The sequence below is a fragment of the Mesorhizobium sp. M0598 genome (genome assembly GCF_040320865.1).
Classification (GTDB): domain Bacteria; phylum Pseudomonadota; class Alphaproteobacteria; order Rhizobiales; family Rhizobiaceae; genus Mesorhizobium.
Window position 1 is genome coordinate 228,051 of record NZ_JAMYQL010000003.1, and the last position, 111,377, is coordinate 339,427.

Genomic DNA, 111,377 nt, shown 5'->3' on the forward strand with positions numbered 1-111,377 from the left:
CTCCTCAGCCGAGAGCTTCTGGCCGTCGCGCTTGCGGCGGATGATTTCCTGGGGAAGCATCAGGCGTCGACCCTGTGCTCCGGAAGCCCGTCCTGAAAAACACGCTGCAGAATGGTCGCCAGCCGTGCGCCGCCGACCGGCGCCATGTCCTTGGTCTCCTGGTGCGACAGCTCGGCTCCGGTCATGCCGGCGGCAAGGTTGGTCACGACCGAACACGCGGCGACGCGCAGCCCAAGGAAGCGGGCGAGAATGACCTCCGGCACCGTCGACATGCCGACCGCGTTGGCGCCCATGACGCGCGCCATGCGGATCTCGGCGGGCGTCTCGAAGCATGGGCCGGAGAACCACATATAGACGCCCTTGTGCAGCGTGGTACCGGTGGCCTTCGCCGCCTGCTCGATGGCGGAGCGGAGACCGGCGTCGTAGGCTTCGGTCAGGCCGACGAAACGGCGGTCGCTCGGTTCGCCGATCAGCGGGTTGGAGCCCGAGAAATTGATGTGATCGGTGATCAGCATCACCGAACCCGGGCCCATCCCGGGATCGACCGAACCGGCGGCGTTGGTGAGGATCAGCCCGGAGATGCCGAGGCCGGCGAGCACCTCGAGTGCCGGCCGCATCGCCGCCGCGTTGCCGTGCTCGTAATAATGCGCCCGGCCGGACAGCATCAGCACCGGCGTGCCGGCAAAGAGCCCCGCCACCACCTCGCCGGCATGGCCGCTGACTCCGCTTCGGGGAAACCCCGGCAAGTCGGCGTAGGAGATGCGCACCGCATCCTCGACCTGGTCGACAAGCCCGCCAAGCCCTGACCCCAGCACCAAGGCGGTGGTCGGCGCCAGCCCGTCCAGCCTTTCGACGAGGTGATCGAGCGCTTCCTTCATTTCAGCACATCGCCTTCAAACCCGTATGGCAGCAACTCGCCCATGGTCACGGTCTCAACCACGCCGCTATCATCGCAGAGATAGAACTTCGTCTCCGGCCGGCAGAATTCCGCCAGCCGCTGCCGGCAGCCGCCGCAGGGCGAGCATTTTGCCACGCGTTCGGCGATCACGGCGATTTCAGTGATCTTGCCGCCGCCGCCCATGATGTAGTTGGCAAGTGCGGTGGTTTCGGCGCACCAGCCCTCCGGATAGGACGCGATCTCGACATTGGCGCCGGTGAAGACACGGCCGTCCTCGGTGCGCAACGCCGCGCCGACCGGAAATTTCGAATAGGGCGCATAGGCCTTGGCCATGGCGGCTTTCGCCGCTTCGAACAGATCATGAGCCATGATAGATCAGCGTTCCTTGACATAAGGCACGCCGCCGGCGCGCGGCGGGATTGCCTTGCCGATGAAGCCGGCGAGCAGGATGACGGTCAGCACATAGGGCAGCGCCTGCATGAATTGCACCGGCACCTTGCCGATCAGCGGCAGCGGCGTGCCTTGCAGGCGGATCGACGCGGCGTCGAGGAAGCCGAACAGCAGGCAGGCGAACATGGCGTTGACCGGTTTCCATTTGGCGAAGATCAGCGCGGCCAGCGCGATATAGCCCTTGCCGGCGGTCATGTCCTTCACGAAGCCGCCATTCTGCACCATCGACAGATAGGCGCCGGCAATGCCGGTGAGCACGCCGGTGCAGATCAGCGCCCGGTAGCGCAGCCAGGCGACCGAGATGCCGGCGGTGTCGACCGCGGCCGGGTTCTCGCCGACGGCGCGCAGCCGCAAGCCGAAGCGGGTGCGAAACAGCACCCACCAGGTGAACGGCACGGCCAGGAAGGCGAGATAGACCAGCACGGAATGGCCGGAGATGAGTTCCGAATAGATCGGCCCGAGGATCGGCACGCTCCTGAACGCCTCCGCGCCCGGCCAGATGATTGCCTCGAACCGCTCGCCGGCGGCCAGCGCCGGCGTGCGCCCGCCTTGCTGGAACCAGGCCTGGCCGAGCATGATCGTCGATCCGGCGGCAATGAAATTGATCGCGACGCCGGAAACGATCTGGTTGCCGCGATGGGTGATCGAGGCAAAGCCGTGGATCAGCGCGAAGGCAACCGAGATGAGGATGGCCACGCCGAGGCCGAGATAGGCCGAGTGGAAGACCGAGGCGGCGGCCGCACCGGCGAAGGCGCCGACAAGCATCTTGCCCTCGAGCCCGATGTCGAAGACGCCGGCCCGCTCCGAGTAGAGGCCGGCGAGACAGGCGAGCAGCAAGGGCACCGACAGGCGGATGGTCGAGTCCAGGACCTGTACGATGGCGTTGAAGAAATCCATCTCAGGCGCCCTTCCCCTTGACCGCTTCCATGCCGACCGATTTCGGGCTGAGCGAGGCGAACAACGCCTGGACGTAGGGCCGGAACATATGCTCGAGCGCGCCGGCGAACAGGATGACGAGGCCCTGGATGATAACGATCATGTCGCGGCTGATCGCCGGCATCTCGAAGGCGAGTTCGGCGCCGCCCTGGTAGAGCATGCCGAACAATATTGCCGCCATGACGATGCCGACCGGATGCAGGCGGCCCATCAGCGCCACCGCGATGCCGACGAAACCGGCGCCCGAAACGAATTCGAGTGCGACATTGTGCTGGTCGCCCATCGTCGGGTTGAGCGCCATCATGCCGGCTAGCGCGCCCGAGATCATCATCGCGATGATGATGATGCGGATCTCCGAAATGCCGGCATAGCGCGCCGCTTTCGGGCTGTGGCCATAGGTGCGCATCTCGTAGCCGAGCTTGGTGCGCCAGATCAGCACCCACACCAGGAAGGCCATGGCTAGCGCCAGCAGGGAACTTACGTTGAATGGCGCCGAACGGATTTTGGCGCCGAACAATTCGATGACCCAGTTGAGCTTCGGCAGTTGCGCGCCTTCGAGGAAGGTGCGCGTCTGCGGTGCCATCGAGGCGGGGGGCTTCAAGTACCCGACCAGCGCACGGACCATGACGCTGGCGGCGATGAAATTGAACATGATGGTGGTGATGACGATGTGCGAGCCGCGCTTGGCCTGCAGATAGGCCGGGATCAGCGCCCACAGCGCGCCCATCGCCGCGGCGGCGATAATGGCGATCGGGAAGGTCAGCCACCAAGGCAGCACGCTGTCGAAGGCCAGGCAAACAATGCCAATGCCGAGACCGGCGATATAGCCCTGGCCCTCGCCACCGATGTTGAACAGGCCGCAATGCGCCGCAACCGCTACCGAAAGCCCGCTGAAGATGAAGGTGGTGGCATAGAAAAGCGTGAACGCGATGCCTTGGCCGCGGCCGAAGGCACCCTCGACCAGGACGACGGCTGCGCGCAGTGGGTTCTCGCCAACCAATATGACGACGAAGCCGGCAACGACGAAGGCGACGAACAGGTTGATCAGCGGGATCAGGACGTAGTCGGCCCAGGCCGGCAGCTTGGCATAGGGAGTGCTCATTCCGCCGCCTCGCGCTGCTCGACGCCGGCCATCAGCAGGCCGAGCTCGCCCTCGGTCGCGTCGGGGCCGCGTTCGCCGACGATCCGGCCGGCAAACATCACCAGGATGCGGTCGGACAGCGAGCGGATCTCGTCGAGCTCGACCGAAACCACCAGCACCGCCTTGCCCTGGTCGCGCATGGCGATGAGGCGCTTGTGGATGAATTCGATGGCGCCGACATCGACGCCGCGCGTCGGCTGGCCGACGATCAACACGCCGGGATCTTGTTCCATTTCCCGCGCCAGCACGATCTTCTGCTGGTTGCCGCCGGAGAAATTGGCGGTCTTGAGGCGGCAGTCCGCCGGTCGGATGTCATATTTGACGATCTTGTCCCTGGCATCGTTACGGATGGCATCGATGTCAAGGAACGGCCCCTTCAGATAGCGCTCGTCGTCCTGGTAGCCGAGGATCGAATTCTCGTTCTCCTCGAAGGCCAGCACCAGCCCGACATGATGGCGGTCCTCCGGCACATGGGCAAGGCCGCGCTCGCGCAGCTCGCCAGGGTCGGCGGCGCCGGTGAGGTCGATCGGCTTGCCGTCGAGCATGACCGAGCCCGAAACGGCATGCCTGATGCCGGAAATCGCCTCGAGCAATTCGGACTGCCCGTTGCCGGCGACGCCGGCAATGCCGACGATCTCGCCGGCATGGACGTCGAAGGAGACGTCATCGACCATGGTGACGCCGCGGGAATCCTTGACCGTCAAGTTCTTGACCGCGAGCTTGACGCCGCCGGCCTTCGCCTCGCCCTTCTCGACGCGCAGCAGCACGCGCCGGCCGACCATCAGCTCGGCCAGTTCCTCGACCGTGGTCTTCCTGGTTTCGCGTGTCGCCACCATCGTGCCCTGGCGCATCACCGAGACGGTGTCGGTGATCGCCATGATCTCGCGCAGCTTGTGGGTGATCAGCACGATCGTCTTGCCCTGCTCCTTCAGCTGCCTGAGGATGCGGAACAGATGGTCGGCCTCGGCCGGCGTCAGCACGCCCGTCGGCTCGTCGAGGATCAGGATCTCGGCGCCGCGATAGAGCGCCTTGAGGATTTCGACGCGTTGCTGCAGGCCGACCGGCAACTCCTCGATGATGGCGTCGGGATCGACTTCGAGCCCGTATTCGCGCTCGAGCCGCTCCAGCTCGGAACGCGCCTTGGCGATGCTCTTCTTCAGCAGCGCATCGCTTTCGGCGCCGAGAATGACGTTTTCCAGCACCGAGAAATTGTCGACCAGCATGAAGTGCTGATGCACCATGCCGATGCCGAGCGCGATCGCATCGTTCGGCGTCTTGATCGATGCCGGCTGGCCGCCGACACGGATCTCGCCGGAATCGGCCTGGTAGAAACCATAGAGGATCGACATCAGCGTCGACTTGCCGGCGCCGTTTTCGCCGACGATGCCATGGATAGTGCCGCGCATAATCTCCAGATTGATGTCGCGGTTGGCGCGCACGGCGCCAAAGCTCTTGTCGATGCCGATCAGCTCGATTGCGGCTTGCGCCATGCAGCCTGTTCCCACTGTTATTTTTTTACCGCTTGGTCAAACGCCTAGCATGACGCCCAGTCTGTGCCAATTGGGTCCGTACCAATTGGCCGGAGCAGGGTTCACTCTCGACAAATCCCGCCATGCTTGTCAATTTCCAACGTGGCCGCAGCCTGCACAATCGCCTGATCGAGGATTTCAAATGACCATGCCCGAGGACCGGCTGACGACGCTGGAAATCCGCGCCGCCGAGCAGGAGAAGACCATCGAGGAACTGTCCGGCCAGATCGCCGAGCAGTGGAAGGTGATCGAGCGCATGCAGCGCAAGCTCGACGCGCTGGCCGAGCGCTTCCTGGCGCTGGAGGAACAGGCCGCGCCCGACGTGCCGGTGACCAAGCCGCCGCACTGGTGAGCGGGCCGACAAGACAAAACCGCCGGGCTTTCACCCGGCGGCTCGTCAGTTCAGCAGTGCCAGTCGATCAATAACGGCAATCGATCAATACGGGCAGGCATTGTCCGACATGTAGTCGTGCACCTTGATGGTGCCGGCGATGATGTCGGCCTTGGCTTTTTCGACCGCCGCCTTCATCGCATCGTCGACAAGCGCCTTGTTGTTGTCGTCCATGGCGTAGTCGACGCCGCCTTCCTTGAGGCCGAGATCGTTGACGCCGGCCGTGAATTTGCCGTCCTTGGCATCCATGAAGGTGTTGTAGACGGCAACGTCGACGCGCTTGACCATGGAGGTCAGCACCTTGCCGGGCTGTAGGCCGTTCTGGTTGGAATCGACGCCGATGCCGAGTTTGCCGGCGTCGGCCGCTGCCTGCAGCACGCCCACACCGGTGCCGCCTGCCGCCGCGTAGACCACGTCGGCGCCCTGGTCGATCTGCGTCTTGGCGATCTCGCCGCCCTTGGCCGGATCGTTCCAGGCTGCAGGCGTATCGCCGGTCATGTTCTGGATGACGTCGGTGGCGCCGGCCGCCTTTGCGCCGCCGACATAGCCGCAGCCGAACCTGCGGATCAGCGGAATGTCCATGCCGCCGACGAAGCCGACCTTCTTGGTCTTGGAAGCCATCGCCGCCATCACGCCGACGAGGTACGAGCCTTCCTGCTCCTTATAGACCAGGGAGCGGACATTGGGCTTGTCGACGACCATGTCGATGATGGCGAATTTGGTATCGGGGAACTCCGTGGCGATCTTGTCAAGCGCGTCAGCCCACGAGAAGCCCGCCATGACGATCGGGTTGCGGCCGTCCTCGGCGAAACGGCGCAGCGCCTGCTCGCGCTGGGTGGCGTTGCTGACCTCGAATTCCACATAGGGGATGCCGGTCTCGGTCTTGAACTTTTCAGCGCCGTTGAACGACGCCTCGTTGAACGATTTGTCGAACTTGCCGCCGAGATCATAGAGGATCGCGGGTTGAATGTCCGCGGCGAAGGCCGGAAGAACCATTGCAGCTGCGGCCATGAGGCCGAGAACGATACGTTTCATGTGATCCACACCCCTGTCGGTTATTTGTCCATTATGCACCGCATGCCGGCCCGGTTCTCCGGCAGGCATGCGGCGTCAGGCAGGAGTGTCTTCCTCCCGCTTCGGGCCAATCTGGCACGGCCCGAAACAAAATTCACGTGGAATTTTGACCCTTTGGAAAAGCATGGCGCCGCATCGTGGCGCCACAGCATATTCCTTGCGTCAGGGGCATAAAATCAGGCGGAGACGGCGGCCGGAATGGCGCAGGAAACGCCGGTTCCCTGTAGGCCGCAATAGCCGTAGGGGTTCTTCGCCAGATATTGCTGGTGGTCTTCCTCGGCGAAGTAGAATTCCGGCGCCGGCGCGATCTCCGTGGTGATCTTGCCGCGTCCGGCACCGCGCAGCGAAGCCTCGTAGGCATCGCGCGAGGCGAGCGCCGCCTGATACTGCGCGTCGTTGAACGTATAGATCGCCGAACGGTAGGTCGTGCCGACATCATTGCCCTGGCGCATGCCTTGCGTCGGGTCGTGGCTTTCCCAGAACAGCTTCAAGAGCTCGGCATAAGACACGATCTTGGGGTCGTAGACGACGAGCACGACTTCGGCATGGCCGGTGAGCCCCGTGCAAGTTTCCTGATAGGTCGGGTTGGGCGTGACGCCGCCGGCATAGCCGGCCGCCGTGACCCAGACGCCCTCGACCTGCCAGAACAGGCGCTCGGCGCCCCAGAAGCAGCCCAGCCCGAACATCGCCGTTTCCATCCCTTCGGGATAAGGACCCTTGAGAGGCTTGTTCGAGACAAAGTGCTTGGATGCCGTCGGGATCGGCCGGTCGCGGCCGGGCAGCGCCTCGGAGGGCTTCGGCAGGTTGAGCTTCTTGTTCAGCATGTCGCTGAGAAACATGGTGCGGTTTCCTTTTCTTCTTGGTTGAGCCTTCCTGGTACGGGAACACCGGGTCAGGCTGGAAATGTCAGGTTGCGGCGAACCGCCCGCTGGGGCGCTGCCGCCTGTAACCGATGGCATAAAGAATGAACGCCAGCACCGCGAACACGGCAAAGCCGGGCTGGCTGAGCACCCAAGCGATGGCACCGTGCCACAGCAGCGGGTTGATCTTATCGCGGACGAAGCTTTCGAAGGCGCTGCGCGTATCCGGCGAGACAGCGAGCCAGCTGGTGTTGAGCGGGGTCATCACCAGCGCTGAAGCCGCCACCGAGCGGGTCGCATCGAGCACGGCCATGATGACCGAAACCGAAAGCGCAATCATTGCGGCAAGACGGAAGATAAAGCGGAACATCCGGACCCTTCCTCCCAGGAGTTTATCAGAATGTCGTGTGGACTGTTAAATAGGATCTGCGTGCTTTATCCGCAATCGCGACACGCGAAGTTGAACCTGCGGCAGCCGGGTTCGCCGGGACCGGTGGCGCGCTGGGGGCGGCAAGCACACCTCCGCCGCTCCTTTCGATAGGCTCCCAACGGGTGCCCCAACGGCATGGGCTGAGCATCCGTATCCGGCAAAGCGAATAGACTGCCGTTATGTCTTGGCATTCGGCACCGGATCGACTAGATGAGCCCCGCGCCTGTTGCTTTGACGGCTCGGGTGCGGGGAAAGGGTATCCGCTGGTTGACGGCGCCCACGGCCGGAATTCCGGCCGGAATCCCAAAGGAGATGCATCTCCCCAACCCGCGCGGCGAAACCGGCCGCGTCGAAAATGCTAAAAAGACGGAGAGGTGGCCGAGTGGTTGAAGGCGCACGCCTGGAAAGTGTGTTTACGGGAAACCGTAACGCGGGTTCGAATCCCGCTCTCTCCGCCAGTTAAATCTCACCGGCTCGCCGAGTCTGAAGGGACACTGGACGGCGACTGCCGCTGCGATGGAGTATCTTGAGGCAGGCAGGGAGGCAGAGGGGCGCGCAAAGGCTACTGAGCGGCTTTCATCTTCGCCGCACCCTTACCTCAGATCAGCCTACAACCAATCGGCCCGCGCTTCACCAGAAGCACGGGCTTGGTCGACTCGGCACCATCGCCGCCCCGTCTAGCGCGGGACCGCTTGTATTCCCGAGACCGAGCGCTCTGTTTCGGCGGAGAAAACCACGAAGGCAAAGATAAGCACGGCGACAGCGACGATCATTGAGCCGGTGGCCACGATCGGCTCGAGCGCCGGATTTCCCTGCAGCATCAGGTAAAGCGCCGGCAGCATCACGACCAGGCCGAGATTGTAGACGCCGTAGTGGATCATCGCGCTCCTGCGGGCAGCCTTCGCCGGGTTCAGCGCATAATAGCCGCCGAATATTGCACTGGTGACCCACCCCAGCAGGTTGATGTGCGCGTGAGCCGGAAACGCGCCGTGATCGCCTGAAATTGCCATCTGCAGGCCAGCTGCAATTCCCAGAATAAGAAAGATGATGGCTGTCTTGAAAAAGAGTTCCGAAACCTTAGGCATGTCATTCTCCCAAACCCGTTTTGCCGCATCATGCTGTGGTTCCGGCGATCTTGCCAAGGGACCGTCGAGCCTGCGGAGCCATTTGTCGCCGGCCAGACAGCCCGTTGGCGGCCGGCCGCCGGGCCTGGCCGGTTGCGAGTCCAGCCAGCAAAAAATATGCACTCACGCTAATTTAATTGCAACATTACCGGCCAGGCTTCATGTCGTTCTCGCCAGGAAAGTGTCCTGCACGATGGTGGTACCATACGCGCCAAAGGTCTGCCCGTCAGTGTTGCAGCAAGGCCTCGCCGAACTTCTCCCACAGCTGTGCGCAATCTGTTGCTCTGAGGCTGGGGGTTCCGACTGGGCCATATCTGATGACGGCGGCGTGAACATCATAGCCAACGATAGGTGCATTGGCGACAAAGTGGATAGCCTCGCCCAATCGGCGGGGGCCAATTGGCGCATCGGTTTTGTTGGTGATGTCGAAGACACCAAGAATATCCGCTTCCTGATTCCTGGCTGCCAACGCAGCCGCCATTACCCTTTCTTGCATCATCGAAATCTCTCCTATCGGTCTAAGTCTAAGAACCGTGGCTTGTGCCGGTCCGGCAGCTGACAACCGGCAAATCGAAGTGCCTTTTGCAGCAGCATCTCGATTGGCTCTTGCTGCGAGCCACTCCGCCCGCTCCCGCGGCAAGCCGATAAGGCAACTGCCAGCGAAATCCGCAGGCACGTCCACGGTCGCATCAAACACGGCCCACGTGCCAGTCGGCTCCTGAACGGGCAAAAACCTCATAACAGCGCCTGCTAATATACTATGCCGACTGTGAGGACGAGACTTTTTCCTGCATCAACTAAACGAATGAGAGCTGGTGTCGAAGTGCCGGGCGACGCTCGTCGAAAACAAATCGTCGGCGACATCGCCTGGATCGAAGGTGGGCCTGAGCAGTGATCCGGCCGCATTCGAGGCTCGCCGACCGGGACAAGCACAAGACGCAGCGCCGGCACGCCTCGTCAGATGTTACTTTCTGCCCTGCGGATAGATCGTCTCGCCGCGCTTCAGCATCTCCACGAACGCCGCGATCTTCTTCTTGCGTCCGGCTTCGGTTTTCATGTTGTGGATGCGGAAGGCGAGTGCGAAGCGGTTTTGGCCGCTGAGCTTTGCCAGCATCTCTTTCGCCGTGGGCTCGGCGTCTATTGCCGCCTGGAGGTCGTCGGGGATCTTCATCTCCTTGCCGCTCTTGTAGGCGCGCGCCCAGCGGCCGTCGGCCTTGGCCGCATCGACCTGCCTCAGCCCGTGCTCGGTCATCCGGCCCTCCTCGATCAGCCGGGCGACATTGTCGACATTGATCTGGCTCCAGGTGCTCTTCTTGCCGCGCGGGGTGTAGCGCTGCAGGTAGCTTTTGCCGTCCAAGGCCTTGCGCACCGCATCGATCCAGCCCCAGCACAACGCCACGTCGATGGCTTGCTTCGGAGTGATCGACGGCAGCCCCGAATCGAGCTTATGGATCTTGATCCAGACTTCGTCCTCGCTGTCGTGATGCTCGCCAAGCCAGGCATGGAAGCTTTCGGCATCCCTGAACTCGCGCACCTTGGCGGGGTCGACCTTGACGGGCGCCATCAGCCGGTCCGCCCGTGACGCAGGCGCGTAACGACGCCGAACCGGTTGCCGGCCGCGCGCGCGCTCATCTCAGCTCCGACAACTAGGATCATGGTTCGCTCCTCTCAACGATGCGAATACGAAACCTAGACGATCTTTCTACTTTCATCATCAAGAGCGTCTCCCTCCTCGTACCGCTCCAATGCCTCCATTAGCCACCGACACTGATTTTACTGGTATGGAATCGCTCGGCATCCGCATATCTATTTGCAACTTCTAATTTAGCCCGATGCGTGCCGAGAGCCCTCAATTCGGCCGTCATCCATTGCACTTGACGGTCTCTCGAGCTGTATACGGCCCGAACTGTTGCCGTATCGGCCGATTTTTCAGCGCAACCAAGCCTTTACCTTTCGGCCAGTTCGGAGTTGCCCTTCAGCCATGTTCGTGGTCCCGTACAACCAGGGCGCTCAATGCGGCATTCGGCACCGGTCGCCTCACCGACCGTCAAGGCACACAGGAGATAGCAATGGGCATTTTCGACAGTATCAAAGGTGCGATTTTCGGAAACGCGGTTGCGGCCGAAGCGCCGCCGGCGCAACCGTCTCCCGCGCCTGCTTCGAGCACGGCCACCCAGCCGACGGCGCCTACCCGATCCGCCCCGGCTGCAACCCCGGCCTCGACCGCGCCAGCCGCGCCGTCCTCTGCCCCGGACATCGCTGCCATTCTCGACAAGGCGGTGGCCGCGAAGGGGCAGAAACTCAACTGGAAGAATTCGATCGTCGACCTGATGAAGGCTCTGAATATCGACAGCAGCCTCGGCGCCCGCAAGGAGCTTGCCCACGAGCTGAACTACACCGGCGATATGAACGACACTGTAACGATGAATCTGTGGCTGCACGACGCACTGATGAAAAAGCTGGCCGAGAATGGCGGCAAGCTTCCGAGCGACCTGGCCGCCTAGAGTCACAAGACAAGCAATTCCAGGAAAACGTGTGAACGGTTTTCCGTCGGGAATTGCGTCAAACAAAAAAGACAGACCGGTTCGGCGTTTCCGTGAAACGACGAACCGATCTAGTCCTGTCCGCACCGCGGTATTGCTGCGCTGACTTCAGCCGCAACCGAGCAAACCAGACTGCCAAGCCATCAAACTGCAAAGTAAATAAATTGGGACCCATCCCGGCCGCCGGGATTGGGTCTGTGGCGAAGTCGCATGGCACAAAAGCGCTGCCGCCTCGCCCGGCTTGTCTCACTCAAAACCGATGATTTTCGGTCGCCGTCCGCACGCTGGTAGGACCACCATTTTGCTGGCGAAACGCGACGTTCGGCGTATCATTCTCCCGGGCGAGGGTTCATGGTGGGAGGAAGCCAATGAACGTGGTGCAGAGGGTGACTGTCGCCGACTTGACGGCCCAAGAGCTTGTTTCATCTGCGCTTTCAAGATTCGGCGCCGGCGACACCATATCGACGAGGGCGATGCTGGACATCCTTCGCCGGACGGCCCCAGCCTGCGGCGACAGTGACGACGATCTGGTCGAGCTTATCGTCATGACGGCCGTTGGTAGGACCATGGGGGTCGTGTTCGACCATCGCTCCCGTTAGCAATCCGGAACGAATACCAGGCTGCACCGTTCAGTCCGCAAAACTTATCTCGCTTGAGTTGTGGAATGGTGCCATGCGTGATGAACAATTCGACGTTCCCGTGACAATCGAAACTGGGCGGAACGGACGCATCCTGACGGTGACGCGGGCGGTCGAGGCCGCATCACTGCTGGTCGAAAAGTGGCCGAACGAAAAGCGCGGGCCGAAATACCGCTCGGCCTTGCAAGCAATGATGGACGCCCTGGAGCAGCGGCGGGCGGTTGGCAGCGCTCGACGGGCATTCACCGCGGCCGCCAAAGAGGCCAGCCTTTTTGTGCGCGAAGGCCGGCCTGACACCAAGCCCTTGTTTTGAGCAAAATCGCCGCGCATACCGGGTCATGCCCGAGGGCAGGCAATTGGGCGACACGCTCGAAGGAACTCGCTGAAATCTTGCCCGTTATGCTCTCGTCGAGATGAGGAGAGCTGCCATGGCCGACGACAAAACCAAGACCGATAGTCGCGACCGCTCACGAGTGGTGGGCGGCGAAGATTATGAGGTACATCATTTCGCCGAGGAAGCGGGCATTACCCCGGATCAGGCCCGCACGCTGATCAAGCGCCACGGCACCGACCGCAAGGTGCTGAACGAAATCGCCGAGAGCATAAGAGCGTTGTAATGGCTGACAAGAAAACCGCAATGGCCGACCGCAAGACGCGCGATGCGGACGAAAAGAAGGCTCTGCACCTGGCTGAAACCACCGACGTTTCGCCGAAGCAGGCGAAGGATCTGATGCGCAAGCACGGCAAGGACAGCCCGAAGGTCGAGAAGGAAGCCAAGAACTTCAAGGCCGAGGGCTGAGCCGCCGAAGGTCTTTGTGCGTCACCCGCAACTTGACAATCGCTGCTGAACGCGCCCAGCCGGTTGGACGCGCGGCATAGGGGCCGCAATCCTGCGGCTTATCGGTTTTCTAACAAATTCGGCCTATGCCTTCCGCTATCGCGGCTCAGGGATGCCATATGCGCGGGATGTCTGGTGAGGCGAGGCCGTCAATAGATGACATGCAGCATGTGAGGCTGGTGTTTTGCCTGTTGGCCGCGGTTGTGATGGCGGCGGCGCTCCTCGCCTTTGCCACCTCCCTCCTGCAGGATCCCGATAGCTGGTGGCACATTAAGGTCGGCATTGATATGCTGGCAAGCCGCACATTCCCGACCATCGACATTTACTCCTACACTTTTGCCGGCCAGCCATGGATCGCCAAGGAATGGCTTAGCCAGGTTCTCCTTGCAATTGCCTATGAAGCCGGCGGTTGGAACGGCGTGGTGCTGCTGGCGACTGCGGTAATCGCGCTTACGGCCTTCTTGACGTCGTGGTATCTCAGCGCGTGGTTGAAGCCGACGCTGGCGATAGGACTGACGCTGGTGCTCGCGCTCGTGATCGGGCCAATCTATGTCGCCCGACCCCACATCTTTACCTTGCCCATCATCGTCGTCTGGACCGCCGGTCTTTTCCAGGCCGCACGCAACGAGAAAGCACCGCCCTTATGGCTGCTGGCGCTGCTTTGCCTGTGGGCCAATCTCCATGCCACCTTCACCTTCGGTTTCGTCATCGCCGCCTTCGCCGGCCTCGATCTCGTCATGCGCACACGCTTGTCGAACCCTCGGCTGCTGGCCAAGTGGATCGTTTTCGGGCTGCTTTGCCCGCTGGTCAGCCTGCTCAATCCCTATGGCGTCAAGGCCATACTCGCCACATTCACCGTGGCCTATGGCAATGAGGCGGTGCCTTACATTGCGGAGTGGCAACCCTTCGACGCCTCGCGGCACACCCTCCAGGAGGTGGCCCTGCTGGTGGCGTTTTTCGGGCTGCTCGTGTCGAGATTGCGCATTGGCTGGGCCAAGGCGCTGTTCCTTGTCTTCACGTTGCACGTCTATCTCACCCACATACGGTTCATGTACCTGTTCTTTCTTCTCGTGCCGGTGGTCCTTGCCGTCGAGGTCGCGCAACAATATCCAGCGCTTTCAGCCGAGAAATGGGCGACGGAAAAGCGTGACGGACTTGAACAATTTTTCGCACGGCAATTTTCCAGGATTTGTGCTGGACTTGCCGTTTTGCTGGTTTTGGCGGCTGCCGCCTTCACGACCTATCCGGTCGCGCCGAGCCAGAAGACCTCGGCGAGGGACGCACTGGCCTTTGCCCAAACCCATAATCTGTCGGGCAATCTGCTGAACTCCTACGATTTCGGCGGCACGCTGATTTTCCACGGCGTCAAGACGTTTATCGACGGCCGGGCGGATCAGCTCTTCCTGAATGGCTTTACGGAAACGGATGAGCAGACGGGGCACAGCCGGGGCAAGCCGATCCTGAAAGCCCAACTCGACAAATATACGATAGGCTGGGCATTGTTGGCCGCCGAAGACAGCCGCATTCCGTTCTTCGACGAACTGGGCTGGAAGCGGGCCTATGCGGACGACTACGCGGTGATCTACACCCGCGCGGACTGAGCCCCGGCAGCTTCGCGCGCCGGTGTGCACCTCCCTCCTGAAGCTGTGGCCAGCGCCGAGGCGGCGAAATCCTTATGGGATTTTGATTTCTTTGCTCCGCGTCCCGTCTCGAACCTTTATGGCACTTTGATCCATACTCACAGGAGCGGTGTATCCAGCCGCCGATATGATGCGGCGACGGGTTTGGATACTTTGTTAAGTAAACAAACAACATAAGGAAAATGCGCGGTGGACATAGTTGTTGTCGCGATTGGAATCGCGTTCTTTGCTCTATGCTTCGGCTATATAAAAGCCTGCGACAAGCTGTAAGTTTAGGGGATCGTAACATGCTTTTCGACTATATCCTCGGCGGCGCCGTGACCTTGTTTCTTCTCGCCTACCTGACATACGCCCTCGTTCGCCCGGAACGCTTCTGATCTCCGCTGGCAAGGAGCCAACCCCATGACAATCAACGGATGGCTGCAGATCCTCGTCTATTGCGGGATCGTCGTTCTGCTGACCAAGCCGCTCGGCGGCCACATGCATCGCGTTTTCAGCGGCGAGCGCACATTCCTGTCGTCAATTCTGGCCCCGCTCGAGCGCGGGCTCTACCGCATATCAGGGACCAGCGAGCGCGAGGAGCAGCACTGGACCTCCTATGCGGCGGCCCTGCTGTTCTTTAACCTGGCCGGCTTCCTGGTGCTCTATTCGCTGCAACGGCTGCAAGGCGGCCTGCCCTACAATCCGGCCGGCATGACCGCAGTCGAACCTGGGCTGGCCTTCAACACCGCCGCCAGCTTCATGACCAACACCAACTGGCAGAACTACGGCGGCGAAAGCACGATGTCCTATCTCGTGCAGATGAGCGGCTTGACCGTGCAGAATTTTCTGTCGGCGGCGACTGGCGTCGCCATTGCGGTCGCATTGATCCGCGGCTTTGCTAGAGCCTCAGGCAAATCGATCGGCAATTTCTGGGTCGATATGACCCGCGGCACGCTCTACCTGCTTTTGCCCTTTTGCATCGTGTTGACTCTGGTCTATGTCTATCTCGGCATGCCGCAGACGCTCGCTGCCTACGTCAACGCGACGACGCTCGAAGGCGCGCAACAGACTATCGCGGTCGGGCCGGTCGCTTCCCAGGTTGCCATCAAGATGCTCGGCACCAATGGCGGCGGTTTCTTCAACGCCAATGCAGCGCATCCCTTCGAAAATCCCGATGCAATCTCCAACCTGATCCAGATGGTGACGATCTTCGCCCTCGGCGCGGCGTTGACCAATGTCTTCGGCCGCATGGTAGGCAACCAGCGCCAGGGCTGGGCAATTCTGTCGGCTATGGGCGTGCTGTTCATCGCCGGCGTTGCCGTCTGCTACTGGGCGGAAGCCGCCGGCAATCCGCTCGTCCATGCGCTGGGCGTCGACGGCGGCAACATGGAGGGCAAGGAGAGCCGCTTCGGCATCGCCCTGTCGGCACTGTTTGCCGTCATCACCACGGCCGCATCCTGCGGCGCGGTCAACGCCATGCATGACAGCTTCACCGCACTCGGCGGCATGATCCCCATCATCAACATGCAACTCGGCGAGGTCATTGTCGGCGGCGTCGGCGCCGGCTTCTACGGTATCCTGATGTTCATCGTCATTGCCGTTTTCGTCGCCGGGCTGATGGTCGGACGCACGCCCGAATATCTCGGCAAGAAGATCGAGGCCAAGGAGGTCAAGATGGCTATGCTGGCCGTGCTCTGCCTGCCGCTTGCAATGCTGATCTTCACCGCTATCGCGGTGGTGCTGCCGACCGGCGTTGCTTCCATCGCCAATGCCGGCCCGCACGGCTTCTCCGAGGTTCTCTATGCCTACACCTCGGCCGCGGCGAACAATGGCTCCGCCTTTGGCGGCCTCAGCGGCAACACGCCCTGGTACAACGTAACGCTCGGCATCGGCATGCTGATGGGCCGGTTCCTGGTCATTATTCCGGCGTTGGCGATTGCTGGCTCGCTGGTTGCGAAGAAGACCGTCCCTGCCTCCGCCGGCACCTTCCCGACCGACGGTCCGCTGTTCGTCGGGCTGCTGGCCGGTGTCATCCTGATCGTCGGCGGCCTGACCTTCTTCCCGGCCCTGGCGGTCGGACCGATCGTCGAGCACCTGGCGATGATCAACGGTCAGACATTCTGAAACGGCGATGCCCTGGTTCAAGATCATACCTCGAAAGGTCCGGCATCGCCCCGAGCCGGAGGGGGAGAAAACGCCCCCTCCTTTCCCGACGCTGTCCACATTCCTCGCTATTGCGGCAGCCTTGATCATGATCTGGCTGCTGGCTTACGGGCCGCCGCACCTTCGTTCGGCACACGATCGACCGGTCAACAACATCGACACTGGAGCTACCAAATGAGCCCGTCGAAATCCGTGAGCATCATGGATACCCGCATTCTGTGGCCCGCTATCGGCGGTTCCTTCAGAAAACTGAACCCGCGCACCTTGATGCGAAACCCGGTGATGTTTGTCGTCGCCGTCGTCTCGGCGCTCACCACCGTGCTGTTCGTCAAGGATCTCGTTACCAGCGGCGGCGATCTTGGCTTCACGCTGCAGATCATCATCTGGCTGTGGTTCACCGTGCTCTTCGCCAATTTCGCCGAAGCGGTGGCCGAAGGCCGCGGCAAGGCGCAAGCTGACTCGCTGCGTCGGGCGCGAACCGAGACACAGGCCAAGCTGTTGAACGGTGGCGACCGCAGCAAGTTCAAACTGGTGCCCGGCACCAGCCTGAAGGTCGGCGACATCGTGCTTGTCGAAGCCGGCGACATCATCCCCTCGGACGGCGAGGTGGTCGAAGGCGTGGCGTCGGTCAACGAGGCGGCCATCACCGGCGAATCCGCACCGGTCATCCGCGAATCCGGAGGCGATCGTTCGGCGGTGACCGGCGGCACGCAGGTCTTGTCCGACTGGATCCGCGTGCGCATCACTGCGGCTGCCGGTCATACGTTCCTCGACCGCATGATCTCGCTGGTCGAGGGCGCCGAGCGCCAGAAGACACCCAACGAGATCGCGCTCAACATCCTGCTCGTCGGCATGACGCTGATCTTCGTACTGGCGACGGCGACGATCCCGAGCTTCGCCTCGTATTCGGGCGGCTATATCTCGGTGACCGTGCTGGTCGCCCTGTTCGTTACCCTGATCCCGACCACAATTGGCGCCCTGCTGTCGGCTATCGGCATTGCCGGCATGGACCGCCTGGTGCGCTTCAACGTGCTCGCCATGTCGGGCCGCGCCGTCGAGGCGGCCGGCGATGTCGACACGCTGCTGCTCGACAAGACCGGAACCATCACGCTGGGCAACCGTCAGGCGACGGCATTTCGACCGGTCAAGGGCGTCACCGAACAGGAACTGGCCGACGCGGCTCAGCTTGCCTCGCTTGCCGACGAAACGCCGGAAGGCCGCTCGATCGTCGTCCTGGCGAAGGAAAAATACGCCATCCGCGCCCGCGACATGGCAAGCCTGCACGCGACTTTCGTGCCCTTCACCGCGCAAACCCGCATGAGCGGTGTCGATCTGGAAGGCTCCTCGGTCCGCAAGGGCGCAGTCGATGCGGTACTTGCCCACGTCAACCTCTCGACCGTTGCCACAGGCAGTACGCGCCCCGGCAGCGACACCGTCCGCGACCTCCAGGCGATCGCCGACGAGATCGCCAAATCGGGTGGCACTCCACTCGCGGTCGAGCGCGACGGGCGCCTGCTCGGCGTCGTCCATCTGAAGGACATCGTCAAGGGCGGCATCGCAGAACGCTTTGCCGAATTGCGCCGCATGGGCATCCGCACGGTGATGATCACCGGCGATAATCCGATGACCGCGGCGGCGATCGCGGCGGAAGCCGGCGTCGACGACTTCCTTGCCCAGGCGACGCCCGAGGACAAGTTGAAGCTGATCCGCGACGAGCAGGCCAAAGGCAAACTGGTCGCGATGTGCGGCGATGGCACCAACGATGCGCCGGCCCTTGCGCAGGCCGATGTCGGCGTTGCCATGAACACCGGCACGGTCGCGGCGCGCGAGGCCGGCAACATGGTCGATCTCGACAGCGATCCGACCAAGCTGATCGAGATCGTCGAAATCGGCAAGGCGCTGCTGATGACGCGTGGCTCGCTGACCACCTTCTCCATCGCCAACGACGTGGCCAAGTATTTTGCCATCATCCCGGCAATATTCGCCGTCTTCTACATCGCCCCGGGCCAGACCGCCGGGCCGCTGCAAGCGCTCAATGTCATGCATCTGGCGACGCCGCAGAGCGCTATCCTCTCGGCCATCATCTTCAACGCGCTGATCATCATTGCGCTGATCCCGCTGTCGCTGAGGGGCGTCAAATACCGCGCGGTCGGCGCCGGTGCGCTGCTCAGCCGCAATCTCATTGTCTATGGCCTTGGCGGCGTCGTAGTGCCCTTCGTCGGCATCAAGATGATCGACATGGCCATCACCGCTCTCGGTCTCGCCTAAGGAACCACGTCGATGCTCAATCAAATCAGGCCCGCGATCGTCATGATCGTCTTCTTCACCATTCTGACGGGTTTGGTCTATCCGATCGGCATGACCGGCATTGCCCAGGCGCTGTTTTCGCGCCAGGCCAATGGCAGCCTGATCGAGAAGGACGGCAAGCTCGTCGGTTCCGAGCTGATCGGCCAGGCTTTCGAAAGCGACCGCTACTTCCATGGCCGCCCGTCGGCTGCCGGCGACGGCTACAATGCCGCCGCCTCGGGCGGCTCGAATCTCGGCCCGACCAACCCGAAGCTCATCGACAGGATCAAGAGCGACGCCGAAAAGCTGAGAGTCGAAAACCCGAGCCAGCCGGTACCGATGAATCTGGTCACCACGTCCGGCAGCGGCCTCGATCCGCATATCAGCCCAGATGCGGCCTATTTTCAGGTTGCCAGGGTGGCCAAGGCCAGGGGCGTCGATGAATCCAGGATCAAATCGCTTGTCGACAGCCATGTCGAAGATCGCGAATTGGGGTTCATCGGCGAGGCGGTGGTCAATGTGCTGGCCCTCAACCTTGCGCTGGACGATGCGATGAAACAGTGAAGGACCGGCGCCGGGATCGACACCGAAGCCGGCGCCGTTCATGATTGACCCTTATGCCAGACGACAGCCGCACCGCCGAAACCAGGCCCTCTCCCGACGCGCTGCTCGAGCATGCCGAGCGGGAGGAGCGCGGTCGCCTGAGGATATTTCTCGGCGCCGCCCCCGGTGTCGGCAAGACCTACGAGATGCTGATGTCGGGCCGCGCCAGGCTGGCCGACGGGGTCGACGTGGTGATCGGCATCGTCGAGACGCACGGCCGCAAGGAAACCCAGACGCTCGTCGAAGGCTACGAGGTCATTCCTCGCCTTGAGATCGATTACAAGGGGCGGATCCTTGAGGAGATGAATCTCGACGCCATCCTCGCCCGGCACCCGGCGCTAGTTCTGGTCGACGAACTCGCCCACACCAACGTCGCCGGCAGCCGTCACCCCAAGCGCTATCTCGACGTCCAGGAAATCCTGACGCACGGCATCGATGTCTACACGACGCTGAATATCCAGCACGTCGAGAGCCTGAACGATGTCGTGGCGCAGATCACCCGCGTCAGGGTGCGGGAAACTGTCCCCGACTCCATAATCGACCAGGCCGACGACATCGAGATCATCGACCTCACCCCCGACGATCTGATCAAGCGGCTTGAGGAAGGCAAGGTCTACATCCCCAGCACCGCCCAGCGCGCCATCGAGAACTATTTCTCGCCGGGCAATCTGACGGCGCTCCGGGAATTGGCGCTCCGCCGCACTGCCCAGCGGGTCGACGAGCAGTTGCTGACCCACATGCAGGCCCACGCGATACCCGGGCCTTGGGCGGCGGGGGAAAGGGTTCTCGTCTGCGTCGATGCGCGTCCGGGCGGGGCGGCCCGTGTACGTTATGCGCGGAGGTTGGCCGACCGGCTCCGCGCCCCTTGGACGGCGCTTCATGTCGATACCCCTCGTTCAGCTGCCATGCCCGAGGAGGACAAGGATCGGCTGGCGACGCAGCTGCGCCTTGCCGAGCAGCTCGGTGCCGAGGTGACGACCATTCCGGGTCAGAACGTCGCGCAAGACATCGTTCGGCATGCGACGGCGAACAACTTCACCCATATCGTGATCGGCAGGCCGACCCGATCGCGCTGGCGGGAATTGATCGAAGGCTCGCTCACTTACGATCTCATCCGCAATGCCGGCGACATCAGCGTCCATGTCATTTCGGGAAGCGAACGCAACGCCGAGGCGACGTCGAGGACCGTCAAGGCGGCGGACGAGCAGTGGCAGTTCGAGATCTGGCCCTATCTCATGGCCACGGCCTATGTTGTTGGCTCGCTCGCCTTCGCCGTCCTTCTCGACCAGTTTCTCGACGTCCGCAATCTGGCGATCATCTTTCTCATTGGGGTCCTGACGTCGGCGGTGACCGGCGGTCTCTGGCCGGCTTTGTATGCCTGCCTCATCAGCGCCATTGCCTTCAACTATTTCTTCCTGGAACCACGCTACACGCTGACGATCGAGGATCCGGAGAGCATCGTTGCGCTGGCTGTCTTCCTGGTTGTTGCGGTCATTGCCAGCAATCTAACAGCGCGCGTGCAGCGTCAGGCGGTCGCTGCGCGCTCGCGGGCACGCGCCACGGAAGATATTTATCTCTTCTCAAAGAAGCTCGCCGGCGCTGGGACGCTTGATGACGTTCTCTGGGCGACTGCCTTCCAGATCGCCTCGATGCTGAAGCTGCGCGTGGTGCTGCTTCTGCCGGAGAACGGCACAATTGCGGTCAAAGCCGGCTACCCACCCGACGACACGCTGGCCGAGGCCGACATCGCAGCAGCCCGCTGGGCCTGGGAGCATAACCGCGCCGCCGGGCGCGGCGCCGACACGCTGCCCGGAGCAAAGCGCCTCTATCTGCCCTTGCGGACCGGACGCACGGCGGTAGGCGTTGTCGGCCTCGACAACGACAAGCAAGGTCCGCTGCTGACACCCGAGCAGCAGCGTCTGCTCGATGCGCTCGCCGACCAGGCGGCGGTCGCCATCGAGCGCATCCAGCTCGTCGCCGATGTTGACCGGGCCAAGCTTGCGGCCGAGGCAGACCGTCTGCGCTCAGCCTTGCTCACCTCCATTTCCCACGATTTGAAAACGCCGCTTGCCGCCATCATGGGCGCGGCCGGAACACTCAGGGACTTCGAGGCCGCGCTTCCCGAGCAGGACCGGGCGGAACTGCTGTCGACCGTGCTCGATGAAGCGGAGAGGCTTAACCGCTTCATCGCCAATCTGCTCGATATGACCAAGATCGAATCCGGCACGATGGAGCCGAACTATGCGTTTCACTATCTCGGCGACATTGTCGGTTCAGCTCTGTATCGGGCCCGCAAAATCGTCGGCGAGCATAAGACCGAGATCGACATTCCATCGGATCTGCCGATGTTGCGGGTCGACCCCGTTCTGTTCGAACAGGTGCTGTTCAACCTCCTCGACAATGCTGCAAAATACGCGCCGCCAGGTTCGACGATCCGCCTGCAAGCCTGGGCCGACAACGGCTTCGTCATCCTGCAGATCATGGATGAGGGACCAGGCATTCCGCCAGCGGATCTAGAGCGCGTTTTCGACACTTTCTACCGTGTGCGCAAGGGTGACCAGGTGCGTGCCGGCACGGGGCTCGGCCTGTCGATTTGCCGCGGCTTCATCGAAGCGATGGGCGGGACGCTCTTGGCGGCAAACAGGTCCGACCGCTCGGGGGCGGTTTTCACCATCAGGATGCAACTGGTGCCGGCGGAACTGCCCAATCTCGGCGAACCCGAGACGGGCCATCAAAATATGGACGATCTGGCATGACGAGCCTGGACGTCAGGATATTGGTGGTGGACGACGAACCGCCGATCCGGAAACTGCTTCGCGTCGGGCTTGGCAGCCAAGGCTATGCGATCAGCGAGGCGCCGAACGCCAGGGCGGCGATTGAACTCATCGCGACGGAAAAGCCGGACCTTGTGCTGCTCGATCTCGGCCTGCCCGGCATGAGCGGGCATGAGTTGCTCCGCAAATGGCGGGATGATGGCCTGGACATTCCCGTGGTTATTCTTTCCAGCCGAACCGACGAGGCCGGCATCGTCTCGGCCCTCGAACTCGGCGCCGACGATTATGTCACCAAGCCATTCGGTATGAACGAGCTTGTCGCACGCATCCGCGTCGCGCTTCGCCACAAGTTCCAGCAGCAGGGTGAGAGACCGGTGTTCCAGACCGGCGACCTCTCCGTCGATCTGGTGAAGCGCATCGTCAAGGTCGAGGACAAGGAGATAAAGCTCTCGCCGAAGGAATACGACATTCTTCGCACCTTGGTGCAGCACGCCGGCAAGGTTCTCACCCACCAGTTCCTGCTGAAGCAGGTCTGGGGCGATTCCACCGACGTTCAATATCTCAGAGTCTATGTCCGGCAACTCAGGCTAAAGATTGAGAAGACGCCCGACCAGCCCCGCTATATCACGACCGAGACCGGCGTCGGATACCGGCTGCGCGAAGTCGATTGACGGGACGAGCATCCGAAGCGGAAATGCCCCTTCCAATCCGCTTCAAATCAGCGGCGGCCATGGTGTCGCCGGACAAAAGCCCTATATTAAGGGAAGATCGGTTTGTGCGGGAATGAATGGATGTCACGGCTTCGTCTATTGACGTTTTTAGGGTCGGCAATGCTGACTGCGGCGATGCTGTCGGGCGTAAATCCTGCTGCATCGGCACAGGTCGTCAGTCCCGCCGACCGCAACGTGTTGATCCAGCAGGACCAGTTGCAGATGTTGGAGAACAGGCTGCGTCGGCAGCAGTACCAGCAGCAGCAACAGCAGTACCGTGCCCAGGATCGCCAAATCCCAATACCGCAACGGCAGGAGGTGCCGCAGATGAGGCCAACTTGCCAGTTGCTGCCGTCGGGGAGCGGCTTTGTCAGCTCTTGCCGCTGACGACCGGTCCCTTTCATTTATTTAGCCGACTTATATACTGGGGAAACCGCTCCGCCTGCGCCCCATTGAAAGCGGGCGAGTTTGCAACGCTGCCCTTGCCGTCTGGGCACCGATTCGACTGGATTATCGAATGGCAGCCAGCAAGAAGAAGGTTGTACGCAAGGCAAGGAAGGGCGACGGGGTTCGCCAGGTCGCGGCGATCCCCTTTCGGCTGAATGGGCATGGCGGAGTCGAGGTGATGCTCGTCACATCGCGAACGACGAGGCGCTTCATCGTGCCGAAGGGCTGGCCGATGAAGGGCAAGAGCGGCCGCAAGGCGGCCACTATCGAAGCACAGGAAGAAGCCGGCGTTCTCGGCAAGACACTGAAACAACCGGCCGGCACCTATTCCTACTGGAAGCGGCTGGCAAACCGCTTCGTCCGTGTCGACGTCGTCGTCTATTTGCTGGAAGTAACCGAGGAACTTGCCGACTGGCAGGAAGCCAGGAGGCGGCAGCGGGCATGGCTGGCACCAGCCGACGCGGCGTTGCTCATCGACGAGCCGGATCTTTCGGCGCTGGTGAGGAACATCAGGATTGCCGAGCTGGAGCATAATCCCAAAAAGCAGAGTCCGGCGTTCGGAAAAGATCCCGCTCAATAGAAGATGGAGGCCTGTCCCGACTGTGTCGGGATGGAATTGATTCCAGCGCCCGCCGCCGCCGTCTCTTGAACCGATGCCTCACTGACTGCCATCGTCTTCCTCGGGCAGAGGCCGCGCCGGCGTGCCGGCATAGGCCCACAGCCATTCGCGCGGCAGCGGCCCCTTGTTGCGGTCGCTTTCCTGCGACTGTTCCCACGCATGTGCGAGGATACCGACCGAGCGCGACAGCACGAAAAGGCCGCGCGTCAGCGGCGGCGGAAAGCCGAGCTCGCCGTAGATGACGGCCGTGGCGCCGTCGATATTGAGGGGGATTTTTTTGCCCTTGCGCCGCGCCACCTCGGCCTCGATCGCCTCGGCGATGTCGGCGAAGCGCCCGCTGACGATGCCGCGCGCGGCAAAGTCGTGGGTTAGCTCGATGAGGCGGGGCGCCCGCGGGTCGACCGGATGGAAACGATGGCCGAGCCCGGGCACATAGCCGTTTTCCCCGGCAAGGAAACGATCGAGCCGCGCCGACACGGCGTCCGCAAGCGGCATGCCGGCGTCCAGTTCGGCAGCGATGTCTCCGTAGAAGGAAAGCGCCTGTTCGCCGGCGCCGCCATGCACATCGCCAAGCACGTTGACGGCTGATGCCATGGCGCTGTTGATGCCGACGCCGCAGGTGATCGCCATACGGGCGATGGCGATCGACGGCGCCTGCGGCCCATGGTCGACGGCAGCACCCAGCGCGATGCCAAGCAGCGCCGCCTGCTCCTCGCTTGGCAGTTCGCCGCGCAGCATCAGCCAGATCATTGCCGGAAAGCTGACGCGGCCGATCAGATCCTGGATTTCATAGCCGCGCAGCCGGATGACGCCGGGGCGCATCTCGATGATGCCGGTCTGCCACCATTCCTCGCCGCGTGTGCGACCAGTCTTGTTTTGCGTTCCGCTCATGCCTTCGCTCTTTTCCTGGCACGCGGCGGCAGGCCGGCAAAAACCTCGTCCATATGCTCGCCGAGCCCCGGCGGCGGCCTGCTCGGCAAAGGTGCCTCGCCATCGACCATGAAGCCGCCGCGCACCACGGTCAGCGGCCTGTCCATCCCGGACACTGCCGGATAGCGCGCCGTCATGCCGCGCTCGATCACCTGTCGCTCCTGCAGTACCTGCGGGATTGTCAGCACCCGGCCTGCCGGCACGCCGGCGCGATTGAACGTCTCCTCCCAGGCGGCGGCCGAGCCGCTCGCCAAGGCATCCTCGATCAGCGCTTTCAATGCAATGCGGTTCTGCTTGCGCGTTTCGCGCTCGGCAAAGCGGACATCCGACGCCAACTCCGGCCGACCGATCAATCGGCAGAGCGCGACGAACTGCTCCTGCTTGTTGGCTGCGATGTTGAGCAAGCCGTCGCCGGTGCGAAACGCGCCAGACGGTGCGGCCGTCATGTTTTCATTGCCCATCGGCTGCGGCTCGACGTCAGCCGTCAGATAGTTCGACACCGGCCAGCCGAGCGCAGAAAGCGTGCATTCGAGCATCGACACGTCGAGGAACGCGCCCTCGCCTGTCGTCTTCTGCTTGACCAGTGCGGCGGTAATGGCGAAGGCTCCGACCAGCCCGCCAAGCGTATCGGCGACGGGATAGCCGACACGCAGCGGCGCCGTTTCCGGTGTACCGGTGATGCTCATAATGCCGGAAAGACCCTGGATGATCTGGTCGTAGGCTGGATTGTCGCGCATCGGCCCGGTCTGGCCGAAGCCCGATATCGCACAATAGACAAGGCTTGGCCGGACCTCCTTCAGCCTGGCGTGGCCAAGCCCCAGCCGGTCCATTACGCCGGGGCGGAAATTCTCGACCAGCGCGTCGGCCGAAGCGACCAGATCGAGGAAGCGTTCGCGGTCGGCCTCGTGCTTGAGATCGAGCGCCACCGAGCGTTTGCCGGCATTCTGCGCCAGGAACGAAGCGCCCATGCCCGCCCGGTTGAGCTCCGGCGAGGCGCCGAGCTGGCGCGCCAGATCACCGCCTTGCGGCGTCTCGACCTTGATGACATCGGCCCCGAGCAACGCCAGCTGGTAGGCGCAATAGGGGCCGGCCAGCACATTGGTCAGGTCGAGAACGCGGATGCCGGAAAGCAGGTCTGTCATGACGTCACGAACAGCTCAGGCATCGCCCGGCACGTGCTCCGGTCCACGCATGCGCCTGTGCTCGATGTAGGCCCAGATATGCGGTCCAACCAGCCCGATGAAGGCCAGCGTCAGCAGCGTCAGCGACAGCGGATGCTTGTAGAACACCGTCCAGTCGCCATTCGAGATGGTCATCGCGCGGCGGAACTGCGTTTCGGCAAGCGGCCCGAGAATCATGCCGATGATGACGGGCGCGGTCGGGAAATCGAAACGCCGCATCAGAAAGCCGGCGGCACCGAGCAGATAGAGGATGGCGAGGTCGATCGGCGATTGCGAGATGCCGTAAGTGCCGACCGTGGCGAACACCAGGATGCCGGCATAGAGTTGCGGGGCCGGGATCTTCAGCAATCGCACCCAGAGCCCGATCAGCGGCAGGTTGAGGACGACGAGGATGACATTGGCGATGAACAGGCTGGCGATCAGCCCCCACACCAGGTCGGCCTGTGTCGTCAGCAGCAGCGGCCCGGGATTGATGCCGTAGCTCTGGAATGCCGACAGCATGATCGCGGCCGTCGCCGAGGTCGGCAGGCCGAGCGTCAGCATCGGCACCAGCACGCCGGCCGCGGATGCATTGTTTGCGGCCTCCGGCCCGGCAACGCCCTCGATGGCGCCGACGGTGCCGAACTCCTCCTTGTGTCTGGAGAGTTTCTTCTCGATGGCATAGGAGAGGAAGGTCGGGATTTCGGCGCCGCCGGCCGGCATGGCGCCGATCGGGAAGCCGATCAGGGAGCCGCGCAGCCATGGCCTCCACGAGCGCGACCATTCAGCCGCGGTCATGTAGAGCGACCCTTTCAACGGCACGATGTCGTCCTTGCCGGCATAGCGGCGCGAGGCCATGTAAAGCGTCTCGCCAACGGCGAACAGGCCAACGGCGACGACGATGACGTCGACGCCGTCCAACAATTCGCTCATGCCGAAGGTGAAGCGCGGCTGCCCCGTCTGGAGGTCGACGCCAATCATGCCGACGACGAAGCCGACGAACAGGCTGGTCAGGCCGCGCACCGACGACGAGCCGAGCACCGCCGAAACCGTGATGAAGGCCAGCACCATCAGCGAGAAATATTCGGCCGGGCCGAAGGCCAGCGCGAATTTGACGACGATCGGCGCCAGGAAGGCAACGCCGATCGTGCCCAGCGTGCCGGCGACGAAGGAGCCGATCGCCGAGGTCGCCAGCGCCGCACCGCCACGGCCGGAGCGGGCCATCCGGTTGCCTTCCAGCGCGGTGACGATGGTGGCGCTTTCGCCAGGCGTGTTGAGCAGGATCGATGTCGTCGAGCCGCCATACATGGCGCCGTAGTAGATGCCGGCAAACAGGATGAACGACGCCTCCGGTGCCACCTGGTAGGTGATCGGCAACAGCAGCGCGATGGTCAGTGCCGGCCCGAGGCCGGGCAGCACGCCGATGGCAGTCCCCAGCGTGGTGCCGACCAGGCACCATATGAGATTGATCGGCGAGAAGGCGACCGAAAATCCGTGCGCGAGATGGCCGAGCGTTTCCATGGCGTCAGCCCCTCAGCATGGCGACGATCGAATCGACGATCGCGTTCAGCTGGTTTTCGATGAAGCCGGCGCCGATATTGACGCCAAGCGCCCTGGCAAAGCCGAAATAGGCGGCCAGCGCCAGGATCAGCCCGAGCAGCACGTCACGCAGCGGACGCCGGCTGCCGAAACCGTGGCAGATGAGAACGAACATGATGACAGATGCAGCGGTAAAGCCGAGCGGCTGGATCAGCACCAGATTGGCGATCAGTCCGAGGGCGACGATGCCCATCGCCTTCCAGTCGGTCGGCGTCTCCTTTTCGTCCTCCGGCTGCCATCCGCCCCGCAAGGCGGCAATGATCAGCAGCAGCGACAGGATCACCATCCCGGTCATGGTGATGTAGGGAAAGACGGTCGGACCGACCTTGGAATAGAGAGGCGAGACCGGGATTGCCAGCGTCTGCCAGGCAACCGCACCGGCACAGGCGAGGAGCCCAACGCCGATCAGCAGTTCGGGCACTGCAAGGCGCGGCGGCGCCTGCTGGTCGCTGGTGCTCATCATCGTCCTCCCAATGCCAGCCCCGAGGGCCGGTTCTCCTTGGACCGGTCTCACTCGGCCGATCTCGGCGTAGTTTCACCTCCGGCGCCGCGTATGTCCATGCGGCTGGCGAAAGTCGGCAAGGGTTGGCGCAGGCTGCCACCCCTTGCCGAGAGCATCACGCTAGACCGAGGTCCTTGAGGATCGTCCCGATGCGGGCCGTGTCTTCGGCGACGAATTTCGCATAATCGTCACCGGTGAGCAGGATCTGCGTCCAGTTGCGGTTCTTGCATTCGGTGGCCCAGGCGTCGCTCTTGGCCATGGTCTCGATCAGCTTGATCATTGCTGCCTTGTCGGCGTCCGAGACGCCGGGCGGTGCGAAGACGCCGCGCCAGTTGAACAGCTCGACATCGATGCCGGCTTCCTTCATCGTCGGCGCATCGATTCCCTCCTGGCGTTTATCTGCGGAGATGGCCAGCAGCCGCAGCGCACCCGCCTTGACCTGTTCGGCGAACTCGCCATAGCCGGAGATGCCGGCCGCGACCTGGTTGCCGAGCAGCGCCGAAAGCGCCTCGCCGCCGCCGGCGAACGGCACATAGGAAAGATTGGTAGCCGGAACACCAACGGTCTTGGCGATGAGGCCGAACAATATATGGTCCGAGCCGCCGGCCGAACCGCCGGCGACCGGAACCTGCGTCGGGTCGGCTTTGAGGGCGGCAACAAAGTCGGCCGCAGTCTTGAATGGCGAGGCGGCCGGCACCACAAGCGCCTCAAACTCGCCAGTAAGGCGGGCGATTGGCGTGACCTCGGTAAGGTTGTTAGCCGCCTTGTTGGCGATGATCGCGCCGACCATGACCATGCCGGCCACCATCAGCGCATTGCCCTTGCCCTTCCACTGGTTGACGAATTGCGGCAGGCCGACAGTACCGCCGGCGCCGCCGACATTGGTGATCTGCGAGCCGGAAATCAGTTTTTCGCTGCGCAGCACCTGGTCCATGGCGCGCGCCGTCTGGTCCCAGCCGCCGCCTGGCGCCGCTGGCACGAAAATCTGCAGCTGCGGCGCGTCCTGCGCGAAGGCGGGGATAAAATGCGATTGCGCGAGTCCGGCAGCACCTGCTGCCGCGGTGCTCATCAAGAATCGGCGTCTGTTCAGCATGGGATTCCTCCAAATCGCGACACCTCCTCCGGTGCCTGCCAGAAACGTGGCCTGACTTCAGACCCGCTCGATAAAATTCATGCAGAGTTTGCGTCTTCCTGTCAAAGACAGAACACGCCGCATGCGGCACAATCGGCCTGTGCGATCTTCAGGCAGGCGAACTCGACGCCGGACGACGCGGCAGGCAGAGGCCAGACAGCGTCCGTCAGGGCTGCCGCTCCAGCAGGATGGTCGGTTTGCCTTGGTAGACGGTTCGCAGCACTTCGCCATAACCACATTTTGCCGCGACGTTCAGCGATCCGGTGTTTTCCGGATCGATGATGCAGACGGTCTTCGCGGCGCCGAACGTCTCGTCGCCCCAGGCAAGCACCCGTGCGACGACTTCGCTGGCCAACCCGTGGCCATGCGCGCCCGAAACCAGAGCCCAGCCGGTCTCCGGAATGCCCTCAATCGACGGCGTCATGTCGCGTTTCAGATCGTGAAAGCCCGCCTCGCCGATGAAGCGGCCGGTCGCCTTTTCCTCGATCGCCCAGAAGCCGTAGCCCAGAAGCGACCACAGGCCGGCATGCCGCAGGAAGCGCATCCAGCTTTCCTCCCGCGTGCGCGGCTTGCCGCCGATAAAGCGGGTGACGACGGGATCGGCCCACATCGCGACATAGGCGTCGAAATCGTCAAGCCGGTGCGGCCGCAGGACCGTGCGCGAGGTCTCAATCACTGGGGCGACAATTGTATGCGGACTGGCCATGGTCATGTCTCGGTTGTGTTGCCGGTGCCTAATGCAGGTCTTCCAAAAGTGGGGACAGCGACACGCCCGAGACGGGAAATCCAAATCCGTTGCGAAAAACAAGAGCCAAGGCTGTGTAGATCATCTTCCAGGCTGATGTGAATCCTGCCAGGCGGTGTTATTTTTCGCCAGTATTTGGTTCACGTGCGTTCGGTTTCGGCGCTGCCGTCCGACAGAGGGGAACAGCATGGACACCACCGACCTTGTGCTTGCCATCTTCCATCATCTGCTGGTGTTTTCGCTGGCAGGCATCATCGGCGCCGAGTTCGTCCTGATCCGCAGCGACTTGTCCGCCGCGACGCTGAAGCGGCTTGTCGGCATCGATCGCCACTACGGCATCATCGCCATGCTGATCATCGTCGCCGGCATCGGCCGCGTCATCTATGGTCTCAAGGGCTGGGAATTCTACGTCTACAACTGGGTGTTCTGGGCAAAGATGGCCGCCTTCGCAATTGTCGGTCTGCTGTCGATCATCCCCACCATTCGTTTCCTATCCTGGAACAGGCAGGCGAGCGCCAGTCCCGGCTTCCAGGTGCCTGCGGCGGAGCTAGCGTCCGTTCGCACCTATGTCCGCACCGAGGCCTTCATCTTCCTGCTGATCCCGGTGTTCGCGGCAGCGATGGCGCGCGGCTACGGTTATTAAGATAGGTCGGAGGAAGGGCATCGCGCGGCCCAACCTTTCCACTCATTTGCGCGGACAAACGTGCAGTTTGCCGTTCGAGGCCGATTGTCATTTGTCGGGTTGCGCTAGTTATTGCTCCATCTACATTCGGTTTTGAGAGGAACTCCGCGCAGCGGTTGGTAATTCGTATCCTGGGAGGAATCACGATGAGAAAATTCGTCGCCACGCTGGCTGCCGTTGCGGCCGCCATGCTTTACCCGTTGGCCGCGGGCGCGCAGACGTACCCCGAACGCACCATCACCATTGTCGTGCCGTTTTCGGCCGGCGGCCCGACTGACACCGTCACGCGTCTTGTCGCGGAAGCCATGTCGAAGGACCTCGGCCAGCAGGTCATCGTCGAGAATGTCGGCGGCGCCGGCGGCACACTGGGCGCGGGCCGCGTCGCAAATGCCGAGCCTGACGGCTACACGCTGCTCCTCCATCACATCGGCATGGCGACAAGTGCTACGCTCTACAGAAAGCTCGCCTACGACACGCTGAACGCATTCGAATATGTCGGCCTCGTCACCGAGGTGCCGATGACCATCGTCGGCCGCAAGGACCTCGAGCCGACCGATCTGAAGGGGCTGGTCGACTACGCCAAGGCCAACAAGGACAGCATCACCGTTGCCAATGCCGGGATCGGTGCCGCCTCGCATCTGTGCGGCATGCTGTTTATGAGCGCCATCGGCACGCCGCTGGTCACCGTACCCTATAAGGGCACCGGCCCGGCCATGACCGATCTTCTCGGCGGCCAGGTCGACATCATGTGCGACCAGACGACCAATACCACCAAGCAGATCCAGGGCGGCACGATCAAGGCTTATGCCGTAACCTCGCCGCAACGGCTAGACGTGCTGCCGGACGTTCCGACGACGGTAGAGGCCGGTCTTCCCCAGGTGCAGGTCGGCATCTGGCACGGCATCTATGCACCCAAGGGCACGCCGGCCGAGATCACCGAACGCCTGTCGAAATCTCTGCAGGTGGCGCTGAAGGACCAGAACGTCGTCGCCCGATTTGCCGAACTCGGCACCAAGCCGTCGCCCGAGGCCGATGCCACGCCGGCCGCGCTCAAGGCCAAGCTGGAAAGTGAGATTGCGCGCTGGAAGCCGATCATCGAAGCGGCCGGCCAGTACGCCGACTAAAGGTTTTTAACGGGGCGCCGCCAGCGCTCCGTTTTTACACCGGCATCGGCACGCCCGTGAGGCGGGCCGGGAGGACGCCATGAAACCTTTCGCAATCGACAGAACCAACGGCATATGCGCCGCGCTGTTGATCTTTATTGGCGCCTTTTTCGCGCTGCAGTCGCTGGGCCTCGAAATCGGCACCGCCTTTCGCATGGGGCCGGGCTATTTCCCGCTGGTGCTGGCAATTGTGCTGATCTTGCTTGGCGCCGCCATCCTCGTCCAAGCGGTGCGTTTCGAGAGCGAGCCGATCGGTTACATTGCGTGGCGCGGCATGCTGTTCATCCTGCCTGCTCCGATCTTCTTCGGCCTGACGGTGCGCGGCCTCGGCTTCATCCCGTCGATCTTCCTGACGGCGCTGATCGCATCTTTCGGTAGCGGCCGTATGAAGCCGCTGACTGCACTCGTGCTGTCAGTCGGCCTGACGCTGTTCGCATTCGTCGTCTTCAGCTACGCACTCGGCCTGCCGTTTCGGCGTTTCGGCCCGTGGTTGCCACTGTCGTTGTGAGGAGATGAAATGGAACTCCTCAACAACCTCGCACTCGGCTTTTCGACAGCCACATCTTTGGCAAACCTCGGTTTCTGCCTGATCGGCGTCCTTCTCGGCACGCTGATTGGCGTCCTGCCCGGCATCGGTGCCACCGCAACCATCGCCATGCTGTTGCCGATCACCTTCCAGATCGGCGACCCGGTTTCCTCTCTCATCATGCTCGCCGGTATCTATTACGGCGCGCAGTATGGCGGCTCGACTACCGCTATTCTCATCAACATGCCCGGCGAATCCTCGTCGGCCGTCACCGCCATCGACGGCTACCAGATGGCCAGGAACGGCCGCGCCGGGGCGGCACTGGCGACCGCGGCGATAGGCTCGTTCTTTGCCGGCACGGTGTCGACCTTCCTCGTCGCCATCTTTGCCCCGCCGCTGACGGCCATAGCGTTGAAATTCGGTGCTGCCGAGTATTTTTCGCTGATGATTGTCGGTCTGGTCTCGTCCGTCGCGCTCGCCCACGGCTCGATCGTCAAGGCGCTGGCCATGGTCGTGCTCGGCCTGCTGCTCGGCCTTGTCGGCACCGATATCTACACCGGTACACCCCGTTTCACGCTCGGCATCCGCGAATATGCCGACGGGCTGAATTTCGTCGCAGTGGCGGTCGGTGTCTTCGGCGTCGCCGAGATACTGCGCAACCTCGAAAACGAGCATGAGCGTTCCGTGCTGATCCGAAAGATCTCCGGCCTTATGCCGACCCGCGAAGATTTTCGGCGCATGGCGGCTCCCATCGTGCGCGGAACGATCATCGGTTCGGCGCTCGGCATCCTGCCGGGAGGCGGCGCGATCCTTGCCGCCTTTGCCTCCTACACCGTCGAAAAACGTGTCTCGAAAAATCCCGGGGAATTCGGCAAGGGCGCCATCGAAGGCGTCGCCGGACCGGAATCGGCCAACAATGCCGGCGCCCAAACCTCCTTCATCCCGATGCTGACGCTCGGCATTCCGGCCAACCCGGTAATGGCGCTGATGATCGGCGCGATGATCATCCAGGGCATCGTGCCCGGCCCCAATGTCGCCATCGAACAGCCTGCACTGTTTTGGGGTATCATCACCTCGATGTGGATCGGCAATCTGATGCTGATCATCTTGAACCTGCCGCTGATCGGGCTTTGGGTGAAACTGCTTACGATCCCGTATTACGTGCTCTTCCCGATCATCATGGCGTTCTGCTCGATCGGCGTTTACAGCGTCAACACCAACGTCTACGACCTCTATGCCGTCGCCTTCTTCGGCTTGCTTGGCTACCTCCTGACCAAGCTGCGCTGCGAACCTGCGCCGCTGCTGCTCGGCTTCGTGCTCGGCCCGCTGCTCGAGGAAAACCTACGCCGCGCCATGATCCTCTCGCGCGGCGATCCGAGCACCTTCGTGACGCGGCCGATCAGCGCCAGCCTGCTCCTCATCGCGCTTGCCGTGCTCGTCATCGTGTTTCTCCCCGCGGTCAGGAAGAAGCGCGAGGAGGTGTTCGTCGAGGAGAGTTCCTGAATGTGGACGGCGCCACATAGGAGGAACTTCACAGTCACTTGGCGGGCACTGACTCAGTAGCCGCTTCTATTGGCCCGAGCGGCGCGATCTCGACCAGCGGTGCAGGCACGCTGGTCGTCTTTTCCTTGGCTTTGCAGATATCAGCGATGACGCAGGCCGGGCAATCCGGCTTGCGCGCCTTGCAGACATAGCGGCCGTGCAGGATCAGCCAATGATGCGCGTGCCGCATATATTCATCCGGAATGATCTTCAGGAAACCTTGCTCGACCTGTTCCGGCGTCTTGCCCGGCGCCAGGCCGAGCCTGTTACCGATGCGGAAGATGTGCGTGTCGACCGCCATCGTATGCTGGCCGAATGCCACGTTGAGCACGACGTTGGCGGTCTTGCGGCCGACACCCGGCAGCTCGACCAGTTGATCGCGATCCTCAGGCACCTCGCCACTATGGTCGCGGATCAGCGCCTCCGACAGCGCGATGACGTTCTTGGCCTTGTTGCGCCATAGCCCGATGGTGCGGATATGGTCGCCGAGCTTGGCCTCGCCCAGCGCCAGCATCTTTTGCGGCGTGTCGGCAATTTTGAACAGCGCCCGCGTCGCCTTGTTGACGCCGGCGTCCGTCGCCTGAGCCGAAAGCACCACCGCTACCAACAGCGTGAAGGCGTTGATATGTTCGAGCTCGCCCCTCGGTTCCGGCCGCTGAACGGAAAAGCGCCGGAAAATCTCATGCACCTCGGCCGCGCTGTAAAGCGCCCGCGATCTCGCCGGCCGCGGACGCGGCTTGACGTTCGAGCCGTCGCGGCGGCCGGGCAACAGGTCTTTTTTTAGCGCAGAAGAGTTTTTGGGCTTGGGGCTTGTCATTGCCTTCCTATAATATTCCCCAATGAGCGACACAAACGCCTCATTTCAGGCCGACGAGCCATTTTTCCAGGCGCTGCTGACACCGCACCGGTCGCTGGGCAAGACCGGCTTTGCCATCCTGATGGGCGCCCTGCTGTTCGGCTGGCTGGTGACCGGAGCTTTTTTTCTGTCGCGCGGCGCCTGGCCGGTGTTCGGCTTCTTCGGCCTCGACGTGATCGCCGTCTACATCGCCTTCCGCGCCAATTATCGTGCCGCCCGGGCTCGCGAGGAGGTATCGGTGTCGCGCACCAGCCTCGACATCCGCAAGACTGCCCCGTCAGGCAAATCGGAAGCACACCGCTTCAATCCGTTCTGGGCGCGCTTTTCGATCGCCCGCCACGCCGAGATCGGCATCACCAGAATGGCGGTCGAGGCGCAAGGAAAAACCGTCTCGATCGGCGGCTTTCTCAACCCCGCCGACCGCGAGAGTTTTGCCACCGCATTTTCGCGCGCTCTGGCAGCCGCCAAGGCGCGCTGAGCCAGCGTTTCAGAACCGATAGCGCAACAGCCTGCCGATCTTGCGCAATGCTGGAATGTATTTCCAAAGGCGAACAAACAGTTTCGCGAACCAGCGCATGCGAGCGGCATGTTCCGGCTTATAGGCAGGGATGTCCTCGACGAACCGCAGCTTCGGAACGGCTCGCTCCAATTCATGCGGGTTCTCGATGCTCCAATGGACCTCGGCACCGGTGGCGCGGAAGGAGGAATTGAGGCGAATGATCTTCAGGCCCAGGCGACTATAGGCATCGAAAACCAGTTCGCCGCTCGAAAGATATCCCACCAAACGAGAAAACAGTTGCTGCCCCTCCTCGGCGCCCAGGTAGGGAGTCAGGCCTTCCGCCACGACTATGGCCGGGCGATCCCGAGGTACTTCGTTCAGCCATCCCGGTTCGGTGACCGACGAAGCGATCAGGTGGTAGTGATCCCGCACTGGATAGAGCTTGCGCCTGAGGTCGATGACTTCGGGATAGTCGACGTCGAACCAGTCCACGCCGGCTGGCGGGTCGATACGGAATATGCGGGTATCGAGCCCACACCCGAGATGCAGTACGATGGCGTCAGGATTTCGGGCGAGAAAGTCCTGAACGCAGACGTCCAGCGTCTTTGCCCTGATTGCTAGACCGATGCCGAGATTGTTGTCGACCTTGAGCCGTGAGAAATCATAGTCGATGTTGCGCACCACTTCGTCGGCAAAGTAGTCCCTGAGCAGCGAATTGGGCAGCCGGCTCTCCAGCGCCTTGCCGTAAAGTGTCAAAAGCAAAGTCTCCTTTGCCCCGGTCAGGTTTACTTTTTCACCAGCCACGACCGTCCTCCCCATTCAAAGCCCAGCTCTATCTGGGTACATGCCGCGGGAAAGCAAGTTTCGGGTGGTGATCGGCGCCGCGAAGGACGATATTCGCACTCAAGGAGATACTGCCATGAACGCCCAAATGCCTCTCAAAACGACAGCAATCCTTCAGAAAGACATCACGCCTGAAGGTGGAGACTACGAAATCGTCCGTCGTGCCATCGAAAAGATCAGCCTCGACTATCGCGACCAGCCTTCGTTGGAAGTGCTGGCCGAGGAGGTCGGCGAGACACCGACCGGGCTGCAGAAGCTGTTCACCCGCTGGGCCGGCCTGTCGCCCAAGGCTTTTCTGCAGGCCGTCACCCTCGATCATGCGCGCAAGCTGCTCGATGCCGGCATGCCGCTGCTTGAAACCTCGTTCGAACTCGGCATGTCCGGCCCAGGCCGGCTGCACGATCTGTTCGTCACCCACGAAGCGATGTCGCCGGGCGATTACAAGACCCGCGGCGCAGGGCTCACCATCCGCTACGGCTATCATATCTCGCCTTTCGGCATCGCGCTGATCATGGTGACGGACCGCGGCCTTGCCGGCCTCGCCTTCAACGACCCCGGCGGCGAGCGTGCGGCCTTTGCCGACATGTCCAGCCGCTGGCCGAATGCGACCTATGTCGAGGACATGGCGGCGACGGCGCCCTATGCCGCGCGCATCTTCGATCCGTCGCTGTGGCGCGCCGACCAGCCGCTGCGCGTCGTCATGATCGGCACAGACTTCCAGGTCCGTGTCTGGGAGGCCTTGCTGCGTATTCCGATGGGCCAGGCCTGCACCTATTCCTCGATCGCCGCGCGCATCGGCGCACCGAGCGCCAGCCGGGCTGTCGGTGCCGCGGTCGGTGCCAATCCGATATCCTTCGTCGTGCCGTGCCACCGGGCTCTCGGCAAGTCCGGCGCACTCACCGGCTACCATTGGGGCCTGACCCGAAAACGCGCCATCCTCGGCTGGGAGGCGGGACAGGTCTCTTGAATAGCCAACGAATGGAAACGACACGAGCGATGCAAGGACCGCTAGGGTGACAAGCAGCGATCTTACGGAGTAGCTTCCCGCGCAATTAGAGTGGTATGCGCTAGCGGGAGGCATTTCTTGATCGTCGTCATCGGCTCCATCAATCTCGATCTCATCGCAAGTGTCGACCGCTTGCCCGGTCCCGGCGAGACCGTGCGCGGCTCCGGTTTCGCTACTGCCCCCGGCGGCAAGGGCGCCAACCAGGCGCTGGCCGCCGCCCGCGCCGGCGCCAAGGTGCGCATGGTCGGCGCGGTCGGCAAGGACAGCTTCGCCAGCGACGCTCTGGCGCTGCTGCGCGACGGCAAGATCGACCTGTCCGGCGTCGGCGAGACCTTTGCCTCGACCGGTACCGCGTTGATCATGGTCGGCGCCGACGGCGAGAACGTGATCGCCGTTGTGCCGGGCGCCAATGATTCGGTCGTGCCGGGTGACCTTTCCAAGGCCTTCCTGAAAAACGGCGACATCGTGCTGCTGCAATTGGAGATCCCGCTGCAGACCGTCGAGGCAGCACTCGACGCGGCAAGGACAGCCGGCGCGATCACAGTGCTCAACACCGCACCTTTCCATGGCGACGCGGCCGGCTTCCTCGGCAAGGCCGACTATCTCGTCGCCAACGAAACCGAGTTCGACCTCTACGGCGAGGCGCTGTCGTTGAATGGCCGCGACCGCCCGGCACGGATGCGCGACTATGCCGCGAGAACCGGCCGCACCATCGTCGTCACGCTTGGCTCGGACGGCGTTCTGGCGGCAACGCCGAACGATCTCCTGATGGTTCCGGCGCTGAAGATCAGTCCGCTCGATACGGTCGGCGCCGGCGACACGTTCTGCGGCTATTTTGCAGCCGGGCTGGCAGCCGGCCTGCCGCTCGACCAGGCGCTTGCCCGCGCTGCCGCAGCCGGTTCGCTGGCCTGCCTGAAGGCCGGTGCACAGCCGGCCATCCCGCTGGCCAGGGACGTCGATGCCGCCCTGCAGAAATCTGCAGGCTAAAGCGGGATGACAGCCATGCGCCCGACGACGAAGCACGCGGTGCCGCCCGCCGGCGACATCTGCCGCCTGTCTGCCGTGGAGCTTGCCGGGAAGATCAGGCGCCGGCAGCTTTCGGTGCGCGAAGTGGTCGCGGCATTCCTCGACAGGATCGAGGCGGTGAACCCGCTGGTCAACGCTATCGTTTCATTGCGTGAGCGTGCCGACATCCTGCGCGAGGCCGACAGCGCTGACGCTCATCTGGCGCGAGGAGGAGATACCGGATCGCTGTTCGGCCTGCCGATCGCGATCAAGGATCTTGCGCTGACAAAAGGCCTGAGAACCGCCTTCGGCTCGCCGATCTTCGCCGATTTTGTGCCTGAGGAAGACGACTTCTTCGTCGAGCGCGTCCGCAAGGCCGGCGCGATCATCATCGGCAAGACCAACGTTCCCGAATTCGGGCTCGGCTCCAACACCTACAACACCGTGTTCGGACAGACGCTCAACGCATTTGACCCGGCGCTGACCGCCGGCGGCTCGAGCGGCGGTGCGGCGGTCGCGCTGGCGCTCGACATGGTTCCCGTTGCCGATGGCAGCGATTTTGGCGGTTCCCTGCGCAATCCCGCTGCCTACAACAATGTCTATGGCTTCCGTCCATCGCAGGGATTGGTGCCGGCCGGCCCTGACCTTGATGTGTTTCTTGCGCAAATGGGCGTCGAAGGGCCGATGGGGCGTAAGGTGCGGGACATGGCGCTGCTGCTCGACGTGCAGGCCGGCTACCATCCTCGCGCGCCGCTGTCGCATGATAAGCCAGGCTCGTTTCTCCAAGGGGTGGAAACGCCGGCGGCCGGCGGGCGTATCGCCTGGCTCGGCGATCTCGAAGGTCATCTGCCGGTTGAAGCAGGCATTCTACAGCTTTGCGAGGCAGCACTCGGCCGGTTCGCGGGTGTATCCTTCGAGGCCGAGCCGCTGATGCCGGAATGCGACTTCGAAGCGCTGTGGCAGGCATTTGTAACGCTTCGGCAGGCGAGCAGCGGTTGTGCGCTCAAGGCGCATTACGACGATCCCTCGAAACGCAGCCTGCTGAAGCCGGAGGCCGTGTGGGAGGTGGAACATGCACTGCGCCTCACCGCGCCGCAGATCCATGCCGCCACGGTGAGGCGCTCGTCCTGGCACCGAATACTGCTATCGCTCTTCGAGCGTTTCGACCTGATTGCGCTGCCAGCCGCACAGGTCTTTCCCTTCGATGTCGTCACCCACTGGCCAAGGGAAGTGGCCGGGCGTGCCATGGACAGCTATCACCGCTGGATGCAGGTCTCAGCGCTCGCCACGCTGGGCGGCTGCCCGGCGGTCAACGTACCGGCGGGCTTCGACGCCAGGGGCCGGCCAATGGGCATGCAATTGATCGGGCGGCCGCGCGGTGACCTCTCCGTGCTGAGGGCGGCTGCCGCCTATGAGGCAACGCTGCCATGGCAGGCCGGCGCCTGCTGAAATCAACTCCGCATTGTCGGCGCCTCGCCGACTTGCACGCAACTCATCGCCATGCATTGATCGCGACAGCGCGCCGCACGAGCGGCATCTGTGGAGGGAAAAAATGTCGCTGGAACTCTACGCCACCTACGTCGTCGCCTGCATCGTCATCATCCTGGTGCCGGGGCCGACGGTGACGCTGATCATCGCCAACAGCATCCGCCACGGCTCGCGCGCCGGTCTCGCCAATGTCGCCGGCACCCAGGCCGGGCTAGCCATCATGATCGCCATTGTCGGCATCGGGCTGACCTCGCTGATCGCCGGCATGGGCCACTGGTTCGAATGGGTCCGGCTGATCGGCGCCGCTTACCTGATCTGGATGGGCGTGCAGATGTTCCGCTCGAAAGGCAAGCTTAACGCCGACGGATCGGCAAAAAAGCCGCGTGGCGGCTTCTTCCTGCAGGGCCTGCTGGTGGCGATCAGCAATCCAAAGACGCTGGTGTTCTTCGGCGCCTTCTTTCCGCAGTTCATCGCGCCCGAAGGCAATTACGCATTACAGATCGGCGTCATGGGTCTCACCGCGATGATCTTCGCCGCAGTCTCGGATTCGACCTACGCCCTGGCCGCCGGCCGCGCCGGACGCCTGCTGTCGGCCGGCCGCGTCAAGCTCTTGTCGAGGATCAGCGGCAGCTTCCTGGTCGGCGGCGGCCTGTGGCTGGCCTGTTCCAAGGCGAAGTAACGGCCGCGAGCCCGGCGACGCCAACAGCAACATCCTGGAATAGGAAGGCCGATTGAAAGTCGGCCTTCAGGCCACCACATGGATCAACAGTTGGGGATTCATGTCTATGCCGTGGACTTACGCGGATTTGAAAAGGAACGCGTTTGGCGTCATCCTGCTCATTGGTTTGTTCGCGGCGATGGTTCCGTCGGCTCTGAACAAATGGGCGAATGACGCAAGTCCGATCCGGTCGGTCGACCCGGTCGATGCAACGATCAAAAGTGGACAGGGTAAAGGGCGCAATATCCAATATCTGCTGGTCCTTGAGAACGGTTCGACGGTCCTCGTTTACGACGACCTCCCGCATCTGATCGGCTCGCGCGTAGGCATCGAGCGCGTCACGCGCGACAATGGCTTCGTCTTTTACCGGTTTGCAAATTGAACCATGGCAAGAGCGCGGCTGGCCTTCACCTTGTTGATGCTGCGGGAAAACCTCCGGGGCGTCATTATCACCAGCCTTGTGGTGGGCGTCTGCATTTTGGCAATCGGTGCACTGATTGCAAGGCGGAGCAGCCCCATCGTCGATGTGGAGCGCGTGACAGGCACGGTGGTTAACGTCCTCAATGCTGAAGGGGCGGTCGGTGACGGATTCCGCTATCTCTATGGAATCCGTCTCGAAGAAAGTAACCTCCTGGTGTTCGTGTATGGCGACCCGCGCGCGCCGCGCGCCATCGGCTCGCAAGTATTGATCGAGCGACAGCGTCGCATGAACGACACCGAAACGTATCGTCTGCTTCGGGAATGAAAGACGGCGCTAAAGCCGCCCCAGCCTTTCCAGCAACAGCGCGAAAAACGCATCATGGTCGATGTCGCGCATCACCATGGCGTTCTTCGGCCGCTTGGTCACCCCCCACCAGTCGATCACCGTCATCCCCATGGTGAGCTCCGAGGCGGTTTCCACGCTGACATTGCAGTTGCGACCCTTGAACAGCTTCGGCTTCAGCAGATAAGCGATCACGCAAGGATCGTGCAGCGGGCCGCCGTCGGTACCGTATTTCTCCTCGTCGAAACGCTCGAAGAATTCCAGCATGTCCGCGGTGGCCGTGCCGACCCTGGTGCCGAGCTTGCGGAATGCCTTCGTGCGCTTGGCGGTGGTCAGCGCCTTGTGGGTGACGTCGAGCGGCATCATCACGATCGGAATGCCGGATTTGAACACGACATCGGCGGCATGCGGATCGACATAGATGTTGAACTCGGCGGTCGGCGTGACGTTGCCGCCCTCGAAGAAGCCGCCGCCCATCAGCACGATTTCCTTGATGCGCGGCGCGATTTTCGGCTCGCGGATCAGCGCCAGCGCAATGTTGGTGAGCGGCCCGAGCGCGCAAAGCGTGATCGTGCCGCTCTCCTCCCTCATCAGCGTCTCGACGATGAAATCGACCGCATACTCTTCCTGCAGTTTCATCTTTGGTTCGGGCAGTTGCGGCCCGTTGAGGCCGGTCTTGCCATGCACTTCCTCGGCGGTGACCAGTTCGCGCGCCAGCGGCCGGATGGCGCCTGCATAGACCTTGACGTCCGGCCGGCCGGCCAGCTCGCAGATCTTGCGGGCGTTTTTTTCGGTAAGTTTCAGCGGCACGTTGCCGGCCACCGCGGTGATGCCGACGATCTCCAGCTCGGCGCTGCCGAGCGCCAGCAATATGGCGACGGCATCGTCCTGGCCGGGGTCAGTGTCGATGATGATCCTGCGGGATTGGGGCATTTCAATTCCTTGTTTTGGCAAGTCTTTTTGGGCGGGACGTGTGACGGCTTGAAGTCTGCCGGGCGGCGGACCATATCAAGACCATCGGGAAAAATGCCATCCGGGTTTTTCCACTTTATGTCGCTCTTGAGAGGACACCGTAACATGAGCCGAATGACGCCTTTTTCCAGCCCGCTTCTCCTCGGTTTCGATTCCATGGAAAAGACGCTGGAGCGGTTGGCAAAGTCCGGTGACAGCTATCCTCCCTACAACATCGAGCGCCTCAGCGGTGCCGACGGCAAAACCGAAAGGCTGCGTATCACGCTCGCCGTCGCCGGTTTCGCGGAAAGCGATCTCGATGTCACAACGGAGGAGAACCAGTTGGTCGTGCGCGGCCGTCAGAACGACGACACCGAGCGCGAATTCCTCCACCGCGGCATCGCCGCGCGCCAGTTTCAGCGCTGTTTCGTGCTGGCCGACGGCATGCGGGTGATTGCGGCGGAATTGAAGAACGGCCTTCTGTCGATCGATCTCGATCGGCCGGAATCCGAACGGCTGGTACGAAAAATAAACATATCGGTGAAAGACTGATTTTTGCCGATAGCTCTCATGCGGGATGGCCTTGAGCGGCGTCTCGCGGCAAGGAGGCTTGAAATGACCAGAACTAACGAGAATATCATCATGACCAGCGGCGAATTCGCCCATCTCGGCGAAGGTTCGGTCGCCTATCTCAGGAAAGTGTCGAGCGACGATCTGCGCGGCCGTTTCCCGGGCCTCGGCGAAATCGCGCCGGGTCTGGAACTGTGGGCCCTGTTTGCCGCCAATGGCCAGCCGATCCTGCTTTCGGACGCTCGCGACCGGGCACTGGCTGGCGCGCTGGAAAACGATCTGACCCCGGTCGCTATCCACTAACGTCGCTATCCACCAACATTGGCGCCATCCACTGACAAATACGGCGCAGCGATCTGGCTGGAAACGGACAGGGCCGCTCACGGCGGCCCTTCAACGGATTTAATCAAAACCTCAAGCGGCGTGCGAGGCCTGCGTGTCCGACAGCAGCGCATGGATGGCCACGGCGTCGCGCGTGCCCCTGATCTTGGCAACCGTGTCGGCGTCGCGCAGCACCCGCGCGATGCGCGACAGCGCCTTGAGGTGGTCGGCGCCGGCGCCTTCGGGAGCCAAAAGCAGAAACACCAGGTCGACCGGCTGATCATCGAGGGCCTCGAAGTCCACCGGTGTCTCCAGCCGGGCAAAAACGCCGGCGATCCGCTTCACCCCAGCCAGCTTGCCGTGCGGAATGGCGATGCCGTTGCCGACGCCGGTGGAGCCGAGCCGCTCGCGTTGCAGGATGGTGTCGAACACCTCTCGCTCCGGAATGCCGGAAATCGCCGCCGCCCTTTCGGACAGCAATTGCAGCAGCTGCTTTTTGGAGTTCGCCTTCAACGCCGGCATGATTGCCGGAACGCTGACGAGATCGCTCAGATCCATGCTTGAAATCCCTTGTTCGCCTGCCGTCGCCAGTCCCCACGCTCGCGTGCGGCTGGTCTTTACCCCTGCGCGACCTTGGCCGTGGACGGGTCGATCCAGCCGATATTCCCGTCCGGCCGGCGATAGACGATGTTGAGATGGTCGTTTCCGGCATTGCGGAAGACCAGGACCGGGCTGTCCTTGGTGTCGAGTTCGATCACCGCTGACGCCACCGACATGGTCCGCAGCGTCATGGTCGATTCGGCGACGATGGCCGGCGCGAAATTCTCCGGTATGTCCTCCTCGTCGTCGGCAAGCGGCGCCATCACCGTATAGGCGACGTCGGTGAGCTCGCCGTTGCTATTGCCTGAATTGTGCGACTTCAGCCGGCGCTTGTAGCGCCTGAGGCGCGTTTCCAGACGGTCTGCCGCGGTATCGAAGGCAAGCGTTGGATCCTGGGCATCGCCGGTCGCCTGCAGCGAAGCACCGGAGTCCAGCCGGATCATGCAATCGGCCGTGTAGCGCGACCCCGATTTGACGACTACGATTTGCCCTGAAAAGCCCCGATCGAAATATTTCCCGATCACTTCCCCGACACGGTCGTTGATGCGCGTACGGAACGCATCGCCGATATCCATGTGTTTTCCCGATATGCGCAGTGTCATCTGAAAACTGACCTTCCTTGCTCAGGCTTCAAACTGTCCCGAGTTTATACTCGTGGTCCGCGCGCACAAGCTTTTGCGGCGTCACTTGCGCCGATTTTAGATCCGAACTTTCCGGTTGATCACAAGCCGCCTTCTTGGCCGTCCCGTGGCCTACGTCGTGACGGACCATCTCTCGTGCGGGCATCGGCGAACTCAAATCCACTCGCCAGCCCGTCTCATGCGGGCGGGCTTCTAGCCACTTCGTCGCCGCTTGTCAATGAAGGGCGAAAGCTGTGGAAATTCCGCCGGAGATCAACGGCCGGCGCTGGCCAAAGCGCGTTTTTCGCGCCGCCGCTGCACCGAAGAGGGTATGTTCATGCCTTCCCGGTATTTGGCCACCGTGCGCCTGGCGATGTCGACGCCGCTTTCCCGCAGCATGTCCACGATGGCATCGTCGGAAAGCACATCGATGGCTTTCTCCTCGTCGATCAGCTGCTTTATGCGGTCGCGCACCGCTTCCGACGAATGCGCATCGCCGCCACCTGACGAAGCGATCGAGGCGGTGAAGAAGTAGCGCAGTTCGAACACACCGCGCGGCGTCAGCATGTATTTGTTTGCCGTGACCCGGCTGACCGTTGATTCGTGCATGCCGATGGCGTCCGCCACCGTGCGCAGATTGAGCGGCTTCAGGTGCCGCACGCCGTGGACGAGAAAAGCGTCCTGCTGGCGCACGATCTCAGAGGCCACCTTGAGAATGGTCTTCGCCCGCTGGTCGAGACTGCGCGTCAGCCAGTTGGCGTTCTGCAGGCATTCGGCGAGGAAATCCTTTTCCGCCTGGTTTTTCGCATGTGGCGTGACCTGGGCGAAATAGATGTGATCGACCAGCACGCGCGGCAGCGTCTCGGCATTGAGCTCGACCGTCCAGCTGCCGTCATTGGCTGCGCGCACCTCGACGTCGGCCACGATCGCATCGCTGGCACCGCGCGAAAACGCCATTCCCGGCCGCGGGTCGAGCGCCCGGATCTCGGCCAGCATGTCGAGCAGATCCTCCTCGTCGACGCCGCAAATTCGCTTCAGCGTCTGGAAATCGCGCCGTGCCAGGAGTTCGAGATTGGCGATCAGCGCCTTCATCGCCGGATCGAGCCGGTCGCGCACGGCAAGCTGCAGCGACAGGCACTCGGCGAGGGCGCGGGCGAAGATGCCGGCAGGCTCGAATGTCTGGCAGATCGCCAGCGCCTTTGCCACCGCCGTGGCGTCCGTGCCGAGGCGGGCCGCGATCTCGGCCATATCCGCACGCATGTAGCCGGCCTCGTCGAGGCCGTCGGCAAGCTCGCCGGCGATCAGGCGCGCCGCCGGATCGGCAAAGGCGAGCGCCACCTGCTCGCCGACATGGTCGCGCAGCGTGATGGCAGCCGCCGCCATATCCGCGACGTCGAAGCCGTCGGAGGAAGAGGTGGAACCGTTGCCGGACGCCGATTTCCATTGCGCCGTCAGATCGGGCCCGAGCCGCTCGCTCGTACCGGGATCGTCGGGAAACAGGTTTTCCAGCGACGTATCGAGCTTTTCCGAGATCGCCTCGGCGCTCCACGCCGTCTCCGCTTCGAACCAGTCGCCGTCGGCGGCCGGTTCCGATGCGGCGTCGCCCTTCTGCGCCTGGTCGCTGGCGGCGTCCTCCTGCGGTTCGGCGCGTTCCAGCAGGGGATTGCGTTCGATCTCGTCGTCGATGAAGCGTTCCAGCTCGAGATGGGTGAACTGCAGCAGGCGGATCGACTGCATCAGCTGCGGCGTCATCACCAGCGACTGCGACTGTCGTAGCTGTAGTTTTGCCGCCAACGCCATGGTTCGGTTTCAAACGCCCCGTCTACGCACCCGCACTGCTGGAAAGAATTTTCCAGGCCAGCATAGAAACTGGCCCGGCTTTTGCTTGTCAAGGCGAGGAGCGGTAAAACTCGCCTGTCGGAGCGTTTTCAGGCAGAAAATTGAAGAAAAAGCTGCTGGACTACGCCGCAAATCCCGCTCGAGCCGGAATTTCGCACTTAGAGCGTAAATCCCTCGCCGAGATAAAGCCGCCGCACATCGGCATTTGCGACCACTTCGTCGGCTCGACCATGAGTCAGCACCTGGCCGGCATGGATGATGTAGGCGCGGTCGATCAGGCCAAGTGTCTCGCGGACATTGTGGTCGGTGATCAGAACGCCGATGCCACGTGCCGTCAAGTGGCGCACGAGCTGCTGGATGTCGGCGACGGCGATCGGGTCGATGCCGGCGAAAGGTTCGTCGAGCAACATGTAGGCGGGGCGGGTTGCCAAGGCGCGGGCAATTTCGAGGCGTCGCCGCTCACCGCCGGAGAGTGACAGCGACGGAGCCTTGCGCAGATGGCTGATGTGAAATTCCTCGAGCAATTCGTCGAGCAGGCGCTCACGCTCCTTGCGGCTCTTTTCGACCACTTCGAGCACGGCCCGGATGTTTTGCTCGACATTCAGGCCGCGAAAAATCGAGGCTTCCTGCGGCAGATAGCCGATCCCGAGACGGGCGCGGCGATACATCGGCATCGACGTGACGTCGAAACCGTCGATTTCGATCGTGCCTTCATCGACCGGCACCAGGCCGGTTACCATGTAGAAACAGGTCGTCTTGCCGGCGCCGTTGGGGCCGAGCAGCCCAACCGCCTCGCCGGCGCGCACGCCCAGCGTCACGCCGCTGACGACTTTGCGGCCCTTGTAGCTTTTGGTCAGCCCCTTGGCGATCAAGGTTCCCTTGAACTTTGCCGCTTCGACGGTGACCCTGGCCGGTGCCGCAAGTTTGCTGGCGGCGCGCCCTGGAAGACGCGCCAGCAGCGACGATATACCGGTCATCAGGGTTTCGCTGCTCCAGACTTCGCCGGCGGCGTGATCGACATCATGACGCGGCCGCCGCAAGCGTCGACCTGGGCAAGGCCGCTCTTCATCTGCACGGTAAGCTTGCAGCCGACAAGCACGTTGTCGCCTTGCGAGAGCACGACCTTGCTGCCCGAAAGCACCAGCACTTCGGTCTTCATGTCGAAGGTGCCGCGGTCGCCGGTAGCAACCTGATTGTCCGATTTGATGTAGACCTTATCGTCGACCTCGAGATGGTCGATGTTGGCGGATCCGGTCATTGCCGCGGCACCCGCGTGCTGGGCGCCTTTAGCGGCGCCTGCATCCCTGACGTAATAGACCGTCATTTTGCCGGCCTTGAGCACGGTTGGACCCTGGACGACGTTGACGTTGCCGGTGAAGACGGCAACGCTTTCCGCCTGGCGCACCTCGAGCTTGTCGCTTTCGATCTGGATAGGCTTGTCGCCCGACAGCCTGAGGCCGGACATTTGGCTCGTGGCACTGGATTGCGCCAGAGACGGCGCCGTCCCGAAGGTCAGCCCCAAGGGCAACCCAAGCGTCAACGCCGAAATCGCGGCGAGGCGCCGTGCCGAACTACTGAACCGCATTGGTCTCTCCGCTCTTTGCCTCTGCCGCCTTCAAACTGGCGGGATCGATGTCGACGCGCACCTTGTTCTCGAAAACCAGGACCTTGCCATTGTCCTGGACCGACATCGAATCCGCCCTGATCCGCGACCCGCCGCGGCTGACATCGACGGGCTCGCTTGTCTTCATAGTGCCTTCGCCCATGTCGAGATAGACTGATTTGAATTTTGCCACCACACCATCCGTGGTCGACACGGTCACATCGCTGGTCAGGCTGAGCGTGTTGCCGTCGCGATCGTAGGTGCCGTGCGTGGCATCGATGGCCGCCGTGTTGTCGGCCGCAATCGGCAGCTTGGCCTTGATGCCTTCCAGATCGATGATGCCTTGTTTGCTGACATCCTGTATGGCGCGCAGGGCTGTCATCGAATAGGGCAGGTTCTGTTTGGTGAAGCCGTTGAGCTTGGGGTTGGCCATCACCAGCTTGCCATCGGCAAAGGCGCCGCCGTCGGCCTGCACCTCGATTGCAGCGGGAGCCATGAGATAGGAATAGACGGGAAACGCGACCGCAATCACGGCAGCGACCAGCGGCACGGCCAGCTTGAGGATACGAACCCGGCGCGAATGACGCTGCGCAACGTCAAACGCGTCGACCCGCGCCCGGCCTGCGACCTTGGGAGCCAACTCCGTCTCGGTGTTGGTCGGTTCGATTGGTCCCGCTAACATGACTGCTTCTTCTAAACCCCTGCCCGCCAGGCCGCCCTATAGGTGGGGTGCCGGCGCCCTCAAGCAAGCACAAGCCGAGGAAAACCGCAAAAATGTGACAGCCGCCCCTGTACAATGAAAATGGCCCCAGCGCAGCCTGTACCTCATACCAGATATGGGCGCACAGTGTTAGAGCCTGTAGAACGTGACAGGTTTAGGCTTGCCGCGAATGCCTAAGACGGCCTTTGGCGCAAGGCCGTCAGGAAACGGTAGCCGGGCGCGAATGGTTGCTTTAAAAGCATCTGCTCCCACCGACTACGAGGCTGACCATGGCATTGAGAGCCGACGACCTGATCGACCGCCGCCGCTTGCGCCGCAAGCTGACATTCTGGCGTGTCGCGGCGGTTATCGTCGCCGCAGCCGGGCTGATCGCCTTTTCGGCGTGGATCTATGGTGATGACTTCACCGGCGCGGCTGTCGACCACATCGCCAAGGTCAAGATCGAAGGTACCATCACCGAAGACGAAGAACTGATCAAGCGGCTGGAGGCCATCCGTCAGTCGCCGCGCGTCAAGGCTGTGATCCTGTCGATCGATTCACCCGGCGGCACCACCGTCGGTGGCGAATCGATCTACGAGGCAGTGCGCAAGCTCGCCGCCGACAAGCCGGTGGTGGCCGAGGTCGGCACGCTCGCGGCTTCGGCGGGCTACATGATCGCCACCGCGGCCGACCATATTGTCGCACGCAAATCCTCGATCGTCGGCTCGATCGGCGTGCTGATCCAGTACCCGGACGTCAGTGGCCTCATGGACAAGCTCGGCGTCAAGCTGGAGGAGGTGAAATCCTCGCCCTTGAAGGCCTCGCCTTCTCCCTTCAAGCCGACCAATGACGATGAGCGCGCCATGGTCCGCAAGCTCATCCTCGACAGCTACGACTGGTTCGTCGGCATCGTCGCCGAGCGCCGCAACATGACCAAGCCGGAGGCGCTGGCGCTCGCCGACGGATCGATCTTCACCGGCCGGCAGGCGGTCACCAACAGATTGATCGACGCGGTCGGCGGCGAGGCCGAAGCGATCGACTGGCTTGCAAGCAAGGGTGTCGATGCCAAGCTCAAAGTGGTGGAATGGAAGGACACGGAAAAACGCAGCGGTTTCCTGTTCTCCAAGGCGATGGCGCAGACCGTCGGCGGTGCGCTTGGCCTGGCCGGCCATGGCGGCGACGTCCTTCACGAAATTGGAGCGGACCGCTTGTTTCTTGACGGTCTCGTTTCCGTCTGGCACCCTTGAGCAACCGCTTGGGACGAGTGAAAAACCAAATAAAATCATTCTGATAATTTCGGCGGCACTGCTTTTACGGGGAGCCTTTTCATGATCAAATCCGAACTTGTGCAGATCATCGCCACGCGTAATCCGCATCTTTTCCTGCGCGACGTCGAAAACATTGTCAGCGCCATCTTCGATGAAATCACCGACGCGCTTGCCGAGGGCAACCGGGTCGAGCTGCGCGGCTTCGGTGCGTTTTCGGTGAAAAACCGCCCCGCCCGCACCGGCCGCAATCCGCGCACCGGCGAATCCGTCGAGGTCGAGGAGAAATGGGTGCCGTTCTTCAAGACCGGCAAGGAATTGCGTGAAAGACTGAACGGAGGCAAATAGGCGCGGCGCCCGCCACCGCTGGTGCCTTTGCTTCCGAACGGAAAAACATGTTCAATCGCTTTCTCCTCATCGTGGTTTTCGTGCCGCTGGCCGTCATCCTGATTGCGTTGGCCGTCGCCAACCGCGAACCGGTGGCCTTCACACTCGATCCGTTCAATCCCGGCAATCCGGCGCTGACGCTGACCGTGCCGCTCTTCATTTTCCTGTTCCTGGCGCTGGCCATCGGCATGATCGTCGGCAGCCTGGCGACCTGGATCAAGCAGGGCCGCTACCGCAAGCTGGCACGCCAGCGCGGCGCCGAGGCAGAGAACCTGCGCCAGGCGGTCAGCCGCGCGCCCACCGCGTCGCAGAGCCCAGCCTTGCCGAAGCCGACGAACTGAGCCGCGGTTCGGGCCTGAAGCACAACCGGCCTAGTTCGCCACGGAGCCTTTCATGCTGACCATTTCCGCCGCCGAGGTCGACCGCGCGCTGACCTTTTCCGGGCTGGTCGAGACGTTGCGCGCCGCTTTTCGCGATGGCGCCGTGCAGCCGGTCAGGCACCATCACACGGTCGAGCGGCCCGATGGCGCCGCCTCGACCCTGCTTTTGATGCCGGCCTGGACCGACTTCAACGCCGCCGGCACCTCGGCCGATGGCCATATCGGCGTCAAGATCGTCACCGTGTCGCCCGACAACAATGCCGTCGGCAAGCCCGCGGTGATGGGGCTTTACCTCTTGCTCGACGGCACCACCGGCGAACCGCAGGCATTGATCGATGGCCAGCGGCTGACGCAGTGGCGTACCGCCTGTGCCTCGGCGCTGGCCGCCTCCTATCTGGCCCGCGAGGACGCATCGCGGCTGCTGATAGTGGGCGCCGGCGCGCTGTCGCCATTCCTTGCAAAGGCGCAATCGGCGGTGCGTCCGATCAAGAACATCCGCATCTGGAACCGCACGCCGGCGAATGCCGAAAAGGTCGCGGCAAAATTGCGTGCCGAGGGTTTTTCGGCCGAAGCAGCAGGCGATCTCTACGCCGAACTCGGCCAGGCCGATATTGTGTCATCGGCGACCATCACCACCACGCCACTGATCAAGGGGGCACTGTTGAAGCCCGGAACCCATGTCGATCTGGTCGGCGGCTTCACGCCGGCGATGCGCGAAAGCGACGACGACGCGATCGTACGCGCCCGCGTCTATGTCGACACCCGCGCCGGCGCCACCAAGGAAGCCGGTGACATCGTCCAGCCGCTGGCCTCCGGCGTGTTGAAGCCGGAAGCCATCGTCGCCGACCTTTATGAACTCACGCGCGGCCAGAAAAAAGGCCGGCAGAACGACGACGAGATCACGCTGTTCAAGTCGGTCGGCGCAGCCCTCGAGGACCTCGCCGCCGGCATTGCCGTGTGTCGCGCAAGCGTAGGGCAGTAGGGCAGTAGGGCAGTAGGGCAGTAGGGCAGTAGGAAACCGTACTGATCGTGCGGCGTCGCGCCAGCTATATTTCCTGTCACATACTCCCCTACTGCCCTACACCCCTACTGCCTTACTCCCTTTGCCAATAAACCCGCAGCCGGTGGCTGTCGGGATCAAGCGCGACGAAGGTGCGGCCGAAATCCATGTCGGTCGGCGTCTGCAGAATTTTCAGCCCGCGGCCGGCCCACTCGGCATGGGTGGCGTCGACGGCACCCGGCGTGTCCAGCGCAAAGACGATCTCGGCGCCACCGCCTGCTGCCGCGGCGGCCGGTTCCACGGTGTGACGCGACCAGAGGCCGAGCTTGAAGCCGTTGTCGATCACGAACAGCACGAAGGTCGGCGAGGTCTCGACCGGCTGCCGCCCAAGCAGCGCGCTGTAGAAGGCGCCGCTTTGCTCAGGCTTGTCGACATAGAGGATGACGAAATTGGGCGGTGTCATGAATTGCTCTCCAGATGGTTTCGACTGGAGGAGCATACCGTACGCCACTGCCAGATTCTGGCAGCAGTCTCAACTGAGCAGCAGCCTTAGCTTGGCGTGTCGAGCGTCGCCCGCCATTCTTTGAGCAGCACCTGACGGCGGCGCGGATAGCGCATCTCGGTGGCATTGAGGCCGGATATCCGGTCGGCGCGAAAGTGCCTGAAATCCTGGCGCATCTCGCACCAGGCCGCGACGACGCGCACCTTGTCGAAGAAGCCGAGTGCGAACGGCCAGACGGTGCGCTCGGAGGCAGCGCCGCCGGCGTCGCGATAGACAAAGCTCAGCTTGCGCTCCTCGCGGATGGCCTGCCGCACCACGCCGAGATCGATGCCTTCGGTGACCTCGGTGCGCGACCCGACCAGCAGCGTCGAGGCATCGAGCTCTTCGCGCAAATCGTCCGGCAGCACCGCGGCGATCTTGGCCAGCGCGTCAGTGGCGGCGTTCGCAAGCCGCCAGTCCGGCTGCTTGGCCACCCAGCGCGAACCGAGCACGATCGCCTCGATCTCCTCATCGGTGAACATCAAGGGCGGCAGCATGAAACCGGGCCTGAGCACGTAACCCAACCCCGCCTCGCCCTCGATCGGCGCGCCCTGCCCCTGCAGCGTGGCGATATCGCGATAGAGCGTGCGGATCGACACACCCATTTCGCCCGCAAGGCTGCGGCCGCTGACCGGCCGGCGATGCCGGCGCAGGATCTGGATCAGGTCGAGCAGGCGTTCAGCACGGGACATGAATCATGACCTGGTTTCAATCACGATAGAGCCCCAGCACTTTCGGCGGCAAGCGACATGGTGGCGGACGGGAACGTCTGCGCCCTGACGCCGTTGTCTGGCCATTATGGATATACGCGGATTCCTGTTGTGCTGGTCGGTTTTGACCGCCATCGTCGCTGCGCTCAGCCTCGGACCATCCTTCGCCCATGTGCTGGAATCGGTGCCGCGGCTGACCAGATGGCCGGCTTCGCTCTGGCGTGAAACCACTGTCTTCAACGCTCAGTTCCAATTCTTCGCGATTGTCGGCGCACCGCTGGACGTGGCCGCGATCGCCTGTCCGGGGCTTCTCGCCTGGATGCTGCGCAGCGACCGCCCGGCATTCTGGTGGATTTTGGCCGCCATCGTGCTTTATCTGATGGCCCTCGTGGCGTGGTTTACCCTGGTCAAACCGGCAAACGATGTCCTGGCCACCTGGGTGCCTGGACCGATCCCGGACAATTTCGAAAGTATCCGGAGCAGCTGGGAAACCGGCCATATGGTCGTCACCGGCTTCAAGGCCGTTGGTTTCATAGCGCTCGCAGTCGGCCTGCTGTCGATCAGGCGCGGCTGATCCGGTTGCACACGTCGGCAGCCCTTTTGTTGCGCCGGTCAATGTGCTGTGGCAGAAGCGGCGAGCCGCCTTCCGGAGATGCGCCTTCTTGAAACCTTTTCGCGACAAACGCCGCGACAGCCGCCCGCCCGCGAAGGGCGGGGCGGAGCAGCCGCGGCGGCGCGACGCCGGCCTGACCGCCGGTTCGGAGCCTAAACTGCAGGACCGGTCCGAGCCGAAAGCCGCGCCGCGCCCTCTATTCCGCCGCGATGGCGCGCTGCCTGCCGAACATCTGCCGCTGATCCTCGAGGTCGGCCCCAATCAGGACTACGCGCTGCTCGACAGCGGCGCCGGAGAAAAACTCGAGCAATACGGCCCCTACCGCATCGTTCGGCCGGAGGGCCAGGCGATCTGGCAAAAGGCTTTGCCGGCCAGGGACTGGGAGCGCGCCGACGCCATTTTCACCGGCGATACCGACGAGGAAGGCATCGGCCGATGGCGCTTCCCCAAGACGCCGCTCGGCGAGACCTGGCCGATGAAGCATGACGGCATAGATTATCTCGGCCGCTTCACTTCGTTTCGCCATGTCGGCGTCTTTCCCGAGCAGGCCTCGCACTGGGACCACATGGCCGGACTGATCGCCGCGGCAAAACGGCCGGTGAAGGTGTTGAACCTGTTCGGTTACACCGGCCTTGCCTCCTTGGTGGCGGCGCGTGCCGGCGCCGAGGTCACCCACGTCGATGCTTCCAAGAAGGCGATCGGCTGGGCGCGCGAAAACCAGGAAATGGCGGGCTTGTCGCAAAAGCCGATCCGCTGGATCGTCGACGATGCCGTGAAATTCGCCGAGCGCGAGGAGCGCCGCGGCAGCCGCTACGACATCATCCTGTTCGACCCGCCCGCCTATGGCCGCGGACCGAAGGGCGAGGTCTGGCAGCTGTTCGAGGACCTGCCGGCGCTGACCGATATCTGCCGCGCGATCCTGACGCCGAAGCCGCTCGCCGTGGTACTGACCGCCTATTCGATCCGCGCCTCTTTTTTCGCCATCCATGCCCTGATGCGCGACACCTTCGCCGGCATGGGCGGCACGGTCGAGTCGGGTGAATTGATCATCCGCGAGAAGTCTGCCGGTCGGGCGCTTTCGACCTCGCTGTTCTCACGCTGGGTGGCCTGAATGAGTGCGTACGAACGGCACGCGGGCGCGCCAGGGCAGGTGAAGGAAGTCACCAGCCTCGCCAACCCGCTGGTCAAGGACATCAAGGCGCTCGCGCTGAAGAAATTCCGTGACCAGCAGAATGCCTTCATGGCCGAAGGCCTGAAGCTGGTCATCGACGCGCTCGATCTCGGCTGGTCGATCAGGACATTGGTCTTCGCCAAGGCCGGACGTGGCAATACGGCGGTTGAAAAGATCGCGGCGCGCACGGTCGCCGCCGGCGGCACCGTCCTTGAAGTTTCGGAAAAAGTGCTGGTCGCCATCACCCGCCGCGACAATCCGCAAATGGTCGTCGGCGTGTTCTCGCAGAAATTCCTGCCGTTGAAGGACATCCGCGCCCGTGACGGCGACGTCTGGGTGGCGCTCGACCGCGTCCGCGATCCCGGCAATCTCGGCACCGTCATCCGCACGGTCGACGCTGTCGGGGCCAGGGGCGTCATCTTGGTCGGCGAGACCACCGATCCCTTTTCGGTCGAAACGGTGCGCGCCACCATGGGCTCGATTTTCGCCGTGCCGGTCGCCAAGGCGTCGCCCGAAGCTTTTCTCGCCTGGCGAACGAGCTTTCCCGGCCTCGTCGCCGGCACCCATCTGAAGGGTGCGGTCGACTACCGCTCGGTCGATTTTTCAAAGGGCCCGGTGCTTTTGATGATGGGTAACGAGCAGCAAGGCCTGCCTGACGAGCTTGCCGCAAGCTGCGACAAACTGCTGCGGATACCGCAGGCCGGCCGCGCCGATTCGCTCAACCTTGCGGTGGCCACCGGCGTCATGCTGTTCGAGATCCGGCGCGGCGCGCTGAAGCTCGGCCCGGAGGACGCCAGATCGTGACATCTCAAACCGTGAAACTGCAAACCATGAAGTCCTGGAGGCCGTATGCTCTTCTGGTCGTCGCCGCGATAGCGCTCGACCAGTGGGTGAAATACCTAGTCGAAACCGGTCTTGCCTTTCAGGAACGGCTCGACCTGCTTCCGTTCCTGGCGCTGTACCGCACCTACAACACCGGCATCGCGTTCTCGCTGTTTTCGTCCTTCGGCGACACCGGCCTGGTGGTCGTCGCGGTTCTGGTGGTCGCTTTCGTGCTCTATCTTGCGGCCCGCACGCCGCCGGGCCACCTGCTTGCCCGCATCGGCTTCGCGCTGATCGTCGGCGGCGCGCTCGGCAATCTGATCGACCGCGCTATCTACGGTCATGTCATTGACTATATTCTGTTTCACACGCCGGTCTGGTCCTTCGCGATCTTCAACCTCGCCGATGCCTTCATTTCGGTCGGTGCCGTGCTGGTCGTCTTCGACGAACTCATTGGCTGGCGGCGCGGAGCGTCGAGCGATTGACCTCACTCGCCTGGCGCCGCACATTCTGATCTGCAAGCCCGAGGAGAAAAAATGCCCGAAACCTTCAAAGCCATCCTCGTTTCGCGCGACGCCGAGAAAAACCAGTCGGTCGCGGTGACCGAGCTTACCGAGGCAGACCTGATGGAGGGCGACGTCACCGTCGCGGTCGAGGCGACGACGGTGAACTACAAGGACGGTCTTGCAATTACCGGCAAGGCGCCGGTGATCCGCCGCTGGCCGCTGGTGCCGGGCATCGATTTCGCCGGCACCGTCATCTCGTCTTCCGATCCTGGCTGGCGCAAGGGTGACAAGGTCATATTGAACGGCTGGGGCGTCGGCGAGACGCATTTCGGCGCCTATGCCGGACGCGCCCGCGTCAAGGGCGACTGGCTGGTGCCGCTGCCGGACGGCATGAGCCCGCATGATGCGATGGCGGTCGGCACCGCCGGCTACACCGCCATGCTTTGCGTCATCGCGCTGGAGCGCCACGGCATCGTGCCCGATCGCGGCCCGGTGGTGGTGACCGGCGCTGCCGGTGGCGTCGGCTCGGTCGCGGTCTCGATCCTGTCCAGCCTCGGCTATCACGTCATCGCCTCGACCGGCCGCGCTGCCGAAAGCCCCTATCTGATCGACCTCGGCGCCGCGGAAGTGATTTCACGCGACGAGCTCACCCAGCCGGCAAAACCGCTCGCCAAGGAACGCTGGGCCGGCGGCGTCGATGCGGTCGGCAGTCACACGCTGGCCAACGTTCTGTCGATGACCTCCTATGGCGGCGCCGTCGCCGCTTGCGGCCTCGCCGGCGGCATGGACCTGCCGGCAAGCGTCGCCCCCTTCATCCTGCGCGGCGTCTCGCTGCTCGGCATCGATTCGGTGATGGCGCCGAAGGCGGTCCGCCTCGAGGCCTGGCGCCGCATCGGCGCCGATCTCGACCACGCAAAGCTTGCCAGCCTGTCGACGAGCATCGGCTTCGACGGCATCATCGGCGCCGCGCATGACATCGTCGAGGGTAAGATCCGCGGCCGCGTGGTGGTGGATATGTGAGCCCCCAAGGGACAAAAAAGAGCGCGACCGCTAAAATTCGAGCGATCAACCACAACCTTCGATAAGCTCTGTCTGGCAGGATTTCCGTATGATTGCGGAACCCGGCATCAGAGAGGCGGAACCAGCCGAACGGGCCGACGGGACGGCCCCCGCGGCGCCAGGACGGCAGCCTGTCGCCGCGCCACCGCTGGCGCCGGAACTGCCGGCCTCCAACCGCGAAGGCCTGCCCTTCCTGACGCTCGTCGCCATCGTCGTGCTGGCAGGCTTTTCGCATCTGACCGGGGCGCCGGTCTTCATCACCATCGGCCTTTTGGCGACAGCCATCGCCGGGCTCGCCATGCATCTGCGCAACAGGCGCACCGAGCGCCGCGCGGTGGCCCTGCTCGATGCCACGACCGCCCGCAGCCGCGCCGAAATCGAGACGCTGGCCGACCGCATGTGGGAGATGCAGGAGAGCGAGGAGCGCTTTCGCGGGCTGATCGATGCACTCGGCGATCTCGTCGTCCATCGTGACCGCGACGGCCACATTGTCTACGCCAACAAGGTTTTCGCCGACCTTGTCGAGACCGACCAGCGCGACCTTGCCGGCAAGACCCTGGCCGAACTAGGCATCGATGTCGGCATCGTCCCCGACGCCGCGTTTTCCGACCATGAATGCCTGAGTTCCACCGACGTCGCCATTCGCACGCCGGACGGCCCACGCTGGTTCTCTTGGATCGAGCTGTCGGTGCGCGACAAGGACAGCGGCGCCGTTTCGCATCGCGCCATCGCCCGCGACATCACCGCTCGCAAGCGCGCCGAATCCTCGCTGATCACCGCCCGCGAGCGGGCCGAATATGCGAGCCAGGCCAAATCGCGCTTCCTCGCCACCGTCAGCCACGAGATCCGCACGCCGATGAACGGCATCATGGGCATGGCCCGGCTTCTCGCCGACACCAGCCTTTCGCCCGAGCAGCGGACCTATGTCGGCGCCATCTCGACCTCGGCCAGCGCGCTGCTGGCGCTGATCGAGGACCTGCTCGACTACTCCAAGATCGAGGCCGGCCGCTTCGATCCCGAACCGCAGCCGATGTCGGTGCGCGAGATCGCCGACAATGTCATCGAGCTTTTGGCGGCGCGGGCTTTTGCCAAGGATATCGGCCTCGGCTGTCATGTCGAACCCGACGTGCCGCAGCTGATCACCGCCGACCCCGGCAGGGTCAGGCAGGTGCTGCTCAATCTCATCGGCAACGCCGTCAAGTTCACCGACAGCGGCGGCGTCCTGGCAAGCATCGCCCGCGTCCGCACCGAAACCACCGACCGCATCCGCTTCACCATCACCGACACCGGCCCCGGTCTGCGCGAGGAGGACATGGAGCGCATATTCGAGGACTTCGAACAGGCTGACGGCACCTCGACCCGTGCGCATGGCGGTGCCGGCCTCGGTCTCGCCATTTCCAAGCGCCTTGTGACCGCCATGGGCGGCACTATCTCTGTGTCGAGCCGGCTTGGCCAGGGGTCCGAATTCGTCTTCGAGATTCCCGCTATTTCCGCCGTCGAGGCGCCGCAGATCCGCCAGGACGCGCTGTCGGGCCGGCATGCGGTGATCGTGTCGAAGAACCTGGTCGAGGCCGAAGCCCTCGCCCGCACCATTCGCGCCAATGGCGGCACGGTCGATCTGGCCACCGCCGCCGCCCAGGCCACCCCTTTCGCCGAGAGCTGCGACGTGCTGCTGATCGATGCTGCCATGGAGCAAAGCGACGGCAGGCTGCTCGGGCGCCTGCGCCAGAGCGGATTTGCCGATTGCGAGGCAGTGACGCTGATCGCACCGACCGACCGTGGCATGCTTGGCGAGTTCCGTGCCAATGGTTACGCCACCTTCCTTGCGAGGCCGGTGCGCGGCGAGACATTGCTGCGCGTGCTTTTGACCAGCCACGCACCGGTCGTCGCCGAGCCGCAACTGCAAAAGCGCGGCGCGCAGGCGGGGCACGCCATTGGCGCCCGCCAGCAGGGCCTGTCGGTGCTGATCGCCGAGGACAACGACATCAACGCCATGCTGGCCCGCGCCACGCTGCTGAAGGCCGGGCATCGCGTGAAAGTGGTCGGCAACGGCAAGGCCGCCGTCGAGGCGGTCATCAGCACCGGCCACAAGCACCGTTACGATGTGGTGCTGATGGACTTGCATATGCCTGTCATGGACGGCCTGGACGCCATCGCCGCCATCCGCCGCCATGAGGAGGAGACCGCGGTGCCGCCGGTCCCGATCATGGTGCTGTCGGCCGACAGCCAGGAAAAGACCCGCCACGCCGTGCTCGCTCACGGTGCCAGCGGCTTCGTCACCAAGCCGCTCGACCCCGATGCCCTGGTTCATGCGGTCGAAGGGCAAGCGGCCGCCTGAGGCACAACATAGACGGTTGATAGATTACCCAGCCGACGAAGTATTGCCCGCAGAGCCGTATCACGGTACTGTCACAATCCTGTTGCACCTACACCGTATCCCCGTGCCAAGAGGGATGGCTCGAAGGAGAATCACTCGTGCATACAGTCATGCCGGAATGTGATGCTCGGCCGAACGCCAGCGGGCCTTTGCTCGTCGGCCGGAACGCCGATGCCGTCATAAAAGGCGCATCGCTCGGCCGCATCGGCAATCTCGAAGTGCGGCTCGCCCGCAACGAGGCCGAGATCGCTGCCGCGCAGGAAGTGCGCTACCGGGTGTTCTACGACGAGCTTGGTGCCAGGAAGGACCTGTTCCAGATGCAGGACCGCCGCGATGCCGATCGCTTCGATCCCCTCTGCGATCATCTGCTGGTCTTCGATACTTCGCTTTCCGGCCCTGAGCATCGCCGCATCGTCGGCACCTACCGCCTGCTGCGGCAGGAGATTGCCGCGGCCGCCGGCGGCTTCTATTCCGAAGGCGAATTCGAACTGACCAAGCTGATCGCGCGGCATCCTGGCCAGCGCTTCCTCGAGCTCGGCCGCTCCTGTGTTCTGCCCGAATACCGCTCGAAGCGCACCATCGAGGCGCTGTGGCAAGGCATCTGGGCCTATATCAATCATTACGGCATTGGCGTGATGACCGGCTGCGCGTCCTTCCACGGCACCGTGCCGGCGGCACATGCAGAGGCGCTGACCTACCTTGCCCACCACTGCCGGACGAATTCATCCTGGGACGTGCGTGCCGTCGCCGGGCGCTATTGTTCGATGGATCTGATGCCGATCGAGGCCGTCAATACCAAGGCGGCGATCGCCGCGATGCCGCCGCTGGTCAAGGGCTATCTGCGCGTCGGCGCGCGCATCGGCGACGGCTGCGTCATCGACCGTGAATTCTCGACGGTCGACGTGTTCGTGGTGATGCCGGTCAAGGAGATCGGCGCCCGCTACGTCAATTATTATGGCGGAGAAGCGCAGCGGTTTGCGGCGTGAATAGTGAATAGTGAATAGTGAATAGAACATAGCACTGACTGCTGGAGCAGCAATTGGCTACTCACTACTAACCATTCACTATTGACCATTCACCATTCACGCATCTTTCTCAGCCTGCTCGTTGACCGGCCCCGGCTCGACCGGCGCTTCGCTCGCGACATGCTTGGGGCCGCCCTTGGCGACGCCGACCATGGCCGGCCGCAGAACACGCTCGCCGATCGAATAGCCGGGCTGCACGACCTGCACGACCGTGTTGGCCGGTACGTCGGGATTGGGCACCTCGAACATCGCCTGGTGGAAATTCGGATCGAATTTCTCGCCCTCGGGCTCGAGCTTCTTCACGCCGTGGCGTTCCAGCGCCGACAGCATGGCGCGCTCGGTGATCTCGACGCCGTCGATCAGCGCCTTGAAGCCGGCATCGCCCGAAGCCTTGGCCTCCTCCGGGATGGCATCCAGCGCACGGCGCAGATTGTCTGACACCGAAAGCATGTCGCGGGCAAAATTGGCAACCGCATAGGCGCGCGCGTCGTGGACGTCGCGGGCGGTGCGGCGACGCAAGTTCTCCATGTCGGCCGCGACGCGCAGCGCGCGATCCTTCAGCTCTTCGTTTTCCTTCAGAAGCCGCACAAGCGCTTCATAGTCGCCGTCGACGCCACCTTCCCTTGGCTCCGCGGCAGCCTCGGTCTTCTCGGCTTCATCGGGCGCGCGTTCGTCTTTTGCCTGGTCGCTCATCGCCGTTTCCCGTCATTTTCAAATGGTGTGGATTTGCGCCCGATATCGAGGTTTAGCGGCCAAAAATCAAGGGGCAAGCGATACTGCAGCCGCTGTCGCTGCTTGATGGCGGACGGGGCAGACCTTTCGATTTTAATTCAAACTTTACCGTACCCGACGGCTTTGCTTGCCAGCATGCTACAATGCGGGAACCATTCCTCCCTTGGAAGAGTTTCGAAGCCGACACAGGATTTTGGATGATGCCCCGCAGGAATGGCGAAAAACGCGACGGGCTCGCCGGCGATATCCGGCGCCAGCTCGGCACCGAGGCGACCAAGCGCTTTCTGCGCACCTTGCCGGCCTTCCGCACGGAGTCCGATATTCCCGACCGTCTGAAGGAATTGCTCGACCGCCTGGACGGCGTCGAAGCCAAGGTGGTCGCAGGCGGGCGCCGTCGGTAGACACCATTGCAGGCCGTGCGCCCGGCGACTGCGGCCACCAATTCCTCGCCATCGCGCGACATTTACCCGCAGTAACTTTGCGTGATCGCCGCCTTGCGGCAGCGCCCTGCTCCGCCTATGTTTCATGATGAACATGATTTCCCCCGAAGCTGTGGCAAACAGCAAGCGCGCCTGGTTGAAAATCCTGTCGCGCTATAAAAAGCCCGACAGGCGTCGCAGCGCCGTCGAACTCGCGATCACCCTCATTCCCTTCGCCACGCTGTGGGCACTGTCCTCGGCCGCCTATGCCTATGGCCATTGGTGGGGTCTGGTCCTCATCCTTCCGGCAGCCGGCTTTCTGGTGCGTATCTTCATGATCCAGCACGATTGCGGCCACGGTTCCTTTTTTGCCAATCGCTATGCCGACGACTGGATCGGCCGCGTGCTTGGCGTGCTGACGCTGACGCCCTACGATTGCTGGCGCCGCGCCCACGCAACCCATCACGCCAGCGCCGGCAACCTCGACGAGCGCGGCACCGGCGACATCAAGACACTGACGGTCGCCGAATACCGGCAACTGTCGTGGCGGGGCCGGCTCGCCTATCGCCTCTATCGCCATCCGCTGGTGATGTTCGGCCTTGGCCCGATCTGGATTTTCATTTTCGAGCAGAGACTGCCCTTGGGCATGATGCGGGGTGGCCTCACCCCTTGGGTGTCGTCGATGTCCACCAACCTCGCCATCGCGGTCATCGCCGCGCTGCTCATCTGGTTCGTTGGCCCCGGCGCGTTTCTGGTCGTGCATTTGCCGATCGTCATCCTCGCCGGATCGGCCGGCATCTGGCTGTTCTATGTCCAGCACCAGTTCGAGGAGACGGAGTGGACAAAGGACTCCGAGTGGGAATTCCAGCACGCTGCCCTGCACGGTTCGTCCTATTACGACCTGCCGGCGGTGCTGAACTGGATCACCGGCAATATCGGCGTCCACCACGTGCACCACCTCTCGGCCAAGGTGCCATGCTACCGGCTTCCGGAAGTGCTGAGGGACTATCCGGAGCTGCGTGAGATCGGCCGCGTCACACTCCTCGACAGCCTGCGCTGCGTCAAGCTGGCGCTGTGGGACGAGAGCCGCAGCAAGCTGGTATCGTTCCGCGAAGCGCGGATGGCCGTGTAGACGCACCGCCGCATCTAAAGCGCGTCGCGCTCGACCGGCCTCATGCGACGCGCTTTAGGTTGTTGTTTACGCATGCCGTTATCGCAAAACCGCTGAACACTTTTGCGCGACATGCGTTAGGGGTGCGGCGGGCTCCACATTCCGAGCTTAAGCCGCCTGGCGCTGGTCGCGCATCAGGATCTCGCCCTGGCGGATCTCGGTGCCCAGCACTTTCAGACATTCGCGCATGAACGCGGCAAGGCCCGGCCAGCCCTTGGCCGACACCAGATTGCCGTCGACATGGGCGCCGGTCGGCGTAACATCGATATAGATGCCGCCGGCCAGCGTGACTTCCGGCTCGCAATATTGCAGCGCCGCGACTTCGCGGCCGCGCACCACGCCGTCGACCGCGATCAGGATCTGCACGCCGTGGCAGATGGTGAAGATCGGTTTTCCCGTCTCATGGAAATGCCGCACCAGCGCCTGCACGCGCTTGTCGATGCGGATATATTCCGGCCCGCGCCCGCCCGCCGCGTAGACGGCATCGTAGTCGGCCGGATTGACCTCAGAAAACGTCTTGTTGAGGATGTAGTCGTGGCCGAGCTTTTCCGTATAGGTCTGGTGGCCCTCGAAGTCGTGCAGCGAGGTCTTCAGGATATCGCCGGCCTTCTTGTCGGGGCAAACGACATGGACGGTGTGGCCCACCGCATGCATGGCCTGTTCAAAGACGAAAATCTCGTACTCCTCGCTGAACTCGCCAACGAGCATCAATATCTTCTTGCCAGCCATACCCGGTTCCTCCCTTGTGGCCACATTTATTCGGATCGCGAAATAATGGCCTATCCTAAAGCGGAGTGGCGCAAAATAAAAGGCTGAATCGGGAATGTGGTCCGACCAGATAGGGCTTCTGGTCCCCTGGAGCAGATCAGCCGGCGCGCACCCGCCGCCAGGAATATTTCGGGCCTTTGGCCTCCGGCTTCACCGCCGGCTGGTAGGACAGCGGCAGTCCGCCTGTGCGGCCTTGCTCGAGCCGCTTCAGCAGCACTGGGTGCGATATCTCGAATTCATCGAAGCCGAGGCGCAACATATGCGGCAGCTGATCAATCAGCACCTGCCCGGTGGCGCGCATAGCGCCTCCAAAATGATAACGGCTGCGCAGCAATTCGCCCTTGGAGAACGAGCGGCCGTCATTGAACGCCGGAAATGCCAGCGCCACCAGCGACAGCTGATCGAGCAGGCCTGCGATCTTTTCGAGCTGATCGCCGGGCTGCAGCAGCACACCGATGCGCTCCTTCGCCGACCGCCGCACCTCCGGATCGAGGCCGAGAAACGCTTGCAACGGCAGGATGAAACGGCCATTGCCGACCAGCGCCTCGGCACTTTCGGCATGAACCCACTCGTCCTCGCGGAACCCATCCGGTGTCCACAGCCGCATGGCGTTTTCGGCTATCAAGTCGCTCATCAAGAAAATTTCCAAGTCCACAAGGTTCTAAAGTGCAAAACACCTCAGGGTGTGTTGAGATTCAGGTCAGGCCGGCATCACTTGAACATCAACATACCCTAAAGTGATGCGTCGGTCAGCGACCTTTCCAGCCCCGACAAGTGGATGCCGCATTCGGTCTTGGCGTGCCCGGCCCAGCGGCCGCTGCGCGCATCGTCGCCCGGTTGCACCGGCTGCGTGCATGGGAAACAGCCGATCGACAGATAGCCATAGGCGACCAGCGGGTTTTCACGCAGCGCATGCGCGCGCATGTAGCCGGCCTGGTCCGATGTCGTCCAGTGGGCCAGCGGATTGATGCGGATGCGCGAGCCGACCGCCTCGAACACCGGCAGCGCTGCCCGGGTCGCCGCCTGGAAGCGCTTGCGGCCGGTGAACCAGGCGCGGAACGGCTCGACGCCGCGCGCCAGCGGCTCGACCTTGCGGACGTCGCAGCAGGCGTCGGTGTCGGTCTCGTTCAGATTGCCGGTCGGGTCGATCCTTGCCAGCGCCGCATCGTCGGGCCTGATCACCCGGATATCGCTCAGCCCGAAATCGGCGGCCAGCGCGTCACGATAGCCGAGCGTCTCCTCGAAATGCTTGCCGGTGTCGAGAAAGATCACCGGCAGCGTGCGGTCGATCTCGGCGATCATGTGCAGCAGCACCGCCGAATCCGCGCCGAAGGAGGAGACGGCGGCGATTTCGCCGTGAAAGAACTCCCGGGTCGACCGCTCGATGATCTCCAGCGGCTTCAGATGGCCGTAGAGCGCGTCGAGACCCGCCGCTTGGGCGGCGATGCCGGCCTCGACGTCGACGATCCGGTCAAGCGGCCTTGGCTTCGCCAGCATAGAGCGCCTCCTTGAACGGCGCGGGACCGACTCGGCGGTAGGCGTCGATGAATCTTTCGTTTCTGTCCAGCCGAAGCCCGAGATAGGTCTCGACGATCTGCTCGATGGCGTCGGTGATCTCTTCCGAACTGAAGCCGCGGCCGATGATCTCGCCGACCGAGGTGTTCTCGTCGGCCGAGCCGCCGAGCGTCACCTGATAGAGCTCGGCGCCTTTCTTCTCGACCCCGAGGATGCCGATATGGCCGACATGGTGATGGCCGCAGGCATTGATGCAGCCGGAAATCTTCAGCTTCAATTCGCCGATGTCGCGCTGGCGCTCCAGCGAAGCAAAGCGCCGCGAGATTTCCTGCGCCACGGGAATGGAACGCGCCGTTGCCAGCGCGCAATAGTCGAGGCCGGGGCAGGAGATGATGTCGCTGATCAGGTTGGAATTGGCCGTCGCCAGCCCGATATCGACAAGCGCGTCATAGACCGCCTTGAGGTCGGCCCGCGCGACATGCGGCAGGATCAGGTTCTGTTCGTGGCTGACGCGCAGCTCGTCGAATGAATATTTTTCGGCAATGTCGGCGACCGCTTCCATCTGGCTGTCGGAGGCATCGCCCGGCGTCTCGCCAATGCCCTTGAGCGAGATGGTCACCGCCGCGTAGTCGGGATGGCGATGGGTGACCACATTCTGGTCCAGCCATTCGGAAAAGCTCTTGGAGTCGAGGCGGGCAAGCTTGACCGCCTCGTCGCCTTCCGGCCGGTCGACAAGCGGAGGCGGCGCGAAATAGGCATCGATGGCGCGGATGTCTTCTTCCGGCAGCCTCAGCTCGGCGTCCTTCAACTCCTGCCATTCGGCCTCGACCTGGCGGGTGATCTCCTCGACGCCGGTCTCATGGACCAGGATCTTGATGCGCGCCTTGAACTTGTTGTCGCGCCGGCCATAGAGGTTGTAAACGCGCAGGATCGCCGTGCAGTAGGACAACAGATCCGCTTCGGGCAGGAAGTCGCGGATCTTCTTGGCGACCATCGGCGTGCGGCCCTGGCCGCCGCCGACATAGACGGCGAAACCGAGCTCGCCGGCAGCGTTCTTCTTCAGGTGCAGGCCGATGTCGTGCGTCTGGATGGCGGCGCGGTCGCGCTCCGCGCCGGTCACCGCGATCTTGAATTTTCGCGGCAGGAACGAGAATTCCGGATGCACCGAGGACCATTGCCGCAGGATTTCGGCATAGGGGCGCGGATCGGCAACCTCGTCAGCGGCGGCGCCGGCGAAATGGTCGGCGGTGACGTTGCGAATGCAATTGCCGCTGGTCTGGATGGCGTGCATCTCGACGCTTGCCAGATCCGCCAGGATCGCCGGGATGTCCGACAGCGCCGGCCAGTTGAACTGGATGTTCTGGCGCGTCGTGAAATGGCCGTAACCTTTGTCGTATTTGCGGGCGATGTGGCCGAGCATGCGCAGCTGCTTGCTGTTCAGCGTGCCGTAGGGCACCGCGATGCGCAGCATATAGGCATGCAGCTGCAGATAGACGCCGTTCATCAGCCGCAGCGGCCGGAACTGGTCCTCGGTGATCTCGCCGGCAAGGCGCCGCGCGACCTGGTCGCTGAACTCGGCGACGCGGGCCTTGACGAAATCGTGGTCGAACTCATCGTAACGGTACATATTCAGGTCTTTCCGGGCGCGTCCGCCCGTTATTTTCTTCGTTCGAGCATGATCGGGATCATGCTTGTGTCATCTATGCCGCGCGTGCGGCTTGCGGACGGGCCTGCTTGCCCAGGTCGTTGCGGGTGGTCGGGCCGGCGGCACGGATCTTTTCACGTAGCCGGACCGCTTCGACCGTGCCGTTGGCCACGGTCACGTCTATCAGGTTGACGTCGACCACTTCGTTGTTGGCGGAGGCCTTGGCGCCGATCGCCTCCAGCCGGTCCTCGGCCGCCTTGTCATGGGCGATGTCGGCATCGTCGATGGTCTCGGCCCAGCCGCCATTGGCGTACCAGACGGCTATGCCGTCGGCGAGGCGGTTCGCGGTCAGGACTTTCATTGGTTCACTCCTTGCGCGGCAGCACGGGCCACGCTTTCCTGCCTGTGTGCCGCCAGTGGCTCGGACCGTTCGAAATTGGCGCCGGCGACGGCGTCGCCGATGATGGTCATCACCGGGCCGCTGAGGTCGGCACGCGCCTCCAGCGACGGCAGGTCGGCGAGCGTGCCGTGGAAACGGCGGCGGTTGGCAAGGCTGGCATTCTCGACCACGGCGACGGCCGTATCCGGCGACAGGCCGGCTTCGATCAGCCGGCCGGCGACCTCTGCAGCGACCGAGCGGCCCATATAGACGGCGACCGTCGCGCCGGAAATAGCGAGCTTTGCCCAATCTGGCAGCGAATTTCCCTTGAGGTCATGGCCGGTGGTGAACACCATCGACGACGACACGCCGCGCAGCGTCAGCGGCAGTTCGAAATCGGCGGCGGCGGCGAAGGCTGCGGTGACGCCCGGAACCACTTCGTAGGCGACGCCGGCATCGCGAAGTGCCGCCATCTCCTCGCCGGCCCGGCCGAACACCAGCGGGTCGCCGGACTTCAGCCGCACGACGCGCTTGCCGGCGTGGCCAAGCTCGACCAGCAGCGCATTGATCTCGGCCTGGCTCTTGGAATGGCAGCCCTTGCGCTTGCCGACCGGCAGGCGCTCGGCATCGCGGCGGCCCATGGCGACGATCGCCTCCGGCACCAGCGCGTCATGGACGATCACGTCGGCTTCCATCAGCAGGCGATGGGCGCGCAGCGTCAAAAGGTCCTCGGCGCCTGGACCGGCGCCTACAAGCGCGATATGGCCCGATGCCGGTTCTTTCGAAAGCAGCAGGCCGACGGCCGCATCATGCGCCTGCGAAAGCTCGCCGGCCTCGACAGCGCGGGCCGGCGCGCCGCCAAAGAAATCGCTCCAGAAGCGGCGGCGGGCATTGCCCTTCGGCAGCAGTCTTTCGGCGGTGTCGCGAAACGATGCGGCGAGTGCTGCGAGCGGACCGAGTGAGGGCGACAGCATGCGGTCGATGCGGCTGCGCAGCATCTGCGCCAGCACCGGGCCGGCACCTTCCGTGCCGATGGCAATGGCGACCGGCGCGCGGTTGACCAGTGCCGGCGTGAAGAAATCGCATAGCTCCGGCCGGTCGACGGCATTGACCGGAATGCCCAGCCGGCGCGCATCCCCGGCAACGCGGCGATCGAGCGCCTCGTCGCCGCTGGCGGCAAACACCATCACCGCACCATTGAGATGTGCTGCATCATAGGCGTCGGCGATGTGGGCGGCCCCCGTCTCGGCGATAAAGGCCAGCAGCTCCGGGCTTGTTTCATCGCTGACGATGCGCAGCACAGCGCTCGACTGCGCGAGCAGCCGCGCCTTGGCCAGCGCTTCCTCTGCGCCGCCGACGATGGCTATGGCTTCGCCCTCGACCCGCATGAAGACGGGAAAGGCATTGAGCTTGGGCGTGGCTTGCGGCATGACGAGCGGAATCCTGGAACCGTTTGTCAGTTCTACGCGGGGGCGCGAAAAACCAGAAGGCACCCACTCGCGCATCGCTTCGTAGCAGGCAATCTCTTTTCTGCAAGCATGAAGGCCAAGAGAAAAATATTCCACGTTCAAATGCGGAGCAGATTGAAGCTGCTGTTGCAGCCCTTGATCCGCTGCCTTTCTAGCGGCCGGAGGAGCTAACCACAAAACAGATTTTTCTAAATTCTATCAATTTAGTAGATTAAGCCGCCGGATGCTGACCGAGCGATCGACGGCAGCCCCGCACCCTCGCCGACCGCAGTCGGAGCACCGGGTCCGAGTGCTGGAACATTCCCGCCTCGGCACGCGTTTGCCCTATGGACCCAGGCCCGGTCACACCTCTGCGGCAAAGGCCCGGCGATGGGTTCGAAAAATCAAAAAAGGAGCGCCCCATGAGCAACGTCAGACTGAAACGCGGACTGTGGATCGTGGTGGCAGATGGCGAAAAGGCGCTGTTCCTCGAGAACCGTGGAGACGTCCAATATCCCGACCTTCAGGTCGTGCACGAGATGGAGCAGGAAAATCCGGCAACCCGAGAACAAGGCACGGACCGCCCCGGCCGCTACAGCGACGGCCCTTCCGTCCACCGCAGTGCGGTCGAGGACACCGACTGGCACCGTCTCGGCAAGGAGCGTTTTGCCGAAGAGATTGCCGACAGGCTCTACAAGCTCGCGCATCGCGGCAGCTTCAAGGAGATCGTGCTGATCGCGCCGCCGCCGGTGCTGGGCGACATGCGCAGGAAACTGCACAAGGAGGTCACCGATAAGATAACGGCCGAAATTCCAAAGACGCTGACCAACCACAGCATACCCGATATCGAGAACCTGTTGCAGGCGACCTGATCGGCATCGGCGGCGCGCAACTTTCGTTTCCGTAGCAAGCGCCTGCTTGGAGCAGGCCGCGCCGGGTGGCAACGCTTGCCGGCTCTCCGTCTTTTGCTGCTTTGTCATCGATTTCATGAGGAATGCGGGGTTGTCTCGCGACTGTCGCAGCCTCCATACTGCCACGGCGGCGGCTTTTGGACGGCGCATGTCCGACATCGCGATTCCTGAAGGCGCTCCATAGACAATGCCGCATGACACGCCCCTTATCGCCACCATCGTCGCCGGTCTGGGGCTGGCTTTCGTCTTCGGCGCACTTGCCAACCGTTTTCGCGTGCCGCCGCTGGTAGGCTATCTCATCGCCGGCGTTCTGGTTGGACCGAACACGCCGGGTTTCGTCGCCGATGCCGGCCTCGCCAATGAACTTGCCGAGATCGGCGTCATCCTGCTGATGTTCGGCGTCGGCCTGCATTTCTCGCTGAAGGACCTGTTGTCGGTCCGCGCCATCGCCGTGCCCGGCGCCATTGTGCAGATCGGCTTCGCGACAGCCCTCGGCGCCGGCCTTGCCTGGATGCTCGGCTGGTCGATGGGCGCGGGACTGGTCTTCGGCCTGGCGCTTTCCGTGGCCTCGACCGTGGTGCTGTTGCGCGCCCTGCAGGAGCGGCGGCTGATCGAGACCGAGCGCGGCCGCATCGCCGTCGGCTGGCTGATCGTCGAGGATCTGGCGATGGTGCTGGCGCTGGTGCTTTTGCCGGCATTGGCCGGCGTGCTCGGCGGCCAAGAGCAGGTGGAGGTGCACTCCCGCGGTCTGCTGTCGCTGCCGGCGAGCTACGGCGTCTGGGGCGTCGTCGCCATCACACTAGCCAAGGCCGCGGCCTTTGTCTTGGTCATGCTGGTGGTCGGCCGCCGGCTTATCCCCTGGATCCTGCACTACGTCGCCCATACCGGATCGCGCGAACTGTTCCGGTTGGCGGTGCTTGCGATTGCGCTTGGCGTCGCCTTCGGCGCGGCCAAGCTGTTCGGCGTGTCGCTGGCTCTCGGCGCTTTCTTCGCCGGCATGATCATGAGCGAATCCGAGCTCAGCCACCGGGCGGCCGAGGAATCGCTGCCGCTGCGCGACGCCTTTTCCGTGCTGTTCTTCGTTTCGGTCGGTATGCTGTTCGACCCGTTCAGCGTGATCAGCAATGGCTGGCCGATCCTGGCGACGCTGGCCATCATCGTTGTCGGCAAGTCGCTGGCAGCCTTCGTCATCGTCGTCGTCTTCCGCTATCCGGTCGCAACCGCATTGATGATTTCGGCAAGCCTAGCCCAGATCGGCGAATTCTCGTTCATCCTGGCTGAACTCGGCGTCGGGCTGAAACTGCTGCCCGAACAAGGCCGCGACCTCATCCTCGCCGGCGCCATCCTGTCGATCGTCCTCAATCCGCTGATGTTTCTTGCCGTCGACCGGCTGAAACCCTGGCTGGAAGCACGCGCCGGCAGGACGGCGCCGTCCGGCGAAGCAAGGCCGATCGGCCCGGCGACCGAGCCCGGCCAGGTGGCTTCGGTCGCGGCGCCTGCTAACGAGGATGGCCCACCGCCCAGGACGAGGCTGACCGGCCACACCATCCTGATCGGCTACGGCCGCGTCGGCAGCCTTGTCGGTACATCGCTGAAGCAGGCCGCCCTGCCCTTCCTCGTCATCGAGGATGCCGACAAGACGTTGGCGAAACTCAAGGCCGAAGGCGTCGAAACCGTACCCGGCAACGCGGCGAGTGGCGACGTGTTCGCCGCATCCAATCCCGCGGGCGCGAAGCGGCTGATCCTGGCCATTCCCAACGCCTTCGAGGCCGGGCAGGTCGTGCTGCGCGCCCGCGCCGCCAATCCGGCAATCGAAATCATCGCCCGCGCCCATTCCGATGCCGAGGTCGAGCACCTCAAAAACCTTGGTGCCGACACCGTCATCATGGGCGAACGCGAGATCGCCCGTGGGATTGTCGAAGTGGTGATCGGACATGTCGTGTCGCCGATGCCTGCGACTGCCAACGAACCGAACGCGGCGGAACCTTCCACTTCCGGGGGTTAGCCATGACCTCTCGGCGATATGGGAATATCTCCTTGAGGTACATAGCTTGAACACGGTCGGGGCCGGTAGCTCAGCCGGATAGCGCGCCCGACGCTAATCGGTAGGTTGTGGGTTCAGGTCCCGTCCATCCAACCAGTCATTATCAACGCGCTTGGTGGCTACCGATAACTTGTTAACCGGTGGTTATCGATACTGACCCAAAGTCGCCTAGCGGCCTTCTCGCAGCGAACGGACCATTCGTTCTCTATGAATGACATCGCATGGCCGAGCCTTTTCGCGGTCATCACTGGATCGCAGCCGACGAAAATCAAGTCAAGCTTCGCAAATCGCGGGTTATTGCCCGGAGAGCCGAACCGTTTCACTAGCCTCTTCATATCTAAATCGACGGCAATAAGTGCAGCACTATTGAGGATAGCTGTGCTGGCAACCAGTTCGTCCTTGGCGCCACTTTCCAAAACATCGCCATGATAGATAATTTGATAGCCGCGGTCCAAAAATGGCGACGCCGAGAGAACTGGTGTCCCCTCGTCAAGAAGAACTACTAGAGTTGGTTTTTTTCCCTTCACGCCACTTCTTTAAAATTTATAGCCGCCGCAATGTCTCCGATATTTAGGCTCGGATACTGCTTCTGTATATCTTCAAAAGAATATCCCGCCTTGTGAAAGGATTGTATGTGTCTTACCGGGATTCTCGTCCCCGCGATCACAGGCTGATTTTGAGCGACACCGCGCTTCTGATCAATCTTCCCGACAGTTTGGGCATCACGCTGTCGCATAGCACGCACAGCGTCTTCCATCTTACCAGCCACGACTTGAAGAGGTATCTCCAGGACTCCTTGGCCTGTCGACGTCTCTTCTTTTTGACCCGTCTCGGGGTTATCGAAAACGATTTTCTTGCGGTGGACATATAGCGTCGTCTTTGCCCACATGTCGGCCCCTAGGTGGGCCAGCCTTTCCTTTGCCTTCCGTAGCTCAGGAAACGACACCTTCGATTCGTTGCGGATGGAATTGATAATTTTCAGACAGAGCAGGTCACGGAACCCATAGAGGCGGAGCTCCGCAAGACTGTCGTCTTCCATTTTAATGCTTGGAATGAAGAACTTATCTGTAGCCCAATAGCGGAGTTGTCGGCGGCTGACCCCCGTCAGGCGCACGACTTGTTCCTCCGTAAAGGCGGAAATCACCACGTTTGAATCTGCCTTCGGCATAACGTATCCTAACCCCTCTTTAGGGCCAGAAGAAGAGGCGATGTGCGCCATGAATGAAGCCCACTTGTCACTTTCAGAAGCTTTAAGATCCGGGCGGCTGGAGGAACTTATTGTTCAACAGGAAGTCGCCGGAACCGGTCTTATCGATGAGGCCGCCTTTCTAGAAGCGGCCTCCAAGTGATCAAACACGAGCCACGATCACATCGAATATCGAGTTCTGCATCCTCCGATGGCTCGATCGGAAAGTGAATTTCGGTACCCGTGAACAAAGGGGGAGAAGGCAATGCCAGCGCCGAAATTCCCTTCTCTCGTCACTATGCGGGAGAAGGTCCCGGCAGGGCGATGAGGGGCAGCGCCGACGATTGATAAAACTCAGCCGCTCAAACGTGCTGGCCGCCATTGATGTGTATTTCCGAGCCGGTCACGTAGGACGCCTGCTGCGAGCACAGGAAGAAGATGATGTCGGCGACTTCTGCCGTGGTGCCCAATCTTCTCAGCGGGATGGTCTCGACGATTTTTTCCGTACCCGGCGACAGGATCGCGGTGTCGATCTCGCCCGGCGCAATGGCGTTGACGCGAATGCCGTGGGGGCCGAAATCATGCGCCATCTCGCGGGTCAGCGAGCCGAGTGCCGCCTTCGACGTCGCATAGGCGGTGCCGGCGAAAGGGTGCACGCGGGTGCCGGCGATCGACGTGACGTTAACGATCGAACCTTTGGCCGACGCCAGCTCCTTGAACAGTCCCCGCGCCAGCATGATCGGCGCGAAGAAATTCACCTGGAAGACGTCGCGCCAGACATGCATCGGCGTGTCGATCGAGTTCATGCGGCTGTTGCCGTCCTTGAGCTTGGGCGAGATGCCGGCATTGTTGACCAGCGCATGCAGCTGGCCGCCATGCGCCTCGAGCCGGTGGCGGATTTCCGAGATGGCGATGCCGACATCCTCCTGGTCGGCCAGATCGACCTTGATGTGGTCTTCCGGTCCGGCCGGCCACGGGCAGTCCTCGGCAAAGGCCTGGCGCGAGCAAGTGATGACGCGCCAGCCTTCGCGTGAAAAGCGCTTGACAGTGGCGTGGCCGATGCCACGGCTGGCGCCGGTCAGCACAATGGTCTTTCTGGTGTCGGTCTCTGCCATTCGCGGTCTCCAAACGGGAGATGTAGCGGAACGCGGCAGCGGTGGCGAGGGGGCCTGTTGTTCAGCCGCCTGTCAGGATGTCCAGGATCGACGTCTGCCGCTTGTTGACCGGGCCGCCGACATTGCCGGGCGGCACCGGATGCTTGATCGATCCGGTGGCGCTGTCGACGCCCGGCATGGCCAGGCCGCCGGCATCGACTGTCTCGGCAGAACGCACGGGACGCGAAGGCGACTGGGTGGCTGCTGCAGGCGGCGCCGATTGGCCGACGGAAGCGACCGGCGCCGGCGGCGCCGTGTCGGACGGTATGTCGTCCGGGACGATGGTGTCGGGCGGCGTCGACTTCCAGGTTCCGGGCAGCGGCCGCACCGGCACGCCCTCATGCGCGGCGACCATGAACTCATGCCAGGCCTGCGCCGGCAGCGCGCCGCCGGTGACCTTCTTCATCGCGCTGCCGTCATCGTTGCCGAACCAGACGCCGGTGGTCAGATTGGCGGTATAGCCGATGAACCAGGCATCGCGCGAATTCTGGCTGGTGCCGGTCTTGCCGGCCGCCGGCCAGGCGAACGCCGCCTTCCTGGCCGTGCCGATCTCGACCGTGCCGGTCATCATCGAGTTCATCATGCCGACGACATCGGGCTTGACGACCCGCGGCGCACCGCCGCCATTGTTTTCGTAGAGCACCTTGCCGTCGCTCGTCGTGACCCGGCGGATGAAATGGATGTCGGGCTTATAACCGCCATTGGCGAAGGGAACATAGGCCGAGGTCAGTTCCAGCGGCGTCACTTCCGAGGTGCCGAGCGCGATCGATGTGTTGGCCGTCAGCTCGGACTGGATGCCCATGCGGTGCGCCGCCTCGACCACCGCATTCGGCCCGACTTCCATGGTCAGCTGCGCGGCCACCGAGTTCAGCGATTTTGCCAGCGCCGTCGCCAGCGTCACCTTGCCGAAATATTTGCCGCCGTAATTGTCTGGCGTCCAGTTGCCGATCTTGATCGGCGCGTCGTTGCGCACGCTGTCCGGCGTACGGCCGGATTCCAGCGCCGCCATATAGACGAACGGCTTGAACGCCGAGCCCGGCTGCCGGCGCGCTTCCGAGGCGCGGTCGAACTGGCTGGTCGAATAGTCGTAACCGCCGACCATCGCGCGCACCGCGCCGGAATTGTCGATCGACACCAGCGCGCCCTGGCTGACATTGAGTTTTTTGCCGCTCTGGTCGATCAGCCGGCGGATCGATTGCTCGGCGAGCTTCTGCAGCGTCAGATCGACGGTCGTGTCGACGACGATATCGCGGCGCACGTCGCCGATCAGGTCGGGCAGTTCTTCCATGATCGTATCGGCGACATAGTTTTCCGAGCCGGTCCAGTAGGACGGCGAACGCGTCGCCGGCGCGCTCATTGCCGTGGTCTGCTCCTTGGCGCTGATCTTGCCCTCGTCGCGCATCGCGGCGAGCACCAGCTGCGAGCGCTGCTCGGCCGCCTTCGGGTCGCGCGCCGGCGACAGCCGCGACGGCGCCTTGAGCAGGCCGGCGAGAAGGGCGGCCTCCGACAGCGTGACTTCACGCGCGCTCTTGCCAAAATAGCGGCGCGAGGCCGCTTCGACACCATAGGCGCCAGAGCCGAAATAAACCCGATTGAGGTACATTTCGAGGATCTGGTCCTTCGTATGCTTGTGCTCCAGCCACAGCGCCAAAAGCACTTCCTGCACCTTGCGTTCCAGCGTGCGGTCCGGCGTCAGGAACAGGTTCTTGGCCAGCTGCTGGGTCAGCGTCGAGCCGCCCTGCGAAAAATGCCCGCCGAGCACATTGGTCACCATGGCCCGGGACAGGCCGATCGGGTCGATGCCGAAATGCGAATAGAAGCGACGGTCTTCGATGGCGATGACGGCTTCGGGAATGTAGGGCGACATCTCGTGCAGGCCGACGGCCTCGCCGCCGCTCATGCCGCGATTGCCAAGCAGCTGGCCGTCGACCGAGACGATCTTGATGTTGGGGGCGCGATCGGGAATGGCCCAGGTGGTGGCCGCCGGCATTTTCGCGCCGTAATAGACGACGATGCCGGCAGTGGCGATACCGCCCCAGATGGCCAGCACGAAGCACCAGTAGAACAGCCGGGCAAGCACGCCGAACACGCCGCGCCGGCTTTTGCCGCGCCCGCCGCGCGGCGGCTTGGCCTTGGACGATTTGCGCTTTGCAGCGGCTTTTCGGTTGCTCGGCACGACGCGGTCCTCCTCGCTTACCGAAAAACCGGCCGAGGATCTCGCCCCCGGCGATGCCTCGAAGCTGGGCTCGATGCGGCTGTCTTTCCGGTTCGCCATGCGCTGTGCTGTCTTCCCCATGCCTATGGCGTTGGGGTTGAAGACTAGATGCGGCGGTTTAAAGGCGGGTTAAGTCGGGAAAAATCGAGATAAACTGTATTCAGTCGCTTGCCGAACGGCTGCGGCCCGCGACAGCGCCAAAAGCCGGAAATGAAAAACCCGCCTCGGCGGGCAGGTCGTTGGAGCCAATGAGCACCATAGCGAAATTAGTAGCATAGCTGCCGGCACAAAGCAAGAACAAAATATGCTTTGCCTCAGAATAATCACTTCAGTTCGGCGGTTGCGACAACCCTCAGTCGTCGGCATCCGCATCGTCGGAGGCCGGCCGCCAGCTGATTGGCTCGATCTTCCTTTGCGTATGGCCGTCCGTATAGGCCCACCAGCCGGCATCGCTTTCGTCCCAGTCGCCGCCTGCCGCCTTCAGCCGGTCGAGCGAACGGTATTGCGCGATGCTCTCGTTCATCACGCCGTCGCTGTCCTGCCAGTAGACGGTGACCTTGGAGCCGTCCTTCGGTGCCGTTTCGATTGATTTTCGGGCAGCCATTTTCATTTCTCCCGGTGAAGCGAACGGAACGCCGGGACAAGCGTCTGGTTCCTGGCCGATGGCCTTTAGGAGAATTCGCTCCGGCGAGACATATGGCGTGGTTTTCGAGAACCGGAGCGCAGCGGACATTTGGGTCCGTGAGCACCGGAAGCGGAGAAAACTGCGCCAGATGGCCGCCGGAGTAGAATTATCATGAAGGCCATTAGCTGTGGGCGAAGATATCCTCCTCATCCCAGCCCATCAGGTCGAGTTTCGCACGCGTCGGCAGGAAGCGGAAGCAGGCATCGGCCTCCCTGGTCCGGTTGTCGCGCGCCAGACGCGCGCTCAGTACGTCGCGCAGCCGGTGCAAATAGAGCACGTCGGAGGCGGCATATTCGAGTTGCTCGGGCGACAGCGTCTCGGCTGCCCAGTCCGATGATTGCTGCGCCTTCGACAGGCCGATCCCGAGAAGCTCGAAGCAGATGTCCTTCAGCCCGTGCCGGTCGGTGTAGGTGCGCGTCAGCCGCGACGCGATCTTGGTGCAGAACACCGGCTCCGGCATGACGCCGAAGGCATTGTAGAGCACGGCAAGGTCGAAGCGGCCGTAATGGAAGAGCTTGGTGATGCTGCGGTTCTTGAGCAGGCTGACGAGGTTCGGCGCCTTCTTCTGGCCGGGCGCGATCTGGATGACGTCGGCCGAGCCGTCGCCAGGCGAGATCTGCACGACGCAGAGCCGGTCGCGATGCGGGTTCAGCCCCAGCGTCTCGGTGTCGATGGCGACCGCCCCGACATCGTAATGCAGCAGGCCTGGCAGATCGTTTTTGTGGAAACGTATGTCGCTCATCGTCTTCTCCGGTCGCGGCCCCCTGCAGCGATGCGCGACAGACCATGCCCGTCCTTGCCGCGATCCGGCGAAAAATCAACAAAAACTTGAGTCTGGCGCAATTTCAGCGTGTCAGCGCCTCGAGAATGCGCGCCCAGGAGCGCTGGCCCTTGTGGAAGGAGCTCATCTCGTACTTCTCGTTCGGCGAGTGGATGCGGTCGTCGTCGAGACCGAAACCGACCAGCAGCGATTCCATGCCGAGATAGGTCTGGAAATCGCCGACCACCGGGATCGAGCCGCCGCTGCCGGTCACCACCGCTGGCTTCGGCCATTCGTCGGACAGCGCCTGCTTGGCCTTGGCGAGGAAGGGCGAGTCGTAGGAAAGCTGGATTGCCGGCGAGCCGCCATGCGGATGAAATTCGACCGAGCAGTCCGCTGGCACGCGCTGCCTGGCAAATGCCTGGAAGGCGGCGCGGATTTTTTCCGGATCCTGTTTGTGGACCAGGCGGAAGGAGACTTTTGCCGAGGCTTGCGCGGCGATCACCGTCTTGAAGCCCTTGCCGGTATAGCCGCCGATAATGCCGTTGAACTCGGCCGTCGGTCGCGCCCAGGTGAGCTCGAGCACCGAGCGGCCCTTTTCGCCGGACGGAATCGACAGGCCAATCGGGCCGAGGAAGGTCTCGGCCGTCTCGCCGAGCGACAGCCACGACTGCAATATCTGCGACGGCGTTTCCTCGACGCCGTCATAAAAACCTGGAATGGTGACGTGACCATCCGCATCGTGGATGTCGGCCAGGATCTTTGCCAGGATGCGGATCGGATTGGCTGCCGCACCGCCATAGAGCCCGGAATGCAGGTCGCGGTCGGCGGCGCTCACCGTGATCTCCTCGCCGACCAGACCGCGCAGCGAGACGCAGATCGACGGCGTATCGCGGTCCCACATGCCGGTGTCGCAGACCAGCGCGAAATCGGCCTTGAGCTCATCCGCGTTCGCCTCGAGAAACGGCTTCAGCGACGGCGATCCGGACTCCTCCTCGCCCTCGAACAGGATTGTGATTCGGCACGGCAATCCGCCATGCACCTGCTTCCACGCGCGGCAGGCCTCGACGAAGGTCATCAGCTGGCCCTTGTCGTCGGCCGCGCCGCGGCCGGTGATCACCTTGTGGCCGGGCTCGATCTCCTTGACCGCCGGCGCGAACGGGTCGCTTTCCCACAGCTCGATCGGATCGACCGGCTGGACGTCGTAATGGCCGTAAAACAGCAGATGCGGCGCGCCCGCCGGCCCGTCGTGATGCGCGACCACCATCGGATGCCCCGGCGTGTCGCGCACGCTGGCGTCGAAGCCGATCAGCTTGAGCTCGGCGACCAGCCATTCGGCGGCCTTGCGGCAGTCGGCGGCGTAGTCCGGATCGGTGGAGATCGACTTGATGGCGAGCAGGCCGAACAGGCGTTCCAGGCTCTGGTCGAAGTTCTTGTCTAGGCGGTCGAGAACAGGGGAAACTGCGGACATCTGGCGGGCCTTTCGATTCTGGCGGCGAATCTAGGGCCCATGCGGCGAAACGGAAAGCCCGCGACCGTTGGGCCACAGCTTCCTGTCCAAAGGCAAAAAAATGCCGCCGTGGTGGAGGGGAACCACGGCGGCCTTTACTCGAAACGATGCGGCAGCCCGGAGAGGGGGGATAGGCTGCCGCAAGTGTCCGGGATAGGCGGGGGACGGGCCTTGCTCCGGACTTCGGCGAAAACTGCCGATGGCGTTTATCTGTGTCTGCGAACGTGGCGATTCAAGGGCACAAAAATTACACTTTTGTAACATAGGCGTGAGCGAACAAAGCTCCGGCCAGGCCGCCAGGGCCGGCCAAGCTCGCACGCCATTTGTCAGGGTGTTGCCGGAACCCTTGGCGGAAGCCGCCTTTGGCATGGACCGCGGCGCTGCGCCGCGCTATTCCCTCGTGCCATGAAAAAAGGCGATCATCTCTTCCTTGTCGACGGCTCCGGCTACATCTTCCGTGCCTATCACGCGCTGCCGCCGCTGTCCCGCAAGTCCGACGGGCTGCCGACCAGTGCCGTGCTCGGCTTCTGCAACATGGTCTGGAAGCTGACGCAGGACGCCCGCAACACCGATGTCGGCATCGTGCCGACGCATTTCGCCGTGATTTTCGACTATTCGTCGAAGACCTTCCGCAACGACCTCTACCCCGAATACAAGGCCAACCGCTCGGCGCCGCCGGAAGATTTGATCCCGCAATTCGGCCTGATCCGCCAGGCGACCAGGGCCTTCAACCTGCCATGCCTTGAGACGGAAGGCTACGAGGCCGACGATTTGATCGCCACCTATTGCCGGCTTGCCTGCGAAGCCGGCGCCGACACCACCATCATCTCTTCCGACAAGGACTTGATGCAACTGGTCGGCCCAACGGTTGCCATGTACGACCCGATGAAGGACCGCCAGATCGGCGTTCCCGAGGTGATCGAGAAATGGGGCGTGCCGCCACAGAAAATGATCGACCTCCAGGCGCTGACCGGCGATTCGGTCGACAATGTGCCGGGCGTGCCCGGCATCGGGCCGAAGACGGCAGCGCAATTGCTCGAACAGTTCGGCGACCTCGACACGCTGCTCGCCCGCGCCGGCGAGATCAAGCAGGACAAGCGGCGCGAATCGATCATCGCCAATGCCGACAAGGCGCGCATCTCGCGTGACCTGGTGAGGCTGAAGAACGACGTGCCGGTGACCGAGGGGCTCGACGAGTTCGTGTTGCACGCGCCGGACGGCCCAAGGCTGATCGGCTTTCTCAAGACCATGGAATTCTCGACGCTGACCCGCCGCGTGGCCGAAGCGACCGGAACCGACGCGGGCGACGTTCCAGCCACCCCCGTCACCATAGAGCGTGCCGATACCGCGCATGGCCCCGATATGGGTTTTGGCGTGCCCGCGGCCGCCGAGAGCGCACCGCCGCCGGACGAAGCGGCACTCGAAGCCCCGGCCGCAGCCAAGCAAGGCGACACCCCATCCCTGCTTTCGGCGCTTCGCCTGGAGGCTGCCACCTCCCGCAAGATCGACACCAGCGCCTACGCCTGCATCCGCGACGCCGCGACGCTGAAGGCCTGGATCGCCGAGGCGATGGAGAGAGGCATCGTCGCCTTCGACGTTAAAGCCTCCTCGCCCGATCCGATGCGGGCCGAACTGATCGGCCTTGCCATGGCCGTCGCGCCCGGCCACGCCGCCTACGTGCCGCTTGCCCACAAAAACGGCAATGGCGACCTGCTCGGCGGCGGCGCGGTCGAAAACCAGATCCCGATCCGCGACGCGCTGGCGTTGCTCAAGCCGCTGCTCGAGGACAAATCCGTCCTCAAGATCGTGCACGACATGAAATACCGCCTTGTCGTCATGAGCCGTCACGGCATCGAGATCGGCCCCTATGACGACACCATGCTGATCTCCTACGTGCTCGAGGCCGGCACTCATGGTGGCCATGGCCTGGAGGCGCTGGCCGATAAATGGCTCGGCCACGCGACCATTCCGCTGAAGGAACTGGCCGGTTCGGGAAGAAGCTTCGTCGGCCTCGATCAGGCCGACCTCGGCAAGGCGACGGCTTACGGGGCCGAGCACGCCGACGTCGCGCTCAGGCTCTGGCAGGTGCTGAAGCCACGGCTTGCCGCCAAGGGCCTGGTCTCGGTCTATGAACGGCTGGAACGGCCGTTGGTGCCGGTCCTGGCACGGATGGAGCAGCGCGGCATCTCCGTCGACCGGCAGATCCTGTCGCGGCTCTCCGGAGAACTGGCACAGGGTGCCGCACGGCTCGAGGACGAGATCTACCAGCTGGTCGGCGAACGCATCAACATCGGCTCGCCAAAACAGCTCGGCGACATCCTGTTCGGCAGGATGGGTCTGCCCGGCGGTTCAAAAACCAAGACCGGCCAGTGGTCGACCTCGGCGCAGCTTCTCGAAGACCTCGCCGCCGAAGGCCACGAATTGCCGCGTAAGATCGTCGACTGGCGCCAGCTGACCAAGCTGAAATCGACCTATACCGATGCGCTGCCCGGCTTCATCCATCCCGACACCAAGCGCGTCCACACCTCCTACGCGCTTGCCGCGACGACGACCGGGCGGCTGTCGTCCTCGGATCCCAATCTGCAGAACATTCCGGTGCGCACCGTCGAGGGTCGAAAGATCAGGACGGCCTTCATCGCGGACAAGGGCAACAAGCTGGTTTCCGCCGACTACAGCCAGATCGAATTGCGCGTGCTCGCCCACGTCGCCGAAATCCCGCAGCTCAAGCAGGCCTTCGCCGATGGCGCCGACATCCACGCCATCACCGCGTCTGAAATGTTCAACGTGCCGGTCGAGGGCATGCCTTCGGAAGTGCGCCGCCGTGCCAAGGCGATCAATTTCGGCATCATCTACGGCATTTCGGCCTTTGGCCTCGCCAACCAGCTGTCGATCGCGCGCGAGGAAGCCGGCGACTACATCAAGAAATATTTCGAGCGCTTCCCCGGCATCCGCGACTATATCGATGCGACCAAGGCCTATGCCCGCGAGCACGGCTTCGTCGAGACCATTTTCGGCCGCCGCATCCACTATCCGGAAATCAGATCGTCAAATCCTTCGGTCCGGGCGTTCAACGAGCGCGCCTCGATCAACGCACGCCTGCAGGGCACCGCCGCCGACATCATCCGCCGCGCCATGATCCGTATGGACGAGGCGCTGGAAAAAGCCAGGCTTTCCGCCCGCATGCTGCTGCAGGTGCATGACGAGCTGGTCTTCGAGACGGTCGAAGCCGAGGTCGAGGCGACGATCCCGGTCGTCTGCCACGTCATGGAGAACGCCGCCATGCCGGCGGTGTCGATGTCGGTGCCGCTGCACGTCGACGCCCGCGCCGCCAACAACTGGGAAGAGGCGCATTGAACGTCCCGCGGCCGATCAACTGCGATCTGTAGCGATCTGTCGCGCCCCCTCTGTCCTGCCGGACATCTCCCCCACGAGGGGGAGATTGGCAGCTTCGGCGCTGCATACCATCTTGCACCGTTGGAGATCGGCGAAAACCGGGATAATGGCCGATCTCCCCCCGTGTGGGGGAGATGTCCGGCAGGACAGAGGGGGGCGCTGTCCCGCCGACATCAAAAGGGTCGCCACCGCTATGTCGCGGCCTAACAGCCCTTCAAGCCGCCTCGGCCAAACACTTCGCACAGGTGCCGCGGAATTCGATCACCGCCTTCTTGGCGGCGAAGCCGGTCGAGCGCACCCATTCGTCGAGCCGGTGTCCGACATCGTGGTCGGAGAACTCGGTCACCTGGCCGCAGGTGTCGCAGATGGCAAACGCCGTCATCGAATGGCTGTGGTCGTGCGGCTCGGCACAGGCGACGAAGGAATTGAGGCTTTCGAGCCTGTGCACGAAGCCGGATTTCACCAGCGTGTCGAGCGCCCGGTAGACCTGCAGCGGCGCGCGAAAACCGCGCTCGCGCAGTTGGTCGAGCAACGTATAGGCGCTGAGCGGGCCGCTGGCGGCCTCGAGCTTCTCGAGAACGCAAAGCTGGTTCTTCGTCAATACATCCCTTGCCGCCATGATCCTGTTCCAAGCCGCTCCGTGCCGATCGCTGCCATTTCGCAAGCAGTCGGACCTCTTCCACTGAGATAGCGACGAACTGCCATTTTTGCTACTGTTTCTATTCGCAGCCGGTGGTCGGCTGGCCGGCGGCGCCATATTCAAAATACTGACAAAATCCTCGGCCAGGCTGGCCGTGCTTGGAAATTCGATCGGGCTTGGGGAAGCAATCATGATCAAAGTGACGCGGCGGACGCTGCTTGCCGGCACGTCCGCGCTAGCCGCTGCCGGCCTGGTGCCGTTTCGGGCATTCGCAGCGGCGCGCACCTACCATGCGCTGCTTGTTGCCTGCACCGATTACCCGAACCTGCCGAAGAAAAACTGGCTGATCGGACCGAAAAACGATGCCGGCCTGGTGCGCGATTACCTCCTGAAGTACACGCCCGCGCCGGTGAAGTTCTCAGCCGAAAACGTCGCGCTGCTCGCCAAGGATGTCGAAGGCGCCAACGGACCGCCGACACATGCGGCGATCAAGGCGGCGTTGGCCGATCTTGCCGCCAAGGTCCAGCGCGACGATTTCGTCTACCTGCATTTGTCCGGTCACGGCGCGCAGCAGCCGTCAGCGAACAAGGGCGACGAGACGGACGGCCTCGACGAGATTTTCTTGCCGTCCGACATCGACAAATGGGTGAACCGCGAAAAGGGCGTGCCCAATGCGCTGGTCGACAACGAGATCGGCACCGCGCTCGACGCTATTCGCGACAAGGGCGCCTTTATCTGGGCCGTGTTCGACTGCTGCCATTCCGGCACGGCGACGCGCGCCGCCGAGGTCGACGACGAGTTGGAACGCAAGGTCGAGTTCGCCGATCTGGTCGGCGGCGGCGACGCTGCCAGGGCGGCTGCGGTGAGAGCCTATGACGAGATTGCGTCGGCCGCGCCGCGCGGCTTTGACGAGGACGGGCAGCGCAAGCCGGCGTTCAAGCTGACGCCGACCGGCGCCGAGCCGACCACCAAGGGCAAATTGGTCGCCTTCTACGCGGCGCAGACGGTGGAGACGACGCCCGAGATGCCGCTGCCCAAGGGCACGGCCGATGCACCGCGTTTCGGGCTGTTCACCTTCACCATCCTGTCGAAACTGGCCGAGAATCCCAACATCACCTACCGCCAGCTCGGCCAGGCCGTGCTGCAGCAATATTCGGCGGACGGCCGCACCCGGCCAACGCCGCTGTTCGAAGGGGAACTCGACGCACGCGTCTTCGGCACCGACAAGACAGACGCGGTCATGCAATGGCCGATCGTCATCGAGAACGACAAAGCCACGATCGGCGCCGGGTTGCTGCATCGCCTCACCCCCGGCAGCAGGCTCGCAATATTGCCGTCGGCGCTGTCGCCGCTGTCCGAGGCGCTTGGCTATCTCCAGGTTCAGTCGGCGAAAAACCTGGAAAGCCGGGTCAAGCCGGTCGAGTTCGGCGGCAAGCCGGCGCTCAAGCTGGCCGACATCCCCGCCAATGCCTATGCGCGGCTGGCCGAGCTCGCCGTCGACTACAAGCTCGTGGTCGCGCGGCCGGCAGCGGCCAAAGGCCTCGAGAAAGAGGCCGCGCTGGCGAACTCGGTTCTCGATGAACTGGCGGCCAGGGAGAGCTCAGGGTTCCACATCGCGCTGGTCGAGCCGGGCAAGAGCGCAGATCTGCGTCTCGCAGTGCTGCGCGAGAACGCCATTGCCGGCGCCGCAGAAGATGCCACCGACACGCCGGCGCTGTGGTTCCTGCCGGCTTCGGGCGACATGACGCTCAAGGGCGGCAGCAAGCCGCCGTTGATCGTCATTCATCCGGACGGCCGCGAAAAGTTGATCGAGGCCGCCGCAGGGAATCTGACGAAAATCTTCCGCGCCATCGGACTGTCGAGGCTGGCCGCCGCTTCCGATTATCGGCCGGAAGAGGTCAGCGTCGAGTTCCGGATCAAGCGTTTTGACAGCGACACGCTGCAGCCGATCGAACCGTCGACGGTGCCGCGTGTTTCGCCCGACGATCAGGTCCACGTGCTGGCCAGGAACGGTTCGACCAACCTGGTCGACATCAACGTGCTCTATGTCGGCTCCGACTATTCCATCCAGCATTTTCTTGCCGAGCGCCTGACCGAAGGCGCCGTGCTCGAGGAAGGCCTGTTCAAATTCACCGACACCAGCTTCGGCATGGAGCGGATGATCGCCGTCTTGACCGAAGCACCGCCGCAGAGCGAGAAGCAGGATCTGAGTTTCCTGGCGCAAGAGGGGGTTGTCTCGGTAACGCGCGGACTGGGACAGCCAAGCTTCGCCGACATGCTGGCCGATATCGGCATGGCGCCGGCGACGCGTTCGGCCATGCGGCTGACCGACGACAAGGGGTCGAAGGGCGCCGTGATGATCTTCCCGATGGAGACGGTGCCACGCGCCTGAGGCGGGGTCAGGTGCCCGGCCGGGCCTCTTGCCTAACCGGCTGATAATGAACATTCTTCGACCGCCGCTGTCGGCGGCCGAACGGAACGGATGAGGGCGTTCGTGAACAGGATCGTATTTTCGTGGCGCGCAACAACCGCCGGCCTTGTCGCCGGGCTGTTGCTGGCCGCGAATGCTTCGGCGGACGAGGCTTGCGGCCTCTGCGCCAAGGAGGTCGTCATCAATTCCGAACTGGCGAGTTGCTTTCTCGACCAGTACGACCAGATTGCCAAAACCGGCAACGCCGCCGTCGTCGTCGATCTCAGCAGTTGCACCTCACGCGGCGTGGTCGAGCCGTTGCCGTCGCCGGGCAAGGCGCAGGTGGCGCCTGACGTGCAGTTCATCGTTTCGCGGGCGCAGCTGGATTGCCTGAAGAAGAAGCTGGAGGCGCCGGGCATCGTGCTCGACCCGTCCGCCACCATAGAACTGGACAGCTGCGGATGACGAAAGCGGGGGGCAACGCAACGCAGCAGGCAGTGACGGCGCCGGTACCGCAAAAGAAGCCGGTGTCGCTGCCGGAAACCGTCGAAGGCCTGCCGTGGGTGAGCAATCACGAGGTCAAGAAGGAGGCGAACCCATTCACCGATCGCGACTGGCGCATGCTCGTCTATGCCTGGTCCGGATTGCTGGTGCGCCTGGCGATCATCTTCACCTTGATCTTTTCGGTCTACCAGTTCCTGGCGAACCAGGAGCAGAAGCGCGTCGAGCAAACGATGTCGCTGGTCGAGCTCTGGGAAAGCAAGGATTACCAGCAGGCGCAACGGGCCCTCAAGCAACGCCTGGCGGCGCTCAACGCCAAATACAGCAATCTGCTCAGTGCCAATCCGACGCCGACCGAGGAACAGGTGTTCAGACAGCGCATCGGCATCGAAGCGATGAGCGCAACCGGCGGCGACATGCCGCTTGCCGAGTTCAGCGACAATTTCGACCGCATCGTCTATTTCCTCAACCGCCTTTCCTTCTGCGTCGAAGGCAGGCTGTGCTCGCGTGAGGTCGCCGACTCCTATTTCCGCGACTATGCCGCTTCGTTCTGGAGCTATTTTGCCGGCTATATCGACAAGGAGCGCAAGGCCGGTTCACCGACTTTCGCCCAGCCGATCGAGAACTATGTCCGCCAGGCGCCACCCTCGGCCCAGTCCAGATAATCCCCGAAAAATGCGAAGCCGGCGACGGAAATGCTCCGCCGCCGGCAGGTTTTCCGCGACGATCGCGGCCGAAATTCTGCAAGCCTATTTGTACAGGCTGTTGATCCACTGGACGTTGATGGCGTTCAGGCGCACGGCGGTATTGGCATCCGGGCTCTCGGCCACGTTCACGCCGGTGATGACGCGCTGCTTGGAGCCATTGTCATAGGCATAGACCGAGCTGCCGCTCGATCCTGGATACGTGTCGCAGTCGTACTGGAAATACTCCGTGGCGATGTGTTCGGCGAGCACTTCGCAGGTCGCCTTCCACATCGTGCCCATCGGCTTGTCGCCGGGATAGCCGACGATGTTGGCGGTGAAGTCGCCGAGATCCACATAATTGGCATAGCCCAGCCAGCCGAGATTGGTGCCGACATCCTGTTTCAGGGTGACGATGCCGAGATCCCACGGCACGACCGAGCCGTAAAAGCCCTGGTAATTGTCGATGAAGCCCTGGACGATATAGGCGCTTTCATAGGTGAAGGCGCCGAACGGTGCGTCGTCGGCGGTCTTGCCATTGAGAGCCGGGACGAACAGGATATCGTCCAGCCAGGCCTTGTCTTCGTGGCTGTAGAGGCAGTGCGCCGCGGTGAGCACCGTGCGCGGGCCGATCAGCGTCGCCGAGCAGCTGCCATAGCTGCCGCTCTTCGATTTGCCTTCGAGATAGCCGATCGCCGTGAACGGGTAGGTTTTGGTATTCTTGATCTGCTCGCGGTCGTCCGTCCCGAACACCTGGCGGCCGGCCTCTTCGCCTCCGCTCAGCCCGGAATTCTCGGACTTCTGTCCCTCGGCGGGCGCGTTCATTTCCTTGATGACAAGGTCCTTCAGCGTCTCGTTCGGATCGATCTTGATGTCCTTGCCATCGGCGGAGCGGCCGACGATGCCATAGGATTTGACGGCCGTTGCTTCGTCGGTGAGCGGCGCGGCGCGGTTGGCCTCGTCCTCGGTCAGTTTCGGCGGGGCGATCGGTTTCGCCCGGCCAGGCTTGTAATCGCCCGATGTCACATCCCGCATGCTTTCGCCGTTGCCGGCGTTGGCGGAACCTGGCTCGGCAGCCAAGGCAGGAACCGCCCACATTGCGGTGGAAAGCAACGCGGACGCAATAATGCACTGTGTCAGTTTTGTCATGGTGAGACTCTCCCAAAAGTCAGCAAGGACTGGATCAAGATACAGAAATATTGTCGAGATCGTGGTGGCGCAGAAAAATGAAATTAGTTACCGGTGTCTTTACCGGGCCATTATTCAGTGCAGCCAGTTTAGGTCCCCGCCAAAAAAGCCTGCAACGGTATACTGCCTAAAATAATCCAACATTGGCAACGACAAATTGCTTCCACATAGCCCGTGGAGGGCTATAGGATTTTGGGCGGGTTTGGCTCGACAGCACGACTAGCAGAAATGGTGCTCGGCTTTGTGACGGATCGTGCTTCGCCGTGGAGCATGATCTCACCGGCCGGTTCCATTTCAGTGGATCATGCGTCGGCGACTGACCTGTCGGGAACATCGTCTCAGGGGGTTCGAGGTGAAGATCATCCATAGGTTCAGACCGATTGCCGCCGCCGCGCTGCTCGGCATCGCGGCGGCCGTGCCGGCCGTCAATTCCGTTCATGCCACGGACGCCGCCGCCCGGCCGGAGGCGGCGATCTCGCCGATGAAACGCGTGGCCGAGGCCAGGGCAAAGGCCAGGGTGGAGAATCCCGACGGCGCCGATCGCGTCTACGGCGGCAAAGAGGCCGAGAAGGGCGCTTACCCGTTCCAGGTGGCATTGCTGACCACCAACAGACTGGACAAAAGCCCGGCCTCGCAGGCGAATGCGCAGTTCTGCGGCGGCAGCCTGATCGCGCCGCAATGGGTGCTGACGGCGGCGCACTGCCTCAATGACGACGGCGGGCCGATTTCGCCTGATGTGGTCACCGTGCTCACCGGCGCCACCGATCTGAGCGAGGGCAAGCGCTACAAGGCGGTGGAGATCATCGTCAACGAGGGCTATAGCGAGCAGACGCTGGACAACGATCTCGGCTTGATCCGGCTGGCCGCGCCGGCCGATGCCCCGACCATCAAAATTGCCCGTGAGCCGACACCGGACGCCGGCAAGACGACGGTCACCGGTTGGGGCAAGATGCAGGACGGAACGTTTCCCACCGCGCTGATGGTCGCCGACCTGAACCTCCAGCCGAACGCAACCTGCAACAGCGGCATCAAGGCGATTTATGCGCATGATTTGAAGGCAGCGCTCGGCGAGCTCGCCCGCCGCATGCGTTATTCGGAAAGGGGCATCGAGGCGGCCGCCAACGCGATTGCAGCCGATATGGCCGATCCGCTTACCGGCAACATGATCTGCGCCGGCACCGCCAGCGGCGAGCGCGACGCCTGCAATGGCGACAGCGGCGGGCCGCTGTTCATGACCGGCGCCGATGGTCCGGTGCAGGTCGGCGTCGTCAGCTGGGGCGAAGGTCCGGCCGACGGCGGCACCGCCTGCGGCCACAAGAACGCCTACGGCATCTACACGCGGCTGGCCAATTACACCGGCTGGATCGAGGAGAAGATGAAGACGGCGGCGCCCGCAGCGCCCAAATCCCTCGGCACGGCGCAGAAGCCCGCCACGCCCTGACCGGTGTCATCTGCCGAATGACGGCGGGAGCAATCCCGCCGTTTCTGCCCGGAACCTTAGGTTGGGACTAGAACCAGCGATCGCGGCGCTGGTCTGTGGCGGCCAAGGCGAGGCCGAGTAGCGCCCCTACGGCCGCTCCGAGTATGAAGGCGGACGATATTGTGCCGGGATTCTCCTGGACAACCCCGGACACTGTCTGCGCCCTGTTGCGCAGGGCTTGTGCCGTCCGCGAGGCGCGCTCAGCAGCGTTGCCATACCAATCGCCGGCGTCCTCGATCGCCTCTTCCGCGCGTTCCGCCAAGGTTCGGTTGATCTTGTTGATCTCGCGCCTCAGCTGCGCGACCTGCTTCTCCAGGGCTTCCTGAGCTTCACGTTGAGTCATCTTCGGTGCTGCGGATTCGTTCGGTTCGTCGGCCATGGTAATCTCCTTTGCTCAGGCTCGGCTCAACGGCCGGCCCACTGTGCAGGTTCCTCCGCAAAACGCGTATGTCCGGTGTTTGTTCGGTGAGAAACCGGCTTTTGTCCGGCATGTCTGCGAATTCGGCATCAACATCGGATCGTTCCGGCGCTCCCCGCGTTGGTGAAAACGCCACAAGGGAGGAACCGCCATGGACAACTATCGGCATGAAAAAATTCGGCAGCGAGCCTATGAAATCTGGGTGCGCGAGGGGCGTCCGCACGGCGAACATGAGCGTCATTGGCAGCAGGCGAAACATGAGCTTGACCTCGACGACGCGACAACGGTGCCGGCAGATGATGGCGCGACCGATCGCGGTCCGGCTGGAACGATCGCCAGTTCCGACGTTCTGACGGTCGAGGCACTGGCGATGCGCACCGGGATTACCGGTGATCAGGCGCAAGAGCTGATCGACAGGCTTGGCAACGACAGGGCGACGCTGGAGGAAGCCGCGCGGAACCTCAAGGCAGCCGAAAGTTAGAGCGTGTTTGAGAAGGGGATTTCCAGCGTGGCTCTGGCGTACTTCATCGCACGCTCTTAGCGGCGCTCGACACCCCTTGCCGCCAGCATGTCATCAACGGCTGCCGACATCAGAAATGCCGACAGCTGGTTGGCCGCTTCTGCGTCCGTCGAATCGGCGCTGATGCCAATGGCGAAGTCGACGTAACTTTGGAGTTCTGCAGGAAACCGACCGACAAGCACGACCTCGGGAGCGGCCGCGAGAATCGAAGTCACGGGAACGACCCCCAACTCGGCTTCCCCACGGCCCACGGCCGGCGCTGTCTGCCCTCCTGGTATGGCCACCAGCTTGGGCTCCACCTCATCCGCTATCCCCAAACGTTCCAGCAAACCGGAGAAGTAGCCACCGCTAGTTCCTTCACTGGCGTAGGCGATCGATCTGGCGCTCTTCAACGCCTGTTCGAATGCTTCCACGGACCCGATGTCGAGCGGTCGACTGCCTGCCTTGGCTGCCACCCCCATTGCTATCCGGCCAAATGCCACCTGGCTCCCCGCCTTGACCTTTCCCGAGGCAGTCAGATCCTGAACCAGGTCCGGATTGGTGATGACGAGGTCAAAAGCTTCCCCAGCTTCAATCTGCTTCTTTACGGTCGGATTGAGCTCCCACCTGACCGCAACTGTGAATCCCGTGGCCGTTTCGAACCGGGGTATGAGAGCTAGGATGGCGGGGCGGACCGCAATAGCGCCAAAAAGCCGGATTTCCTGATTCATCGCCTAACCCCGAATCGGACGAAACGACCTTCTTGCAATACCCATCCAGCTGCCCGGCCATTCTATGCTCAGCGTCCCGGAAGCCGTCGCCCTTCGGCCACCGGATGCCGTCATCGCCTACTTCCTCGGCGGCCCCTTGCGCTCGGCCGATGCCGCCCAGAGATTGATATCCGACTCGCGGGCAAAGGTGTCGATCTCGGCGAGCTCGGCATCGCTGAAGTCGAGCGCCTTCAGCGCGCCGACACAATCCTCGACCTGTTCCGGCCGGCTGGCGCCGATCAGCGCCGACGTCACCCTGCCCCGGCGCAGCACCCAGGCCAGCGCCATCTGCGCCAGCGTCTGGCCGCGGCGACGGGCGATGACGTTCAGCGCCTCGATATTGGCGATCGACTTGTCGTTGATGAATGCCGGGCGCAGCGACTTGCCCTGGCTGGCGCGGCTGCCATCGGGGATGCCGCCGAGATATTTGTCGGTCAGCATGCCTTGCGCCAGCGGCGAGAACACGATCGAGCCGACACCAAGCCCCTCCAGCGTATCGAGCAGGCCATCATCCTCGACCCAGCGGTTGAGCATCGAATAGCTCGGCTGATGGATCACGCAAGGCGTGCCGAGCTGCTTCAATATGTCGGCGGCCTCGCGGGTGCGCTGCGAATTATAGGAGGAAATGCCGGCATAGAGCGCCTTGCCCGAGCGCACCGCGTGATCGAGCGCGCCCATCGTTTCCTCCAGCGGGGTGTCGGGGTCGAAGCGGTGCGAATAGAAGATGTCGACATAGTCGAGCCCCATCCGCTTCAGGCTCTGGTCGAGGCTGGCCAGGACATATTTGCGGCCGCCCCATTCGCCATAAGGTCCTGCCCACATTTCGTAGCCGGCCTTGGTCGAGATGATCAGCTCGTCGCGATAACCGGTAAAGTCCGTCCGCAGGATCTCGCCGAACGCCTGCTCCGCCGAGCCGGGCGGCGGGCCGTAATTGTTGGCGAGGTCGAAATGCGTGATGCCGAGATCGAACGCCTTGCGCGCGATCGCCTGCTTGGTTCTATGCGGCGTGTCGTTGCCGAAATTGTGCCACAGCCCAAGCGAGATCGCCGGCAGCTTCAGGCCGGACCGCCCGCAGCGATTGTAGACCATCTTTTCGTAGCGGTTTTCGGCGGGAACATACGGCATGGGAAATCCTCATATCGAAACGAGCCGACAGCTGCCGCCGCGACAGTGGGGCAAGTCGACTCCGGCCCACCCTTAGCCTCTCCCCGCGCAAACGGGGAGAGGCTTTTTGCGGTGCTTGGGAGGTGCGCCGCCTACTTGGTTTTCTGCTTCGCCAGCAGCTCCTTCGCCGCCTTGACGCCGAGTGCCGCGGGCCGCTCGCAGCTGGTCTGCATGGCGACGAACTTTCCGGTCTCGCCCGAACGCAACAGGCCGGTCATGACGTCGACGGCATGCAGCGCCAGTTCCATCGAGCAGCGGTGCGGCCGGCCTTCCCTGATCGCGATCGCCATGTCGGCCAAACCGGCGGTGCGGTAGTTGGCCATCATGCCTTGCGAATGCATCTCGTTGGGCACGCCGAACGGATGCGGCCATTTCGGCAGCTTCTTCACCGGTTTGGCGGCTTCGGTGTAGCGCACTTCGCCGCCGAAGAAGTTCGGATCCGGCACGAACACCGTGCCCGCCTCGCCATAGAGTTCCATCGGCGCGTGGCCATGGCTCCAGACATCCCAGCTGGTGTTGAGCGTCACCATGGCGCCGTTCTCGAATTCCAGCACGCCGTGGATCGTCGTCGGCGTGGAGACCGGGATCTTTTCGCCGGCGCGCGGCTTCGAGCTGATGATGCGTTCCGTCATCGGGATCGAAGCGAAGGCCGCGACCTGCTTCACCGGCCCGATCAGCTGGATCAGGTTGGTGATGTAATACGGTCCGATATCGAGCACCGGCCCGGCGCCCGGCTGGAAGAAGAAGTCCGGATTGGGGTGCCAATGCTCCATGCCATGGCTCATCACATGACAGGTGCCGCTGGTGATCCTGCCGAGCCTGCCGGTGTCGATCAGGTCGCGGACAAGCTGGTGCGCGCCGCCGAGGAAGGTGTCGGGCGCCGAACCGATGCGCAGCCCCTTGCTTTCCGCCCGTTTCTTCAGGTCGAGCCCTTCCTTGACCGACAGCACGAAGGGCTTCTCCGAATAGACGTGCTTGCCGGCGTCGAGGATCTGCTTCGACACCTCGTAATGCACCGCCGGAATGGTCAGGTTGACGATGATGTCGATATCGTCGGCCTTGAGCAGCCCCTCGACGGTCTCGGCGCGCAGCTTGAACTCTTTTGCCCGCGCTTTCGCCGCTTCCATGTTGATGTCGGCGCAGGCGCGCATCTCGATGCCGCGAAACAGCGGCGCCAGCGAGAAATACGCCTTCGAGATGTTGCCGCAGCCGATGACGCCGATGCCAAGTTTTGTTGCCATGCTGATGTGCTCCTAATAGGTCTTGGCGGCTGCGATCGAGCGGCGGGCGAAGCGCTCGATATCGTTGGGATTGTCCTGTTCCATGACGTAGTATTTTGCGGCGCTTTTGGCGCGTAGCGCCTTGATCAGGCCGGGCCAGTCGATGGTGCCGTGGCCGACGTCGGACCAGCCGTCCTCGTCGAGGCCCTCGCCCGGCTTGGCCAAGTCCTTGACATGGACGGCGACGATGCGCTTGCCGTGCTTCTCGATCCAGGGCAGCGGATCGACGCCGCCGCGCACCACCCAGGCGACGTCCATCTCCCAGCCGATGTCGGGCGCGGAGGACAGGATGTGGTCTTGCGGCACCGAGCCGTCGGCGAGCGCCTTGAACTCGAAATCATGGTTGTGCCAGGCAAAGCCATAGCCGGCTTTCCTGGCCGTCTCGCCGACCTTGGCCAGGCGTTCGCCGAAGCCGCGCCAGCCGGCTGTGTCGGCCGGCCTGAACTCGGCGTTCAGGAACGGGCAGATGAGCAGCGTGATGCCGAGCGCGTCGGCCGTCCTGCGCACGCCGTCGAAATCCTTCTCGAGCGCGTCGATCGAGAAATGCCCGGTCGGCATGGCGAGCCCGTTCTTGTCGAGCTCGGCACGGAACGCCTTGGGATCGTCATAGACGCCGCCGAACCCTTCGACTTGGCTGTAACCAAGCTCCCCCAGCATCTTGAGCACGCCCTCCCAGGGCTGGAAATTGCGGGCGCTGTAAAGTTGGAATGACCAGTTCATCGTCTCTGTCCGTTTTCTTGTGGATGGTTAGTTTTGGGGGGATGAGTCTTGGGGGAGTGGAAGAGTCTTGGGAGGCTAATCATGCTCTAGAGGCGGTTACCCGTGGCGGCGTCGAAAAGCGAGGCGCGCATCGGGTCAAAACCGATGCCGACCGCCTCGGCGTTGTTTGGCGTGCGCTCGGCTGTCACCCGCACCGTGAAATTCTGGCCGCCGAGCTTCAGCCAGACCAGCGTGTCGGAACCCATGGGCTCGACGACCTCGACATTTGCCGTGGCTGCGAACGGCCATCCCGTGCCGCTGTTGAACGCCACATGCTCGGGGCGGATGCCGAACACGGCCGGCCCCGGCACCGGGTCCTTTTCGAAAGCATAGGTGGCAAGCGGTATCCGCACATCCTCGGCGACAAAGTGCCAGTCGCCTGCCGCCTGCTCCAGTCTGCCGTCGAGGAAGTTCATTGCCGGCGAGCCGAGGAAGCCGGCGACAAACCGGTTGACCGGCCGGTTATAGATGGTCTGCGGCGCATCGAGCTGCTGGATGACGCCGCCCTTCATCACCGCGATACGGTCGGCCAGCGTCATCGCCTCGATCTGGTCGTGGGTGACGTAGATCATGGTGTTCTCGAGCTTGCGATGCAGCAGCTTGATCTCGACGCGCAATTCCGCGCGCAGCTTGGCGTCGAGGTTGGAGAGCGGTTCGTCGAACAGAAAGACATCGACGTCACGCACAAGTGCGCGCCCGATCGCCACGCGCTGGCGCTGGCCGCCGGACAGCGCCGCCGGCTTGCGATGCAAAAGCGGTTCGATCTGCAGGATCTCGGCGGCCCGGGCGATGCGCTTGGCGATCTCGTCCTTGGCGAGGCCGGCAACGCGCAGCCCGAACGACAGGTTCTTCTCCACCGTCATCTGCGGATAGAGCGCGTAGGACTGGAACACCATGCCGATGCCGCGATCCTTGGGCTCTTCCCAGGTGACGTTCTTGCCCTTGATGAAGATGCGGCCTTCGGAAACGTCGAGCAGCCCGGCAATGCAGTTGAGCAAGGTCGACTTGCCGCAGCCGGACGGGCCGAGCAGCACGATGAATTCGCCTTCGGCAACATCGAGGTTGAGCGTCTGCAGCACCGATATCGCACCGAAATTCAGCGACAGGTTCTGGATCGAGACGCTGGTGCCGTTTGTCGCAATGCTGCCGTTTGCGTTCATCGCCATCATCCTTTCACCGCGCCGGCGGCGATGCCGCGCACAAACAATTTTCCGGACAGGAAATAGACGATCAGCGGCACCAGGCCGGTCAGGATGGTGGCTGCCATGTTGACGTTGTATTCCTTCACGCCTTGCACCGAGTTGACGATGTTGTTGAGCTGCACCGTCATCGGATAGGTGTCGGGGCGGGTGTAGACGACGCCGAACAGGAAGTCGTTCCAGATGCCGGTCACCTGCAGGATGATGGCGACGACGAAGATCGGCAGCGACATCGGCAGCATAATACGGAAATAGATGCCCCAGAAGCCGGCGCCGTCGACACGCGCTGCCCGGAACAGCTCCTCCGGCATGGAGGTAAAGTAGTTGCGGAACAACAGTGTGAGGATCGGCATGCCGAAGATGGAATGGACGATCACCAGGCCGCTGAGGCTGCCGTAAAGGCCGACTTCGCGCAGGATGATGACGATCGGATAGATCATCACCTGATAGGGGATGAAGGCGCCGACGATCAGGATGATGAAGAAGGTGTCGGCACCTTTGAAGCGCCAGTTGGCAAGCGCATAGCCGTTCACCGAGGCGAGCGCGATCGACAGGATCACCGACGGGATGGTGATGCGCACCGAATTCCAGAAGCCACGCGACAGCCCGTCGCAGTTGAGCCCGGTGCAGGCGCTCGACCAGGCCTTGACCCAGGGCTCGAAGGTGATCTCCATCGGCGGCGAGAAGATGTTGCCGAGGCGTATCTCGGGCATGCCTTTGAGCGACGTCACCACCATCACATAGAGCGGCAAAAGATAGTAGAGCGCCACCACGATGAGCGTGCCGTAGAGGAAGATGTTGCGGCGCGAGAACATATGCCGCGGCTTCGGCCCGCTCGGCCCGTAGGCTTCGAGGCCGCCGGCGCCGGCAATGGCGGGCAATGGAACGGCTTGGTCAGACACGCTTCTTGCCTCCGAACTCGAGATAGGCCCACGGCACGATGACGATGATCACCGACAGCAGCATCATCGTCGAGGCGGCGAACCCCTGACCGAGGTTCTGGGCGAAGAACATGTAGTCATAGACATATTTGGCCGGGACTTCGGAGGCGATGCCGGGCCCGCCGCTGGTCTGGGCGACAACCAGGTCATAGATCTTGACGATACCGGCAGCGATTATGACGAGCGTGGTGATGAAGACCGGCCGCATCATCGGTATGATGATGAACAGATAGGTCTTCCAGGTCGGTATCCCGTCGACCCGCGCTGCCTTCCAGATATCCTCGTCGATGCCGCGCAGGCCGGCCAGCATCAGGCACATGATGAGCCCGGTGCCCTGCCAGAGAGCGGCGATCAATATGCCGTAGATGACGATGCTGGAATCATAGAGCGGATTGAAGCTGAAGCTCGTCCAGCCGAGGCTGCGCACCACTGCCTGGATCCCGAACTCGGGGTTGAGCAACCACTGCCAGACGAGGCCGGTGACGATGAAGGAGAGGGCGAAGGGATAGAGGAAAATGGTCCGGAACGTGTCCTCGAACCGGATCTTCTGGTCGAGCAGGGCGGCAAGCAGGAAGCCGATCACCAGCGAGAACAGCAGCGACAGCACGCCGTAGATCAGCAGGTTCTCGATCGAAACCAGCCAGCGCGGCACCGACCACAGCCGGTAGTACTGGTCGAGCCCGACGAAATTCAGCCGTGGCAGGAGCTTCGAACTGGTGAAGGAATAAAGCACCGTCCACGCGCTGCCGCCGACAAAGATCACCAGCGCGGTGAGGATCATTGGGATCGAGGCGATCTTCGCATTGAGGTTGCGAAAGAGTTGGCTCGGGCGTTCGCTCTTGCTCATCTGCACAGCCGCGCTGGATCGGGTAAGGGCGGGAGGGTCAAGAGGCCTTGACCCGAGCTCCCGACCCTGCGCTCGCAGGGGCGGGAGTGAGGTGGTTGGTCGATCGCTCAATCGGCCGAACCGACGATGGCGGCGAAGCGCTTCTGCGCATCTTCCACGGTCATGTCCTGCTTGGCGAAGAACTCGGAGAACAGATCCTCCTTCTGCTTCTGCGTATCCTGCGAAAGCAGCTGGTCGGTCCAGGGCATGACATTGCCCTTGGCGAGAATTTCGAGCCCCTTCTTCATGCAGTCGTTCGCCGCCTTGAGGTCGACGTCGCCGCGCACCGGCAGCGAACCTTTCTTGAGATTGAAGGCGACCTGCGTCTTGGGATCAAGCAGCGTGTGGGCCAGCACTTCCTGTGCCTTCGATTTTTCGGGATCCTTCAGCAGCGGGAAGTAGAAAGCGTCGCCGCCGGTGGCGATGACCTCGTTGAGACCGAGGCCCGGAAGGCAAGTATAGTCCTTGCCGGCGGTCTGGCCGGCAACCTGGAACTCGCCCTGCGCCCAGTCACCCATGATCTGGCCGCCGGCCTTGCCGGTGATGACCAGATTGGTGGCCTGGTTCCAGTCCTGCACATTGGTGTTCTTGGCCATCTTGCGGGCATCGTCCGCGGCCTTGAAGACCTTGGCGACCTCGGGCCCGGCGGCGAATTCCGCGTCCTTGTCCTTGTAGACCTTGAGGAAGGCGTCGGTGCCGCCGACCGCCGCAAGCAGCACGTCGAAAGCGCCGGAGGCTTGCCAGGGCTGGCCGCCGACCGCGAGCGGCTGGATGCCTGCCTTTTCAAGCGCGGGCGCCGCAGCGACATATTCATTCCAGTTCTTCGGCACCGGCACGCCGGCTTTTTCGAAGGCCGCGTTCGACAGCCACAGCCACTGCCAGGAGTGGATATTGACCGGCACGCAATAGATCTTGCCGTCGAGGGTACAGCCGTCGAGCAGGCTCTTCGGCTGCACGATTTCCGTCCACTTTTCCTTGGTGGCGAGATCGGTGAGGTCGCGCATCAGCCCGGCCTGCACCAATTCTTCCGCCTGCCGGCCGTGATTGAACTGGGTCGCGCCCATCGGGTCGCCGCCGGTGATGCGGCTGATCATGATCGGCCGCGCCGTGCCGCCGGAACCGGCGATGGCGCCGTCAACCCAGTGATTGCCGGTTGCGTCGAAAGCCTTGGCGAGTTCGGCGACCGCTGCCGCCTCGCCGCCGGAGGTCCACCAATGGGTGACTTCCAGATCCGTCGCGGCCGCCGGGCCGGCAAATTGCAGCGCGACCGTCGCAGCCAGCGCAGCAGTCATGAGTTGGTATCGCATTTCGTTCCTCCCAGAATCTGAAACGTTACAGATTTTCGATACGGCAATTGCTTGAGGCGCGCAACCCCTCAGGCGAAGGTGGCATCAAGTTTTTTCGAAGCGCGAATAAAATCGGACGGCTCGTCGGCCTACCGCATCGCAACAAGAGGGGTTGCACTGCAAAAATGGAATGCTGCGACGCCAAAAAATCGGAAAAGCCCGTTCCAATCACGGTTTTGCACCGACTGCAGCACCGCTCGTTCTGCATCTGTCACCAGTGATATGGCGATGGTCGTGACAATCTGTAACGTTTCAGTATATAGCGGTTTCATTCGGTGAGGGCCCGCGGCGAACCCGCGGCCGGCCGATTGCCGGCCTGTCCGGCAACTGTTATGCGCCTGACGGGGCGGGATGAATGAACAGGCATCAAAAAGAGAAGGCCGACGAAGCGTCGGGCCAGGGCCGGCCGACACTGAAGACGCTCGCCTTCATGACCGGGCTGGGCGTCACCACCGTGTCGCGCGCGCTGAAGGATGCGCCCGAGATCGGCGCCGAGACCAGGCGGCGCGTCCAGCTTGTCGCCAAGCAGATCGGTTATCGGCCCAACCGTGCCGGCGTCCGCCTGCGCACCGGCAAGACCAATGTCATCAGCCTGGTGCTCAACACCGAGCACGAAATCATGAGCTTTGTCTCGGATATCATCTACGGCGTTTCCGAAGTCATTGCCGACACACCCTACCATTTGATCGTGACACCCTACTCGCGCTCGCAGGATCCGCTCGACCCGATCCGCTACCTCGTGGAAACCGGTTCAGCCGACGGCGTCATCATTTCGCGCACGCAGCCGAACGATCCGAGGGCCCGTTATATGCTGGAGCGCGGCATTCCCTTTGCCACGCATGGCCGCACCGATATGGGGCTGATCCATCCCTACCACGATTTCGACAATTACGCTTTCGCGGCCGAGGCGGTGCGCCATCTGGCCGGCCTCGGCCGCCGAAGGCTGGCACTGCTGGCGCCGCCCGTCGAACTGACCTATCACGGCCATACACTCGCCGGCTTTGCCGATGCGCTGAGCGAGGTCGGCGCCAGCGAAATCCCGTTCAACACCGTTTCGATCGATCATTCGATCGAGCAGATCAGAATGCGGACCGCGCAGCTGATGCGCCGCGAAAACCGCCCGGATGGTTTCATCAGCAGCGCGGCCGCCGCCACGCTCGCCATCGTCGCCGGCATCGAAGACGCCGGCCTCAAGCTCGGCCGCGACGTCGATGTGGTGTCCAAACAATCGTCGGAGCTTCTCCACCTGTTTCGCAGCGAATTGCTGGTCGTCAACGAGAACTTCCGGCTGGCCGGCGCCGAGCTCGCCCGCTCCGTGCTGGGCTGGATCGGCGGCGCCGCACCTGGCTCACTGCAGAGCCTGAGCGAACCGGGCGAAGTGCAGGCCTATCGCCGCCCGGCGTGAGCGGGATATGTTCAAAGTGAACTGGCACCCGGCTCCATCTATTTGTGTTAGCCGCATTTCTGTGACGCCGAGTGATTCCACTTGGCTGCAAAATGCGCGCTGCTGACTGGCAACCTTGGGGCCGGGAGCGGACTGACTACTGTTTGCGACGCGAAACCGCCCTAAGCTATCACGCTGCGCCCGAGTGGGACTTATACGCTAAACGGCTCCTCCTCTATGCGCCGCGATGCTCCGGTTATGATGTCTCGTCCAGAAGCACGGGAAGCGCCAGATCATGTCGGGGAATGGCCACCGCGACGGGGGCAAATCCGGTTTTGCCTGCTCAAAAAGATATCAAGCTACAGCGGTAGCATCGGGCACGTCATAGTGCTGTTCGGAAAATTACCCCCCTCGCGGGAGTAATCTGGTGGTGGGACTTTTCCCCGAAGGGCGTCGACAGTGCGACATTCACCCTGCTGGCATCGGGGGTCGATCCCGAGAAATTCCAGACAGGCGCTAGAGGGTGAGGTGCATTGACACGGGTTCACGATATTAGCGTGCCCGCTCGCAGTTCCTTCCCTCCGTTAGAAGGGGCATACGACGGGGCGATATCTGGCCTTCCGGTTCAAAGAGGCGTTTCAGGCTGAGCGGATGGCGCAGGAGTTCGGCGGCGAAACCTACTGTGCGCTCGACGGCAGCAAAGAAAGCGGATCGGAGAAGTGGCGGCGGAAGTCGACGCCCAACAAGTTCGCCAAATACGGTGATGCCGCGGGCCTTTAAAACTGCCTGAGGGTCAGATACATCCGGCCATCATGTCGGATCCGCTGAAGCATCATTTCCTGCCGATCTTCTACCTCAAGCGATGGATGCGGCCTGAGGACGAGTTTAGGAAGGCCGTAACCGGGGATGTGCGGGTGAACTCCATCTATCCCGCCGCCACCGGCTTTGTTCGCCGCCTTACGAGATGAAAGGAATGTCGCCGGAAGTCGCCCAGCAATTCGAAAGCACGTTCCTTGCTCCAGTCGACAGCGGCGCTGCGCGGTCCATGCAACTCATGCTCCAGCACAAGGACGGGGAAAAGCTGACCAAGCCCTACCGGCAGGCGTGGACTCGCTTCCTGTTAAGCTTGCTTTTCCGGATGCCAGCGGACATCAAAACGCTGAAAGCCAATATCCGGGATGACTGGATAATGTCGATCCCCGATATGCAGGACAAATACACGGAAGCCCGGCGTGAATCAGATCCTCTGTCCCTGGCAGAGTTTCTGGATGGGCAGGACGATTCCGTCTACGAAGAATCGGCCATGGGAATAGCGAAAAAGATGATCGCCCATGCCAACATCTCCGGCACGATCCGAAACATGTACTGGTCAATCGTTTCGCTTGAAGGCACCGACTTCAGCCTGCTCACCTCCGATCGTCCTGTTATCATCACAGAGCAGCTAAACCTGCCCGAATCCCACATTCTGCTTCCGATAGGGCCGCACCATTTGTTTGTAGCGGTTCACAGCCGACGCCATTCGACTTTTCTGAGGAGTCGCACGAAGACCCAGCTCGCAAGGCTCGTGAATTTGACGGTGGTGGAAAGCGCTACTGAGGTGGTCTACGGCCATAACGATAAGCAGGAGCGGTTTGTTGCTCACCGCCTCGGCACAAATAGGCCACCGTCGCAGCTGGAGCGTGTCCAAATGCTCCGCAAGGAACAAATGCAACGCTTGCCAAATACTGATAGCGTACTCAGAATCTGAGGGTGAATTCGCAAGATCGTGCCAACCTCGCCCGCGTAGCCGCGTTAGGCTGCGTGGCGGTCTTCCTGGACACTGGTGAACAATGTTGCTCCCCAGCCGAGATTCATTATCCCCGTGCCAGTCAGGGGATGGGGCAACGTGCAGACCACTCCCAAGCCATTCCGCTGTGTTTTGCGCGCCACTCGGCGCAATCGTCCCTGCCCTTCGGGCATGCCATCCACAAGGGCCAGCCAAGGGTGACACGCTTTCTCGAATGTACTGCTCGCGAAGATGGTCAGGCCTTAACACGCCTCAACCGTGTTAATTCCTTGTCCAACGCCTTGTAACCGGCAATGAGGTCGCTCGTCCAATTCACCAGATCGCTCAGTGGCGGGATAGTTTGGGCCGCGACCACGTTCCTGTGAGCGGCCTCGCCCCGTAGTGCTGCAAGCGTGGAAACCCTTGATTTGAAGGTTGGGTCAAAGGCGCCGATGTCGACACCGATGAGGGCCAAAAGGTTGAACTGATAGTTATATGCCATACCGTGATTTTTCGTTATTTGGCCCAGGTACAGCTTGTGGCCTTTTTCCAAAGCAGTTTTGATCTCGGGTTGAGACGCAGTGACCACGGATGGCTTCATCCAGATTCCGCAACCGGGAACACCGATTAGTGGTGCGACCTTTTCCAGATCTTTGGTATCGCCGGTTGGTTTGAAGAAGGGGAAGATGCAGAGGTGCTTGGCTATCCGCCCGAGCTTGTTCAAAGTCGTGTAGTCCGCAAGGGCTTCATCCGCTGCTTCCTTGCATCGGTCTTCCATGTAGGCTTCGCATGCAGCATGTGTCATAACCGCGTAGATGGATGCGGCGTCGTGAATGACTGGTGGCGCGAATGTGGCTGGTGCGGCAGGTTGCGCGGGTAATTGCGCCACGAGATGCCGGAGCCGTGCTTCAAGGTCCCTGAAAAGACGGGTGACCATGGCAGGTTCAGAATTGGAAATTCTGCGACGGGTATTGGATCACACCGTTCCCGATTGTGTGTACCAGCGCGTGACGCCACTCGTTGAAGCGGATCTGTGTCGCATCCTCGGTTTTGGTTGACACCTGCAGCGACCGGACGAACGCTTCGTTGTGTTCGCACAGGCCCTTGAAGGCATCCCGAACGGCATCGGCAGATTGAATGGCAGCGGCCGCGGTCTGTGGGTCCGAGAAATAGTAATTCATGATGTCCATGACCGCCCGGTTCTTAGCCATAAGGAATCGCCCCTCCTGCCAGACCTTATAAGCGTCGTAGCCAAAGATCTTGACGGTGGCTTCAACGCCAATCTCAAAGCGGTGCCACGTTTCGTCCAGGATCGGCTCCATGCCTTTCCAGTCCTTGGTGCAGTAGGAAGTCACATCGTCTAGAAACTGCTTCATGTTGCCGACATAAGACCCGCCGAAGAGCTGAAACCCGATATAGCGCGTGGCAACCTCCATATCGCGCATCCGGAAATCGGGCACTTTCGTAAAGATCATCTGCATGCCTGCTGAGGCCGTCGTCATGTCGTCGAGCCAGTTCACGAATGGTCCCGGGAACAGAGCGCGTCGCAACTCCTGAGGCGACAGCGTCACGCTGTTCTGATTCAGGCGCAGGAAGAGCAGATACAGGAGTTCGTTCGACCAGTTCTTGATGACCGTGGTTCGAACAGTGTGAGACTGAAACGCATCCAGAGCGCCTTCCAGTGCCGGCTTCTGCTGCATCTCGTCATACGTCAGATTTTCAAGGTCTGACCGATATTCGCAGCCTTTGAGCCGCAGCGGGTCCTTCGTATCCAGACAGAACCGGGCCAGCGAGTTCAGGCGCTGCTTGCCGTCAATAACCGCAAAACGGCCCGGTTGCGTTTCCGCAAGGACGATCTGTGGGACTGGCAGCCGGAGGAACAGGCTCTCAATGAACTTGGACATCTTGTCGGTCGTCCAAGCGATTCGGCGCTGATAGTTGGGCTGAAGGTCGATTTTCTTCCGCTTCAGCAGGTCTACCAGAACGCCAATAGTCCAATCGGTGGGTGCAACCACCATTTCCTGGAAGTCTTTAGGCTTGATATTGAGGTCGTCTTCGCTGACCTCGCCTACGCTGCTGAACAGATCGTTGTTGTCGTCCATATGTCCCTCCGCATAGGCCGTAGCCTAGCGATATAATTGCCGGAGTCATCGGCCTGTAGCACGTTTTGGTACGCTCGAGCCTCAGTTATCGAATGGAAGGCACCGCCAGATAACTTACAACAACCTGTGCGATGCCAACGAGAATGAGAACGCCGGACAATACGGCAAGGATAGCCTGCAACCGGGCGTTCTGTTTGAACCGTCTCTCCTCCAGCTCGTAAGCAATCAACCCCGAGATGCCGCTGGGCGACAGTCGATAGTTGCCGGCCTCCTGGGTCAGCTCCTTTGATTCCACAAGCGACGCGAGGGTAAGCCCGTAATAGTTCGCGGTGGCTTCGCGCTCCGGGTGCCGGAAGCTGCGAAGGGAATACAGCTTCCAAATCAGGTCTGTCCGATCGGATGTGAAGCCGCTCTTCGCGATCGTGTTCGAGACGAAGTAGCGGAGGACATCAATACGACCCTGCCGCACAAGCGGTTTTCGATTGAACCGTGCCTGTGCCCATCGGTCTTTAAGGTGATAGATCCAATGGGACAGGGCCCACTGACCGACCACGAAGCGCCAGGCCTCCGTCGTAGTGATGCGATGGCCTTTGAAATAATGTTCGGCCTTGAAGCCGAAATCCTGCAAACCAGCCCTTGGGATACTACAGGCGTAGGCCACGCCGGTGGGCTCGTTGTAGTAGTGCGCCGACGCAGCAAGCGGACCTAGTGGGCCAACCATGATTTGCCTGTTCATGTCGGCGGGGTCGTAGAACCACATGTGAACGCAGTCGTTGCCGCTCGCGGAAGAGCCGGTGATAAAAAGCCGCTCCGGCACGGGCTTTCTGGCTGCGATGTTTAATGCCGCGACATAGAAGCGGTTGCGAATCCAAGTCCCGATGCACATCTCGCGGTCCCCTCACCTCAATATAGGGGCTAGCGGGCGGCGCTGTTAGAGTTGGACCGGCTCTCGTCCCCAGAAAAGCAAATGCAGCCCGCAGGCTGCGCCGATAAACGACGGTTTGCGATCTGACCAAGACGACCCGGCCGACATCCAGGTCCCACTCTGTGCACCGATGCAAATTTGTTGAGGCGACGCGATGTAGTAGGACTGGTTCGACTTGCGTGGATCCAGCCTCAGTGTGAAAGTCCCATTTCACACTCAGTCAATTCGAAGAAATTGTGACGTCTGCTTTTGGGACCTGCACAATAATTCGCAATGACCGACATGCGGCGCAGTCCGACGTCCAGATGGCGAACCGCCGGACCGGTCCGAGAACTCCCAACGGCGCGCTTGAGATCACCCGCGCGCGGCTCTACTAGTCCGAAAACCTCACGCTCACGCCGCGCTGCCGAAAATAGGCCTGCATCAACTTGCGCCCCGAGCGGTTGTTCTGCGCCAACTTGGTCGGATCGAACACCGCCTGTTTTATCCCTTCTCGTGTCAGCGCCGCTTTAAGCGTCGCGATATGTGCGTCGATGTCGGCATTGTCCGCCCGCAGCGAGGCATAGATACTTTCGGTCGCCTGGGCCACGGTCGGTTCGCTCACAGGTGTCGTCCTTTGGTTGGTTGAGCGGCGGCTTACCACAGATTTGCGGCTCCGCCGATACCGATGAGACCCGTCAATCGTGTCTACCGGCACAGCAGGTTCCTGGCGCGACCCGACCCCCAGTTGGTCGCTGGAGATGTCTGCCGCAACCGCAAAATTGGACTCTAGGTCCAAGTCGCGGCGCTAACCCGCCGCGCCACTTCCCCACGGGCCATGGAACGCACCCTGCCCATCGATGCGCTCGAAGCCGTGCGCGCCGAAGAAATCGCGCTGCGCCTGGAGCAGGTTCGACGTGCCGCGGCCCTGCCGATAGCTGTCGAAATAGGCAAGCGCCGATGACAGCGCCGGCACCGGCGAGCCGGCTTCGGCCGCCCTTGCGACGACACGGCGAAGCGACGGATGTGCCTCCTGCATCAATGAAACGAAAGCCGGCGCCATCAAGAGGTTGGTCGCCGCGCCGCCGGCGCCGAAGGCTTCCGCCATCGTATCCAGCAATTGCGAGCGGATGATGCAGCCGGCTCGCCAGATCTTGGCGATGACCGGCATCGGCAGGTTCCAGTTGAATTCCTTCGACGCGCCGCTCATCACCGCGAACCCTTGTGCGTAGGCGGCGATCTTGCCAGCAAACAGAGCCAGCTCGAGATCGGCGAGCAGGGCGTCCCTGTCTCCGGAAATCTTGCTCACGCCGCCGGCATAGACCTTTTCGGCGGCAAGCCGCTCGTCCTTGATCGACGACAGTACGCGTGCCGCCACAGCCGCCTCGATCGCGGTGGCCGGGATGCCGAGCTGCTGCGCCTCGATCACCGACCATTTGCCGGTGCCTTTCTGGCCGGCGCGGTCGAGGATGATGTCGACCACCGGTTTGCCGGTCTTGGGATCGTCGGCGGCCAGCACCTTGGCGGTGATCTCGATCAGGTACGAATTGAGCCTGCCCGTGTTCCACTGGGAAAACACCTCAGCGATCTCTTTCGGCCCCATGCCGAGCCCGTCGCGCAAGATGCCGTAGATCTCGGCGATCATCTGCATGTCGGCATATTCGATGCCGTTGTGGATGGTCTTGACGAAATGGCCGGCGCCGTCGGTGCCAAGCCACGCCGCGCAAGGCTCGCCCTTGAACTTGGCCGAGATCGCGGTCAGCACCTTTTCGACGCGCTTCCAGGACTCTTCGGTGCCGCCGACCATGATAGAGGGACCGTGGCGTGCGCCCTCCTCGCCGCCGGACACGCCCATGCCGATGAAGGTCAGGCCCGAATCGGTAAGTTCGGAGAAGCGCCGCATCGTATCGCGGAAATTGGCATTGCCGGCGTCGATGACGATATCGTTGGCCGACAGCACACCGCGCAATGCCGCGATCTGCTCGTCGACCGGCTTGCCGGCCAGCACCATGATGATGATCGGCCGCGGCGGCCGGATCGCGGCGGCCAGTTCTTCGAGGCTGTAGCAGGGCACCACCCTATCCCGAAGCGCGCCGGCATTTTCGACAAAGGCATCGGTGCGCGCCGCGGTGCGATTGAAGACGGCGATGCGGTGCCCCTTCTCGGCGATATTGAGCGCCAGGTTGGAGCCCATCGTGCCAAGGCCGATCAGGCCTATTTCGGCTTTTTCCATCGTTTCTTCCCTGCTTTCGGATCTTGTTGGTTTGAGCCCGCGATTGGGTTGGACGCCCATTCTTGATGGCGATGATTGACGGGGGTTCGCGGCCGCGTCAACCGCCTCGCCGAATTGTCTTGCGTGGACCAGCGCTCTCGTCACGGCCTGATGTCGATCGGCGCCTCTATCTTCACCATCTCGAAATCCGAGACCAGGATATCGAGCCGCGCCGTCCACCGGCCGGCGACCGGAATGACGAGATCGTCGACGCGCCAGGTGCCGTCGCCAAGCCTCGTCGCCGGGCGTTTGATGGGCTCGATGCCGGAATCGGGCTTTGACAGGACCAGCGTTACCTGCTTGGCGTCGAGCGGGCCGAAATCGCCGGTCATGATGAAGATCGAAGCGGCAACAGGTCCGGTGTGCCCGGGCGCAATGCTGAGATCGGCCATCGCTTGCAGCGTGTGGATATGCACCGACGCCGGCTGTGCCGCGGCGATCGCCAGCGCGCGCGGCGGCGGCGTGAAGCGCCAGCCGGCGGCAACGCCGAAGATCGCCAGCACGATCAGCACCTCGATAAAGATCGAGCGGGCCAGCCGCCGCTGGACTTCCGTTTCGCCCGCCTCAGCCGGGGCCGTAAGCTTGAAGCGATTGACGGCGGCGAGCGTGAACAGAAAGACGAGCAGCACCAGCTTGAGCAGCAGCAGCCGGCCATAAGCGGTATGGACCAGCGCCGACGGCGTTTGCACCTGGATGACGGCGAGCACGATGCCGGCTGCCGCAAGCACCGCCACGACGAACAGGATCGCTCGTGAAAACCGGCGCAGCAACGGCCCGGCTTTGTCCGGCTGCCGTTTCAAGGCAAGACCGAGCGGCGCCAGCGCCCCGGACCAAATCGCGATACCAGTGGCGTGCAGAAACACCATCGGCCGGGTCAGCCATTGCGGCTCGGCGGCACTGGCATGCCCGCTGGCGGCAAGTGCTGCGCCAACGCCAACCAGTCCGGCCAAGGCCAGCGGCTTTGCGTCGGCGGGCGGCATGACCAGCGATAATAGGCTCAGGCCGAGCGCCATCAGCGCGATCAGCACCGTCCAGCCGAAGCTGGTGCCAAGCCCGGTCTGCCAGATGACCGGCTGCGCCAGCCGGGCAAGCGGGGCGCCGAGTGCATCCAGCCCCTGGAAACCGAGCGACAAAAGTGCGGCGGCCAGCCCGCACAGGATCGCGGCGACGATCATGTTCTGGCCGGATCGGCCGCCTTGCGCCAGCCAGCCTAGCGCAAAGGCACCGCCGACACCGAAAAACAGGCCGATGTATAGAAAAACCTTGCCGATCCAGATCGCCGTTCGAAGCGCCCGGTCGACAGCTTCGGAGGCGGCCGGCGCAGCACTCGGCGCACCGACCGAGAACAGCACCGAGCCGCCGACCGGATGGCCGTCGGCGGAGATTACCCGCCAGCTCAGCACATGCGTGCCCGACGTCAGCGCCTGCGGATTGTCGATCTCGACGGTCTGGCCACTGAGCCGGAAAGAGCTCAGCGGGATCGACGTCCCGTCGGCCCGCACCATTGTCAGCACCAGCGGCGAAACCGGCTCGCTGAAGGTCAGCGACATCTGCGACGGGCTCTGCGCCAGCACCGCACCGTCAGCCGGCTCGGCCTTGATCAGCGCCGCGTGGGCGAAGGCTGGATCAGGCATGGCAATTACGGCGAGCAGCACGACGACGGCCAGCAGCCCAGCCAGAAGCCGGCCAGAATAGTTGCCGGCCATGCAAGCTTGCCGCAGGAAGGATGCCGCGCTCATCTCACCGCCAAGAGCAGCGGCGCGCTCATCCGCCAAAGCGCGCCGCTGGAGCTCACTTCGGCAGCAGCTTGAGGCCGGGCGCCGGAAATTCCAGCGCGTCCTCAGCCTGCCCGGCCGCCGGAATCTCGATCCAGCGATCGGCAACGCCGTCACATTCCTGCACCACCGGGAAATGCAGCGTCTGGCCTGCCGGCAGGTCGGACGCCAGCGTCGCGCGAAAGACGAATTCGTCGTAGAATTCGTCCGGCAGGCTGCCGGCGCTCCAGTCGATCTCCTTGACGCCGCTGGTCACTGCCTGGCCGTAGAGCTGGTAGGACTTCTCGTATTTGCCGTTCTTGACCTGCAGCGTCCAACCCGGCTTCGGCATCGGTTTGACCGAAAGCACCCCTTCCGGGATCTGCACGCGCACGGCGGTCGTTGCCTTGCCCTCGCAGCCATGCGGCACCCGAAGAACCGCCTTGTAGGTCGAGCCGACTGCGGTCTCCGGCGTTTCGAGCGTGATGTGGGCAAAGGCCGCGCTGGTCCCGAGGACAAGAAGCACGCAGCCGGACAAAAGAGATTTCTTCATGATGGTACCTCTCGAAGCGGCCAAGTCAGTCGTCGTCCTGGGGCGCCGCGCTGCCGATGCCTTGCACGGCGAATTCAATCTGCACGGGCCCGGCTTTTTCGAAGGTCAGCGTGGCGGAGAACGTTTCGCCCTCCTTGGGCTGCCGCTTCAAATCCATGAACATCAAATGATAGCCGTTAGGCGCCAGCGCGACCTTGCCGCCAGCCGGGATTTCGAGGCCGCCGGTGACCGGCCGCATCGTCATGACGCCATTGCTGACGCCCATCTCGTGCAGTTCGGCCTTGGCCGAAATGTCGGAGGTGATCGACAGCAGGCGATCCGCCGCACTGCCTGTGTTGGTGATGGTGAAGTAGCCGCCGGCCACCTTGGCGCCGGCTGGCGTGGCCCGCGACCACGGGTGCCCGATCTCGAGATCGCCAAGCTTGAACTCGTGTGCCAACACCGTCTGGGCGCTGGCGAACAGGAGGGCAAGAACGCAAAGGGCGACGCCGAGACGCTGCTCGAAACGACCCAGTGCGAAGCGCCTGCGGCTGGATGCGGCAGCGCGAAAAGAGTGAGACATGATTGCTCCGTGGACTTTAAGGGGGATCGCGCCGATGGCCGGCCGCGAACGATGTCGATAAACGCGCCGGCAAAGCGTTGCGCGGCGCGAACCAGAACGGATCAGGCCGTCGCCGGTGGTGCACGCGGATTGGACGGAGTGCGGGCGCGGGCGAAATCGCGATGCCGGAAGGCCGGCAGGAAAAAGGCGATGGTTTCGATGGAAAGGCTGCGAGCCAGGCTCCCGGCTGCATCCAGCGACGCGTAGACCGCCGAAACGAGATTGCAGCCAAGCATGCAGCAAGCCGGCATGTGCTGCTGATGCGGATCGCCGGCGGGGAGTTGCGCCGCACCGTCATGGGTGCAGATCGTGTTGCCGAAAGCATCGAATTGCGAGGCGTTGGGTGCGACGCCGGAAGCAAACGCGCCGAATATCGACTGGAGCATGAAAAGCCACGCCGCGGCGAACGCGACCGGCATGCTCCATCGTCTCCGGCGTATGGTCAAGAACCAGCCTCTTCACGCAGCAACGTCAGCTCTCTAGCACGGAGCCGGCGGCCGGAAAATCGCCAAAACGCTGCTGCGGCAACGCAACACAATCACGCGCGTTGCGGCTGCCTGCCCTCGGGAATGGACGTCAGCAGCGTGTGGCGGGCCGATTTCAGGTGCTTGCGGCAGGCGGCGTCGACCTTGGCGAGATCGCGCGATTTGAGCGCGGCGATATAGGCGAGATGCTCCTGGACCGCGACTTCGTTGCGCTCGCGCTCCTGCGCCTTGTTCCACTGGTAGTGGTAGTGGAAGATCATGGCGATGACGTCGTAGAAATCGACGATGAAGCGGTTGTGCGACGCCCGATGGATCAGCCGGTGAAAGCGCTCGTCAAGCTCGGAGAATTCGTTGAAGCGCACGGCGATCTCGCGCTCCAGCCGGTGATGCTCGTCTTCCAGGCGGTCGAGGTCGGCCCACACCGGGCTGTCCTCGGGCAGAGCGGCAAAGGCTGCGGCCGAGCGCAGTTCGAACATCTCGCGGATTTCGGTCAACTCCAGCGCGAAGGCGCGGGTAAAGCCTTTCAGCACCCAGTGGCTGTTGCGGCGCTTCTCGATCAGCCCGAAGCGCGAGAAGCGGATCAGGAATTCGCGCACGCTGGTGGTGCCGACGCCGATCTCACGCGCCAGTTCGAGCTCGTTGATCTGCATGCCGGCTTCGGCACCGCTGGCAAGCAGCCGCCGCATGAAGGAGCGCTCGATGATCTCGGCCAGCGTGTCGGTTTCTTCCTCGGGGAAGAAATCGTCCGGTCGCGGTTCGCGCAGGACCGTCTTGCTGCGCTTGTTCCAATCGATCAGCCCGGTTTCTTCCATGCGCGCAAGGATAGTGCGGACCGTCGTGCGGCTGACGCCGAGCAGCGTACCCAGCTCCGGCTCCGAAGGCAGGCTCCTGGTTTCGTCGAGCAGCCTCAGACCGCGATTATAGGCGTCCTTGTAAACGTTGTTGCTCTTCGACATCCCCTGCCCCGTGGCGCATCTGCGTTTGCGGCCAGTGTGAAGCGTTTCTCGCGCATGAAACCGGTACCTCTTCGGAAAACATCATGCGCAACGCTAGTTTTGGTTGTAGAGCCTACTTCTCGCATCCAAAAGACGCGCCGCGCTCTGGCGAAAAAACAATTGACGCAAAAATGTTTTTTCACGATAAAAGACATTATATGTTAAGAG

General features: G+C 62.7%; 117 protein-coding genes and 1 tRNA gene (1 of these 118 only partly in view). 54 read left to right on the plus strand and 64 right to left on the minus strand.

Going from position 1 to position 111,377, the window contains the following annotated elements; all coding sequences use genetic code 11:
• The 6 genes in view from deoA to NKI59_RS06055 are tightly spaced (at most 6 nt apart) and all read right to left on the minus strand, a layout consistent with a single transcriptional unit that may run on beyond the window.
• Positions 1-60, minus strand: partial view of a thymidine phosphorylase gene (gene deoA / locus NKI59_RS06030; protein ID WP_352702973.1) — the start only. It extends 1,260 nt beyond the left edge of the window; only the first 60 of its 1,320 coding nucleotides appear in the window; it begins with the start codon at positions 58-60; its stop codon lies off the left edge, out of view.
• A complete protein-coding gene (locus NKI59_RS06035; RefSeq protein WP_352588272.1) occupies positions 60-878 on the minus strand; it encodes a purine-nucleoside phosphorylase in 819 nt (272 codons plus the stop codon). Before NKI59_RS06035 ends, deoA begins: the two co-directional genes overlap by 1 nt.
• Positions 875-1,267 (minus strand): cytidine deaminase, encoded by a 393-nt coding sequence (cdd, locus tag NKI59_RS06040; RefSeq protein WP_352488680.1) that lies wholly within the window; start codon positions 1,265-1,267, stop codon positions 875-877. Before cdd ends, NKI59_RS06035 begins: the two co-directional genes overlap by 4 nt.
• 6 nt (positions 1,268-1,273) lie before the next feature.
• Positions 1,274-2,245, minus strand: a complete 972-nt coding sequence (locus tag NKI59_RS06045; RefSeq protein WP_352568192.1) for an ABC transporter permease — start codon at positions 2,243-2,245, stop codon at positions 1,274-1,276.
• Position 2,246: 1 nt separating this feature from the next.
• Positions 2,247-3,386 carry an ABC transporter permease gene (locus tag NKI59_RS06050; RefSeq protein ID WP_023675313.1) on the minus strand — a complete coding sequence of 380 codons (1,140 nt, stop codon included), beginning with the start codon at positions 3,384-3,386 and terminating at the stop codon, positions 2,247-2,249.
• Positions 3,383-4,915, minus strand: coding sequence for an ABC transporter ATP-binding protein (locus tag NKI59_RS06055; RefSeq protein WP_352616400.1), 1,533 nt, complete (start codon positions 4,913-4,915; stop codon positions 3,383-3,385). The genes NKI59_RS06050 and NKI59_RS06055 overlap by 4 nt, the downstream gene beginning before the upstream one ends.
• A 181-nt stretch (positions 4,916-5,096) precedes the next feature.
• On the opposite strand from NKI59_RS06055, the gene NKI59_RS06060 reads away from it, so the two are divergent.
• On the plus strand, positions 5,097-5,306 hold the full coding sequence (locus tag NKI59_RS06060) for a SlyX family protein (protein ID WP_031211352.1): 210 nt from the start codon (positions 5,097-5,099) through the stop codon (positions 5,304-5,306).
• Positions 5,307-5,390: 84 nt separating this feature from the next.
• Here NKI59_RS06060 and NKI59_RS06065 read toward each other — a convergent pair whose 3' ends face one another.
• The 3 genes from NKI59_RS06065 to NKI59_RS06075 form a co-directional block, all read right to left on the minus strand.
• The gene (locus NKI59_RS06065) at positions 5,391-6,380 is read right to left on the minus strand and encodes a BMP family lipoprotein (protein ID WP_023675310.1); all 990 of its coding nucleotides are present in this window, start codon (positions 6,378-6,380) and stop codon (positions 5,391-5,393) included.
• Between the two features lie 215 nt (positions 6,381-6,595).
• The gene (gene msrA, locus NKI59_RS06070; protein ID WP_352702976.1) at positions 6,596-7,258 is read right to left on the minus strand and encodes a peptide-methionine (S)-S-oxide reductase MsrA; all 663 of its coding nucleotides are present in this window, start codon (positions 7,256-7,258) and stop codon (positions 6,596-6,598) included.
• 67 nt (positions 7,259-7,325) lie between these two features.
• A complete protein-coding gene (locus tag NKI59_RS06075) occupies positions 7,326-7,649 on the minus strand; it encodes a hypothetical protein (RefSeq protein ID WP_352702978.1) in 324 nt (107 codons plus the stop codon).
• A gap of 428 nt (positions 7,650-8,077) precedes the next feature.
• Between NKI59_RS06075 and NKI59_RS06080 the strand changes: the two genes are divergently transcribed.
• Positions 8,078-8,167: transfer RNA gene (locus NKI59_RS06080), tRNA-Ser, on the plus strand.
• A 219-nt stretch (positions 8,168-8,386) separates the two neighbouring features.
• On the opposite strand, the gene NKI59_RS06085 is transcribed toward NKI59_RS06080, so the two are convergent.
• The 3 genes from NKI59_RS06085 to NKI59_RS06095 form a co-directional block, all read right to left on the minus strand.
• A complete protein-coding gene (locus NKI59_RS06085; RefSeq protein ID WP_023675307.1) occupies positions 8,387-8,794 on the minus strand; it encodes a hypothetical protein in 408 nt (135 codons plus the stop codon).
• A gap of 265 nt (positions 8,795-9,059) precedes the next feature.
• Complete coding sequence (locus NKI59_RS06090; RefSeq protein ID WP_352677554.1) at positions 9,060-9,332, minus strand: hypothetical protein; 273 nt, start codon at positions 9,330-9,332, stop codon at positions 9,060-9,062.
• A gap of 465 nt (positions 9,333-9,797) precedes the next feature.
• Positions 9,798-10,397, minus strand: a complete 600-nt coding sequence (locus tag NKI59_RS06095) for a YdeI/OmpD-associated family protein (protein ID WP_352620298.1) — start codon at positions 10,395-10,397, stop codon at positions 9,798-9,800.
• A 505-nt stretch (positions 10,398-10,902) separates the two neighbouring features.
• On the opposite strand from NKI59_RS06095, the gene NKI59_RS06100 reads away from it, so the two are divergent.
• The 14 genes from NKI59_RS06100 (at position 10,903) to NKI59_RS06165 (ending at position 24,037) form a co-directional block, all read left to right on the plus strand.
• Positions 10,903-11,337, plus strand: a complete 435-nt coding sequence (locus NKI59_RS06100; protein WP_352702980.1) for a DUF3597 domain-containing protein — start codon at positions 10,903-10,905, stop codon at positions 11,335-11,337.
• 407 nt (positions 11,338-11,744) lie between these two features.
• Entirely contained in the window at positions 11,745-11,975 is a 231-nt protein-coding gene (locus NKI59_RS06105; protein ID WP_352702982.1) for a hypothetical protein, read from the plus strand.
• Positions 11,976-12,048: 73 nt separating this feature from the next.
• Positions 12,049-12,327 carry a DUF982 domain-containing protein gene (locus NKI59_RS06110; protein WP_352702984.1) on the plus strand — a complete coding sequence of 93 codons (279 nt, stop codon included), beginning with the start codon at positions 12,049-12,051 and terminating at the stop codon, positions 12,325-12,327.
• Between the two features lie 115 nt (positions 12,328-12,442).
• On the plus strand, positions 12,443-12,631 hold the full coding sequence (locus NKI59_RS06115; protein WP_352702986.1) for a DUF3606 domain-containing protein: 189 nt from the start codon (positions 12,443-12,445) through the stop codon (positions 12,629-12,631).
• Entirely contained in the window at positions 12,631-12,813 is a 183-nt protein-coding gene (locus tag NKI59_RS06120; protein ID WP_352448292.1) for a hypothetical protein, read from the plus strand. The genes NKI59_RS06115 and NKI59_RS06120 overlap by 1 nt, the downstream gene beginning before the upstream one ends.
• A 158-nt stretch (positions 12,814-12,971) precedes the next feature.
• Positions 12,972-14,453, plus strand: coding sequence for a hypothetical protein (locus NKI59_RS06125; protein WP_352702989.1), 1,482 nt, complete (start codon positions 12,972-12,974; stop codon positions 14,451-14,453).
• A 326-nt stretch (positions 14,454-14,779) separates the two neighbouring features.
• Entirely contained in the window at positions 14,780-14,869 is a 90-nt protein-coding gene (locus NKI59_RS06130) for a K(+)-transporting ATPase subunit F (RefSeq protein ID WP_023675300.1), read from the plus strand.
• A gap of 25 nt (positions 14,870-14,894) precedes the next feature.
• Complete coding sequence (gene kdpA / locus NKI59_RS06135; RefSeq protein ID WP_352702991.1) at positions 14,895-16,598, plus strand: potassium-transporting ATPase subunit KdpA; 1,704 nt, start codon at positions 14,895-14,897, stop codon at positions 16,596-16,598.
• Positions 16,599-16,811: 213 nt separating this feature from the next.
• Positions 16,812-18,905, plus strand: a complete 2,094-nt coding sequence (gene kdpB, locus NKI59_RS06140) for a potassium-transporting ATPase subunit KdpB (protein WP_352465925.1) — start codon at positions 16,812-16,814, stop codon at positions 18,903-18,905.
• 12 nt (positions 18,906-18,917) lie between these two features.
• Positions 18,918-19,487 (plus strand): potassium-transporting ATPase subunit KdpC, encoded by a 570-nt coding sequence (gene kdpC / locus NKI59_RS06145; RefSeq protein WP_352702993.1) that lies wholly within the window; start codon positions 18,918-18,920, stop codon positions 19,485-19,487.
• A gap of 53 nt (positions 19,488-19,540) precedes the next feature.
• Positions 19,541-22,282 (plus strand): DUF4118 domain-containing protein, encoded by a 2,742-nt coding sequence (locus tag NKI59_RS06150; RefSeq protein WP_352702995.1) that lies wholly within the window; start codon positions 19,541-19,543, stop codon positions 22,280-22,282.
• Complete coding sequence (locus NKI59_RS06155; RefSeq protein ID WP_352448298.1) at positions 22,279-22,971, plus strand: response regulator transcription factor; 693 nt, start codon at positions 22,279-22,281, stop codon at positions 22,969-22,971. Before NKI59_RS06150 ends, NKI59_RS06155 begins: the two co-directional genes overlap by 4 nt.
• A 120-nt stretch (positions 22,972-23,091) precedes the next feature.
• The gene (locus NKI59_RS06160) at positions 23,092-23,397 is read left to right on the plus strand and encodes a hypothetical protein (RefSeq protein WP_352702998.1); all 306 of its coding nucleotides are present in this window, start codon (positions 23,092-23,094) and stop codon (positions 23,395-23,397) included.
• A 130-nt stretch (positions 23,398-23,527) separates the two neighbouring features.
• The gene (locus tag NKI59_RS06165) at positions 23,528-24,037 is read left to right on the plus strand and encodes an NUDIX hydrolase (RefSeq protein WP_352703000.1); all 510 of its coding nucleotides are present in this window, start codon (positions 23,528-23,530) and stop codon (positions 24,035-24,037) included.
• Between the two features lie 78 nt (positions 24,038-24,115).
• Here NKI59_RS06165 and NKI59_RS06170 read toward each other — a convergent pair whose 3' ends face one another.
• The 6 genes from NKI59_RS06170 to NKI59_RS06195 all read right to left on the minus strand — a co-directional run bounded on the left by NKI59_RS06170 (position 24,116) and on the right by NKI59_RS06195 (position 30,105).
• Positions 24,116-24,967, minus strand: coding sequence for a citryl-CoA lyase (locus NKI59_RS06170; protein WP_352703002.1), 852 nt, complete (start codon positions 24,965-24,967; stop codon positions 24,116-24,118).
• The gene (locus NKI59_RS06175; RefSeq protein WP_352703004.1) at positions 24,964-26,148 is read right to left on the minus strand and encodes a CaiB/BaiF CoA transferase family protein; all 1,185 of its coding nucleotides are present in this window, start codon (positions 26,146-26,148) and stop codon (positions 24,964-24,966) included. The genes NKI59_RS06170 and NKI59_RS06175 overlap by 4 nt, the downstream gene beginning before the upstream one ends.
• 15 nt (positions 26,149-26,163) lie before the next feature.
• Positions 26,164-27,687: a tripartite tricarboxylate transporter permease gene (locus tag NKI59_RS06180; RefSeq protein WP_352703007.1), complete on the minus strand. Its 1,524-nt coding sequence runs from the start codon at positions 27,685-27,687 to the stop codon at positions 26,164-26,166.
• 4 nt (positions 27,688-27,691) lie between these two features.
• Entirely contained in the window at positions 27,692-28,225 is a 534-nt protein-coding gene (locus tag NKI59_RS06185; RefSeq protein ID WP_352703009.1) for a tripartite tricarboxylate transporter TctB family protein, read from the minus strand.
• A 157-nt stretch (positions 28,226-28,382) separates the two neighbouring features.
• Positions 28,383-29,360, minus strand: a complete 978-nt coding sequence (locus NKI59_RS06190) for a Bug family tripartite tricarboxylate transporter substrate binding protein (protein ID WP_352576226.1) — start codon at positions 29,358-29,360, stop codon at positions 28,383-28,385.
• 205 nt (positions 29,361-29,565) lie between these two features.
• Positions 29,566-30,105, minus strand: a complete 540-nt coding sequence (locus NKI59_RS06195) for a GNAT family N-acetyltransferase (protein WP_352616458.1) — start codon at positions 30,103-30,105, stop codon at positions 29,566-29,568.
• A gap of 226 nt (positions 30,106-30,331) precedes the next feature.
• Here NKI59_RS06195 and NKI59_RS06200 point away from each other — a divergent pair, with 226 nt between their 5' ends.
• The 4 genes from NKI59_RS06200 to NKI59_RS06215 all read left to right on the plus strand — a co-directional run bounded on the left by NKI59_RS06200 (position 30,332) and on the right by NKI59_RS06215 (position 34,018).
• Positions 30,332-30,787 (plus strand): DUF2214 family protein, encoded by a 456-nt coding sequence (locus NKI59_RS06200; protein ID WP_352703011.1) that lies wholly within the window; start codon positions 30,332-30,334, stop codon positions 30,785-30,787.
• 185 nt (positions 30,788-30,972) lie between these two features.
• Positions 30,973-31,950: a tripartite tricarboxylate transporter substrate-binding protein gene (locus NKI59_RS06205; protein ID WP_352703013.1), complete on the plus strand. Its 978-nt coding sequence runs from the start codon at positions 30,973-30,975 to the stop codon at positions 31,948-31,950.
• A gap of 79 nt (positions 31,951-32,029) precedes the next feature.
• Positions 32,030-32,497, plus strand: coding sequence for a tripartite tricarboxylate transporter TctB family protein (locus tag NKI59_RS06210; protein WP_352703015.1), 468 nt, complete (start codon positions 32,030-32,032; stop codon positions 32,495-32,497).
• A gap of 9 nt (positions 32,498-32,506) precedes the next feature.
• Positions 32,507-34,018 carry a tripartite tricarboxylate transporter permease gene (locus NKI59_RS06215; protein WP_352703017.1) on the plus strand — a complete coding sequence of 504 codons (1,512 nt, stop codon included), beginning with the start codon at positions 32,507-32,509 and terminating at the stop codon, positions 34,016-34,018.
• 34 nt (positions 34,019-34,052) lie between these two features.
• Here NKI59_RS06215 and nth read toward each other — a convergent pair whose 3' ends face one another.
• Positions 34,053-34,874, minus strand: coding sequence for an endonuclease III (gene nth, locus NKI59_RS06220; protein ID WP_352703020.1), 822 nt, complete (start codon positions 34,872-34,874; stop codon positions 34,053-34,055).
• A gap of 22 nt (positions 34,875-34,896) precedes the next feature.
• Between nth and NKI59_RS06225 the strand changes: the two genes are divergently transcribed.
• Positions 34,897-35,391 (plus strand): DUF2244 domain-containing protein, encoded by a 495-nt coding sequence (locus NKI59_RS06225; protein WP_023675281.1) that lies wholly within the window; start codon positions 34,897-34,899, stop codon positions 35,389-35,391.
• Positions 35,392-35,400: 9 nt separating this feature from the next.
• On the opposite strand, the gene NKI59_RS06230 is transcribed toward NKI59_RS06225, so the two are convergent.
• Positions 35,401-36,216, minus strand: coding sequence for a class I SAM-dependent methyltransferase (locus NKI59_RS06230; RefSeq protein ID WP_352620281.1), 816 nt, complete (start codon positions 36,214-36,216; stop codon positions 35,401-35,403).
• Positions 36,217-36,331: 115 nt separating this feature from the next.
• Between NKI59_RS06230 and NKI59_RS06235 the strand changes: the two genes are divergently transcribed.
• The 6 genes from NKI59_RS06235 (at position 36,332) to NKI59_RS06260 (ending at position 41,217) form a co-directional block, all read left to right on the plus strand.
• Complete coding sequence (locus NKI59_RS06235; protein ID WP_352703022.1) at positions 36,332-37,222, plus strand: methylated-DNA--[protein]-cysteine S-methyltransferase; 891 nt, start codon at positions 36,332-36,334, stop codon at positions 37,220-37,222.
• Positions 37,223-37,339: 117 nt separating this feature from the next.
• A complete protein-coding gene (locus tag NKI59_RS06240; protein WP_352703024.1) occupies positions 37,340-38,248 on the plus strand; it encodes a ribokinase in 909 nt (302 codons plus the stop codon).
• A 6-nt stretch (positions 38,249-38,254) separates the two neighbouring features.
• Positions 38,255-39,715 (plus strand): amidase, encoded by a 1,461-nt coding sequence (locus NKI59_RS06245; protein ID WP_352703026.1) that lies wholly within the window; start codon positions 38,255-38,257, stop codon positions 39,713-39,715.
• Positions 39,716-39,818: 103 nt separating this feature from the next.
• The gene (locus NKI59_RS06250; RefSeq protein ID WP_352644100.1) at positions 39,819-40,433 is read left to right on the plus strand and encodes a LysE family translocator; all 615 of its coding nucleotides are present in this window, start codon (positions 39,819-39,821) and stop codon (positions 40,431-40,433) included.
• Between the two features lie 52 nt (positions 40,434-40,485).
• Positions 40,486-40,854, plus strand: a complete 369-nt coding sequence (locus tag NKI59_RS06255) for a hypothetical protein (RefSeq protein WP_352703028.1) — start codon at positions 40,486-40,488, stop codon at positions 40,852-40,854.
• Between the two features lie 3 nt (positions 40,855-40,857).
• Entirely contained in the window at positions 40,858-41,217 is a 360-nt protein-coding gene (locus tag NKI59_RS06260) for a hypothetical protein (protein WP_352703030.1), read from the plus strand.
• A gap of 9 nt (positions 41,218-41,226) precedes the next feature.
• On the opposite strand, the gene NKI59_RS06265 is transcribed toward NKI59_RS06260, so the two are convergent.
• Complete coding sequence (locus tag NKI59_RS06265; RefSeq protein ID WP_352453985.1) at positions 41,227-42,168, minus strand: nucleoside hydrolase; 942 nt, start codon at positions 42,166-42,168, stop codon at positions 41,227-41,229.
• 144 nt (positions 42,169-42,312) lie between these two features.
• On the opposite strand from NKI59_RS06265, the gene NKI59_RS06270 reads away from it, so the two are divergent.
• Positions 42,313-42,738 carry an Hsp20 family protein gene (locus tag NKI59_RS06270; RefSeq protein ID WP_023675270.1) on the plus strand — a complete coding sequence of 142 codons (426 nt, stop codon included), beginning with the start codon at positions 42,313-42,315 and terminating at the stop codon, positions 42,736-42,738.
• Positions 42,739-42,801: 63 nt separating this feature from the next.
• On the plus strand, positions 42,802-43,059 hold the full coding sequence (locus NKI59_RS06275; RefSeq protein ID WP_023675269.1) for a BQ00720 family protein: 258 nt from the start codon (positions 42,802-42,804) through the stop codon (positions 43,057-43,059).
• 111 nt (positions 43,060-43,170) lie between these two features.
• Here NKI59_RS06275 and ptsN read toward each other — a convergent pair whose 3' ends face one another.
• The 6 genes from ptsN to lptC form a co-directional block, all read right to left on the minus strand.
• The gene (ptsN, locus tag NKI59_RS06280) at positions 43,171-43,635 is read right to left on the minus strand and encodes a PTS IIA-like nitrogen regulatory protein PtsN (RefSeq protein ID WP_023675268.1); all 465 of its coding nucleotides are present in this window, start codon (positions 43,633-43,635) and stop codon (positions 43,171-43,173) included.
• Positions 43,636-43,694: 59 nt separating this feature from the next.
• Positions 43,695-44,279 (minus strand): ribosome hibernation-promoting factor, HPF/YfiA family, encoded by a 585-nt coding sequence (gene hpf, locus NKI59_RS06285; RefSeq protein WP_023675267.1) that lies wholly within the window; start codon positions 44,277-44,279, stop codon positions 43,695-43,697.
• A 291-nt stretch (positions 44,280-44,570) separates the two neighbouring features.
• Positions 44,571-46,097: an RNA polymerase factor sigma-54 gene (rpoN, locus tag NKI59_RS06290; RefSeq protein ID WP_352703032.1), complete on the minus strand. Its 1,527-nt coding sequence runs from the start codon at positions 46,095-46,097 to the stop codon at positions 44,571-44,573.
• Between the two features lie 197 nt (positions 46,098-46,294).
• Positions 46,295-47,113, minus strand: a complete 819-nt coding sequence (gene lptB, locus NKI59_RS06295) for an LPS export ABC transporter ATP-binding protein (protein ID WP_292664962.1) — start codon at positions 47,111-47,113, stop codon at positions 46,295-46,297.
• Positions 47,113-47,721: an LptA/OstA family protein gene (locus NKI59_RS06300; RefSeq protein WP_352703034.1), complete on the minus strand. Its 609-nt coding sequence runs from the start codon at positions 47,719-47,721 to the stop codon at positions 47,113-47,115. The genes lptB and NKI59_RS06300 overlap by 1 nt, the downstream gene beginning before the upstream one ends.
• A complete protein-coding gene (gene lptC / locus NKI59_RS06305; protein WP_352703035.1) occupies positions 47,708-48,421 on the minus strand; it encodes an LPS export ABC transporter periplasmic protein LptC in 714 nt (237 codons plus the stop codon). The genes NKI59_RS06300 and lptC overlap by 14 nt, the downstream gene beginning before the upstream one ends.
• 308 nt (positions 48,422-48,729) lie before the next feature.
• On the opposite strand from lptC, the gene sppA reads away from it, so the two are divergent.
• From sppA to lhpI, 4 genes are all read left to right on the plus strand, one after another.
• Entirely contained in the window at positions 48,730-49,686 is a 957-nt protein-coding gene (gene sppA / locus NKI59_RS06310; RefSeq protein WP_352703038.1) for a signal peptide peptidase SppA, read from the plus strand.
• Between the two features lie 81 nt (positions 49,687-49,767).
• Positions 49,768-50,052, plus strand: coding sequence for an integration host factor subunit beta (locus NKI59_RS06315; RefSeq protein WP_023675261.1), 285 nt, complete (start codon positions 49,768-49,770; stop codon positions 50,050-50,052).
• A 47-nt stretch (positions 50,053-50,099) separates the two neighbouring features.
• Complete coding sequence (locus tag NKI59_RS06320; RefSeq protein WP_352703040.1) at positions 50,100-50,432, plus strand: LapA family protein; 333 nt, start codon at positions 50,100-50,102, stop codon at positions 50,430-50,432.
• Positions 50,433-50,484: 52 nt separating this feature from the next.
• On the plus strand, positions 50,485-51,453 hold the full coding sequence (gene lhpI, locus NKI59_RS06325) for a bifunctional Delta(1)-pyrroline-2-carboxylate/Delta(1)-piperideine-2-carboxylate reductase (RefSeq protein ID WP_352703042.1): 969 nt from the start codon (positions 50,485-50,487) through the stop codon (positions 51,451-51,453).
• Between the two features lie 112 nt (positions 51,454-51,565).
• Here the strand turns inward: lhpI and NKI59_RS06330 are convergent, their stop codons facing one another.
• Together NKI59_RS06330 and NKI59_RS06335 are read right to left on the minus strand one after the other, a co-directional pair.
• Positions 51,566-51,934: a VOC family protein gene (locus NKI59_RS06330; protein WP_352703044.1), complete on the minus strand. Its 369-nt coding sequence runs from the start codon at positions 51,932-51,934 to the stop codon at positions 51,566-51,568.
• Positions 51,935-52,020: 86 nt separating this feature from the next.
• Entirely contained in the window at positions 52,021-52,704 is a 684-nt protein-coding gene (locus NKI59_RS06335; protein ID WP_352468341.1) for a helix-turn-helix transcriptional regulator, read from the minus strand.
• Positions 52,705-52,810: 106 nt separating this feature from the next.
• Here NKI59_RS06335 and NKI59_RS06340 point away from each other — a divergent pair, with 106 nt between their 5' ends.
• The 7 genes from NKI59_RS06340 to olsB all read left to right on the plus strand — a co-directional run bounded on the left by NKI59_RS06340 (position 52,811) and on the right by olsB (position 60,256).
• The gene (locus NKI59_RS06340) at positions 52,811-53,296 is read left to right on the plus strand and encodes a DUF1772 domain-containing protein (protein ID WP_352703046.1); all 486 of its coding nucleotides are present in this window, start codon (positions 52,811-52,813) and stop codon (positions 53,294-53,296) included.
• A gap of 88 nt (positions 53,297-53,384) precedes the next feature.
• On the plus strand, positions 53,385-54,446 hold the full coding sequence (locus NKI59_RS06345; protein WP_352703048.1) for an RsmD family RNA methyltransferase: 1,062 nt from the start codon (positions 53,385-53,387) through the stop codon (positions 54,444-54,446).
• Positions 54,447-55,310, plus strand: a complete 864-nt coding sequence (locus NKI59_RS06350; protein WP_023675255.1) for a TrmH family RNA methyltransferase — start codon at positions 54,447-54,449, stop codon at positions 55,308-55,310.
• A gap of 26 nt (positions 55,311-55,336) precedes the next feature.
• Positions 55,337-55,813 (plus strand): signal peptidase II, encoded by a 477-nt coding sequence (lspA, locus tag NKI59_RS06355; protein ID WP_352703173.1) that lies wholly within the window; start codon positions 55,337-55,339, stop codon positions 55,811-55,813.
• Positions 55,814-55,864: 51 nt separating this feature from the next.
• Positions 55,865-56,854, plus strand: a complete 990-nt coding sequence (acuI, locus tag NKI59_RS06360; protein ID WP_352703050.1) for an acrylyl-CoA reductase (NADPH) — start codon at positions 55,865-55,867, stop codon at positions 56,852-56,854.
• Positions 56,855-56,942: 88 nt separating this feature from the next.
• A complete protein-coding gene (locus tag NKI59_RS06365; protein WP_352703053.1) occupies positions 56,943-59,231 on the plus strand; it encodes a PAS domain-containing hybrid sensor histidine kinase/response regulator in 2,289 nt (762 codons plus the stop codon).
• Between the two features lie 149 nt (positions 59,232-59,380).
• Entirely contained in the window at positions 59,381-60,256 is an 876-nt protein-coding gene (gene olsB / locus NKI59_RS06370; protein WP_023675251.1) for a l-ornithine N(alpha)-acyltransferase, read from the plus strand.
• Between the two features lie 96 nt (positions 60,257-60,352).
• Here olsB and grpE read toward each other — a convergent pair whose 3' ends face one another.
• Positions 60,353-60,988: a nucleotide exchange factor GrpE gene (gene grpE, locus NKI59_RS06375; protein ID WP_023675250.1), complete on the minus strand. Its 636-nt coding sequence runs from the start codon at positions 60,986-60,988 to the stop codon at positions 60,353-60,355.
• 236 nt (positions 60,989-61,224) lie between these two features.
• On the opposite strand from grpE, the gene NKI59_RS06380 reads away from it, so the two are divergent.
• Both NKI59_RS06380 and NKI59_RS06385 read left to right on the plus strand, forming a co-directional pair.
• Positions 61,225-61,428, plus strand: a complete 204-nt coding sequence (locus NKI59_RS06380) for a hypothetical protein (protein ID WP_352588355.1) — start codon at positions 61,225-61,227, stop codon at positions 61,426-61,428.
• Between the two features lie 127 nt (positions 61,429-61,555).
• Entirely contained in the window at positions 61,556-62,578 is a 1,023-nt protein-coding gene (locus NKI59_RS06385) for a fatty acid desaturase (protein WP_352703055.1), read from the plus strand.
• Positions 62,579-62,725: 147 nt separating this feature from the next.
• Here the strand turns inward: NKI59_RS06385 and NKI59_RS06390 are convergent, their stop codons facing one another.
• From NKI59_RS06390 to cysG, 6 genes are all read right to left on the minus strand, one after another.
• Positions 62,726-63,346, minus strand: coding sequence for a DJ-1/PfpI family protein (locus NKI59_RS06390; protein WP_352703057.1), 621 nt, complete (start codon positions 63,344-63,346; stop codon positions 62,726-62,728).
• Positions 63,347-63,482: 136 nt separating this feature from the next.
• Entirely contained in the window at positions 63,483-64,019 is a 537-nt protein-coding gene (locus tag NKI59_RS06395) for a DUF934 domain-containing protein (RefSeq protein WP_352448338.1), read from the minus strand.
• Between the two features lie 98 nt (positions 64,020-64,117).
• Positions 64,118-64,882, minus strand: coding sequence for a phosphoadenylyl-sulfate reductase (locus tag NKI59_RS06400; protein ID WP_352448339.1), 765 nt, complete (start codon positions 64,880-64,882; stop codon positions 64,118-64,120).
• Positions 64,857-66,527: a nitrite/sulfite reductase gene (locus NKI59_RS06405; protein WP_352469418.1), complete on the minus strand. Its 1,671-nt coding sequence runs from the start codon at positions 66,525-66,527 to the stop codon at positions 64,857-64,859. The genes NKI59_RS06400 and NKI59_RS06405 overlap by 26 nt, the downstream gene beginning before the upstream one ends.
• 73 nt (positions 66,528-66,600) lie before the next feature.
• Positions 66,601-66,906 (minus strand): DUF2849 domain-containing protein, encoded by a 306-nt coding sequence (locus NKI59_RS06410; protein WP_352703059.1) that lies wholly within the window; start codon positions 66,904-66,906, stop codon positions 66,601-66,603.
• Positions 66,903-68,354, minus strand: a complete 1,452-nt coding sequence (cysG, locus tag NKI59_RS06415; protein WP_352703060.1) for a siroheme synthase CysG — start codon at positions 68,352-68,354, stop codon at positions 66,903-66,905. Before cysG ends, NKI59_RS06410 begins: the two co-directional genes overlap by 4 nt.
• A gap of 440 nt (positions 68,355-68,794) precedes the next feature.
• Between cysG and NKI59_RS06420 the strand changes: the two genes are divergently transcribed.
• Entirely contained in the window at positions 68,795-69,244 is a 450-nt protein-coding gene (locus NKI59_RS06420) for a baeRF12 domain-containing protein (protein WP_023675241.1), read from the plus strand.
• Positions 69,245-69,470: 226 nt separating this feature from the next.
• A complete protein-coding gene (locus tag NKI59_RS06425) occupies positions 69,471-71,288 on the plus strand; it encodes a cation:proton antiporter domain-containing protein (RefSeq protein ID WP_352703062.1) in 1,818 nt (605 codons plus the stop codon).
• A gap of 158 nt (positions 71,289-71,446) precedes the next feature.
• Here the strand turns inward: NKI59_RS06425 and NKI59_RS06430 are convergent, their stop codons facing one another.
• Both NKI59_RS06430 and NKI59_RS06435 read right to left on the minus strand, forming a co-directional pair.
• Positions 71,447-71,854, minus strand: a complete 408-nt coding sequence (locus tag NKI59_RS06430) for a hypothetical protein (RefSeq protein WP_352703063.1) — start codon at positions 71,852-71,854, stop codon at positions 71,447-71,449.
• Complete coding sequence (locus NKI59_RS06435) at positions 71,851-72,546, minus strand: DUF433 domain-containing protein (protein ID WP_352703064.1); 696 nt, start codon at positions 72,544-72,546, stop codon at positions 71,851-71,853. Before NKI59_RS06435 ends, NKI59_RS06430 begins: the two co-directional genes overlap by 4 nt.
• Between NKI59_RS06435 and NKI59_RS06440 the strand changes: the two genes are divergently transcribed.
• Positions 72,545-72,676 carry a hypothetical protein gene (locus NKI59_RS06440; protein ID WP_352703066.1) on the plus strand — a complete coding sequence of 44 codons (132 nt, stop codon included), beginning with the start codon at positions 72,545-72,547 and terminating at the stop codon, positions 72,674-72,676. The two genes, NKI59_RS06435 and NKI59_RS06440, sit on opposite strands and share 2 nt — an antisense overlap.
• A gap of 199 nt (positions 72,677-72,875) precedes the next feature.
• Here the strand turns inward: NKI59_RS06440 and NKI59_RS06445 are convergent, their stop codons facing one another.
• The 5 genes from NKI59_RS06445 to NKI59_RS06465 all read right to left on the minus strand — a co-directional run bounded on the left by NKI59_RS06445 (position 72,876) and on the right by NKI59_RS06465 (position 78,798).
• On the minus strand, positions 72,876-73,628 hold the full coding sequence (locus NKI59_RS06445; protein WP_023675240.1) for an SDR family NAD(P)-dependent oxidoreductase: 753 nt from the start codon (positions 73,626-73,628) through the stop codon (positions 72,876-72,878).
• A 61-nt stretch (positions 73,629-73,689) separates the two neighbouring features.
• The gene (locus tag NKI59_RS06450) at positions 73,690-75,942 is read right to left on the minus strand and encodes a transglycosylase domain-containing protein (protein ID WP_352703068.1); all 2,253 of its coding nucleotides are present in this window, start codon (positions 75,940-75,942) and stop codon (positions 73,690-73,692) included.
• A gap of 292 nt (positions 75,943-76,234) precedes the next feature.
• Complete coding sequence (locus tag NKI59_RS06455; RefSeq protein ID WP_352469413.1) at positions 76,235-76,486, minus strand: hypothetical protein; 252 nt, start codon at positions 76,484-76,486, stop codon at positions 76,235-76,237.
• Positions 76,487-76,688: 202 nt separating this feature from the next.
• A complete protein-coding gene (locus NKI59_RS06460; RefSeq protein ID WP_254816792.1) occupies positions 76,689-77,309 on the minus strand; it encodes a ribonuclease D in 621 nt (206 codons plus the stop codon).
• Positions 77,310-77,412: 103 nt separating this feature from the next.
• Positions 77,413-78,798, minus strand: coding sequence for a M20/M25/M40 family metallo-hydrolase (locus NKI59_RS06465; RefSeq protein WP_352703071.1), 1,386 nt, complete (start codon positions 78,796-78,798; stop codon positions 77,413-77,415).
• Positions 78,799-79,242: 444 nt separating this feature from the next.
• Between NKI59_RS06465 and polA the strand changes: the two genes are divergently transcribed.
• Complete coding sequence (gene polA / locus NKI59_RS06470; RefSeq protein WP_352703073.1) at positions 79,243-82,191, plus strand: DNA polymerase I; 2,949 nt, start codon at positions 79,243-79,245, stop codon at positions 82,189-82,191.
• A 253-nt stretch (positions 82,192-82,444) separates the two neighbouring features.
• Here polA and NKI59_RS06475 read toward each other — a convergent pair whose 3' ends face one another.
• A complete protein-coding gene (locus NKI59_RS06475; RefSeq protein ID WP_023675234.1) occupies positions 82,445-82,849 on the minus strand; it encodes a Fur family transcriptional regulator in 405 nt (134 codons plus the stop codon).
• 211 nt (positions 82,850-83,060) lie between these two features.
• Here NKI59_RS06475 and NKI59_RS06480 point away from each other — a divergent pair, with 211 nt between their 5' ends.
• The 3 genes from NKI59_RS06480 (at position 83,061) to NKI59_RS06490 (ending at position 86,446) form a co-directional block, all read left to right on the plus strand.
• Positions 83,061-85,262 carry a caspase family protein gene (locus NKI59_RS06480; RefSeq protein WP_352703075.1) on the plus strand — a complete coding sequence of 734 codons (2,202 nt, stop codon included), beginning with the start codon at positions 83,061-83,063 and terminating at the stop codon, positions 85,260-85,262.
• A 102-nt stretch (positions 85,263-85,364) separates the two neighbouring features.
• Positions 85,365-85,745 carry a hypothetical protein gene (locus NKI59_RS06485; protein WP_031211345.1) on the plus strand — a complete coding sequence of 127 codons (381 nt, stop codon included), beginning with the start codon at positions 85,365-85,367 and terminating at the stop codon, positions 85,743-85,745.
• On the plus strand, positions 85,742-86,446 hold the full coding sequence (locus NKI59_RS06490; RefSeq protein WP_023675231.1) for a DUF4760 domain-containing protein: 705 nt from the start codon (positions 85,742-85,744) through the stop codon (positions 86,444-86,446). Before NKI59_RS06485 ends, NKI59_RS06490 begins: the two co-directional genes overlap by 4 nt.
• 84 nt (positions 86,447-86,530) lie before the next feature.
• Here the strand turns inward: NKI59_RS06490 and NKI59_RS06495 are convergent, their stop codons facing one another.
• Complete coding sequence (locus tag NKI59_RS06495; protein ID WP_023675230.1) at positions 86,531-87,613, minus strand: trypsin-like serine peptidase; 1,083 nt, start codon at positions 87,611-87,613, stop codon at positions 86,531-86,533.
• Positions 87,614-88,004: 391 nt separating this feature from the next.
• On the opposite strand from NKI59_RS06495, the gene NKI59_RS06500 reads away from it, so the two are divergent.
• A complete protein-coding gene (locus NKI59_RS06500; protein ID WP_352703079.1) occupies positions 88,005-89,093 on the plus strand; it encodes a S1 family serine peptidase in 1,089 nt (362 codons plus the stop codon).
• A 67-nt stretch (positions 89,094-89,160) separates the two neighbouring features.
• On the opposite strand, the gene NKI59_RS06505 is transcribed toward NKI59_RS06500, so the two are convergent.
• Positions 89,161-89,511, minus strand: a complete 351-nt coding sequence (locus NKI59_RS06505) for a hypothetical protein (protein WP_023675228.1) — start codon at positions 89,509-89,511, stop codon at positions 89,161-89,163.
• 190 nt (positions 89,512-89,701) lie between these two features.
• Between NKI59_RS06505 and NKI59_RS06510 the strand changes: the two genes are divergently transcribed.
• The gene (locus NKI59_RS06510; protein ID WP_352703081.1) at positions 89,702-90,031 is read left to right on the plus strand and encodes a DUF2934 domain-containing protein; all 330 of its coding nucleotides are present in this window, start codon (positions 89,702-89,704) and stop codon (positions 90,029-90,031) included.
• 56 nt (positions 90,032-90,087) lie between these two features.
• On the opposite strand, the gene NKI59_RS06515 is transcribed toward NKI59_RS06510, so the two are convergent.
• The 8 genes from NKI59_RS06515 to NKI59_RS06550 all read right to left on the minus strand — a co-directional run bounded on the left by NKI59_RS06515 (position 90,088) and on the right by NKI59_RS06550 (position 98,355).
• Positions 90,088-90,780: a molybdate ABC transporter substrate-binding protein gene (locus tag NKI59_RS06515; RefSeq protein WP_352703083.1), complete on the minus strand. Its 693-nt coding sequence runs from the start codon at positions 90,778-90,780 to the stop codon at positions 90,088-90,090.
• A 117-nt stretch (positions 90,781-90,897) separates the two neighbouring features.
• The gene (gene mgrA / locus NKI59_RS06520; RefSeq protein WP_352703085.1) at positions 90,898-91,944 is read right to left on the minus strand and encodes an L-glyceraldehyde 3-phosphate reductase; all 1,047 of its coding nucleotides are present in this window, start codon (positions 91,942-91,944) and stop codon (positions 90,898-90,900) included.
• A 131-nt stretch (positions 91,945-92,075) separates the two neighbouring features.
• The gene (locus NKI59_RS06525) at positions 92,076-93,224 is read right to left on the minus strand and encodes a Gfo/Idh/MocA family protein (protein WP_352703087.1); all 1,149 of its coding nucleotides are present in this window, start codon (positions 93,222-93,224) and stop codon (positions 92,076-92,078) included.
• 12 nt (positions 93,225-93,236) lie between these two features.
• Positions 93,237-93,983, minus strand: a complete 747-nt coding sequence (locus tag NKI59_RS06530) for a sugar phosphate isomerase/epimerase family protein (protein WP_023675224.1) — start codon at positions 93,981-93,983, stop codon at positions 93,237-93,239.
• Positions 93,984-94,069: 86 nt separating this feature from the next.
• On the minus strand, positions 94,070-95,182 hold the full coding sequence (locus NKI59_RS06535; protein WP_352703090.1) for an ABC transporter ATP-binding protein: 1,113 nt from the start codon (positions 95,180-95,182) through the stop codon (positions 94,070-94,072).
• A gap of 5 nt (positions 95,183-95,187) precedes the next feature.
• Positions 95,188-96,123: a carbohydrate ABC transporter permease gene (locus NKI59_RS06540; RefSeq protein WP_352690360.1), complete on the minus strand. Its 936-nt coding sequence runs from the start codon at positions 96,121-96,123 to the stop codon at positions 95,188-95,190.
• Positions 96,116-97,009 carry a carbohydrate ABC transporter permease gene (locus tag NKI59_RS06545; protein WP_352577431.1) on the minus strand — a complete coding sequence of 298 codons (894 nt, stop codon included), beginning with the start codon at positions 97,007-97,009 and terminating at the stop codon, positions 96,116-96,118. The genes NKI59_RS06540 and NKI59_RS06545 overlap by 8 nt, the downstream gene beginning before the upstream one ends.
• Positions 97,010-97,116: 107 nt before the next feature.
• Positions 97,117-98,355, minus strand: coding sequence for an ABC transporter substrate-binding protein (locus tag NKI59_RS06550; protein ID WP_352456792.1), 1,239 nt, complete (start codon positions 98,353-98,355; stop codon positions 97,117-97,119).
• 394 nt (positions 98,356-98,749) lie between these two features.
• Between NKI59_RS06550 and NKI59_RS06555 the strand changes: the two genes are divergently transcribed.
• The 3 genes from NKI59_RS06555 to NKI59_RS06565 all read left to right on the plus strand — a co-directional run bounded on the left by NKI59_RS06555 (position 98,750) and on the right by NKI59_RS06565 (position 101,525).
• Entirely contained in the window at positions 98,750-99,799 is a 1,050-nt protein-coding gene (locus NKI59_RS06555) for a LacI family transcriptional regulator (RefSeq protein ID WP_352703092.1), read from the plus strand.
• Positions 99,800-100,429: 630 nt separating this feature from the next.
• A complete protein-coding gene (locus NKI59_RS06560; RefSeq protein ID WP_352703094.1) occupies positions 100,430-100,558 on the plus strand; it encodes a hypothetical protein in 129 nt (42 codons plus the stop codon).
• A gap of 184 nt (positions 100,559-100,742) precedes the next feature.
• Complete coding sequence (locus NKI59_RS06565; RefSeq protein WP_502901029.1) at positions 100,743-101,525, plus strand: DUF4238 domain-containing protein; 783 nt, start codon at positions 100,743-100,745, stop codon at positions 101,523-101,525.
• Positions 101,526-101,799: 274 nt separating this feature from the next.
• Here the strand turns inward: NKI59_RS06565 and NKI59_RS06570 are convergent, their stop codons facing one another.
• The 10 genes from NKI59_RS06570 to NKI59_RS06615 all read right to left on the minus strand — a co-directional run bounded on the left by NKI59_RS06570 (position 101,800) and on the right by NKI59_RS06615 (position 111,170).
• On the minus strand, positions 101,800-102,480 hold the full coding sequence (locus tag NKI59_RS06570; RefSeq protein WP_352703098.1) for a hypothetical protein: 681 nt from the start codon (positions 102,478-102,480) through the stop codon (positions 101,800-101,802).
• Between the two features lie 7 nt (positions 102,481-102,487).
• Positions 102,488-103,645: a DUF262 domain-containing protein gene (locus tag NKI59_RS06575; protein WP_352703100.1), complete on the minus strand. Its 1,158-nt coding sequence runs from the start codon at positions 103,643-103,645 to the stop codon at positions 102,488-102,490.
• An 85-nt stretch (positions 103,646-103,730) separates the two neighbouring features.
• Positions 103,731-104,531, minus strand: coding sequence for a hypothetical protein (locus NKI59_RS06580; protein ID WP_352703103.1), 801 nt, complete (start codon positions 104,529-104,531; stop codon positions 103,731-103,733).
• Between the two features lie 412 nt (positions 104,532-104,943).
• A complete protein-coding gene (locus NKI59_RS06585; protein ID WP_095488311.1) occupies positions 104,944-105,174 on the minus strand; it encodes a hypothetical protein in 231 nt (76 codons plus the stop codon).
• Between the two features lie 183 nt (positions 105,175-105,357).
• On the minus strand, positions 105,358-106,782 hold the full coding sequence (gnd, locus tag NKI59_RS06590; RefSeq protein WP_352703105.1) for an NADP-dependent phosphogluconate dehydrogenase: 1,425 nt from the start codon (positions 106,780-106,782) through the stop codon (positions 105,358-105,360).
• Positions 106,783-106,922: 140 nt separating this feature from the next.
• Positions 106,923-108,560: a copper resistance CopC/CopD family protein gene (locus NKI59_RS06595; RefSeq protein WP_352703107.1), complete on the minus strand. Its 1,638-nt coding sequence runs from the start codon at positions 108,558-108,560 to the stop codon at positions 106,923-106,925.
• 52 nt (positions 108,561-108,612) lie between these two features.
• Positions 108,613-109,128: a YcnI family copper-binding membrane protein gene (locus tag NKI59_RS06600; protein WP_352474101.1), complete on the minus strand. Its 516-nt coding sequence runs from the start codon at positions 109,126-109,128 to the stop codon at positions 108,613-108,615.
• Between the two features lie 25 nt (positions 109,129-109,153).
• Positions 109,154-109,690 (minus strand): copper chaperone PCu(A)C, encoded by a 537-nt coding sequence (locus tag NKI59_RS06605; protein ID WP_352448371.1) that lies wholly within the window; start codon positions 109,688-109,690, stop codon positions 109,154-109,156.
• Positions 109,691-109,791: 101 nt separating this feature from the next.
• The gene (locus tag NKI59_RS06610; RefSeq protein WP_352448372.1) at positions 109,792-110,148 is read right to left on the minus strand and encodes a DUF2946 family protein; all 357 of its coding nucleotides are present in this window, start codon (positions 110,146-110,148) and stop codon (positions 109,792-109,794) included.
• Positions 110,149-110,267: 119 nt separating this feature from the next.
• Complete coding sequence (locus NKI59_RS06615; RefSeq protein ID WP_352448373.1) at positions 110,268-111,170, minus strand: GntR family transcriptional regulator; 903 nt, start codon at positions 111,168-111,170, stop codon at positions 110,268-110,270.
• Positions 111,171-111,377 lie beyond the last annotated feature (207 nt).

Coding starts and splice junctions, on each gene's coding strand:
- NKI59_RS06035 (WP_352588272.1), bottom strand. CDS start 878: ATGAAGGAAGCGCTCGATCACCTCGTCGAAAGGCTGGACGGGCTGGCG.
- cdd (WP_352488680.1), bottom strand. CDS start 1,267: ATGGCTCATGATCTGTTCGAAGCGGCGAAAGCCGCCATGGCCAAGGCC.
- NKI59_RS06045 (WP_352568192.1), bottom strand. CDS start 2,245: ATGGATTTCTTCAACGCCATCGTACAGGTCCTGGACTCGACCATCCGC.
- NKI59_RS06050 (WP_023675313.1), bottom strand. CDS start 3,386: ATGAGCACTCCCTATGCCAAGCTGCCGGCCTGGGCCGACTACGTCCTG.
- NKI59_RS06055 (WP_352616400.1), bottom strand. CDS start 4,915: ATGGCGCAAGCCGCAATCGAGCTGATCGGCATCGACAAGAGCTTTGGC.
- NKI59_RS06060 (WP_031211352.1), top strand. CDS start 5,097: ATGACCATGCCCGAGGACCGGCTGACGACGCTGGAAATCCGCGCCGCC.
- NKI59_RS06065 (WP_023675310.1), bottom strand. CDS start 6,380: ATGAAACGTATCGTTCTCGGCCTCATGGCCGCAGCTGCAATGGTTCTT.
- msrA (WP_352702976.1), bottom strand. CDS start 7,258: ATGTTTCTCAGCGACATGCTGAACAAGAAGCTCAACCTGCCGAAGCCC.
- NKI59_RS06075 (WP_352702978.1), bottom strand. CDS start 7,649: ATGTTCCGCTTTATCTTCCGTCTTGCCGCAATGATTGCGCTTTCGGTT.
- NKI59_RS06085 (WP_023675307.1), bottom strand. CDS start 8,794: ATGCCTAAGGTTTCGGAACTCTTTTTCAAGACAGCCATCATCTTTCTT.
- NKI59_RS06090 (WP_352677554.1), bottom strand. CDS start 9,332: ATGATGCAAGAAAGGGTAATGGCGGCTGCGTTGGCAGCCAGGAATCAG.
- NKI59_RS06095 (WP_352620298.1), bottom strand. CDS start 10,397: ATGGCGCCCGTCAAGGTCGACCCCGCCAAGGTGCGCGAGTTCAGGGAT.
- NKI59_RS06100 (WP_352702980.1), top strand. CDS start 10,903: ATGGGCATTTTCGACAGTATCAAAGGTGCGATTTTCGGAAACGCGGTT.
- NKI59_RS06105 (WP_352702982.1), top strand. CDS start 11,745: ATGAACGTGGTGCAGAGGGTGACTGTCGCCGACTTGACGGCCCAAGAG.
- NKI59_RS06110 (WP_352702984.1), top strand. CDS start 12,049: ATGCGTGATGAACAATTCGACGTTCCCGTGACAATCGAAACTGGGCGG.
- NKI59_RS06115 (WP_352702986.1), top strand. CDS start 12,443: ATGGCCGACGACAAAACCAAGACCGATAGTCGCGACCGCTCACGAGTG.
- NKI59_RS06120 (WP_352448292.1), top strand. CDS start 12,631: ATGGCTGACAAGAAAACCGCAATGGCCGACCGCAAGACGCGCGATGCG.
- NKI59_RS06125 (WP_352702989.1), top strand. CDS start 12,972: ATGCGCGGGATGTCTGGTGAGGCGAGGCCGTCAATAGATGACATGCAG.
- NKI59_RS06130 (WP_023675300.1), top strand. CDS start 14,780: ATGCTTTTCGACTATATCCTCGGCGGCGCCGTGACCTTGTTTCTTCTC.
- kdpA (WP_352702991.1), top strand. CDS start 14,895: ATGACAATCAACGGATGGCTGCAGATCCTCGTCTATTGCGGGATCGTC.
- kdpB (WP_352465925.1), top strand. CDS start 16,812: ATGAGCCCGTCGAAATCCGTGAGCATCATGGATACCCGCATTCTGTGG.
- kdpC (WP_352702993.1), top strand. CDS start 18,918: ATGCTCAATCAAATCAGGCCCGCGATCGTCATGATCGTCTTCTTCACC.
- NKI59_RS06150 (WP_352702995.1), top strand. CDS start 19,541: ATGCCAGACGACAGCCGCACCGCCGAAACCAGGCCCTCTCCCGACGCG.
- NKI59_RS06155 (WP_352448298.1), top strand. CDS start 22,279: ATGACGAGCCTGGACGTCAGGATATTGGTGGTGGACGACGAACCGCCG.
- NKI59_RS06160 (WP_352702998.1), top strand. CDS start 23,092: ATGTCACGGCTTCGTCTATTGACGTTTTTAGGGTCGGCAATGCTGACT.
- NKI59_RS06165 (WP_352703000.1), top strand. CDS start 23,528: ATGGCAGCCAGCAAGAAGAAGGTTGTACGCAAGGCAAGGAAGGGCGAC.
- NKI59_RS06170 (WP_352703002.1), bottom strand. CDS start 24,967: ATGAGCGGAACGCAAAACAAGACTGGTCGCACACGCGGCGAGGAATGG.
- NKI59_RS06175 (WP_352703004.1), bottom strand. CDS start 26,148: ATGACAGACCTGCTTTCCGGCATCCGCGTTCTCGACCTGACCAATGTG.
- NKI59_RS06180 (WP_352703007.1), bottom strand. CDS start 27,687: ATGGAAACGCTCGGCCATCTCGCGCACGGATTTTCGGTCGCCTTCTCG.
- NKI59_RS06185 (WP_352703009.1), bottom strand. CDS start 28,225: ATGAGCACCAGCGACCAGCAGGCGCCGCCGCGCCTTGCAGTGCCCGAA.
- NKI59_RS06190 (WP_352576226.1), bottom strand. CDS start 29,360: ATGCTGAACAGACGCCGATTCTTGATGAGCACCGCGGCAGCAGGTGCT.
- NKI59_RS06195 (WP_352616458.1), bottom strand. CDS start 30,105: ATGGCCAGTCCGCATACAATTGTCGCCCCAGTGATTGAGACCTCGCGC.
- NKI59_RS06200 (WP_352703011.1), top strand. CDS start 30,332: ATGGACACCACCGACCTTGTGCTTGCCATCTTCCATCATCTGCTGGTG.
- NKI59_RS06205 (WP_352703013.1), top strand. CDS start 30,973: ATGAGAAAATTCGTCGCCACGCTGGCTGCCGTTGCGGCCGCCATGCTT.
- NKI59_RS06210 (WP_352703015.1), top strand. CDS start 32,030: ATGAAACCTTTCGCAATCGACAGAACCAACGGCATATGCGCCGCGCTG.
- NKI59_RS06215 (WP_352703017.1), top strand. CDS start 32,507: ATGGAACTCCTCAACAACCTCGCACTCGGCTTTTCGACAGCCACATCT.
- nth (WP_352703020.1), bottom strand. CDS start 34,874: ATGACAAGCCCCAAGCCCAAAAACTCTTCTGCGCTAAAAAAAGACCTG.
- NKI59_RS06225 (WP_023675281.1), top strand. CDS start 34,897: ATGAGCGACACAAACGCCTCATTTCAGGCCGACGAGCCATTTTTCCAG.
- NKI59_RS06235 (WP_352703022.1), top strand. CDS start 36,332: ATGAACGCCCAAATGCCTCTCAAAACGACAGCAATCCTTCAGAAAGAC.
- NKI59_RS06245 (WP_352703026.1), top strand. CDS start 38,255: ATGACAGCCATGCGCCCGACGACGAAGCACGCGGTGCCGCCCGCCGGC.
- NKI59_RS06250 (WP_352644100.1), top strand. CDS start 39,819: ATGTCGCTGGAACTCTACGCCACCTACGTCGTCGCCTGCATCGTCATC.
- NKI59_RS06260 (WP_352703030.1), top strand. CDS start 40,858: ATGGCAAGAGCGCGGCTGGCCTTCACCTTGTTGATGCTGCGGGAAAAC.
- NKI59_RS06265 (WP_352453985.1), bottom strand. CDS start 42,168: ATGCCCCAATCCCGCAGGATCATCATCGACACTGACCCCGGCCAGGAC.
- NKI59_RS06270 (WP_023675270.1), top strand. CDS start 42,313: ATGAGCCGAATGACGCCTTTTTCCAGCCCGCTTCTCCTCGGTTTCGAT.
- NKI59_RS06275 (WP_023675269.1), top strand. CDS start 42,802: ATGACCAGAACTAACGAGAATATCATCATGACCAGCGGCGAATTCGCC.
- ptsN (WP_023675268.1), bottom strand. CDS start 43,635: ATGGATCTGAGCGATCTCGTCAGCGTTCCGGCAATCATGCCGGCGTTG.
- hpf (WP_023675267.1), bottom strand. CDS start 44,279: ATGACACTGCGCATATCGGGAAAACACATGGATATCGGCGATGCGTTC.
- rpoN (WP_352703032.1), bottom strand. CDS start 46,097: ATGGCGTTGGCGGCAAAACTACAGCTACGACAGTCGCAGTCGCTGGTG.
- lptB (WP_292664962.1), bottom strand. CDS start 47,113: ATGACCGGTATATCGTCGCTGCTGGCGCGTCTTCCAGGGCGCGCCGCC.
- NKI59_RS06300 (WP_352703034.1), bottom strand. CDS start 47,721: ATGCGGTTCAGTAGTTCGGCACGGCGCCTCGCCGCGATTTCGGCGTTG.
- lptC (WP_352703035.1), bottom strand. CDS start 48,421: ATGTTAGCGGGACCAATCGAACCGACCAACACCGAGACGGAGTTGGCT.
- sppA (WP_352703038.1), top strand. CDS start 48,730: ATGGCATTGAGAGCCGACGACCTGATCGACCGCCGCCGCTTGCGCCGC.
- NKI59_RS06315 (WP_023675261.1), top strand. CDS start 49,768: ATGATCAAATCCGAACTTGTGCAGATCATCGCCACGCGTAATCCGCAT.
- NKI59_RS06320 (WP_352703040.1), top strand. CDS start 50,100: ATGTTCAATCGCTTTCTCCTCATCGTGGTTTTCGTGCCGCTGGCCGTC.
- lhpI (WP_352703042.1), top strand. CDS start 50,485: ATGCTGACCATTTCCGCCGCCGAGGTCGACCGCGCGCTGACCTTTTCC.
- NKI59_RS06330 (WP_352703044.1), bottom strand. CDS start 51,934: ATGACACCGCCCAATTTCGTCATCCTCTATGTCGACAAGCCTGAGCAA.
- NKI59_RS06335 (WP_352468341.1), bottom strand. CDS start 52,704: ATGTCCCGTGCTGAACGCCTGCTCGACCTGATCCAGATCCTGCGCCGG.
- NKI59_RS06340 (WP_352703046.1), top strand. CDS start 52,811: ATGGATATACGCGGATTCCTGTTGTGCTGGTCGGTTTTGACCGCCATC.
- NKI59_RS06350 (WP_023675255.1), top strand. CDS start 54,447: ATGAGTGCGTACGAACGGCACGCGGGCGCGCCAGGGCAGGTGAAGGAA.
- lspA (WP_352703173.1), top strand. CDS start 55,337: ATGAAGTCCTGGAGGCCGTATGCTCTTCTGGTCGTCGCCGCGATAGCG.
- acuI (WP_352703050.1), top strand. CDS start 55,865: ATGCCCGAAACCTTCAAAGCCATCCTCGTTTCGCGCGACGCCGAGAAA.
- NKI59_RS06365 (WP_352703053.1), top strand. CDS start 56,943: ATGATTGCGGAACCCGGCATCAGAGAGGCGGAACCAGCCGAACGGGCC.
- olsB (WP_023675251.1), top strand. CDS start 59,381: ATGCCGGAATGTGATGCTCGGCCGAACGCCAGCGGGCCTTTGCTCGTC.
- grpE (WP_023675250.1), bottom strand. CDS start 60,988: ATGAGCGACCAGGCAAAAGACGAACGCGCGCCCGATGAAGCCGAGAAG.
- NKI59_RS06380 (WP_352588355.1), top strand. CDS start 61,225: ATGATGCCCCGCAGGAATGGCGAAAAACGCGACGGGCTCGCCGGCGAT.
- NKI59_RS06385 (WP_352703055.1), top strand. CDS start 61,556: ATGAACATGATTTCCCCCGAAGCTGTGGCAAACAGCAAGCGCGCCTGG.
- NKI59_RS06390 (WP_352703057.1), bottom strand. CDS start 63,346: ATGGCTGGCAAGAAGATATTGATGCTCGTTGGCGAGTTCAGCGAGGAG.
- NKI59_RS06395 (WP_352448338.1), bottom strand. CDS start 64,019: ATGAGCGACTTGATAGCCGAAAACGCCATGCGGCTGTGGACACCGGAT.
- NKI59_RS06400 (WP_352448339.1), bottom strand. CDS start 64,882: ATGCTGGCGAAGCCAAGGCCGCTTGACCGGATCGTCGACGTCGAGGCC.
- NKI59_RS06405 (WP_352469418.1), bottom strand. CDS start 66,527: ATGTACCGTTACGATGAGTTCGACCACGATTTCGTCAAGGCCCGCGTC.
- NKI59_RS06410 (WP_352703059.1), bottom strand. CDS start 66,906: ATGAAAGTCCTGACCGCGAACCGCCTCGCCGACGGCATAGCCGTCTGG.
- cysG (WP_352703060.1), bottom strand. CDS start 68,354: ATGCCGCAAGCCACGCCCAAGCTCAATGCCTTTCCCGTCTTCATGCGG.
- NKI59_RS06420 (WP_023675241.1), top strand. CDS start 68,795: ATGAGCAACGTCAGACTGAAACGCGGACTGTGGATCGTGGTGGCAGAT.
- NKI59_RS06425 (WP_352703062.1), top strand. CDS start 69,471: ATGCCGCATGACACGCCCCTTATCGCCACCATCGTCGCCGGTCTGGGG.
- NKI59_RS06440 (WP_352703066.1), top strand. CDS start 72,545: ATGAATGAAGCCCACTTGTCACTTTCAGAAGCTTTAAGATCCGGGCGG.
- NKI59_RS06435 (WP_352703064.1), bottom strand. CDS start 72,546: ATGGCGCACATCGCCTCTTCTTCTGGCCCTAAAGAGGGGTTAGGATAC.
- NKI59_RS06445 (WP_023675240.1), bottom strand. CDS start 73,628: ATGGCAGAGACCGACACCAGAAAGACCATTGTGCTGACCGGCGCCAGC.
- NKI59_RS06450 (WP_352703068.1), bottom strand. CDS start 75,942: ATGGCGAACCGGAAAGACAGCCGCATCGAGCCCAGCTTCGAGGCATCG.
- NKI59_RS06455 (WP_352469413.1), bottom strand. CDS start 76,486: ATGGCTGCCCGAAAATCAATCGAAACGGCACCGAAGGACGGCTCCAAG.
- NKI59_RS06460 (WP_254816792.1), bottom strand. CDS start 77,309: ATGAGCGACATACGTTTCCACAAAAACGATCTGCCAGGCCTGCTGCAT.
- NKI59_RS06465 (WP_352703071.1), bottom strand. CDS start 78,798: ATGTCCGCAGTTTCCCCTGTTCTCGACCGCCTAGACAAGAACTTCGAC.
- polA (WP_352703073.1), top strand. CDS start 79,243: ATGAAAAAAGGCGATCATCTCTTCCTTGTCGACGGCTCCGGCTACATC.
- NKI59_RS06475 (WP_023675234.1), bottom strand. CDS start 82,849: ATGGCGGCAAGGGATGTATTGACGAAGAACCAGCTTTGCGTTCTCGAG.
- NKI59_RS06480 (WP_352703075.1), top strand. CDS start 83,061: ATGATCAAAGTGACGCGGCGGACGCTGCTTGCCGGCACGTCCGCGCTA.
- NKI59_RS06490 (WP_023675231.1), top strand. CDS start 85,742: ATGACGAAAGCGGGGGGCAACGCAACGCAGCAGGCAGTGACGGCGCCG.
- NKI59_RS06495 (WP_023675230.1), bottom strand. CDS start 87,613: ATGACAAAACTGACACAGTGCATTATTGCGTCCGCGTTGCTTTCCACC.
- NKI59_RS06505 (WP_023675228.1), bottom strand. CDS start 89,511: ATGGCCGACGAACCGAACGAATCCGCAGCACCGAAGATGACTCAACGT.
- NKI59_RS06510 (WP_352703081.1), top strand. CDS start 89,702: ATGGACAACTATCGGCATGAAAAAATTCGGCAGCGAGCCTATGAAATC.
- NKI59_RS06515 (WP_352703083.1), bottom strand. CDS start 90,780: ATGAATCAGGAAATCCGGCTTTTTGGCGCTATTGCGGTCCGCCCCGCC.
- mgrA (WP_352703085.1), bottom strand. CDS start 91,944: ATGCCGTATGTTCCCGCCGAAAACCGCTACGAAAAGATGGTCTACAAT.
- NKI59_RS06525 (WP_352703087.1), bottom strand. CDS start 93,224: ATGGCAACAAAACTTGGCATCGGCGTCATCGGCTGCGGCAACATCTCG.
- NKI59_RS06530 (WP_023675224.1), bottom strand. CDS start 93,983: ATGAACTGGTCATTCCAACTTTACAGCGCCCGCAATTTCCAGCCCTGG.
- NKI59_RS06535 (WP_352703090.1), bottom strand. CDS start 95,182: ATGAACGCAAACGGCAGCATTGCGACAAACGGCACCAGCGTCTCGATC.
- NKI59_RS06545 (WP_352577431.1), bottom strand. CDS start 97,009: ATGAGCAAGAGCGAACGCCCGAGCCAACTCTTTCGCAACCTCAATGCG.
- NKI59_RS06550 (WP_352456792.1), bottom strand. CDS start 98,355: ATGCGATACCAACTCATGACTGCTGCGCTGGCTGCGACGGTCGCGCTG.
- NKI59_RS06555 (WP_352703092.1), top strand. CDS start 98,750: ATGAACAGGCATCAAAAAGAGAAGGCCGACGAAGCGTCGGGCCAGGGC.
- NKI59_RS06560 (WP_352703094.1), top strand. CDS start 100,430: ATGGCGCAGGAGTTCGGCGGCGAAACCTACTGTGCGCTCGACGGCAGC.
- NKI59_RS06565 (WP_502901029.1), top strand. CDS start 100,743: ATGAAAGGAATGTCGCCGGAAGTCGCCCAGCAATTCGAAAGCACGTTC.
- NKI59_RS06570 (WP_352703098.1), bottom strand. CDS start 102,480: ATGGTCACCCGTCTTTTCAGGGACCTTGAAGCACGGCTCCGGCATCTC.
- NKI59_RS06575 (WP_352703100.1), bottom strand. CDS start 103,645: ATGGACGACAACAACGATCTGTTCAGCAGCGTAGGCGAGGTCAGCGAA.
- NKI59_RS06580 (WP_352703103.1), bottom strand. CDS start 104,531: ATGTGCATCGGGACTTGGATTCGCAACCGCTTCTATGTCGCGGCATTA.
- gnd (WP_352703105.1), bottom strand. CDS start 106,782: ATGGAAAAAGCCGAAATAGGCCTGATCGGCCTTGGCACGATGGGCTCC.
- NKI59_RS06595 (WP_352703107.1), bottom strand. CDS start 108,560: ATGAGCGCGGCATCCTTCCTGCGGCAAGCTTGCATGGCCGGCAACTAT.
- NKI59_RS06600 (WP_352474101.1), bottom strand. CDS start 109,128: ATGAAGAAATCTCTTTTGTCCGGCTGCGTGCTTCTTGTCCTCGGGACC.
- NKI59_RS06605 (WP_352448371.1), bottom strand. CDS start 109,690: ATGTCTCACTCTTTTCGCGCTGCCGCATCCAGCCGCAGGCGCTTCGCA.
- NKI59_RS06610 (WP_352448372.1), bottom strand. CDS start 110,148: ATGCCGGTCGCGTTCGCCGCGGCGTGGCTTTTCATGCTCCAGTCGATA.
- NKI59_RS06615 (WP_352448373.1), bottom strand. CDS start 111,170: ATGTCGAAGAGCAACAACGTTTACAAGGACGCCTATAATCGCGGTCTG.